Origin of the sequence: Actinoplanes aureus, assembly GCF_015704865.1 — a bacterium.
GTDB lineage: Bacteria > Actinomycetota > Actinomycetes > Mycobacteriales > Micromonosporaceae > Actinoplanes > Actinoplanes aureus.
This window is the reverse complement of the sequence record NZ_JADQTO010000015.1, coordinates 113575-221564: the sequence shown is the minus strand read 5'-3', so window position 1 is coordinate 221564 and position 107990 is coordinate 113575. Positions and strand designations below refer to the sequence as shown.

General features: G+C 72.3%; 109 protein-coding genes, 2 pseudogenes and 3 riboswitches (1 of these 114 running past the window's edge). Of the genes and pseudogenes, 52 read left to right on the top strand and 59 right to left on the bottom strand.

Annotated elements, in window-relative coordinates:
• Positions 1–544: 544 nt before the first annotated feature.
• From I4J89_RS29470 to I4J89_RS29460, 3 genes are all read right to left on the bottom strand, one after another.
• Positions 545–2089, bottom strand: a complete 1545-nt coding sequence (locus tag I4J89_RS29470) for a Dyp-type peroxidase (RefSeq protein WP_196417355.1) — start codon at positions 2087–2089, stop codon at positions 545–547.
• The gene (locus tag I4J89_RS29465) at positions 2086–3468 is read right to left on the bottom strand and encodes a DUF8225 domain-containing protein (RefSeq protein ID WP_196417354.1); all 1383 of its coding nucleotides are present in this window, start codon (positions 3466–3468) and stop codon (positions 2086–2088) included. Before I4J89_RS29465 ends, I4J89_RS29470 begins: the two co-directional genes overlap by 4 nt.
• An 86-nt stretch (positions 3469–3554) precedes the next feature.
• Complete coding sequence (locus tag I4J89_RS29460; RefSeq protein ID WP_196417353.1) at positions 3555–4517, bottom strand: helix-turn-helix transcriptional regulator; 963 nt, start codon at positions 4515–4517, stop codon at positions 3555–3557.
• Positions 4518–4603: 86 nt separating this feature from the next.
• Here I4J89_RS29460 and I4J89_RS29455 point away from each other — a divergent pair, with 86 nt between their 5' ends.
• Entirely contained in the window at positions 4604–5029 is a 426-nt protein-coding gene (locus tag I4J89_RS29455; protein WP_196417352.1) for a VOC family protein, read from the top strand.
• A gap of 9 nt (positions 5030–5038) precedes the next feature.
• On the opposite strand, the gene I4J89_RS29450 is transcribed toward I4J89_RS29455, so the two are convergent.
• Together I4J89_RS29450 and I4J89_RS29445 are read right to left on the bottom strand one after the other, a co-directional pair.
• Entirely contained in the window at positions 5039–5818 is a 780-nt protein-coding gene (locus tag I4J89_RS29450; protein WP_196417351.1) for a DUF899 family protein, read from the bottom strand.
• A gap of 224 nt (positions 5819–6042) precedes the next feature.
• Positions 6043–6501 carry a hypothetical protein gene (locus I4J89_RS29445; protein ID WP_196417350.1) on the bottom strand — a complete coding sequence of 153 codons (459 nt, stop codon included), beginning with the start codon at positions 6499–6501 and terminating at the stop codon, positions 6043–6045.
• Positions 6502–6641: 140 nt separating this feature from the next.
• Between I4J89_RS29445 and I4J89_RS29440 the strand changes: the two genes are divergently transcribed.
• Entirely contained in the window at positions 6642–7220 is a 579-nt protein-coding gene (locus I4J89_RS29440) for a hypothetical protein (RefSeq protein WP_196417349.1), read from the top strand.
• On the opposite strand, the gene helR is transcribed toward I4J89_RS29440, so the two are convergent.
• A complete protein-coding gene (gene helR / locus I4J89_RS29435) occupies positions 7207–9282 on the bottom strand; it encodes an RNA polymerase recycling motor ATPase HelR (protein WP_230859813.1) in 2076 nt (691 codons plus the stop codon). The genes I4J89_RS29440 and helR overlap by 14 nt on opposite strands.
• Before the next feature lie 237 nt (positions 9283–9519).
• Positions 9520–9635: riboswitch (SAM riboswitch) on the top strand.
• Positions 9636–9645: 10 nt separating this feature from the next.
• Here helR and I4J89_RS29430 point away from each other — a divergent pair.
• The 10 genes from I4J89_RS29430 (at position 9646) to I4J89_RS29385 (ending at position 19097) form a co-directional block, all read left to right on the top strand.
• A complete protein-coding gene (locus I4J89_RS29430; protein WP_196417347.1) occupies positions 9646–10263 on the top strand; it encodes a GNAT family N-acetyltransferase in 618 nt (205 codons plus the stop codon).
• 54 nt (positions 10264–10317) lie between these two features.
• Positions 10318–10932 carry a hypothetical protein gene (locus I4J89_RS29425; protein WP_196417346.1) on the top strand — a complete coding sequence of 205 codons (615 nt, stop codon included), beginning with the start codon at positions 10318–10320 and terminating at the stop codon, positions 10930–10932.
• Complete coding sequence (locus I4J89_RS29420) at positions 10929–12110, top strand: PrsW family intramembrane metalloprotease (protein WP_309238521.1); 1182 nt, start codon at positions 10929–10931, stop codon at positions 12108–12110. Before I4J89_RS29425 ends, I4J89_RS29420 begins: the two co-directional genes overlap by 4 nt.
• A 100-nt stretch (positions 12111–12210) precedes the next feature.
• Positions 12211–13392 (top strand): DUF418 domain-containing protein, encoded by a 1182-nt coding sequence (locus tag I4J89_RS29415; RefSeq protein WP_196417345.1) that lies wholly within the window; start codon positions 12211–12213, stop codon positions 13390–13392.
• Positions 13389–14543, top strand: coding sequence for a sensor histidine kinase (locus I4J89_RS51640; RefSeq protein ID WP_196417344.1), 1155 nt, complete (start codon positions 13389–13391; stop codon positions 14541–14543). Before I4J89_RS29415 ends, I4J89_RS51640 begins: the two co-directional genes overlap by 4 nt.
• Positions 14540–15172, top strand: a complete 633-nt coding sequence (locus I4J89_RS29405) for a response regulator (RefSeq protein ID WP_196417343.1) — start codon at positions 14540–14542, stop codon at positions 15170–15172. Before I4J89_RS51640 ends, I4J89_RS29405 begins: the two co-directional genes overlap by 4 nt.
• Positions 15169–15960 (top strand): (2Fe-2S)-binding protein, encoded by a 792-nt coding sequence (locus tag I4J89_RS29400; RefSeq protein WP_196417342.1) that lies wholly within the window; start codon positions 15169–15171, stop codon positions 15958–15960. The genes I4J89_RS29405 and I4J89_RS29400 overlap by 4 nt, the downstream gene beginning before the upstream one ends.
• Positions 15938–17476 (top strand): dolichyl-phosphate-mannose--protein mannosyltransferase, encoded by a 1539-nt coding sequence (locus I4J89_RS29395; protein WP_309238520.1) that lies wholly within the window; start codon positions 15938–15940, stop codon positions 17474–17476. Before I4J89_RS29400 ends, I4J89_RS29395 begins: the two co-directional genes overlap by 23 nt.
• Positions 17477–17727: 251 nt before the next feature.
• Positions 17728–18351 (top strand): P-loop nucleotide/nucleoside kinase family protein, encoded by a 624-nt coding sequence (locus I4J89_RS29390; protein ID WP_196417341.1) that lies wholly within the window; start codon positions 17728–17730, stop codon positions 18349–18351.
• A 50-nt stretch (positions 18352–18401) separates the two neighbouring features.
• Positions 18402–19097 carry a hypothetical protein gene (locus tag I4J89_RS29385; protein WP_196417340.1) on the top strand — a complete coding sequence of 232 codons (696 nt, stop codon included), beginning with the start codon at positions 18402–18404 and terminating at the stop codon, positions 19095–19097.
• Between the two features lie 469 nt (positions 19098–19566).
• Here the strand turns inward: I4J89_RS29385 and I4J89_RS29380 are convergent, their stop codons facing one another.
• A complete protein-coding gene (locus I4J89_RS29380) occupies positions 19567–19923 on the bottom strand; it encodes a trimeric intracellular cation channel family protein (RefSeq protein WP_196417339.1) in 357 nt (118 codons plus the stop codon).
• Between I4J89_RS29380 and I4J89_RS29375 the strand changes: the two genes are divergently transcribed.
• Together I4J89_RS29375 and I4J89_RS29370 are read left to right on the top strand one after the other, a co-directional pair.
• A complete protein-coding gene (locus I4J89_RS29375; protein ID WP_196417338.1) occupies positions 19922–21061 on the top strand; it encodes a zinc-dependent alcohol dehydrogenase in 1140 nt (379 codons plus the stop codon). The two genes, I4J89_RS29380 and I4J89_RS29375, sit on opposite strands and share 2 nt — an antisense overlap.
• Before the next feature lie 21 nt (positions 21062–21082).
• Positions 21083–21622: a hypothetical protein gene (locus I4J89_RS29370; RefSeq protein WP_196417337.1), complete on the top strand. Its 540-nt coding sequence runs from the start codon at positions 21083–21085 to the stop codon at positions 21620–21622.
• Here I4J89_RS29370 and I4J89_RS29365 read toward each other — a convergent pair.
• From I4J89_RS29365 to I4J89_RS29355, 3 genes are all read right to left on the bottom strand, one after another.
• Positions 21612–23354 (bottom strand): serine/threonine-protein kinase, encoded by a 1743-nt coding sequence (locus I4J89_RS29365; protein ID WP_196417336.1) that lies wholly within the window; start codon positions 23352–23354, stop codon positions 21612–21614. The genes I4J89_RS29370 and I4J89_RS29365 overlap by 11 nt on opposite strands.
• A gap of 171 nt (positions 23355–23525) precedes the next feature.
• Positions 23526–24713 (bottom strand): MFS transporter, encoded by a 1188-nt coding sequence (locus I4J89_RS29360; RefSeq protein WP_196417335.1) that lies wholly within the window; start codon positions 24711–24713, stop codon positions 23526–23528.
• A complete protein-coding gene (locus tag I4J89_RS29355; protein WP_196417334.1) occupies positions 24713–25615 on the bottom strand; it encodes a LysR family transcriptional regulator in 903 nt (300 codons plus the stop codon). The genes I4J89_RS29360 and I4J89_RS29355 overlap by 1 nt, the downstream gene beginning before the upstream one ends.
• Before the next feature lie 61 nt (positions 25616–25676).
• Between I4J89_RS29355 and I4J89_RS29350 the strand changes: the two genes are divergently transcribed.
• The 6 genes from I4J89_RS29350 to I4J89_RS29325 all read left to right on the top strand — a co-directional run bounded on the left by I4J89_RS29350 (position 25677) and on the right by I4J89_RS29325 (position 29831).
• Positions 25677–26519 (top strand): oxidoreductase, encoded by an 843-nt coding sequence (locus I4J89_RS29350; RefSeq protein ID WP_196417333.1) that lies wholly within the window; start codon positions 25677–25679, stop codon positions 26517–26519.
• Positions 26516–26944 carry a nuclear transport factor 2 family protein gene (locus I4J89_RS29345; protein WP_196417332.1) on the top strand — a complete coding sequence of 143 codons (429 nt, stop codon included), beginning with the start codon at positions 26516–26518 and terminating at the stop codon, positions 26942–26944. Before I4J89_RS29350 ends, I4J89_RS29345 begins: the two co-directional genes overlap by 4 nt.
• Positions 26945–27184: 240 nt before the next feature.
• The gene (locus I4J89_RS29340; protein ID WP_196417331.1) at positions 27185–27712 is read left to right on the top strand and encodes an aldo-keto reductase family protein; all 528 of its coding nucleotides are present in this window, start codon (positions 27185–27187) and stop codon (positions 27710–27712) included.
• Between the two features lie 43 nt (positions 27713–27755).
• Entirely contained in the window at positions 27756–28268 is a 513-nt protein-coding gene (locus I4J89_RS29335) for a hypothetical protein (RefSeq protein ID WP_196417330.1), read from the top strand.
• Positions 28269–28272: 4 nt separating this feature from the next.
• The gene (locus I4J89_RS29330) at positions 28273–29442 is read left to right on the top strand and encodes an MAB_1171c family putative transporter (RefSeq protein WP_196417329.1); all 1170 of its coding nucleotides are present in this window, start codon (positions 28273–28275) and stop codon (positions 29440–29442) included.
• Positions 29439–29831, top strand: a complete 393-nt coding sequence (locus tag I4J89_RS29325; RefSeq protein ID WP_196417328.1) for a nucleoside triphosphate pyrophosphohydrolase family protein — start codon at positions 29439–29441, stop codon at positions 29829–29831. The genes I4J89_RS29330 and I4J89_RS29325 overlap by 4 nt, the downstream gene beginning before the upstream one ends.
• A gap of 4 nt (positions 29832–29835) precedes the next feature.
• On the opposite strand, the gene I4J89_RS29320 is transcribed toward I4J89_RS29325, so the two are convergent.
• Positions 29836–30987, bottom strand: coding sequence for a cytochrome P450 family protein (locus I4J89_RS29320; RefSeq protein WP_196417327.1), 1152 nt, complete (start codon positions 30985–30987; stop codon positions 29836–29838).
• A 334-nt stretch (positions 30988–31321) separates the two neighbouring features.
• A complete protein-coding gene (locus I4J89_RS49975; protein ID WP_230859780.1) occupies positions 31322–31474 on the bottom strand; it encodes a hypothetical protein in 153 nt (50 codons plus the stop codon).
• Between the two features lie 27 nt (positions 31475–31501).
• Between I4J89_RS49975 and I4J89_RS29315 the strand changes: the two genes are divergently transcribed.
• From I4J89_RS29315 to I4J89_RS29305, 3 genes are read left to right on the top strand one after another with little or no spacing between them, the layout of a single operon-like run.
• Entirely contained in the window at positions 31502–33415 is a 1914-nt protein-coding gene (locus tag I4J89_RS29315) for a galactose oxidase-like domain-containing protein (RefSeq protein WP_230859779.1), read from the top strand.
• Between the two features lie 52 nt (positions 33416–33467).
• The gene (locus I4J89_RS29310; RefSeq protein WP_196417374.1) at positions 33468–35411 is read left to right on the top strand and encodes a TPM domain-containing protein; all 1944 of its coding nucleotides are present in this window, start codon (positions 33468–33470) and stop codon (positions 35409–35411) included.
• 30 nt (positions 35412–35441) lie between these two features.
• Positions 35442–35915: a hypothetical protein gene (locus tag I4J89_RS29305; RefSeq protein WP_196417325.1), complete on the top strand. Its 474-nt coding sequence runs from the start codon at positions 35442–35444 to the stop codon at positions 35913–35915.
• Positions 35916–35919: 4 nt separating this feature from the next.
• Here I4J89_RS29305 and I4J89_RS29300 read toward each other — a convergent pair whose 3' ends face one another.
• The gene (locus I4J89_RS29300) at positions 35920–36519 is read right to left on the bottom strand and encodes a TetR/AcrR family transcriptional regulator (protein WP_196417324.1); all 600 of its coding nucleotides are present in this window, start codon (positions 36517–36519) and stop codon (positions 35920–35922) included.
• A 39-nt stretch (positions 36520–36558) separates the two neighbouring features.
• Here I4J89_RS29300 and I4J89_RS29295 point away from each other — a divergent pair, with 39 nt between their 5' ends.
• Positions 36559–37191: a hypothetical protein gene (locus I4J89_RS29295; protein ID WP_230859778.1), complete on the top strand. Its 633-nt coding sequence runs from the start codon at positions 36559–36561 to the stop codon at positions 37189–37191.
• Here the strand turns inward: I4J89_RS29295 and nadE are convergent.
• Positions 37163–38002: an NAD(+) synthase gene (gene nadE, locus I4J89_RS29290; RefSeq protein WP_196417323.1), complete on the bottom strand. Its 840-nt coding sequence runs from the start codon at positions 38000–38002 to the stop codon at positions 37163–37165. The two genes, I4J89_RS29295 and nadE, sit on opposite strands and share 29 nt — an antisense overlap.
• Positions 38003–38128: 126 nt before the next feature.
• Here nadE and I4J89_RS29285 point away from each other — a divergent pair, with 126 nt between their 5' ends.
• Positions 38129–38893, top strand: a complete 765-nt coding sequence (locus tag I4J89_RS29285) for a CPBP family intramembrane glutamic endopeptidase (RefSeq protein ID WP_230859777.1) — start codon at positions 38129–38131, stop codon at positions 38891–38893.
• 11 nt (positions 38894–38904) lie between these two features.
• On the opposite strand, the gene I4J89_RS29280 is transcribed toward I4J89_RS29285, so the two are convergent.
• Together I4J89_RS29280 and I4J89_RS29275 are read right to left on the bottom strand one after the other, a co-directional pair.
• Positions 38905–39564 carry a response regulator transcription factor gene (locus tag I4J89_RS29280; protein WP_196417322.1) on the bottom strand — a complete coding sequence of 220 codons (660 nt, stop codon included), beginning with the start codon at positions 39562–39564 and terminating at the stop codon, positions 38905–38907.
• Entirely contained in the window at positions 39561–40670 is a 1110-nt protein-coding gene (locus I4J89_RS29275) for a sensor histidine kinase (protein WP_196417321.1), read from the bottom strand. The genes I4J89_RS29280 and I4J89_RS29275 overlap by 4 nt, the downstream gene beginning before the upstream one ends.
• A gap of 156 nt (positions 40671–40826) precedes the next feature.
• On the opposite strand from I4J89_RS29275, the gene I4J89_RS29270 reads away from it, so the two are divergent.
• The 3 genes from I4J89_RS29270 (at position 40827) to I4J89_RS51635 (ending at position 43689) form a co-directional block, all read left to right on the top strand.
• A complete protein-coding gene (locus tag I4J89_RS29270; protein WP_196417320.1) occupies positions 40827–41114 on the top strand; it encodes a DUF6223 family protein in 288 nt (95 codons plus the stop codon).
• Positions 41115–41592: 478 nt separating this feature from the next.
• Positions 41593–42522: an SDR family NAD(P)-dependent oxidoreductase gene (locus I4J89_RS29265; protein ID WP_196417319.1), complete on the top strand. Its 930-nt coding sequence runs from the start codon at positions 41593–41595 to the stop codon at positions 42520–42522.
• Between the two features lie 105 nt (positions 42523–42627).
• Positions 42628–43689 carry a M15 family metallopeptidase gene (locus I4J89_RS51635; RefSeq protein ID WP_196417318.1) on the top strand — a complete coding sequence of 354 codons (1062 nt, stop codon included), beginning with the start codon at positions 42628–42630 and terminating at the stop codon, positions 43687–43689.
• Between the two features lie 54 nt (positions 43690–43743).
• Here the strand turns inward: I4J89_RS51635 and katG are convergent, their stop codons facing one another.
• On the bottom strand, positions 43744–45978 hold the full coding sequence (gene katG, locus I4J89_RS29255; protein ID WP_196417317.1) for a catalase/peroxidase HPI: 2235 nt from the start codon (positions 45976–45978) through the stop codon (positions 43744–43746).
• Entirely contained in the window at positions 45975–46409 is a 435-nt protein-coding gene (locus I4J89_RS29250) for a Fur family transcriptional regulator (RefSeq protein WP_196417316.1), read from the bottom strand. Before I4J89_RS29250 ends, katG begins: the two co-directional genes overlap by 4 nt.
• Before the next feature lie 137 nt (positions 46410–46546).
• On the opposite strand from I4J89_RS29250, the gene I4J89_RS29245 reads away from it, so the two are divergent.
• Positions 46547–46981, top strand: coding sequence for a DUF6188 family protein (locus I4J89_RS29245; RefSeq protein WP_196417315.1), 435 nt, complete (start codon positions 46547–46549; stop codon positions 46979–46981).
• Here I4J89_RS29245 and I4J89_RS29240 read toward each other — a convergent pair.
• The 7 genes and pseudogenes from I4J89_RS29240 to I4J89_RS29215 form a co-directional block, all read right to left on the bottom strand.
• Complete coding sequence (locus I4J89_RS29240; protein ID WP_196417314.1) at positions 46964–47527, bottom strand: RNA polymerase sigma factor; 564 nt, start codon at positions 47525–47527, stop codon at positions 46964–46966. The two genes, I4J89_RS29245 and I4J89_RS29240, sit on opposite strands and share 18 nt — an antisense overlap.
• 151 nt (positions 47528–47678) lie before the next feature.
• Positions 47679–48152 (bottom strand): annotated as a pseudogene (locus I4J89_RS51300) (biotin/lipoyl-containing protein); the annotation flags it as partial.
• Positions 48153–48211: 59 nt separating this feature from the next.
• A pseudogene (locus tag I4J89_RS51295) lies at positions 48212–48457 on the bottom strand (alpha-ketoacid dehydrogenase subunit beta); the annotation flags it as partial.
• A gap of 46 nt (positions 48458–48503) precedes the next feature.
• Entirely contained in the window at positions 48504–48698 is a 195-nt protein-coding gene (locus I4J89_RS50965; protein WP_255521817.1) for a hypothetical protein, read from the bottom strand.
• Positions 48699–48705: 7 nt separating this feature from the next.
• Complete coding sequence (locus tag I4J89_RS52010) at positions 48706–48837, bottom strand: hypothetical protein (protein ID WP_255521816.1); 132 nt, start codon at positions 48835–48837, stop codon at positions 48706–48708.
• A 194-nt stretch (positions 48838–49031) separates the two neighbouring features.
• The gene (locus I4J89_RS29220) at positions 49032–49799 is read right to left on the bottom strand and encodes an enoyl-CoA hydratase/isomerase family protein (protein ID WP_196417313.1); all 768 of its coding nucleotides are present in this window, start codon (positions 49797–49799) and stop codon (positions 49032–49034) included.
• 9 nt (positions 49800–49808) lie between these two features.
• On the bottom strand, positions 49809–50627 hold the full coding sequence (locus I4J89_RS29215) for an NAD(P)H-binding protein (RefSeq protein WP_196417312.1): 819 nt from the start codon (positions 50625–50627) through the stop codon (positions 49809–49811).
• Between the two features lie 106 nt (positions 50628–50733).
• Between I4J89_RS29215 and I4J89_RS29210 the strand changes: the two genes are divergently transcribed.
• Positions 50734–51687 (top strand): AraC family transcriptional regulator, encoded by a 954-nt coding sequence (locus I4J89_RS29210; protein WP_196417311.1) that lies wholly within the window; start codon positions 50734–50736, stop codon positions 51685–51687.
• A 3-nt stretch (positions 51688–51690) separates the two neighbouring features.
• On the opposite strand, the gene I4J89_RS29205 is transcribed toward I4J89_RS29210, so the two are convergent.
• On the bottom strand, positions 51691–52104 hold the full coding sequence (locus tag I4J89_RS29205) for a hypothetical protein (protein ID WP_196417310.1): 414 nt from the start codon (positions 52102–52104) through the stop codon (positions 51691–51693).
• 76 nt (positions 52105–52180) lie between these two features.
• Between I4J89_RS29205 and I4J89_RS29200 the strand changes: the two genes are divergently transcribed.
• From I4J89_RS29200 to I4J89_RS29185, 4 genes are all read left to right on the top strand, one after another.
• Positions 52181–53311, top strand: a complete 1131-nt coding sequence (locus I4J89_RS29200) for a hypothetical protein (protein ID WP_196417309.1) — start codon at positions 52181–52183, stop codon at positions 53309–53311.
• 5 nt (positions 53312–53316) lie between these two features.
• Positions 53317–54030: a response regulator transcription factor gene (locus tag I4J89_RS29195; protein ID WP_309238519.1), complete on the top strand. Its 714-nt coding sequence runs from the start codon at positions 53317–53319 to the stop codon at positions 54028–54030.
• Positions 54027–55457: a sensor histidine kinase gene (locus tag I4J89_RS29190; protein ID WP_196417307.1), complete on the top strand. Its 1431-nt coding sequence runs from the start codon at positions 54027–54029 to the stop codon at positions 55455–55457. Before I4J89_RS29195 ends, I4J89_RS29190 begins: the two co-directional genes overlap by 4 nt.
• A 92-nt stretch (positions 55458–55549) precedes the next feature.
• Complete coding sequence (locus I4J89_RS29185; RefSeq protein ID WP_196417306.1) at positions 55550–55966, top strand: PLD nuclease N-terminal domain-containing protein; 417 nt, start codon at positions 55550–55552, stop codon at positions 55964–55966.
• Between the two features lie 23 nt (positions 55967–55989).
• Here the strand turns inward: I4J89_RS29185 and I4J89_RS29180 are convergent, their stop codons facing one another.
• From I4J89_RS29180 to I4J89_RS29155, 6 genes are all read right to left on the bottom strand, one after another.
• Positions 55990–56943, bottom strand: a complete 954-nt coding sequence (locus tag I4J89_RS29180) for an ABC transporter substrate-binding protein (protein ID WP_196417305.1) — start codon at positions 56941–56943, stop codon at positions 55990–55992.
• Positions 56943–57542: a GTP-binding protein gene (locus tag I4J89_RS29175; RefSeq protein WP_309238523.1), complete on the bottom strand. Its 600-nt coding sequence runs from the start codon at positions 57540–57542 to the stop codon at positions 56943–56945. Before I4J89_RS29175 ends, I4J89_RS29180 begins: the two co-directional genes overlap by 1 nt.
• Positions 57523–57861, bottom strand: a complete 339-nt coding sequence (locus tag I4J89_RS29170) for a DUF742 domain-containing protein (protein WP_196417304.1) — start codon at positions 57859–57861, stop codon at positions 57523–57525. Before I4J89_RS29170 ends, I4J89_RS29175 begins: the two co-directional genes overlap by 20 nt.
• The gene (locus tag I4J89_RS29165) at positions 57858–58283 is read right to left on the bottom strand and encodes a roadblock/LC7 domain-containing protein (RefSeq protein ID WP_196417303.1); all 426 of its coding nucleotides are present in this window, start codon (positions 58281–58283) and stop codon (positions 57858–57860) included. Before I4J89_RS29165 ends, I4J89_RS29170 begins: the two co-directional genes overlap by 4 nt.
• The gene (locus I4J89_RS29160; RefSeq protein WP_230859776.1) at positions 58283–60529 is read right to left on the bottom strand and encodes a sensor histidine kinase; all 2247 of its coding nucleotides are present in this window, start codon (positions 60527–60529) and stop codon (positions 58283–58285) included. Before I4J89_RS29160 ends, I4J89_RS29165 begins: the two co-directional genes overlap by 1 nt.
• A gap of 172 nt (positions 60530–60701) precedes the next feature.
• A complete protein-coding gene (locus tag I4J89_RS29155; RefSeq protein ID WP_196417302.1) occupies positions 60702–62615 on the bottom strand; it encodes an elongation factor G in 1914 nt (637 codons plus the stop codon).
• Between the two features lie 175 nt (positions 62616–62790).
• Here I4J89_RS29155 and I4J89_RS29150 point away from each other — a divergent pair, with 175 nt between their 5' ends.
• Positions 62791–63966 (top strand): FAD-binding oxidoreductase, encoded by a 1176-nt coding sequence (locus tag I4J89_RS29150; protein ID WP_196417301.1) that lies wholly within the window; start codon positions 62791–62793, stop codon positions 63964–63966.
• Between the two features lie 19 nt (positions 63967–63985).
• Positions 63986–64390: a PIN domain-containing protein gene (locus I4J89_RS29145; RefSeq protein ID WP_196417300.1), complete on the top strand. Its 405-nt coding sequence runs from the start codon at positions 63986–63988 to the stop codon at positions 64388–64390.
• A gap of 248 nt (positions 64391–64638) precedes the next feature.
• Here I4J89_RS29145 and I4J89_RS29140 read toward each other — a convergent pair whose 3' ends face one another.
• From I4J89_RS29140 to gcvH, 4 genes are all read right to left on the bottom strand, one after another.
• Positions 64639–65259, bottom strand: coding sequence for an SGNH/GDSL hydrolase family protein (locus I4J89_RS29140; protein WP_196417299.1), 621 nt, complete (start codon positions 65257–65259; stop codon positions 64639–64641).
• Positions 65260–65308: 49 nt separating this feature from the next.
• On the bottom strand, positions 65309–66520 hold the full coding sequence (locus I4J89_RS29135; protein WP_196417298.1) for an MFS transporter: 1212 nt from the start codon (positions 66518–66520) through the stop codon (positions 65309–65311).
• A gap of 128 nt (positions 66521–66648) precedes the next feature.
• Positions 66649–67389: a S1 family peptidase gene (locus I4J89_RS29130; protein ID WP_196417297.1), complete on the bottom strand. Its 741-nt coding sequence runs from the start codon at positions 67387–67389 to the stop codon at positions 66649–66651.
• 92 nt (positions 67390–67481) lie between these two features.
• Positions 67482–67859: a glycine cleavage system protein GcvH gene (gcvH, locus tag I4J89_RS29125; RefSeq protein ID WP_196417296.1), complete on the bottom strand. Its 378-nt coding sequence runs from the start codon at positions 67857–67859 to the stop codon at positions 67482–67484.
• Positions 67860–67892: 33 nt separating this feature from the next.
• Positions 67893–67975, bottom strand: a riboswitch (glycine riboswitch).
• A 4-nt stretch (positions 67976–67979) separates the two neighbouring features.
• Positions 67980–68075, bottom strand: a riboswitch (glycine riboswitch).
• 100 nt (positions 68076–68175) lie between these two features.
• Between gcvH and I4J89_RS29120 the strand changes: the two genes are divergently transcribed.
• Positions 68176–69075, top strand: coding sequence for a hypothetical protein (locus I4J89_RS29120; RefSeq protein ID WP_196417295.1), 900 nt, complete (start codon positions 68176–68178; stop codon positions 69073–69075).
• A 28-nt stretch (positions 69076–69103) separates the two neighbouring features.
• Here the strand turns inward: I4J89_RS29120 and I4J89_RS29115 are convergent, their stop codons facing one another.
• Together I4J89_RS29115 and I4J89_RS29110 are read right to left on the bottom strand one after the other, a co-directional pair.
• Complete coding sequence (locus tag I4J89_RS29115; protein ID WP_196417294.1) at positions 69104–69490, bottom strand: RidA family protein; 387 nt, start codon at positions 69488–69490, stop codon at positions 69104–69106.
• 24 nt (positions 69491–69514) lie between these two features.
• Positions 69515–70075 (bottom strand): alpha/beta hydrolase, encoded by a 561-nt coding sequence (locus I4J89_RS29110; RefSeq protein ID WP_196417293.1) that lies wholly within the window; start codon positions 70073–70075, stop codon positions 69515–69517.
• Between the two features lie 102 nt (positions 70076–70177).
• Between I4J89_RS29110 and I4J89_RS29105 the strand changes: the two genes are divergently transcribed.
• Positions 70178–72496, top strand: coding sequence for a HoxN/HupN/NixA family nickel/cobalt transporter (locus I4J89_RS29105; protein WP_196417292.1), 2319 nt, complete (start codon positions 70178–70180; stop codon positions 72494–72496).
• Here I4J89_RS29105 and I4J89_RS29100 read toward each other — a convergent pair.
• Positions 72479–73456 (bottom strand): helix-turn-helix transcriptional regulator, encoded by a 978-nt coding sequence (locus I4J89_RS29100; RefSeq protein ID WP_196417291.1) that lies wholly within the window; start codon positions 73454–73456, stop codon positions 72479–72481. The genes I4J89_RS29105 and I4J89_RS29100 overlap by 18 nt on opposite strands.
• An 89-nt stretch (positions 73457–73545) precedes the next feature.
• Here I4J89_RS29100 and I4J89_RS29095 point away from each other — a divergent pair, with 89 nt between their 5' ends.
• The gene (locus tag I4J89_RS29095; protein ID WP_196417290.1) at positions 73546–74643 is read left to right on the top strand and encodes an epoxide hydrolase family protein; all 1098 of its coding nucleotides are present in this window, start codon (positions 73546–73548) and stop codon (positions 74641–74643) included.
• Here the strand turns inward: I4J89_RS29095 and I4J89_RS29090 are convergent.
• From I4J89_RS29090 to I4J89_RS51625, 6 genes are all read right to left on the bottom strand, one after another.
• A complete protein-coding gene (locus tag I4J89_RS29090) occupies positions 74636–75100 on the bottom strand; it encodes a TIGR00725 family protein (protein ID WP_196417289.1) in 465 nt (154 codons plus the stop codon). The two genes, I4J89_RS29095 and I4J89_RS29090, sit on opposite strands and share 8 nt — an antisense overlap.
• A gap of 1 nt (position 75101) precedes the next feature.
• Complete coding sequence (locus I4J89_RS29085) at positions 75102–75257, bottom strand: hypothetical protein (protein ID WP_196417288.1); 156 nt, start codon at positions 75255–75257, stop codon at positions 75102–75104.
• Positions 75258–75406: 149 nt separating this feature from the next.
• On the bottom strand, positions 75407–77209 hold the full coding sequence (locus I4J89_RS29080) for a flavin-containing monooxygenase (protein WP_196417287.1): 1803 nt from the start codon (positions 77207–77209) through the stop codon (positions 75407–75409).
• An 80-nt stretch (positions 77210–77289) separates the two neighbouring features.
• Complete coding sequence (locus I4J89_RS29075; protein ID WP_196417286.1) at positions 77290–77913, bottom strand: TetR/AcrR family transcriptional regulator; 624 nt, start codon at positions 77911–77913, stop codon at positions 77290–77292.
• Positions 77910–78584, bottom strand: a complete 675-nt coding sequence (locus I4J89_RS29070) for a response regulator (RefSeq protein ID WP_196417285.1) — start codon at positions 78582–78584, stop codon at positions 77910–77912. The genes I4J89_RS29075 and I4J89_RS29070 overlap by 4 nt, the downstream gene beginning before the upstream one ends.
• Positions 78581–79771, bottom strand: coding sequence for a sensor histidine kinase (locus I4J89_RS51625; RefSeq protein ID WP_309238518.1), 1191 nt, complete (start codon positions 79769–79771; stop codon positions 78581–78583). Before I4J89_RS51625 ends, I4J89_RS29070 begins: the two co-directional genes overlap by 4 nt.
• Before the next feature lie 157 nt (positions 79772–79928).
• On the opposite strand from I4J89_RS51625, the gene I4J89_RS29060 reads away from it, so the two are divergent.
• From I4J89_RS29060 to I4J89_RS29040, 5 genes are all read left to right on the top strand, one after another.
• Complete coding sequence (locus tag I4J89_RS29060) at positions 79929–82061, top strand: MMPL family transporter (protein WP_196417284.1); 2133 nt, start codon at positions 79929–79931, stop codon at positions 82059–82061.
• 83 nt (positions 82062–82144) lie between these two features.
• On the top strand, positions 82145–82516 hold the full coding sequence (locus I4J89_RS29055; protein WP_196417283.1) for a YciI family protein: 372 nt from the start codon (positions 82145–82147) through the stop codon (positions 82514–82516).
• A complete protein-coding gene (locus tag I4J89_RS29050) occupies positions 82504–83715 on the top strand; it encodes an RNA polymerase sigma factor (RefSeq protein WP_196417282.1) in 1212 nt (403 codons plus the stop codon). The genes I4J89_RS29055 and I4J89_RS29050 overlap by 13 nt, the downstream gene beginning before the upstream one ends.
• 69 nt (positions 83716–83784) lie before the next feature.
• On the top strand, positions 83785–84936 hold the full coding sequence (locus I4J89_RS29045; protein ID WP_196417281.1) for a DUF418 domain-containing protein: 1152 nt from the start codon (positions 83785–83787) through the stop codon (positions 84934–84936).
• A gap of 126 nt (positions 84937–85062) precedes the next feature.
• Positions 85063–85452, top strand: a complete 390-nt coding sequence (locus I4J89_RS29040) for a response regulator transcription factor (RefSeq protein ID WP_196417280.1) — start codon at positions 85063–85065, stop codon at positions 85450–85452.
• 100 nt (positions 85453–85552) lie between these two features.
• Here the strand turns inward: I4J89_RS29040 and I4J89_RS49965 are convergent, their stop codons facing one another.
• Entirely contained in the window at positions 85553–86410 is an 858-nt protein-coding gene (locus tag I4J89_RS49965; RefSeq protein WP_230859775.1) for a pentapeptide repeat-containing protein, read from the bottom strand.
• Positions 86411–86415: 5 nt separating this feature from the next.
• Complete coding sequence (locus tag I4J89_RS29030) at positions 86416–86868, bottom strand: hypothetical protein (RefSeq protein WP_196417279.1); 453 nt, start codon at positions 86866–86868, stop codon at positions 86416–86418.
• Positions 86869–86943: 75 nt separating this feature from the next.
• On the opposite strand from I4J89_RS29030, the gene I4J89_RS29025 reads away from it, so the two are divergent.
• On the top strand, positions 86944–87663 hold the full coding sequence (locus I4J89_RS29025) for a hypothetical protein (RefSeq protein WP_196417278.1): 720 nt from the start codon (positions 86944–86946) through the stop codon (positions 87661–87663).
• The gene (locus I4J89_RS29020) at positions 87653–88198 is read left to right on the top strand and encodes a hypothetical protein (RefSeq protein ID WP_196417277.1); all 546 of its coding nucleotides are present in this window, start codon (positions 87653–87655) and stop codon (positions 88196–88198) included. The genes I4J89_RS29025 and I4J89_RS29020 overlap by 11 nt, the downstream gene beginning before the upstream one ends.
• Positions 88199–88261: 63 nt before the next feature.
• On the opposite strand, the gene I4J89_RS51620 is transcribed toward I4J89_RS29020, so the two are convergent.
• Positions 88262–88846, bottom strand: coding sequence for an STAS domain-containing protein (locus I4J89_RS51620; RefSeq protein ID WP_309238517.1), 585 nt, complete (start codon positions 88844–88846; stop codon positions 88262–88264).
• Complete coding sequence (locus I4J89_RS29010; RefSeq protein ID WP_196417276.1) at positions 88833–89585, bottom strand: hypothetical protein; 753 nt, start codon at positions 89583–89585, stop codon at positions 88833–88835. The genes I4J89_RS51620 and I4J89_RS29010 overlap by 14 nt, the downstream gene beginning before the upstream one ends.
• A gap of 174 nt (positions 89586–89759) precedes the next feature.
• Between I4J89_RS29010 and I4J89_RS29005 the strand changes: the two genes are divergently transcribed.
• Positions 89760–89939, top strand: a complete 180-nt coding sequence (locus tag I4J89_RS29005; RefSeq protein ID WP_196417275.1) for a hypothetical protein — start codon at positions 89760–89762, stop codon at positions 89937–89939.
• Between the two features lie 9 nt (positions 89940–89948).
• Here the strand turns inward: I4J89_RS29005 and I4J89_RS29000 are convergent, their stop codons facing one another.
• Positions 89949–93245: a serine protease gene (locus tag I4J89_RS29000; RefSeq protein WP_196417274.1), complete on the bottom strand. Its 3297-nt coding sequence runs from the start codon at positions 93243–93245 to the stop codon at positions 89949–89951.
• Between the two features lie 53 nt (positions 93246–93298).
• Between I4J89_RS29000 and I4J89_RS28995 the strand changes: the two genes are divergently transcribed.
• Positions 93299–96373: an ATP-binding protein gene (locus I4J89_RS28995; RefSeq protein ID WP_196417273.1), complete on the top strand. Its 3075-nt coding sequence runs from the start codon at positions 93299–93301 to the stop codon at positions 96371–96373.
• Here the strand turns inward: I4J89_RS28995 and I4J89_RS28990 are convergent.
• Both I4J89_RS28990 and I4J89_RS28985 read right to left on the bottom strand, forming a co-directional pair.
• Entirely contained in the window at positions 96349–97128 is a 780-nt protein-coding gene (locus I4J89_RS28990) for an ABC transporter permease (protein ID WP_196417272.1), read from the bottom strand. The two genes, I4J89_RS28995 and I4J89_RS28990, sit on opposite strands and share 25 nt — an antisense overlap.
• Positions 97125–98039 carry an ATP-binding cassette domain-containing protein gene (locus tag I4J89_RS28985; RefSeq protein ID WP_196417271.1) on the bottom strand — a complete coding sequence of 305 codons (915 nt, stop codon included), beginning with the start codon at positions 98037–98039 and terminating at the stop codon, positions 97125–97127. The genes I4J89_RS28990 and I4J89_RS28985 overlap by 4 nt, the downstream gene beginning before the upstream one ends.
• Before the next feature lie 185 nt (positions 98040–98224).
• Here I4J89_RS28985 and I4J89_RS28980 point away from each other — a divergent pair, with 185 nt between their 5' ends.
• Genes I4J89_RS28980 through I4J89_RS28970 form a run of 3 tightly spaced genes read left to right on the top strand, consistent with a single transcriptional unit; the run spans position 98225 to position 100171 of the window.
• Positions 98225–98980 carry a GTPase domain-containing protein gene (locus I4J89_RS28980; protein ID WP_196417270.1) on the top strand — a complete coding sequence of 252 codons (756 nt, stop codon included), beginning with the start codon at positions 98225–98227 and terminating at the stop codon, positions 98978–98980.
• Positions 98977–99438 (top strand): hypothetical protein, encoded by a 462-nt coding sequence (locus I4J89_RS28975; RefSeq protein WP_196417269.1) that lies wholly within the window; start codon positions 98977–98979, stop codon positions 99436–99438. The genes I4J89_RS28980 and I4J89_RS28975 overlap by 4 nt, the downstream gene beginning before the upstream one ends.
• Positions 99428–100171 (top strand): hypothetical protein, encoded by a 744-nt coding sequence (locus tag I4J89_RS28970; RefSeq protein WP_196417268.1) that lies wholly within the window; start codon positions 99428–99430, stop codon positions 100169–100171. Before I4J89_RS28975 ends, I4J89_RS28970 begins: the two co-directional genes overlap by 11 nt.
• A 16-nt stretch (positions 100172–100187) precedes the next feature.
• On the opposite strand, the gene I4J89_RS28965 is transcribed toward I4J89_RS28970, so the two are convergent.
• Genes I4J89_RS28965 through I4J89_RS28940 form a run of 6 tightly spaced genes read right to left on the bottom strand, consistent with a single transcriptional unit; the run spans position 100188 to position 105865 of the window.
• Positions 100188–101381, bottom strand: coding sequence for a sensor histidine kinase (locus I4J89_RS28965; RefSeq protein WP_196417267.1), 1194 nt, complete (start codon positions 101379–101381; stop codon positions 100188–100190).
• On the bottom strand, positions 101378–102061 hold the full coding sequence (locus I4J89_RS28960) for a response regulator transcription factor (protein WP_196417266.1): 684 nt from the start codon (positions 102059–102061) through the stop codon (positions 101378–101380). The genes I4J89_RS28965 and I4J89_RS28960 overlap by 4 nt, the downstream gene beginning before the upstream one ends.
• 7 nt (positions 102062–102068) lie before the next feature.
• Positions 102069–102932, bottom strand: a complete 864-nt coding sequence (locus tag I4J89_RS28955; RefSeq protein WP_196417265.1) for a S1C family serine protease — start codon at positions 102930–102932, stop codon at positions 102069–102071.
• Positions 102933–102945: 13 nt separating this feature from the next.
• Positions 102946–103887, bottom strand: coding sequence for a VWA domain-containing protein (locus tag I4J89_RS28950; protein ID WP_196417264.1), 942 nt, complete (start codon positions 103885–103887; stop codon positions 102946–102948).
• On the bottom strand, positions 103884–104849 hold the full coding sequence (locus I4J89_RS28945; RefSeq protein WP_196417263.1) for a DUF58 domain-containing protein: 966 nt from the start codon (positions 104847–104849) through the stop codon (positions 103884–103886). Before I4J89_RS28945 ends, I4J89_RS28950 begins: the two co-directional genes overlap by 4 nt.
• On the bottom strand, positions 104846–105865 hold the full coding sequence (locus I4J89_RS28940; protein ID WP_196417262.1) for an AAA family ATPase: 1020 nt from the start codon (positions 105863–105865) through the stop codon (positions 104846–104848). Before I4J89_RS28940 ends, I4J89_RS28945 begins: the two co-directional genes overlap by 4 nt.
• Before the next feature lie 168 nt (positions 105866–106033).
• Here I4J89_RS28940 and I4J89_RS28935 point away from each other — a divergent pair, with 168 nt between their 5' ends.
• Complete coding sequence (locus tag I4J89_RS28935) at positions 106034–107077, top strand: NAD(P)-dependent alcohol dehydrogenase (RefSeq protein ID WP_196417367.1); 1044 nt, start codon at positions 106034–106036, stop codon at positions 107075–107077.
• Between the two features lie 93 nt (positions 107078–107170).
• Here the strand turns inward: I4J89_RS28935 and I4J89_RS28930 are convergent, their stop codons facing one another.
• On the bottom strand, positions 107171–107990 hold the 3' portion of the coding sequence (locus I4J89_RS28930; protein ID WP_196417261.1) for an FAD-dependent oxidoreductase. It continues 305 nt past the right edge of the window; the window shows 820 of its 1125 coding nt (coding positions 306–1125); its start codon lies beyond the right edge, outside the window; its stop codon occupies positions 107171–107173.

The following is a 107990-nucleotide window of genomic DNA, read 5'->3' as shown; positions in this document are numbered from 1 at the left end:
CGAAAAAACCCGCCGCGCTGCCCTACCCGGCTTCCTGCACGACTACAACCACCACCGGCCCCACACCGCGATCGGCAAGCTGGCACCCATCACCCGGTTGAACAACCTGGCTGGACATCACATCTAGCGCAGAGCCGGTCCGCACCACCCCGCCTCGTCGACCACCGAGCTAGCAGCAGTGGCTCTTCCGCTGATCAACACCACACCCTCCATGCCCGGGCGCGGCTGCTCGCCACGCGGCCCGGCTACCTGCCCAGGGATTTGCGGGGCCGGGCGTGGTTCGTCGCGGTTGCTTGCCAGTGCCCCGGGCCCGGGATGCGGTTGGTAGGCCGCCCACGGGTAGGCGATCGGTGGGGACCGGTAGCCCGTCGTTGCGTGGTGGTTTGCGGAATGCGGTGGATCGGGTGCGCCCGCGCGCACCGGATCCACCACGATCCGCGAGAGTGGCCGCCACCACGACCACCCCCGGCTACCCGACGTCACCTCAGTCGTGCGCCCACCCGGTGCCGACCCGCAGACATACCGGGCGGGCCGCGGCGGGTTGTCAGGGGGCGTTCGCCTTGCTCAGGGTGCGGATGGCGGACAGTGACGGCGTGAACAGGTAGGCGCCGCCGCGTGGGTGGACGTAGTCGGTCATGGTGGATACCTCGCCGGCGAGTAGTGTGGCCCGGCGTTCGGTGCCGGGGGTCACCCGGCCGATGATCAGGTCGACGCCGTTGCTGAGGCCCTGCCGGGGACGTTCGGGGTTGTTGGCCCAGCGCTGGGCGAGCAGTTCGAACTGCTGGGTGAGGTCGGTCTGGTAGCACAGGAACAGCAACCCCCGCTCGTCGGCGGTGCCGGGGGAGTCGTGGTCGTACCGCTCGCCGTACGTTATGCCTCTTCGCAGGATGGCGAAGGAAAGCGTCGCCGCGCTCGGGCCCTTGTCGGTTTCCTGGTCGCGGGGGTTGACCTTGCGGATGTGCGCGGCCAGCGGGCAGCGCAGCCCGTCGGGGTCGGCGGTCGCGCCGCGCGGGCCGTCCGGGATGGGCGGTGCGTCGGTGTCGTAGCCGAAGTGGTTCAGTTCCGCCGATGTGGCGTCCGCTGGTCGCACCAGGGGCCGGCCGTCGGGCCGGCGGCCCACCAGCTGAGCGCGCACGTCTGCCGGGTCGGTGTTCAGGGCGGCGGCCATCCGCGCGGTGTCGGCGTAGAAGCCGGCTACGTCCTGCTCCAGCTTGCGATAGACCAGCAGCGAGCCGTTGCGGGCCAGCGCCGGCACCGAGCGCGCCGGAAGTGGACGCGTCGGATCGGTCGCGCTCTGCCGGGGCAGGCCGAACAGGAACTGCCCGGGCCAGAGCAGCACGTCGCCGGGGGCCGCGTAGGCGCGGTGGTCGGGCATCGGCGGCATCGGGGTACGCGCGACCAGCGGCGTGCCGGCGTCGTCGACGACCCCGCGCAGCACCGGCTGCGAGATGCCGTCGCGGAAGCCGAAGTGTTCGATGTCGCCGGGCAGCCGCCGGGCGTGCTGCTCGTGGACGAGTTCGCAGCCGGCTTCGGTGCCGGCGCCGGATACCGTGGCGGCGGCGTCCGCGAGCAGCGCGGGATCGTCGCCGGCCAGCACGACCAAGATGTCGATCTCCCGGCCCGGCCCGCCGGTCGTCCATTCGGTGCTCGGTGGGTCGCGCAGGTAGCTGCGCCGGGCCATCCCGACCGCGAAGGCCTCGTCGATGGCGGCCACGTCGGCGTGCCCGAGGACCCGCAACGTCCGCGCCGACACGGCTGCTGCCAGCGCGGGTGGCTCGGCCAGCACGGCGGGGTCGATGCGGCCGTGCCGGGCCGAGCTGTGCGGCTCGTTGCTTGACGGTGTGGTGGCGGCGGCTTCGGCGCGGCCGTGCCGGGCCGCGCGCCGGAGCTGCCGGATGTGCAGCCCGCGGCTTGCCGGTGTGATCCGGTCGGCGAGCGCGGCCAGCAGCCCGCGGGCCGGCGGCGCCGGATCGTCGTCGGGCAGGCGCCAGCCGAGCAGGCACTGGTGCTCGTGGCCGAAGCCGGGCAGCACGTGGGCCTGGATGTCGTCCAGGTCGAGGCGCGGCTCGGCCGATCCGCCGGGATTCACGCGAGGAGATCCGGCAACCGCACGCTTCCGGCGGCCTGCCTCGTGGAGTCGGCCAGGCGCCCGGCGGCGGCTTGGCGAAGGGGCGTCTCCTCGAAGGCGGCGTGCCAGCCTGGCGGGCACTGCGATCCGATGGTGACCAGGGTGAGTTCGTCCGGGTTGTCGTCCCTGGCGCAGCACCGATGGTCGCAGGGGATCGGCGCGGGAGCGGGCTGCCCCAGATCGGCGGCGGCGCCGAACAACGACATGGTCGTCACCTCGGCGAGCTGCCCGCCGTACTCCAGTGGGAGGCCATTGACCAGCACGTCTTCCAGTCCGAACGGGGCATCCGGCGGTGGCGCGAACTCGGCTCGCAGGGTCAGCCCGCCGGCGCCGCGCACCGGCCGCCACCACGAGGCCACGTTCTCGCCGCCGGGACCGGACACCGCTGCGTCGTCGAAAGCGGTGATGTAGAGCCCGATCGGGTCGCGCAGCGTCACCGACAAGCCCTGGCGGACTAGGTCGTTCACATCGGTGGAGATGGTCGGGTCGCTGGACCGGTTCGGGTCGCCCAGGGCGGCGCAGCACACCAGCCGCCCGGCGTCGGTCACCGGAGTGCCGTCGGCGCCGGCCCGCGGCACGCTGGCGGCGGCGGCCAGGGAGATCTCGCCGTACAGGCTGTTCTCCGGGTGGGTGAGGTGTGCCAGACCGCGCTCGGTGTTCCAGACGTTGTACGGGTTGTACGCCCCCCGCGACCGGTACGGCTCCAGCTGACCGTCGGGGGTACGGCGGAACGCGATGTCGGTGTCGAAGTAGAGGTCCTCCTCGCGTACCCGCGGGCTGACCAGCTCGCGATAGAGGCGCAGCAGCTGGGCGCGGTCGCCGTCGACCCGCTGGTCCGCCGGCACCGTCGCGCTCGGGAACGCGGCCGTGCCGCCGGCCAGGAACCGCCAGTACTCGTGGCCCTCGGAGGTGAACACGATCCGCAGCATCCGGCCGGTGTCCGGGTCGCGCTCGGCGTACCACTCGCAGTATTCGTCCTGCGGCCGGTACCGCAGGGTGATCTCCTCGGCCTGGCCGTCGCGTACCGCGTAGAAGGTCACCCCGTAGTAGTCGCCGAGGCTGCGGAACTCGTCGGCGGCCCGCCGGGCACCGGCGGGATCGCCGGGGTAGCGCACCGCGACCGGGCGCGGGAAGGCGTCCCAGCTGATCCGGCGTTCGGCGAGCGGACCCGGCGTCGCGGTGCGCAGCGGGTTGAAGAACCGGACGTGCTCAGCCCCGCCGACCTGGCCGGCGGTCCGAGCGACCATGGCGTCCATCCATGCGGAGACCAGCGCCGACCAGCCGGCCAGCCGCTGCGGATCCAGATCGCGTACGCCGCCCGGCGTGTCCAGCATCCCCATGAATCGATCATCCTACCGCTGGTCGACCAGTCGCCAGTGGACCGGCCGCCCGCAGCCCGGGTGACAGGAGCGTGTCACAAGCAGCCTCACCCGGTCGCGGCCGCGCCGAACCTGCGGGCCAGCCGCCCGAAGGCGTCCCGGAGCTCGTCGGGTCCGATGACCTCGATGTCCGCGTCGAACCGGCCGAACGCCGCGGCCAGGCTCGCCCATGACCACGACCCGAGGGTGAGCCGGCAACGGCCGGGACCGACCTCCTCGACGACGCCGTCCCGGGTGTAGCCGGCCACGGTGGCGGCCGGCCGGTCGAGGATCACCACACCCCGGCACGGCCAGCCGTCCTCGGAGCCCTGGAACCGGGCGGTGACGTACGCGGCGACGTCCCCGCCGGGCAACGCGCGCGGGGTGAAGCGGGGCCCGGTGGGGATGCGCGGCGCGACCCGGTCGGCGCGGAAGATCCGCCAGTCCGCGCGGTCCAGGTCCCACGCGACCAGGTACCAGCGTCCGTCCCGGGTGACGAGGTGGTGCGGCTCGGCGCGGCGTGGTGGCCGGTCCGCCGGGTCCGTGCCGTAGTCGAAACGCAGCACCTCGCGCGCGTGGACGGCGCCGCTGATCGCCAGCAGCACGTCCTTGCGTACCGGGGCGGGCGGCTGGGTCGTGGGCCGCTCGATCGCGGTGATTCGCAGGGAGTCGACCCGCTGCCGCAGCCGGGACGGCATGACCTGCCGGATGGTGTGCAGGGCGCGCGCGGCGGCCTCGTCCAGACCGCTGTCCCGCGAGCCGGCGGCGATCTGCAGCGCCACGGTGAGAGCGACGGCCTGGTCGTCGTCGAACAGCAGCGGTGGCAGGTCGGTGCCGGCGCCGAGCCGGTAGCCGCCGTCCGGGCCTTTGATCGCGGCGATCGGGTAGCCGAGCTCCCGGAGCCGGTCCACGTCCCGGCGTACCGTCCGCAGGCTGACCTCGAGCCGTTCGGCCAGCAGTGTTCCCGGCCAGTCCCGGCGAGCCTGCAGCAACGACAGCAGCGCGAGCAGGCGGGCGGAGGTCTTCGGCATGGAACGGATTCTGCCCGCAGAAGAGGACACAGCCTGGCACCTACTCCTGCGAGTGTTTCCCCGAACCGATCTCGACGGGAGACATCATGAGCATCACCACCACGACCCACCTGAACTTCCGCGGCCAGGCTCGCGCGGCCCTGGAGTTCTACCGGTCGGTGTTCGGCGGTCAGGCGGCCCTGGTCACCTACCGCGACACCGGCAACGTCCAGGACCCGGCCGAGGCCGAGCAGATCATGTGGGGCCAGGTCGCCGCCGGCAACGGTTTCCGGGTCATGGCGTACGACGTGCCCGGCCACCTCTCCTACGACGCCGGTGACCGGCCCGTCTTCGTCTCGGTCCGCGGCGACGACGGCGACGAGATCACCACCTACTGGACGGGACTGTCCGAGGGCGCCACGATCATCCAGGACCTGGCCCCGGCCGGCTGGTCACCGCTGTACGGCATGCTCAAGGACCGCTACGGCGTCACCTGGGTCCTCGACGTCGCCGTCGAACACCGGGCCGGCTGACCCGCACGGTCAGTGGTGGTGGCCGCTCCGGCCGAGGGTCTCCACGGGAGTCGCGCCGGGGCGGGTCCACTGCGGCACCGGCCGGCTGGTCGGCCCCCAGTCGGCGTTGCCGGCCGCGTCCGAACGCCAGGACCAGCTCGGGCTGCCACCCTCCGGCCAGCCCTCGGGCTTGTCCTCCCACGCCTCGCCGCGACCGTAGGGCGTCATGTCGAGCAGGCCGAGGGACCCGTTGACCCGCTCGTTGCCCCGGCCCGTCGTGGAATAGGTGAGGAACACACGGTCGCCGTCGCGCAGGAAGCAGGAGAGATAGCCCATGCTGCCGCCGACCGGCGGCGCCACGTCGCGCACCGAGTACCAGGGCTGGGTGTAACCCATGAACTCCACGTAGGAGGCGACCTCGTCCCACCGGCCGGTGGTCAGAACGGCGAACGAGACGCCGCGGGCGTTGAGATAGACGGCGTCCTTCAGGTGCCAGGCGGTGGTGGTGCAGCCCTCGCACTGACCCTGGTGCGGCGCGCCGTCGTACCACATGTGCTGGTAGACCACGAGCTCGTCGCGGCCCTCGAACAGGTTCAGGAACGGAACCGGGCCGTCCGATCCGACGACCTCGACCGTCCCGTCGAACTCCACCATCGGCAGCCGGCGGCGGGCCGCGGCGACGGCGTCACCCTCGCGGGTATAGGCCTTCTCCCGCACCAGCAGTTCGTCACGGGCGGCCTGCCAGGTGGCCAGATCGACGACGGGCGGGCGGCCGGGCAGTGCGGCGGCCGGGTCACTGTTGGTGGTCATGGCGTCCTCCGGGATGTCGTGCCGGGCAGCGTCATACGACGCTCAGCAGACCAGACCCGCGACCCGGCCGAAACTCATCGCGGTCAACCCTTTTTAGATGTACGCGTTCGCACCGGTCCCCGCCCTCCCGCGCGATCTGACCGTCACTTCAGGCCCCACCGCGACCGCCGGGCCGGGGCAGGTGGCTGCGCAAGCTGGGCCCGAACGCGGCCGCCGGCGAGGAATCAGGAGCAGCGGCGGTGGACCGGGGCCAGCCACTCGGTGAGGGTGGGGCCGATCGCCTTGTTGACGTCCTCCGTGGTCTTGATGCCGGCGAAGAACTTGGCGTCGGCGGACTTGGCCCGCAACTTGTCGGCCGCCTCCTTGCCCTCGATGCGCAGCTCCTCGTCCCCGCTCGCCTTGGTGGCGTCCTGCACCGCGGTGGCGAACCCGGCCAGCGCCTGCTGTGCCGGTGCGGTCGCCTTGCGGTCGGCGATGAGCCCGTGGAGCGCCTTGGCATACGGTGCCATGTTCTCGCCGTACGCCTCGGCGAGCGCCTCGCAGGTGGCGGCGACCGCCGGTGGTGCGGTCGCGACGGGGGCGCTCGGTGCGGTGGCGGTGGTGTTGCCGCTCTGCGCGGTACCGCAGGCCGCGGCAGCCAGCAGGCCGCCGCCGATGAGCAGGACGGGGATGACACGGCGCATGGGGGGCACCTCCAGGTCGGCGAGCGTGATCACTGGTGGGAGCGCTCCCACCGATCCGCCACCATACGGCCTACAGCGGTGACTGTCGATAGTTCGGGGGCCCGGCGGGCGACGCTGTCACGCGTACCCACAATGTGATCATGAAAGGATCCACCTGGCGCCGCGTTGCGGCGCTGCTCATCGCCACCGTCGCGCTCTGGCTCGTGGTGGGCGTGGCCGGATCGCTCGGCACCTGGCTGTGGTGGCTGGTCGCGGCCGCGCCGATGGCCGCGTTCGTCGCCGCACCGTTCGCGCTCTACTGGATCAGTGGTGGCCGCACCTGGCCGACCTGGGTGGCGTTCGTGCCGGCGCTGGTGCTGCTGATGACCGCGCTCGCGGTGCCCGGCGACTTCTACATGCGCGAGCTGGGCACGCCGGCGGCCGCGACCGTCGGCGAGGCCACCTGCACGGACAACGGCGAGGGTCGCTGCCTCTACAACTACACGCTGTACGACGGGGCCGGCCGCGTACTTCCGGGTGAGTTCCGGGACACCGTGGAGTACGCGGCCGGCAGCCGGCTCGACGTGGTCACCGACCCGCGCGGCTACTTCGGGCCCCGGCTGGCCGCCGACGTGCGCAGCCGGGTCTTCGAAGTGATCACGCTGATCGCGTTCGCCCTCTATCTCCTCGTCGTGGTTGCGGCCGGTCTGATCGGCCGCCGCCCGGTCACGAGCTCGTGAGGATGACCAGCCTCTGGGTGGCCCGGGTCATCGCCACGTAGCGGTCGACCGCCCCCTCGATGCCGTCGCCGAACGTCTCCGGGTCGACCACCACGACCAGGTCGAACTCGAGACCCTTGGACAGTTCCGGGGTCAGCGAGCGGACCCGGGCCGGCGGCTGGAAGGTGGGATCGCCGATGACGCAGGCGATGCCCTCGGCGTTGGCCGCCAGCCACTCGTCGAGGATCTTCCGCAGGTCGGAGACGGGGCCGTGCACGACCGGAACGCCGCTGCTGCGGATCGACACCGGCACGTTGGCGTCCGGCAGCGCGGCCCGGATGACCGGTGCGGCCTCCGCCATGACCTCCTCCGGCGTCCGGTAGTTGATGGTCAGCGAGGCCAGGCTGATCCGGTCGAACCCGACCCGCTCCAGGCGCTGCTGCCACGACTCGGTGAACCCGTGCCGGGCCTGGGCGCGGTCGCCGACGATGGTGAAGCTGCGCGACGGGCAGCGCAGCAGCAGCATCTGCCACTCCGCGTCGGTCAGTTCCTGGGCCTCGTCCACGACGATGTGCGCGAACGGCCCGGCGAGCAGGTCCGGGTCGGCCGCCGGCAGGCCGGTTCCCTCGGCCAGCACCTCGCGCAGGTCCTGCTGGCGCAGCATCGTCATCAGGCCCTCGCCGTCGTCGTACTCGTTGGAGGCGATCAGGTCGTCGACGACCCGGTCCATCCGCGCGCGTCCGGCGGCGACCGCGGCCTCCTGCCGGCGCCGGCGGCTGGACGCCTCCGGGTCGCCGAGGCGCTGCCGTACCGCGTCCAGCAGCGGCAGGTCGGACACCGTCCAGGCCCGCGGGTCCGGACGCTGCAGCTTGCGGATCTCGTCGACGCTCAGCCAGGGAGCGCACTTGCGCAGGTAGGCGGGCACCGACCAGAGATCGGCGACGAGGTCCGCCGGTTCGAGCACCGGCCAGGCCCGGTTGAACGCGGTACGCAACTCCCGGCTGCGAGCCAGTGCCGCCTCACCGACGTCGGACTTGGCGGCCAGGATCGCGAGCAGCTCGGTCCAGATCTGGTCGCGCGCCTCGTTGTGCGGGGTGCCGGGATCCGGCGCCTCGAACGCCTCGGCCCAGTCGGCGCCGGTCAGCCGGACGTCACCGTCCTCGGTGCCGACGGTCAAGCCCTTGGCGGGCGGCTCCTCGTAGAACCGGACCGCCGTCTCCATGGCCCGGACCAGGTCCGCCGACGACTTGAGGCGGGCCACCTCCGGGTCGCTCTCGGCGGCCGCGCCGGCCCCCTCGGCGACCAGGTCCCGCACGGTGCAGCTCTGCACGCCCTCCTCACCGAGGCTGGGCAGGACGTCGGAGACGTACGCCAGATACGGCTCGTGCGGTCCGACGAACAGCACCCCGCCCCGCCGGTGCCCGAGTCGCGGGTCGGAGTAGAGCAGGTACGCGGTCCGGTGCAGCGCCACCACCGTCTTGCCGGTACCCGGGCCGCCGTCCACGATCAGCGCGCCCCGGGACCCGGCCCGGATGATCGCGTCCTGGTCGGCCTGGATGGTGCCGAGCACGTCGCGCATCCGCGGCGACCGGCTGCCGCCCAGGCTCGCGATGAAGGCGGACTGGTCGTCGAGCGCGGCGTGCCCCTCCAGGCCGTCCGGAGTGAACACCTCGTCCCAGTAGTCGATGATCCGGCCGTCGAGCCAGCGGTACCGGCGGCGGCTGATCAGTCCCATCGGGTTGGCGTGGGTGGCCGCGAAGAACGGTTCGGCCGCCGGAGAGCGCCAGTCGACGAGCAGCCGGCCGCCCTCGCCGTCGGTGAGGCCGAGCCGTCCCACGTAGACCGGCTCGTCGGGCCGGTCCGCGCTGACCATGCGGCCCAGGCACAGGTCGAGGCTGAACCGCCGCAGAGCCCGCAGGCGTGAGGTCATCCGGCGGATCGCGTCGTCGCGATCCACCGCCTGCCGGCCCTTGCCGGCCGGTGCTCGGCGTTCGGTGTCGAGGCGGTCGGACAGCTCGGCGATCGACTGCCCGAGGCTGTCCGCGATCGCCGCGAAGTGTCCTTCGTCGGCGGTCACCAGCATCGGGTCGGCCTTGCCGGCGAGGCGCTCGGGAAGATCGAAAACGCTGGTGGTCGTTGGGTTCACGCGATGAGCTCCGATCGGTAACCTTGCCGGAAACCGGCTTAGAGCAGCGATTTTGCGCCACCACCCGGGTCTTGCGGCAAGCCCCCGGTCCTGCTATAGCTTAGAAATGAGGGGATCGCCGGATCCCCTTTTTTCGTTCGCGTCGACGGCCGTTCCGGCCTAATGTCGCTGCGAGGTCATGAGCGCCAGCGACAAGCCCCGGCTTGCTGGCCGGCAACCCTCCTGTCGTGGGCGGGGTGCCCCGGGTGATGACCGGGCCCGGCGCGCGGTGCGCCGGGCAAGCCGCGAACGGAGACCGCTGTGCCCTTTCCCGCCACGCTGACCACCCCGATCCTGGAGGGCCGGCTCGTCCGCCTGGAACCCCTCGACCACCGGCATGCCGCCGACCTCGCCGCCGCGGCCGAGGAGGATCGCGGGTCGTACCGGTTCACCTGGGTGCCGGTCGCCGCCGAGGTGGACGACTACATCGAGGCCCAGCTGAGCCGGGCGGCGGCCGGCACCCTCAAGCCGTACGCGCAGATCGCGAAGGACAGCGGCCGCGCGGTCGGTGCCACCGCCTACTGGGATCCGCGACTGTGGTCGGAGGGTGCCGGGCTCTGCGCGGTCGAGGTCGGTTTCACCTGGCTGGCCGCGTCGGCCCAGGGCACCGGCTTGAACACCGAGGCCAAGTTGCTGCTGTTCGCCAACGCGTTCGAGCAGTGGCGGGTGGCCCGTGTCGACCTGAAGACCGACGCCCGCAACAGCCGGTCCCGGTCGGCCCTCGAGAAGGTGGGCGCCCGGTTCGAGGGGGTGCTGCGATCCTGGTCGCGGTCGTGGGCACCGGGGGAGGCCGGGTTGCTGCGGGACTCCGCGATGTTCTCCGTGCTCGCCTCGGAGTGGCCGGCCTGCCGCGCCCGGCTGGAGGCTCGGCTGGCGTGAGTCCTGGGCGACAGATGCTTTCACCGCGTAATCCCGCCGTGCCAAGGTGTGGTCATGGACAACTGGGTTCCGGTGGAACGACGTTGGCTAGGTCTGGACCGGCGAACCCTGCTGCCCGGCCTCGTGGTCTTCGCGATCGCGATCCTGTTGCGCAGCGTCATCCCGCTGATCGACCAGGCGACGCCGGGAGACGCGGTCGTCCAGACCGGTGACCGGCTCAATCTGGGCGGTGGGCTGACGATCGCGCCGCCGGTGGGGTGGCGGCTGGTCGACGGCATCCTGATCGGTACGAAAACGGTGCAGCCCGGCACCGGATCGCCGACGGCGGCGGTGGTGCAGGGCGGGGTCAGCGCACAGATCGAGGTGGCACCGTTCGCCGGTGACGCCGACGCCCTGCTGAACCAGATCAACCGCAACGACAGCAGGACGAACACGCGGCCGGCGTTCACGGCCGGCAACCAGCGCTCGGCGGTCACCGCGGTGGGTGGTGTCACCGGGGTGACCGAGTCCTACACCAGCACGTCGGGGGACGGCGTGATCGCCGCCTACACCTTCTCGGACGGTCGTGGCCTGGCCGTCGAGGTCGCCGGGACCTCGGATCAGCTCTCCGCCCGTACCGCCCAGATCGACGCGATGCTGCGCAGCGTGACCCTGGAGGCCCAGCCGTGACCACCGTCGACCAGGTTTCCTCCGCCGCCCTGTCCCGGCGGGCCGCCGCACTGGAGGCGTCCGGGTGGGGCGCGCCGTTCCGGCTCGTGCAGGTGCGCAACCTGTGCTTCTGGGTTTTCGCCCTCGGCGTCGCCGGCGGCCTGTACGAGTTGTTGCGCTACTTCGGTTCCGGGCTGCCGGCCTACGGCGTCGGGCTCGGGCTCGGCGTACTCGCGTTCGCCCTGTACGCCGTTCCGTGGCTGATCCTGCTGGCCTATCACAACCGGTACACCCGGCTGCCGGGCAAGCTGCTGGTCGTCGCGGCCGCCTGGGGTGGGATCGCCGCCACCTTCTGGATCGCCCTGCCCGCCAACGGCGCCTTCCTGTCGCTGTACGGCAAGGCTTTCGGGACGGGCTGGGCGAGTGACTGGGGTGCCGGACTGACCGCGCCGATCAACGAGGAGATCGGCAAGGGTCTCGCCGTCATCCTGCTGATCGGCCTGGCACCCCGGCTGGTCCGCAGCCCGTTCGACGGACTGATCATCGGCGCGTACACGGGGCTCGGCTTCCAGATCGTCGAGGACGTGCTGTACGCGTACAACAGCACGGTCTCGCAGTTCGGCGCCGACCAGGTCGACGCGGCCTGGTCCATCGTGGTGACGCGCAGCACCAGCGGCCTGTTCGGGCACGTGCTGTTCAGCGCGGTCTTCTGCTCCGGCATCATGTGGCTGCTCGGGCGCGGCGAACGCCGCCACCGGATACGTGGCGTGCTGCTGATGCTCGCCGCGATGGCCGCACACGGATGCTGGGACGACATGGGCGCGCTCGGCTACTCGCTGGCCGGTGATCTCGGCACCCTCCTGCTGTGGTTCCTGGTCCTGCCGGTGCTCGACCTGCTCCTGCTCTGGCTGGCGTTCCGGCTGGCGGTGCCTCAGGAGCAGGCCTGGGTGCGCGACATCCTGGCGCCGGAGAGCGCGTCCGGACTGCTCACCGAGGCCGAGGTCGCCGCCGCCGCGGGCAGCTGGCGGACCCGGCGGCGCTTCCGGAAAGCCCAGCACGGCCATCGCGAACGCCGGCGCGCCAAGCACATCCTCGCCGCCGCGAACGACCTGGCCCAGGAGGTCGCCGAGGCCGGCGGGCACGACAGCGACCGCGTCGAGCACGCCCGCTCGGAGGTACGGCGCCTGCGCGCCGGATGACACATCGACCGATCGGTGGATGAACGCGCGGCGGCGGTGGATGGAGCCGGCCGGTAGGTCGGTCGATTTGACGCCGCCCGCGCGCCGACAGGCTGAACGCATGACACTCATCCAGGCAAACGTCCTGCCCGGACCGGTACGAACCCGGGACCGGGCCCTCGCCCCCGACCTCGCCCGCGGGCTCATGCTCGCCCTCATCGCCCTGGCCAACTCGATCGTCTACCTCCACGGCCGCGAGTACGGCGTACGCCAGCACATCGTCGAGCACGGCCTGCTGGACCGGATCGTCAGCGTCGTCACCGTGACCCTGGTCGACGGCCGCGCCTTCCCGTTGTTCGCCGCGCTGTTCGCCTACGGCGTCGTGCAGATCCACCAGCGGCAGACCGAGGCCGGCATGTCCGAACCCGACGTCAAACGGCTGCTGCGCCGCCGCAGCCGGTGGCTGATCGCGTTCGGCTTCCTGCACGCCCTGCTGCTGTTCCCCGGAGACATCCTCGGCCTGTACGGCCTGCTCGGCTTCGCCCTGGTGGCGCTGTTCCGGGTGCCGGACCGCAAGCTGCTCGTCGCCGCCGCCCTCTGGCTGGGAGTCGTCGCGGTCCTCCAGGGCGCCGCGTACATGGCACCGCCGACCGCCGAGCGCTCGTTCTTCTGGTCGTTCGAGACCGGCGACCCGATCCAGGCGATGATCCTGCGCCCGCTGGAATGGCTGATGACCCCGATCGGTGTCATCGGCGTGGTCAGCGCCGCCCTGGCCGGTATCTGGGCCGCCCGGCGAGGCGTCCTGACCGACCCGGCCGCGCACCGGCCGCTGCTGGTCCGTACCGCGGTCGCCGGCCTCGGCGCGGCCGTCGCCGGTGGACTGCCGGTCGCCCTCGCCGTCGGCCACTTCTGGGAGCCGGCGGGCATGCTCGCCCTGTGGGGCCTCTCGGCGCTCCACGCGGTCACCGGCATCGCCGGCGGCCTCGGCTACGCCGCCCTCATCGGCCTGCTGGCGACCCGGTCCGGGAACCGTCCGGGACCGGTGGTCCGGGCACTCGTCGCGACCGGGCAGCGGTCGCTCAGCTGCTACCTGTTCCAGTCGGTGGTGTTCGTCGCCCTGTTCGTGCCGTACACCCTCGGGCTCGGCGCGACCCTCGGCACCGCCGCCACCGCGGCGATCGCCCTGGCCACCTGGCTGGTGTCGGTGCTGCTCGCCGACCTGATGCGGCGCACCGGTCGGCGGGGACCGGCCGAAGTGCTGCTTCGCCGCCTCACCTACCGCACGGGCAAGATAGCGGGGTGACGTCGGTGGAGGAACAGCTGGGCCGGCAACGCGAACACCGGTGGAACCAGGCCTGGGCGCTCGCGCCGTACGGGCTGCTGCTCGTCGCCTGCGTGGTGTCCCTGTTCGCCGAGCCGGCCGGCTGGCGGCAGCACCTGATCACCCTCGTCGTGGCCGGTGCGCTCGCCGCCTGGCACTGGTGGTTCATCCTGGCGCACCCCGACTGGTGGGAACGCCGGACCTGGACGATGGCCGGCTACTTCGTGGGCGTGCTCGCCTTCACCACCGTCCTGCTCCAGCGCAGCGACGCCTTCCAGCTCTTCGTCCCGGCCTGTTACGTGCTCGCGTTCGTCGCGCTGCCCGGCTGGTACGCCTACGTCGGCGTGGTGGCGGCGAGCCTCCCGGCACTGCTGGTCACCGGGCCGGACACCGGGGACCTGCTGATCACCTTCGGGCTGGCGACACCCCTGGCGGCGCTGATCGGCACGATGATCCGGGTGATGGAGCGGGAGGCGATCCGACGCCGGGAACTGCTCACCGAGAACGCCCGGCTGGCCCGGCAAGCCGGCGTCGCCGAGGAACGGGCCCGCCTGGCCCGGGAGATCCACGACACCGTCGCCCAGGGACTCACCGGTATCGTCACCCAGCTCGAGGCGGTCGGTGACCTGCCGTCCGCCTCGGCGCGGGGCCGGGTGGAGACCGCCCAGCGCCTGGCCCGTACCAGCCTCGTAGAGGTGCGCCGGTCGATCGACGCGCTGCGGCCGGGACCGCTCCAGGACGCCCGGCTCAGCGAGGCCGTCCGGCAGGCCGTGACCACCTGGAGCGAGCAGTACGACGTCGCCGCGAACTTCACCGTGACCGGGACACCGCTGCCGGCGCACTCCGAGGTCGAGGTGACCCTGCTGCGGGCCGCCCAGGAGGCCCTGTCGAACGTCGGCCGGCACGCGCGGGCGTCCCGCGTCGACGTCACGCTGTCGTACATGGAGGATGTGATCGTGCTGGACGTACGCGACGACGGGACCGGATTCGACCGGCCGCAGGCCGGTGGCTTCGGCCTCACCGCCCTGCGCCAGCGGGTCGGCGCGCTCTCCGGCTCGGTGGACGTCGAGTCGTCGCCGGGCGCCGGCACCGCGGTCAGCGTCACCGTGCCGGTCATCGAGGGGGAGCGGTGACCACGCTGCGGCTGGTCGTCGTGGACGATCACCCGGTCGTCCGGGACGGGCTGCGCGGCATGCTCGGCACCCAGCCGGACTTCGAGGTGGTCGGGGAGGCGGCCGGCGGCGCCGAGGCGCTGACCGTGGTCGACAGTGTGCGACCGGACGTCGTGCTGACCGACCTGCGCCTGCCGGAGCCGAGCGGCGGCACGCTGATCCGGCTGTTGCTGGAACGCGTGCCGGGCGTACGCGTCCTGGTCCTCACCACCCACGACACCGACTCCGACGTGCTGCCCGCCATCGAGGCCGGCGCCATCGGCTACCTGCTCAAGGACGCGCCGCGCGAGGAACTGTTCCGCGCGGTCCGCGCCGCCGCCCGCGGCGAGACCGTGCTCTCCCCGTCCGTCGCCACGCTCCTGCTGGCGCGTGTGCGACCGCGGCACCCGCTCACCGAGACCCAGCTCAGCGCCCGGGAACGCGAAGTCCTCGCCCTGGTCGCGCAGGGCCGGACCAACCGGGAGACCGCGGCGGCCCTGTTCATCAGCGAGGCCACCGTCAAGACCCACCTGCTGCACATCTACGCCAAGCTGGAAGTGCCCGACCGCGCCTCGGCCGTCTCCGCCGCACACCGGCGCGGCCTGCTGTGACCGCGCTCGAGGCGGCCGCGCGGCTCGGGCCCTACTTCACCTGGGAGCCGTACGACGGCGCGCCCGGCTGGCGGCCCCTGCGTGAGCTGCGAGACGGCGAGGTGATCGCCGAACGCGTGGAGATCGGGCGCCGGACACTGGCCGCGATGTCCGGGGGTGGCGTCGACGAACGGGTGGTGGCCTCGATCGTCTTCCTCGGCCTGGCGTCGCGGCTGCTGTCGCCGCCCCTCGCCGCGGCCGCCGTCGGCAACGCCCTTCCGGTGCCGGACGCGGACCGCCTGTGGTGGCGCCCGGTCGACAGCGGTCCGATGCCGATCGCCTGCCGGGATCTGACCGCCGTCGCCTGCGCCGACCAGCCCGCGGCCGACATCGCCGGCACGCTCACCCGTACCGTCACCCAAGGTCTGGTCGAGCCGATTCTCGGCGCGTTCCGCCGCCGGTTCGTGCTGTCCCCGCAGGTGTTGTGGGGCAACGTGGCCTCGGCCCTGGGCGGCGCCGCCGGCATGATCGCCGGCAGCGTGCCCGGACGAGCCGCCCGTGCCGCCGCTGTCGTCGACGCGGCACTCGCCGTGGCCCCGCTGAGCGGCACCGCGACGCTGGTCCACCCCGACCCCGGGAAGAACCGCTGGTTCCTGGTGCGCAACAACTGCTGCCTGTACTACCGGATACCCGGCGGCGGCACGTGCGGTGACTGCGTGCTCACCCCGCAGCACATCCGCGAACAGCAGTGGCGGGCGCAATTGGAAAGGGTCCTAAGATCGCCGGGTGACTACGGCGGCGACGACTGAGACAGCGCTCAACGCGGAACCACCCGCGAGCCCGGGTGGCGTGCCCGGGATCGTCCGGCGTCGGCTGGCGACGCTGGACAGCCGGCTCGATCCGTACTCGTGGCTGGTCACCGCGGTCGTCGTGGCGCTCGCCGCGATCCTGCGCCTGAACGGGATCACCAGCCCCCGGAAGCTGATCTTCGACGAGGTCTACTACCCGACCGACGCCTGGGACATGCTGCGCCACGGCGTGGAGTGGGACGAGAAGACCGGCGGCCCGGCGTACGTGGTGCACGCGCCGCTCGGCAAGTGGCTCATCGCGCTCGGCGAGCTCGCGTTCGGCAACACCCCGCTGGGCTGGCGCTTCCCGGTCGCGATCGCCGGCACGCTGATGATCCTGATCCTCATCCGGGTCGCGCACCGGATGTTCCGCTCCATCGTGCTGGCCGGCATGGCCGGCCTGCTGATGACGCTGGACGGCTTCCACTTCGTGCTGTCCCGCACGTCGATGCTGGACATGTTCCTCGGCCTGTTCATCCTGGCCGCGTTCGCCGCCATCGTTCTCGACCGCGACCACTACCGCCGGCGGCTGCTGCACGCCCTGGAGAACGGCGCCACCGGCCGAGTTCCCACGATCGTGCCGTGGTGGCTGCTGACCGCCGGCGCGCTGCTCGGCCTCGCCTGCGGGGTGAAGTGGAACGCGCTGTTCTTCCTGCCGTTCTTCGCGGCGCTGGTCCTGGCCTGGCGCGTCCAGGCACGCCGGTCCGCCGGCCTGCGCGGCTCGCTCTTCGCCGACCTCGGCTGGGGACTGCTCAGCGTCGTCCTGACCGTGATCTTCTACCTGTCCACCTGGATCGGCTGGTTCGTCACCGACAGCGGATACTTCCGGCACTACCGGGCCGACAACGGCCTGAGCGAACCACCGGTGCTCGGCGCGCTGCTCAACCTGATCCACTACCACTCACAGGCGTACGGCTTCCACAGCGGCCTGACCAAGCCGCACCCCTACCAGTCCTGGCCGTGGCAGTGGCTGCTGATGGGCCGCCCGGTAGCTTTCGAGTGGGTCACCCCCGCCGGCTGCGGCGCACCCAGCTGCGCCAGCGAGGTACTTCTGCTCGGCACGCCCATCCTGTGGTGGTCGTTCCTGCCCGCTGTGGCGGCGCTGCTGTGGCTAGCCATCGCCCGCCGCGACTGGCGCGCCTACGCCATCCTCACCGGCGCGGCCGCCGGCCTGCTCCCGTGGTTCTACTTCGCCGCCGCGGACAGCCGCACGATGTTCTCCTTCTACACCCTGCCCGCCCTGCCGTTCCTGATCCTCGCCGTCGTCTACGTCCTCGGCGCGATCATGACCCCGCCGGAGGGCATGGCCACCGGCGCGCAGCGCACCGACCGCCAGCTGATCGGCGCCGTGGTCGCCGGCGTCTACGTGGTCGCGGTGGCAGTGTGTTTCGCCTACTTCCACCCCATCTTCGTGGGCGAGCTGATCCCCTACGAAAGCTGGTCCGATCGCATGTGGCTGGGCAACCGCTGGATCTGATTCCGCTTCTTCGGGGTACGCGTAACCGGCGCCCCGCCGAAGCCGACGCCGTGCCCGCTCTCCCGGCGCGAGCCAGGCTGTCCGTCACCGCCCCAGCGCGACCACCGGGAAACAGCACCACCTGACGGTCACGGCGACGAACGCCGGGTCGGTTTTGGCAAGACGCAGGCCCGTCGCTGGACGTCCTCGGGCGGTATCGACGCCGGGAAATGCCATCGCTCCCCGGGCGGGTGGCTTGGCAGACTGCGGGGATGTTGCTGACGATCGCCGGCTCGAGTTGTTCCGGTAAGACCACGGCGGCGCGAGCATGCGCGCAGCTGGAGGGCCTGGTCGTCCACGACTTCGACGAGATCGGTGTCCCGAGCGGCGCGGACACGGCATGGCGGCAGCGCAGCATGGACGTGTGGATCGAGCGGGCGCTGCGCTACCAAGCCAGCGGCATCGACGTCTTGCTGACCGGACAATCACCCCTCGGTGAAGTGCTGGCGAGTCCTTCGGCCACCGAGCTCGACGGGATTGCGGCGTGCCTGTTGGACGTCGACGATGAGGTGCGCCGGCATCGGCTTGAGGAGCGTGACCCCGGGAAGTGGAACCTTGACGCCAAGCGCTCGTTCATCGGCTGGGCACGGTGGCATCGCGGGCACGCCGGCGATCCCCGACATCGACCCGAGGTGATCAGGACTGGATGGGCGCAGATGAGGTGGGATCGCTGGAGCGGCTGGACCAGCGCCGATCCTCGGTGGACCGTGAGGATCATCGACACGACGGATCGCGCCGTCGAGCAGTCGGCCGCCGACGTCCGGCAATGGATCATGGACGCACGCTCCCAGCTTGCTTGCGGGCAACTGGGCCTGGCCGGCGGCTGGGCGACCTGATGTCCGTTCGTCGGCACGAGAGCGCGCAAGGCCCCACGCCGGAGAGGGGAATGAACGACATGGCGCGGACCGAGGTCCTGCGGGGTTTGCTGGACCACGGCCGAGACTTCGATACGCCACGGCTGGAACGGCACGCTGCCGAGCTCGGCTTACCTCTGGCCGACGTTTTCGTGGTCGCCGGCCATCCGGTGCCGGGGCACCTGCTACCACCGGACCGCGACAAGACGGTCATGCGGGCGTTCGTCTATCGCGTGACCTACTGCAACCACCCCCAGTTGGCGGCCTTACGCGAGTACCTCCTCGCTCTGCCGGATGAGGGCACGACACCCCGGCCTCGGCCGGCTCGAGATCCGGCCGACCCGAACCCCTTCCCAGCCGTCTTGCACGGTCTCATGGGTAACCGCGGTTTCGATGTGCGGGAGTTTCCGTTCGTCGGGCTGTCCAGGAGCACCGTCCGGGGCATGCTGGGCGGGGCATGGCACCAGCTCTCGCAACTGCAGGCGGTGGCCGGGCCGTTGGGCTGGACTCTGGAGGACCTGGCCGCCCTCGCCGGCGAGCCGCTGCGGCCGCTCGAACACGGTCCGATGTTCTGTCACCACCTCGGCGCCGTGTTCCTGGCCGCCGTACCCCGCACGACCGAGCAGCTGGTGCGCGCCGCCGGTGAGGCGGACCGATTGAGCGCGCGCGAGGACCACGGCGCCTGGCAACCGGTCTCCCAAGGCATCTACGACTGCCCCGACGTGTAGGCGTGCCGTCAGTTCTGGAGCGGTGATCGCGGACGAGGAAACCCCTCGCCGGTCAAGGTCTGCTTGCCGGTCACCCTCTTTCGGGGTACGCGTGACCGGCCGTCCCGCCGGAGCCGGCCCGTCCCCGCTCTCCCAGCGCGGCCGGGGCCGTCCGTGGCGGCCCCAGCGCGGCCGCCGGGAAACACCACAACCGGGCGCGGCTCGCGATGCGGGCTACCGGGGGGTGATCGTGGGGAGCGGGATGCGGGGCCGCTGGGGTGATCGTGGGGAGCGGGAGCCGGCCGTAACCGGCGCTGTGGGGCGCGAGCACCCGCGGCGCCGGTCAGCGTGACCGGCTGCATGGGCCCGGCGGGCGCGGTTCGGCCGGGACCAGGCTGCCGGGTCGCGGGGGAGAGCGGGGACGGCCAGTATCTGGGTGACGGCGCGAACGCGTACCCCGGATCGGTTTCTTTCAGCGTGGGCGGGCCCGTCAGGTGTTCGCGCCCGGCGCGGTCCAGTGGCGCAGCATCGCGATGACGCGGAAGACGAAGACTCCCGTCGCGGCGCAGGCGCCGATGATCGGCATGGGCAGGCCGGCGCCCTCCGCGAAGACCACGATCACCGCGCCTACCGCGGCCGGGATCGCGTAGAGGTCTGTTTCGACGCGCACCAGCGCGGGTGTCTCCCAGGCGGTGACGTCACGCAGCATCCCGCCGCCGACCGCGGTGACGACGCCCAGCAGTACCGCTGACGTGCCCACATGTCTTGCGCCGGGTTTGGCCCGCAACAGCGCGGGTAGCCACCGAGCCGGCGGGCACACGCCCGGCCCGTGCGGGAGGACGCTCATGCGAGCAATGGTTTATCGCGGTCCGTACCGGATCCGGATCGAGGAGAAGGACCGGCCGGTCGTCGAACATCCCAACGACGCGATCGTACGGGTGACCCGCGCCGCCATCTGCGGCTCCGACCTGCATCTCTACCACGGGATGATGCCGGACACCCGGGTCGGGATGACCTTCGGTCACGAGTTCGTCGGCGTGGTCGACGAGGTCGGTCCCTCGGTGCAGCGGCTCAAGCCGGGCGACCGGGTCATGGTCCCGTTCAACATCTTCTGCGGCACCTGCTTCTTCTGTGCCCGCGGCCTGTACTCGAACTGCCACAACGTCAACCCGAACGCCACGGCGGTCGGCGGCATCTACGGCTACTCGCACACCTCCGGCGGCTATGACGGCGGCCAGGCCGAGTTCGTGCGGGTGCCGTTCGCCGACGTCGGCCCGAGCCTGATCCCCGACTGGCTGGACGAGGACGACGCGGTGCTGCTCACCGACGCCCTCGCCACCGGCTACTTCGGGGCGCAACTGGGCGGCATCGTCGAGGGCGACGTGGTGGTGGTCTTCGGTGCCGGGCCGGTGGGCCTGTACGCCGCCAGGTCGGCCTGGCTGATGGGCGCCGGCCGGGTGATCGTCATCGACCACCTGGACTACCGGCTGGAGAAGGCCAGGTCGTTCGCCTATGCCGAGACGTACAACTTCACCGAGTACGACGACATCGTCGTGCACATGAAGAAGATCACCGACCACCTCGGCGCCGACGTGGCGATCGACGCGGTCGGCGCGGAGGCGGACGGCAACCTGCTGCAGCATGTGACCGCGGCCAAACTGAAGTTGCAGGGCGGGTCACCGGTGGCCCTGAACTGGGCGATCGACTCGGTACGCAAGGGCGGCACGGTTTCCGTGATGGGCGCCTACGGACCGATGTTCAGCGCGGTCAAGTTCGGCGACGCGGTGAACAAGGGGCTGACCCTGCGGATGAACCAGTGCCCGGTGAAGCGGCAGTGGCCGCGCCTGTTCGAGCACGTCCGCAACGGCTACCTGAAGCCCAGCGAGATCGTCACCCACCGGATCCCGCTCGAACACATCGCCGAGGGATACCACATCTTCTCGGCGAAACTCGACGGCTGCATCAAGCCGCTCATCGTCGTCTAGGCCGCTGGGGAGAACGCATTCATGGCTTACACACCGGACAAGCCCAAGTTGCCCGAGTCCAGCGACGAGCTGCGGGCCCGGATCCCGGGCTGGGGCGCCGACCTGGATCCGAAGGACCGGCCGTCGGTGCCGCAGGAGATCTTCGACCCCGGGTTCAGCGGCGCGCACTGGGAGTTCCCGGAGCGGCAGCCGGAACGGTGGCCGCGGGAGAGGTCGATCGAGCACAAGTTCCTCACCCCGGTCTTCGGCACGTCCTGCCCGCCGCGCGGCCTGTCCGGCGCGATCCGCAGGTTCTCGTACGCGAGGTTCAGCGAGGGACGGGCCGCGCACTGGCTGCTCCTGCTGGCGGCCGACCGGGTGGACTCGCTGGAGAGCAGGTTGCGCCCGCCCCTCACACCGACCGGCACGCGCAGCGAACTGTCCCACCACGGGTTGCGCTCCCGGCTGGGGCGCAACCGTGCGGACGCCGGGCATCACCTGCTCGACCCGGTCGTCGTGGCCGCGCCGTGGATCATCGGGGCGGGACTCGCGTACGCCGTCGTGCGCCGGATCACCAGGTGAACTCCGGACCCCTGATCGTTCCGCCGGGAAGCAGCGGCCGTCCGGTGTACTCCCAGGTCTCCACCACCACGTAGGTCCGCCCGCGCGGCGCCCGCAGCTCGGCCGGGCCGCAGCTGTGCTTGACGGCGAAATCGGTGAACATCAGGCCCCGGCACCGGTACGGGCCGGCGACGATCTCATCGGTCTCGGCGTCGTGCACGGCCAGGGATATGTCGGCCTGAACACCGGGTGCCGCCTCCATCTCGCCCATGACCCGGATCGACGGGCCGAGGGCGTGACACGGCTGGGCCAGCACCGGGTGGCCGACGTCCCAGGAGTACTTCTCGCCGCACTGCCACGGTCCGAACTCCACCGAGCCGCCGACCTGGCCCGGTCCGGCGGTGGCACCGATCCGGCCCGGTCCGGCGGTGATGCCGACCTGGGCCGCCGACCCGGGCTTGGCGCCGGGGCGGTCCGCGCCGGAGGGCGGCGCGGAGGTACCGGTGTTCCGGCCGACGCCGGCGGCGAGGACCGGCGCTGCCGGGAGGCTGGCGACCGCCGACGGCGACGGCTGGGGTACTGGGTCGGCGGCCGCTCCCGCGCCGCGCTGGCCGTGCGGTTGCTGGGCGGTCGCCGGAGCCGGCCCGGTCCGCGCCTCGCGCAACTGCCAGGCGTTGTAGCCACCCCATCCGGTGGCGGCGAGCGAGCCCGAGACCAGCGCCACCACGAGGCCGTGCCGGCCCCACAGCCAGCTGCGCGGACCGTTCCGGTGGGGCTTGCGAGCGGGACGGTGCGAGTCCCGCCTCGGTGGGCTCGCGGCCAGCCCTCGCGGCTCGGTCGGCACCGCGTCCTGCGGGACGGGAAGTGCCGGGACACCGGCGGTCCGGCGGGCGAGCCTGCGGAGAGTGCCGTGGAGCTCGGCGGCCGTGGGACGCCGGCTGGGGTCCTTGTCGAGGCACTCCTCGATCACCGCCCAGACCTCGTCCGGCATGCCGGACGGGCGCGGGGGCGGATCGTTGAGGTGGCCCTGCAACACCGCGAACGGCTCCCCGGTGTACGGGATGTGCCCGCAGACCAGCTCGTAGAGTGTGATGCCGAGCGCGTAGACGTCGGCCGACGGAGCGGCGTCGCCACCGCTGATCGTCTCGGGCGCCATGTAGTGCGGCGTGCCGATGATCGCGTGCGGGGTGGTGAGCCCGGCCGCGTCCAGCACTCGGGCTATGCCGAAGTCGGTGAGGCGTACCTCGGCGTCGTCACCCGTACCGCTCAACAGCACGTTGTCGGGCTTGACGTCGCGATGCACCACGCCCAGCGCGTGCGTCTCGGTGAGCGCCGCCGCGACCTGCGCCAGCAGGCGCGCGGCGTCCGCGGCCGGCAGCGTGCCGGCCGCGCGCAGCCGGTCCCGCAGGCTGCCGCCGGCCACGAAGTCCATGACCAGGCCGATCGACTCGCCGACGCTGAACAGATCACGGACGCCGACGATGTTCTGGTGCCGGACCATCATCAGGATGGTCCGTTCCTGCACGAAGCGGGTGACCAGCTTGGGCTGCCGCAACAGCCCCTCGTGCAGCAGCTTGACGGCGACCTGCTCGCCGGTGGAACGGTCGACGCCACGCCAGACCGTCCCGGTGGCGCCTTGGCCCACCGGGCAGACCAGGACGTAGGAGCTGCCGACGCAGCGGTTACTGAGATCAACGGTGCCGGGCTCTTCGGTGCCGGAGCCGGAACCCGGGAGGGAGAGGGACGACCGCACGTGTTCGCCGTGTCCTTTCTGAGCCGGGACGGAGCGGGACGATGGGGATCGAAGCGACGCCGATCGTCACGGTGCCCCGGCCGGTTGGCAATGCACGGACGCCCGAATAGCCAGGAATCGTCAGGCTCGTCCACCGCTCGTCACCCGGCGGAACGCGGCTCGTTAGAACCCTCAGGCACTCCCTTTACGGACCGTGATGACGGCGATGATCAGGAGCGTCGCGCACACGGTGAGTGCCGCCGGCATGCCGGTGACATCGGCGATCAGGGCGACGGCGAGCCCGCACATGATCGTTCCGGCGTAGTCGGCCTGGGCGAGCAGCGAGTGCACAGTGGCCCGGACGGCGCCGACAGTCTGGCCGTCCACCCAGATGGTGCCGAGGCTCCGGGTCAGTGGCAACGAACCGGCGGCCAGCAATACGCCGAGACTGGCGGTGCCCGCATCCGGCGCGAGGGCGACGCCGGCGATGCCGGCCGCGGCGACCAGGCACGCCGCCAGGTAGCCGCGCCGGACCGTGCCGGCCGTACCGATCCGAGGCTGCGCGACGCGCAGAGCGACCGCGCCGGCCAGACACATCAGCACGCTCAGGCCGGTCAACCAGAGGACCGGATCGGCGCCCGGCGCGAGGGCGACCAGACGCAGCGGGTACAACCGACCGAAGGCACCGGTCACGCCGTTGACCAGCAACGTCGCGGCGAACAGGGCGATCAGGACCGGGCTGTGCCGGACCAGGCGTGAGCCGCGAGCCAGGATCGACCAGCCGGCGGACCAGCGTTGCGTGGGTGCCGGGACGAAGCGCTGCTCGGGAAAGCCGGCGGCGACGTACAGGCCGAGACCCAGCATCGCGGCTCCGGCGAGCACGATCGCCGTGTCACGCCCGGCGAACCACGCCAGCCCGCCGATTGCCGCCAGCCCGGCAACGGTTCCGGTGAGCTGGGCCTGCTCGGCCCGGATCAGCACCGTCGGCACATGTTCCGGGTCATCCAGTTCGTCGCTGATCCAGGCCACGTCGGCGCCGCTGGCGAAGGTCCAGGCCAGGCCCCACAGCATCTGCGTGGCCAGCAGCGGCAGAAAGCCGCTCACCAGTCCGGTGGCGAGCATGGCGGCGCCCATCAGCAGGTGGGAGACGACCAGCGACCACTTACGGCTGAGGGTGTCGGCGACGACGCCCGCGGGCACCTCGAAGACGAGCCCCACGAACGCCTGGGCGACCCCGATCAACACCAGCTGCGACGCCCGCAGATGCGCGTCCACGACCAGGTAGACGCTGGTGACCAGCCACCAGCCGCGATGCAGCACCGCCCGGCACCAGACCCACCGTACGAAGACGGCGCCGAGGTCCGGGCCGGTCCCGGCCATCAGCCCGCGGTCAGCGCCTGCTCGACGGCGGTGCGCAGAGTCCGTACCAGCGGCCGCTCGTCGTCGTGGCGCCACAGCAGCGCCATCTCGCTGGGCGCGATGCCGGTGACCGGCCGGACCGTGATGCCGTCCCGGCATATCTGCGGCACGTTGCCGGCCGCCACGAGACAGACGCCGAGGCCCGCCAGCAACGCCTCAACGGTCTCCTCGCTCGTCGCCACCTCGGCGCCGATCACGGCCGGCCGCCCGTCCCGGGCGTCGGTGGCCAGCCAGTGGTCACGCAGGGCGGCGCTGCTCGCCGGCAGCGCGAGGAACGGCTCGTCCAGCAGATCTCCGAAAGCGATCCGGTCCTGGCCGGCGAGCCGGTGCCCGGGCGGCAGCGCCAGCACCCGGGGCTCGCTCGCCACGACTAGCCGGCCGTACCGCTCCGGCTGCGGGACGGGCAACCAGACGAACGCGGCGTCGGTGCGCCCCGGCCCGTCCGTGCCGACGCCGCCGGTCGGGTCCTCCCACGACACCTGCCGGACCTGCAGTCGCGCCGACGGTGCGGCCGCGGCGAACCGGGCGCGGACCGCGGGGAGGAGCCCGCGCCCCAGGCCGGTGCTCATGCCGACCACCAGCGTGGCCGCCTGGCGGGCGGCGACGGCGGCCAGGCCGGCCTCGGCGCCCCGCCACACGTCGAGCAGCTGCCGCGCCGCCGGCAGCAACGTCTCGCCGGCCGGGGTGAGGCGTACCTCGTGCCGGTCCCGCTCGAACAGCCGCACCCGCAGCTGCGCCTCCAGCGCGCGGATCTGCTTCGACAGTGCCGGCTGGCTGACGAACAACTCCTCCGCGGCGCGGGTGAAGTGCAGGTGCTCGGCCACTGTCACGAAGTACCGCAGCTCGCGCAGGTGCACGTCCATAACCACTGGTTATCACGACAGGTCTTGGACGCCAAGGTGCCGTCCTGGCGAGGCTTGCGGCATGACTGACAACGTTTGGCTGATCACTGGCGCGAGCAGCGGCTTCGGCCGGGCCCTCACCGAGGCCGCGGTCGCGGCCGGCGACGTGGTCGTCGCCGCGGCGCGGCGCACCGAGGCCCTCGCCGACCTCGTCGACGCCCACCCCGACCGGGTCGAGGCGGTACGCCTGGACGTGACCGCGGCGTCCGCGGCCGCCACCGTGGCCGATGTCGAGGCCCGGTACGGGCGCGTCGACGTGCTGGTCAACAATGCCGGCCGCGGCCAGGTCGGCGCCGCCGAGGAGACCACCGACGCCGAACTGCGCGAGCTGTTCGAGGTGCACGTGTTCGGCCCGGCGACACTGACCCGCGCCGTCCTCCCCGGCATGCGGGCCCGCCGGCGCGGCGCGATCGTGCAGATGTCGTCGTTCGGCGGCCAGGTCGCGTACCCCGGCTTCTCCGCCTACTGCGCGACCAAGTTCGCGCTGGAGGGCTATTCGGAGGCGCTCGCCGCCGAGGTCGGGCCGCTCGGCATCCGCGTACTGATCGTCGAACCCGGCGCGTTCCGCACCGGATTCTCCGGAGCGAGCCTGGGCGAGAGCGTGGAGCTGCCCGACTACGCCGGCACGGCGGGCCCGACCCGGCGCATGATCAAAGGCATTGACGGTACGCAGCCAGGCGACCCCGCCAAGGCCGCGGCCGCCATCCTGACCGCGCTGAACGCCGAGCAGACCCCGCTGCGGCTGCCCCTCGGCGACGACGCCGTCGACGGCATCCTCGCCCACCTGACCGAGGTGCACGACGAGGTACGCCGCTGGGAGCCGATCTCGCGGGCCACCGCTTTCCCGGTCGGAGTGCCGCGATGACCCGCCTGGTGGCCGCCCTCCTCGCCGTCGCGCTGGCGCTGGCCGCCTGTGACCCGGGCACGCCGGCACCGGCCACCACCGCATCGTCCACGACGGAAGCCGGCGGCACCGAAGTGGTGCGTTCCTTCATCGAAGCCCTCAATCGTGGCGACGGCGACGCGGCCCGGGCGTTGGTGGCCCCGGACGCCCGTTTCGACAGCGTGGGACGGCTCTATCCGGACCGGCAGGCGATCTTCGACCGCTTCCTCGACCCCGAGGTGATCGCCGTCGGCGGCCGGTACAGCGAGCGGGGGAGCCGGACCGAGGGCGACCGGCTCGTGGTCGAGTATGACTTCACCACCGGATCGGGCGGGCGGGAGCGTTTCACGTACGCGTACCGGATCGACGACGGCCTGATCGTCGACGTGGTCGGGCGCTACGTCTGACCGCACAGCGCCTGGCAACCGACAGGAGGGTCGTCCTGCCGGTTGCCCGCCCCCTGAGGGCGCTGCGTCCCTCACTCCCCGTGGGGTGGCACTGGCACAGAACACGCCTGTTGATTTAGATTCCATCATCGAACCACGTGTGTGCCTCGCCGCCGGTGACTATACGCTGCGGGGCGGTGTCGGTGTCAACGGATGTATGGTCCTCTGGCGACGCGCGAAACGGGCGTTTATCGGATGTCCATGCATGTAGGAGGAGTGGTGGCTTCGAACCAGACGGATCCCGTGGGACGTGACCTGCCGCTCCTGGAAACCCTGGCCGACAAGCTGGAGTTCCTCTTCGACCGGGTGCGACCGGGCGCCGAGGAGCTCGGGCCGAACGAGGCCGCCGGGCGCCGATACACCACCAAGGAGATCGCCACCAAGATCAATGAGGCGGCGACGCGGGACGGCACCGGCGTGACCATCAGCGCCGCGTACGTCGGTGAGATGCGCCGCGGCATCACCACCGACCCGCGCACCTCACACGTACAGGCCCTGGCCCGGGCGTTCGGCGTCGACCCGGCGTTCTTCCTGGACAGCCAGGTGACCCGCCGCGTCCAGGAGCAGATCGACCTGCTCAACGAGCTGCGGCAGATGAAGGTGCAGCAGGTGGCGCTGCGCCGGGTGCTGCGCCAGCAGGGCCTGTCCGACGACAGCGCCCGTCTCATCGAGCAACTCGTCGACCGTTGCCGGCAGCTCGAGGGCCTCGACGACGGTCCGTCCATCTAAAGTGGTCAGTCGCTGACATCATGGTGACGGGGAGGGAGGAGGCATGGCAGACCGCACGCTGCGCCAGAGATGCGAGACGATCCTCGCCGAGTTGGAGCTACCGGACGCCGCCGACGTCCGGGACCTGTGCGACCTCGTCGCGCAGCGCCAGGGCCGGCCGATCCATCTCCTCGCGGAGAACCTGCCGACGGGCAGCCCGTGCGGGCTCGCCGTGCGCACCGAGCGGTTCGACGCCATCCTCTACGAGGCCGGGACGAGCCGGCTGCACCAGGAGCACATCATCCGGCACGAGCTCGGCCACCTGATCTGCGGCCACCTGACCGCACCGGTCCTGGACGCCGAGGCGTCCCGCCTGCTGCTGCCCAACCTCGATCCGTCGCTGGTGCGTGCCGTGCTGGGCCGGACCAACTACAGCGAGATCGAGGAGAAGGAGGCGGAGCTCATCGCCTCGCTGCTGCTGCGCCGGTCGGTGCTCACCCGGACCGAGCCCGCGGCGCCGGAGGATCCCGTGCTCGGCCGTCTGCACCACACGCTTGTCGATCCCGGGCCGAGGTGAACCCGTGTCCAAGGTGGTCTACCCGGTCGTCGCCTTCCTGGCCCTGATCGCGCTGGCGTACAAGATCCCGCCGCTCGTGCGCGACCCGCGCAACCCCGCCCGGCGTGCGCTGGTGGCGATGCTCGCCTGCCTCGTCTGGGCGCCCGCCGTCAACACACCCTTCGTCTACGTGCGCTTCGACGAGCTCACCGGCGTGCCCAACCTGGCCCGGCTGATCGCCCACTACGGGATCATCGGATTCGCCGTGTCGGTGCAGCTGCTCCTGCTGCACTGGACGGTCGAGAACCCGCCCCGCCGCAGCACCGGGATCCGGCTGCTCGCGGTGGCCGCGGCCGTCGTGGCCATGGCCGTCTTCTTCTTCCTCGCCCCGCTCGACACCTCACTGACCAGCGAATTCACCATCCGGTACGGCGACGCGCCGTACATGGCCCAGTACATGCTGGTCTACCTCGGATACTTCGTCCTCGCCCTGTTCGACATCCTGCGGCTGTCCTGGCGTTTCGCCGGCCGCACCGGGCAGCGGTTCCTGCGCGTCGGTCTGCGGCTGGTCAGCTTCGGCGCGGTCTTCGGCCTGGCCTACTGCCTGGAGAAGGGCTTCTACATCGCCGCCCGCAACGCCGGCTACGAGCCGATCCCGGCGGACGTGCAGCAGCAGATGTCGCCGTTGCTGACCGGGCCGGGCTGCGTGCTCATGCTGATCGGCTTCACCATCCCGTCGTGGGGGCCGCGGGTCGCCGCCGGCGGCGTCTGGTTGCGGCGCCTGCGCACCTACCGCCGGCTGTATCCGCTGTGGAAGCTGCTCTACGACGCCACCCCGGAGATCGCCCTCGACCCCGGCCAGTCCCGCCTCGGCGCCATGCGCGACGTCGAGTACCGGCTCGTCCGCCGAGTCGTGGAGATCCGCGACGGCTGGCTCGCGCTGCGGCCGTACTTCGACGCCCGGGTGGCCCGTGCGGCCGGCGATCAGGAAGACCGGGTCCACGCGGCCGTGCTGGTCGCCGCGGCCGAGGCCAAGGCGCGTGGCGAGGAGCCGGCGGAACGGTACAGCGCCGACCCGCAGGGCGGCACGGACATCGCCGAGGAGACCGCTCAGCTGCTGCGCGTCGCCCGGCATCTGCGCGGCGCCGGCGGCGCACGGCCGGCCACCGGCGAGGAACTGGAGGTCAGCCGGTGAGCGAGGCGTTGCAGCACATCAAGGCACTGGCGGCGCTGCTGCCCGACGCGCAGCGCAGCGCACACGCGTACGCCCGAAGCGTCGATCTTTTCTCCGGTGCCGACGAGATCGAGGCCGCCCACGAGTCCGGGCGGGCCTACGTCGCGGCCACCCGGATGGCCCTGTTGCAGAGCGAGGTGAGTGAGGCCCTCCAGGAGATCCGCAGCCGTACGCTGGACCTCGCCCCGGACGCCCGGCGGCCGGACGACGCGCTGAGCCTGGAACTCGCCGACATCCTGATCCGCACCCTGGAGCTGTCCGAGTATCTCGGTGTCGACCTAGGCGCGGCGCTGGTCACCAAGACCGCCGAGACGCTGAGCGGATACCGGCACGGCGGCGTGCGCTTCTGACGCGTCAGCCCAGCACCACCGGCAGCGCGACCAGGCCGCGGACGCGGAACGACGGCCGCCAGCGCAGCTCGTCCGCCGGCACGGCCAGCCGCATTCCGGGGAAACGGCGCCGCACGGTGCCGATGGCGATCTCCAGCTCCAGGCGGGCCAGCGGGGCACCCACGCAGTAGTGGATGCCGTGGCCGAAACTCAGATGCCCGCTCGCCCGTCCCGGCGTCACCTCGCCGGGGCCGGCGAAGGCGTCCGGATCGCGGTTGGCCGCGCCGACCACCAGCAGCACGGTCTCACCGCGCGGCACGGTGACCCCGGCGATGTCGATGTCCTCGGTCGGGAAGCGCCGCAACAGCACGGGAGCCGGCGGCTCGTACCGCAGCAGTTCCTCCGGATCGGCCGGCACGCCGGGGTTGCGCAGCAGTGTCAGCAGGCCCGTCCCGATGGCGTGCACCGTGTTCTCGTACCCGGCGAGCAGCAGTAGGAACGCCAGCGACGTCAGCTCGTCCTCGCTGAGCCGGTCCCCGCCCTCCCGCGCGGCGATCAGTGCGCTGAGCAGGTCGCCGGCCGGGTCGGCGCGCTTGGCGGCGAGCAGCTTCTCCAGATAGGCGTGGATCGTGCCGACGGCACGCGCCGCGGCGGCCCGGTCACCCCGCGGCGGGATGAGCATCGTGTCGGTCCAGGACCGGAAGTCGTGCCGGTCCGCCTCCGGAACGCCCAGCAGCTCGGAGATGACCGCCACCGGCAGCGGGCCGGCGTAGTCACCGACCAGGTCCGCCTCCGCCCGCCCGGCGAGCGCGTCCAACAGGGCGTCGGCGATCTGCTGGACGCGCGGGCGCAGGCTCTCCACCCGGCGCGGGGTGAACGCCTGCGCGACCAGCTTGCGGATCCGGGTGTGGTCCGGGGCGTCCATGTTGAGCAGGTTCGCGTCCAGGGCCGGTGGCAGGGAGAAGCCGCGCCAGCTGCCGTCGCCGTTGCGCTTGTCCACCGACAGGCGCGTGTCGGCGAGCAGGGCGCGGACGTCCGCGTACCGGGTCACCAGCCAGACCGGCGATCCGTCCGGCAGGTCCACCCGGCAGGCCGGTGCTTCGGTCCGGAGCCGGTCGTAGACCGGGTACGGATCGCGGAAGAACGTCTCGGAGACCGGGAGCGGAACCGCCGCCATGCCGTCGTGCCCTCCTCCGACCAGTGTGGGCTCACAGAAAGGCCGGGCATCCACGGGGGAAGATGCCCGGCCTTCACGCAGATCGAATCACACGGATCGCCCATCGCGCTACCCGGCAGCCGCCCGGGATCGGTGGTTCGTGTGCATCGGCCGAGCACAGGCGACTCGATGTGATCTGTGCCATTGGATGGTCTGTGGCGCTTTTCAGGGGGTTCGGGCGGGTGGGCTCGGCCGTTCGGCCGGTACCGGCTGCCCGGACGGCGATCTGGATCGGCGTTCCCAGACATTGATGGGCGACTTAGTTGCGGGCTAGGGTGAGGAAGCATTTCGCGTTTTAAATGCGCGACGGGGGGACTTCTTCATGCGTGCTTTCCGGGGCCTTTTCGCGGCCTTTTTGCTCTCGGCCCCGTTTTTGTTCGGCGCCTCTCCGGCCGCGGTCGGACATGTTCATGCTCATGCGCACGAGCACGGTGACGATCACGAGCACCTGGCACAGGATCTCGTCGGCACGCCGATGCGGGTCATCGAACAGCGCACCACCGAGAACGCGGCTCGCATCCAGCGGGAGACCGGAAAGCGTCCCGGTACGGCGCGCCCGGCGGCCGCCGTCGCGCCGGACCCCGGGCAGTCCGGCTCGTGGAGCCCGGTCGTCGGCACGCCCGTCGTGCCGGTCTTCGAGGCGGTGCTGCCGAACGGGAAGGTGCTGGTCTGGGACTCGGTCGGCGACAACCCGGCGGAGTCGTACCCGGACCACAGCTTCACCCGCGCCATGGTGTGGAATCCCGCCGACGACACGTACAAGCGTGTCGACCTGCAGGGCACGAACCTCTTCTGCGCGGGCTTCGCGCACCTGGCGAACGGCAACATCCTGCTCGCCGGTGGAAACGCGAACGCCCAGCTCGCCGGCACGGTACGCACCTATGTCTTCGACTGGCGTGCGGAGACCTGGACCCGCGGCAACGACATGGCCGCCGCGCGCTGGTACCCGTCGGTCGCGGAAATGGCGAACGGCGAGGAGGTCATCATCGGCGGCGGTCCCGCGACGGCCGAGGTGTACCAGGCGAACGGCGCCATCCGCGCCCTTTCCGGATTCACGAAGTACAACGCGCGCCTTTATCCGTTCATGGGATCACGCCCGGATACCCAACTCGGATTCTTCGGTCCCTACGTCACGCAGTACACGGTCAACACATCGGGGAACGGGATAATCACCGGAACCGGCACCCGGGACAGCATTACCCGGGACTACGGCAGCTTTGTCACGTACGACATCGGCAAGTCGCTCGTCGCCGGCGGCGGCAAGCTCACCGAGGGCGGTGTCGCGAACGTCCCCAGCCGGACCGCCGTGGTCGTGAACAGCAACGCCGGACTGGTCGCGTCCGTCGCGGCTACCGGATCGATGTCGGCCGGCCGCCGCCAGCACAACGTAACCGTGCTGGCCGACGGCTCGGTGCTGGCGACCGGCGGGATGACCAGCGCGGCCACCTCCGGCCTGGTCGATCTGAAGAACGCCGCGACGACGGCCGAACGCTGGGACCCCGCGACCGGCCAGTGGACCGTACTCGCCGGCGCGAGCCGGGTCCGGCAGTATCACTCGACGGCCGCGCTGCTCCCGGACGGGCGGGTCATGACCGGCGGCGGCGGGATCTGCGACATCTGTCTGAAGACCGGCTATCTGGAGAAGAACGTCGAGTACTACAGCCCGCCGTACCTGTTCAAGAAGGACGGCAGCGGCGCGCCGGCGGACCGGCCGGTCATCTCCGCGGCGCCGGCCACCATCGGCATCAACACCGGCTTCACCGTCTCGTCGGCTCAGGCGGCGAGCATCCGGAAGGTCGGGCTGGTCGGGCTCGGCGACGTGACGCACGGCGTGGACCAGGGTCAGCGCTATGTGCCGCTGCGGTTCTCGGCCGCCGGCACGACGCTGACGGTCACCGGGCCGCCGAGCGGGGGCGTGGCGCCGCCCGGCTATTACATGCTCTTCGTCGTCGACGCGGCCGGCGTGCCGTCGGTGGCGACGATGGTTCAGGTCGGCAAGGGACCGAACCCGCTGATGAGCGCGGTCCGGAACAGCACCGGCCGGTGCATCGACGTGCCGTCGTCCGCGACGGCGATCCGTACGTACCTGCAGGCATACAACTGCAACGGCACCAAGGCGCAGGCGCTGACCCGGCTGCCCGGTGACAACTCGCTGCGGGTCCTCGGCAACTGCGTCGACGTGCCGTCGAGCAGTTTCACTCCGGGCCGGACCATCTGGGCCTACACGTGCAACAACACGGCCGCGCAGACCTGGCAGTTCGGATCGGACGGCACGATCCGGCCGATCGCGAACACCGCACTGTGTCTCGCCGCGGCCTCGTCGGCCAACAACGCGGCGATTCTCATCGCGACGTGTGACGGCAACGCACTCCAGAAATGGACTTGGTAGCCGTCGCCGCGCGGACCGCGCCGTAGCGCCTTAGGTTTGACCGGTGACTGTGATGCCCCGGCGGCCCGTCGTCGTGCCGCTGCTCGCCCTGCTCCTCGCGCTGGTCGCCCTGCCCGGCCCGGCTCGCGCCGACGCGCCGGGGCGCCTCGCCGTCCAGGTGACCGACGAGGCGGGAGTCCTCGGCGACCGGGCCGGGGTGGACGCCGCGCTGCGCGATCTGCGGCAGGAGACCGGCATCCAGCTGTTCGTGGTCTTCGTCGGCTCCTTCGACGGCACACCCGCCCAGCGGTGGACCGACGAGACGGCCCGGCTCAGCGACCTGGGCGACCGGGACGCGCTGCTGGCGGTCGCCACCACCGACCGGGCGTACGCCTACTCGTTCCCCGACGACTCCCGGATCAGCGACGACGAGCTGGCCGGTGTGGCGGCCGACGAGATCGAGCCCGCCCTGGCCCGCGGCGACTGGTCGGGTGCGGTGATCGCGGCGGCCCGCGGCTACCAGGACGCCGCCGGCGGCGGCAGTGGTGGCGTGGGGCTGGGCGCGCCGCTGCTGGTCCTCGGGGCGGTCCTGGCCGGAGCGCTGATCTGGCTCTGGCTGCGCCGGCGCCGCAAGACGGCGCCGGCGGCTCCGGCCGGCCCCAGCACGCAGGACCTGACGAACCAGGCGAACGCGCTGCTCATCGAACTCGACGACGACCTGCGGGCCAGCGAGCGGGAAGGTGAGCTGGCGACCGCACAGTACGGTGCCGCGGCGACCCAACGTTTCCAGGCCGCGCTCACCTCGGCGCGCGGTGACGTCGCCGAGGCGTTCCGCCTGCGGATGACCCTCGAGGAGGAACCCGCGCCGGACGAGGACACGCGTCGCCGTACGCTCACCCGGATCATCGAGCTCTGCCGCGGCGCCGACACCCGGCTGGACGCCGAGTCGGAAGCCTTCGACCAGCTACGCGACCTGGAGGGCCGGGCCGCCGAGGTCGCCGACGACCTGGACCGGCAACGTGCCGCGGCCGAGGCGGCACTGCCCGCGGCGGCGGCCCGCGTCGAGGAACTGACCGCCCACTACAGCGGGTCGACGGTCACCGCGGTCACCGGCAACGTGGACCAGGCCCGGGAGCGTCTCGCCTTCGCCGCGGCCGCTCTGGAGCAGGCCCGCTCCGCGCTGGCCGGGACACCGGCGGACGGCCCGCAGGCGGCACTCGCGGTCCGGGCCGCGGAACAGGCGATCGATCAGGCCGTTCAGCTGAGCACCGCGGTGGACAAGGCGGCCGCCGATCTGCCGGCCGCGCGCACCGCCGCGGACGCGCTGGTCGCCGAGGTGGAGGCGGAGGTGGCGGCCGGGCGCGCCGCACTGGCCGGCGATACCGCCGCCCCGGACGGGCTGCCCGCCGCGGTTTCCGGCGGCGAGCAGGCGGTGGCCGAGGCCCGGGCCGCACTCGGCGCGCCGCGGCCGGACCCGGTGGCGGTGGTCGCCCGGCTGCAAGCCGCCGACGCCGCCCTGGACAGCGCCCTCGCGGCGGCGCGGGACCGGGCGGAGCGCGACGCCCATGCCCGTACCCTGCTGGCACAGACTCTGCCGGTCGCCCGGGCGGAGGTCTCGGCCACGGATGACTTCGTGGCGACGCGGCGTGGTGCGGTCGGCTCCGAGGCCCGGGTGCGGCTGTCCGAGGCGCATCGCCATCTCGCGCTGGCCGAGCAGCTGGCGGTCCCGGATCCCGGGGCGGCCCTGCGCGAGGCGCAGCAGGCGCGGCACCTGGCCGCCGCGGCCGGGCAGGCCGCACAGGCCGACGTGCACTCCTGGAACCCGGCGGGCCCGTACGGCCACCGGGGCGGAATAGACGCGGGATCCTTCGCCGGCGCGGTCCTCGGCGGCATCCTCGCCGGTGGAGTGCGGTCCGGCGGCGGATGGGGCGGTGGTTTCGGCGGCAGCGGGTCGCGGGCACGGCGTACCGGTGGTGGGGGAGGAGGCGGCCGCCGGGGCGGTGGCGGGCGCTTCTGACCCGGCATCAGCGGTGGGACCATGACCGGCATGGCCATTCCGCTCGCCGATGGCAGCATCCTGAGCTTCACCCCCGACGGCCGGTTCAGCAGCGTCGAGTTCGGCTGCTACCGCGGCGACGAGATGGTCACCGCGGTCAGCCTGCCGTTTCTCGGCTGGGCGGTGGTCGCCTTTCAGCAGGCGGACGGTCCGGGCTACTACACCCAGCTGCTGGCGGTCGGACTGCGCGAGAACGGCCGGCCGGCCACCGAGGTGGACGTCCGGCGGATGCACGATGTCGACGGCGACCAGGGGATCCGGACCAGGCTGATCGCCGCGGCGCCCGAGGTCGGCGCCGGAAGCCTGTCGCGCATCCCGGTCGATGAGATCATCGGCATCTTCGACGATGAACCGGATCCCCTCTTCGAGGGCGAGACACCGCTGTACGAGCCGGAGATCTTCCCGCGACCGGACGGCGATGCCGCCGACGACGAGGATCCCGAGATCTTCCCGCCGCAGGCCTGACCGCCTACCCGAGCAACTCCCGGGTCAGGACCTGGATCCACCAGCGTTCGACCTGGTCGGGGCTCCAGCCCCGCTCGACCGTGAGGGTGCTGTAGACGTCGATGTTGCAGATCGCGGCGTAGACGTCGACGGCGGTGCCGAGCTCCAGCCCGTCCCGGAGCGGCCATGACGAGAACACCTGGATCCGGGTCTCGTCACCGCCGCGGCGACCGGCTCGGTAGGCGTCGGCCAGCGCCGGCTCGGTACGGCCGGCCTCCCGGATGAGCCGGATCAGATCACCGGCACGCTCGAAGAGGCGCCGGTCGTACCCGGTCATCGCCGCGAGCTGCCGCACCGGGTCGTCGGCCGCCGCTTCGATCTCGGCCAGGGACTGGGCCGGGTCCGCCGCGTTGTCCGCCGCCTCGGCCAGCGCCTGGATCAGCCCGGTCTTGTTGCCGTATGCCGCGTAGACGGTCGGCACGGAGACACCGGCCTCCCGTGCCACGTCGCGGACCGTGGTCGCGGCCCAGCCCCGGGCGACGAACAGGCGGCGAGCGGCCGCGGCGATCTCGCTCCGGGTCTGAGCCGCCTGGGTCGCCCGGCGCAGCGACTCGTACTTCCGCATGCCCTATCCCTTTCGCTTTCCGCCTATTATATTGAATACATGTCTCGGCAAGTTTCCGGCGCTGCCGCCATCGGCTTCGCCGTTCTGATCGTCTGCCTCAATGCCGTCCTGGTTCCGGCCGGCCTGCCCACCACCGGCGCGGACACCGCGCAGGCCCTGGCATTCTTCAGCAGTCATGAGGCCGTGGTCCGGGTCGCGTCGGCGCTGGCGCCGGTGGCCTGGGTGCTGGCCACCGTGTTCGGCGCGGGTGCGGTGGCGGTTCTGCGGACCGCCTGGGCGGTGGTCGGCTTCGCCGGGGTACTTTTGCAGAACCTCACGTTCACCGCCGTGATGGCCACCCGGCTGGCGCTGACCACGACGCCGGACCCCGGGCTCTGGGCGCTGCACGATGCGCTGTTCGTCTTCAACGGCACGTTCCTGGCGCTGGCCATGACCGGCCTGTCGCTCGCCGGCGCCGGCGCCGGCCTGATCCGCCCCTGGCACAGCCGGATCGGCCTGGTGGCCGCGGCGCTGCAGTTCGCCTCGGCCGTCCTGGGGCCGTTGGTGATCGAGGATCCGGGTCCGATCGGCCTGCTCGGGCTCGCCGGCTGGCTGATCTGGGTGGTGTGGCTGGTCGCCTACGGAGTCGCGCTGCGGTCGCCGGTCAGCGCCACCAGTCATCGAGCGGGGTGACCGGCATGACGCGCTTGTGCCGGGTCGCGAGATAGTGCGACTCCACCTTCGCCGCCACCTCCGGCGCGACGTCGGCGCCTTCCAGGTAGTCGTCGATCTGGCTGTACTGCACGCCGAGTGCCACCTCGTCGGGCAGCGCGGGCCGGTCGTCCTCGAGGTCGGCGGTCGGCACCTTCTGCCACACGCTGGGCGGCGCGCCCAGCTCCCGCAGCAGGGTGGCGCCCTGCCGCTTGGTCAACCCGCTCAGCGGGATGATGTCGACGCCGCCGTCGCCGTGCTTGGTGTAGAAACCGGTCACCGCCTCCGCCGCGTGGTCGGTGCCCACGACCAGCAGGCTCAGCTGGCCGGCGATCGCGTACTGGATCACCATGCGTTCCCGGGCCTTGATGTTGCCGCGGACGAAGTCGCGCAGCGCGTCGTCGCCGTCGAGCAGCTCGCGGCAGGCGATCGCCACCTGGGCGGCCACGGTGTCCGCGCTCGGCTTCACATTCGCCACGACGGACCGGTCCGGGCCGATGAAGTCCAGGGCGATCTGCGCGTCCCGCTCGTCGGCCTGCACCCCGTAGGGCAACCGCACCGCGACGAAGGTGGCGCTGTGCCCCTCGGCCCGCAGCTCCTCGACGGCGAGCTGGCACAACTTGCCGGCCAGCGTGCTGTCCTGGCCGCCGCTGATGCCCAGCACGTAACCCTTGGCCGGGGTGGATCGCAGATAGTCCTTGAGGAAGTCCACCCGTGCCCGGATCTCGTCCTCGGGCGTGATCACCGGCTTGACGCCGAGCTCAGCGAGGATCCGCTCACGTAGGTTCGCCATGCGCGTACCCTACCGGCGCGATCTGGACCGAATCGGTCAGGCCACGGGCGGGTGACGAGTTTAAGGTCACACAGCGTTACATTCGCCCGATGTGGACACCCCACTCCGGGTAGTCTTCGGCCCGCTATGCCCATTCTCGCCCTTGATCGCACTCCGATCCCCGCCCGTCCGGCCGCGCACCCGTCGCGGCGTCGTCTGGCTCTCGTCTTCGGCGCCATGATCGTTGTCCTGGCCGCGGTCAACGTCGCCGCCAAGTACGGTCCGCCGCACACCGGCCTGGTGGCCGGCCCGCTCGTCGCGCTGGGCCTGGTCCTGCTCGGCCGTCGCGCCGGCCTGAGCTGGCACGACATGGGCCTGTCGCGGCGCACGCTGGTGCCCGGTCTGAAGTACGCCGTCGGCGCCGTCCTCGCGGTCGCCGTGATCTACGCGATCGGCGTCGCCATCCCGGCGACCCGGCCGGCCTTCGACGACGTCCGCTACCACCTGCACCTGAGCGCCGCCCTGATGACCGCGTTCGTGGTCGTGCCGCTCGGCACCGTCCTGCTCGAGGAGGTCGCCTTCCGTGGCGTACTCCTCGGCATGGTCAACCGCCACCGCGGCGCGGTCTGGGCGAGCGTCACCTCATCGGTGCTGTTCGGTCTCTGGCACATCCTGCCGTCGCTGCGCCTCGCGCAGGCCAACGAGGCGGTCGGCGCGGTGCTCGGCACCGACGTCATCGGCCAGGTCCTCGCCGTGCTCGGTGCGGTCGGTTTCACCGCGCTGGCCGGCCTGCTGCTGTGCGAGCTGCGGCGCCGCAGCGGCAGCCTGCTCGCGGCGGCCGCGCTGCACTGGGCGACCAACGGCCTGGGCCTGCTGGTCACCGCGGCCCTGGCCGCGGTCCGCCTGGCCTGAGCGCCGGCTGGCTACGGCGTGACCAGCCCGGTCTGGTAGGCGATCACCACGAGTTGTGCCCGGTCGCGGGCGCCGAGCTTTCCCATCGCGCGGCTGACGTGGGTACGCGCGGTGTCCGGGCTGAGGAACAGGGCCGCGCCGATCTCGTCGTTGCGCAGGCCCTGACCCACCAGCGTCACCACCTCGCGTTCCCGCTCGGTCAGGACGGCGAGCCGCTGCCGCGCGGCCTGCCCGGCGGTACGCCGCGCGGTGAACTGGGCGATCAGCCGGCGGGTGATCCGCGGCGCGAGCAGGGCCTCGCCGGCGGCGACCACCCGGATGGCGTGCAGCAGCTCGGCCGGGCCGGCGTCCTTGAGCAGGAAGCCGCTGGCCCCGGCCTGCAAACCGTCGAAGACGTACTCGTCGGTGTCGTACGTGGTCAGAATGAGCACCCGGACCTGCTGGAGCCCGTTTGTCGAGGCGATCTGCCGGGTCGCCTCGATACCGTCCATCTTCGGCATCCGGATGTCCATGAGCACCACGTCCGGCCGGGTGGACCGGGCCAGCTCCACGGCCTCGGCGCCGGTGGCGGCCTCGCCCACCACGGTGATGTCGTCCTCGGTGTCGAGCAGCAGCCGGAACCCGGACCGCACCAGGCGCTCGTCGTCGGCGAGCAGCACCTTGAGAGTCATGCCGCGGCCAGCGGCAGGCGGGCGGTGACCGCGAAGCCCCCACCCGGCAGCGGCCCGGCGTCGAGCTCCCCGCCGAGGAGGTGGCAGCGCTCCCGCATGCCGAGGATCCCGCGGCCCGGCACACCGGCTCCGGTGGGCCCGTCACCGTCGTCCGCCACCCGGACCCGCACGGTGTCGGCGTTGTAGTCCAGCGCGACCGTGACCCGCGTCGCCCCGGCGTGGCGGATCACATTGGTGATCGACTCCTGCACGATCCGGTACACGGCACTGCCCACCGCGCCCGGCACCCCCGGCGGCGAACCGGCCGCCGCGACGTCCACCTCCAGCCCCGCCTTGCGCGCCTCGGCGGCCAGGTCGTCGATCGCCTCCAGCCCGGGCAGCGGCCGCCGGCCGTCGTCGAGGACGCCGAGGACGGTCCGCATCTCCTGAAGCGCACGCGCGCTGGTCTGCTCGATCACCTGTAGCGCGGCGCGCGCCTGCTCCGGTCGTTTGTCCAGCACGTGCGCGGTCACCCCGGACTGCACGTTGATGATCGCGATCGCGTGCGCGACGGTGTCGTGGACCTCGCGCGCGATCCGCAGCCGTTCCTCGTCGACCCGGGCGCGGGTCTCCTGCCGGGCGCGCTCCACCGCGTCGGCCGCGATGACCTTTCGCGATCGGACGCTCTCACCGAGCGCCGCGCTCATCACCGAGGCGCCGATCCGGAAGAACACCCAGCCGATCGCCTCCGGCGGCTCCACGCCGATGGCGGTGACCAGCCAGCACACCGTCAGGATCCCGATGCCCGCGGTGGCCGTCCGCACCGAACGGCGCCCGTCACCGAGGGCGGTGAGCGTGTAGAGCGCCACGAACAGACCCAGCCAGCCCGGCCCGTCCGGAAAGCCGAGCGAGTAGTACGCCACGCTCGCGAGCGCGCTGACCCCGAACACCGCGACCGGCCAGCGGCGGCGCACGGCCACGACCGCGCCACCGACGACCAGCAGCAGGTATGCCAGCGGCCCCAGGTTCTCCCCGTCGTTGCGCACGACGGTGCCCTGGACCTGCATCACCGTGATGAAGAGCGCCAGCAGCAGATCCTGAGCCCAGACCGGCGGGCGGAACGACATGCCGTGATCCTAGGCGGCCCGGCCGGCCGGCTCATACGCCGGAGAGCGCGCCGGCGTACGCCCCGGGGCGTACCACGTGCCGCCCGCCGGCAGACGCCCGCGGCGGCCGGCACAGCCGACGATCGACCCGACACCATTTCGAGAAGGGAGATCCCGATGGAATACGAACTCGGCTCCGGCCGCCTGATACCCACCGTTATCGCCGTGCTGGCGCTGGCCGGCGTCATCGTCGGCTGGCGCTCGCTGGCCCGCGCCGGCCGCACCGGTTCGCTGTTCGCCCTGGCCGCGGGCCTGGTCAGCGCCGTCGTCGGCGGGCTGCACGCCGCCAACTCCGCCGGCGGCCTGGGCACCGGCAACGGCCTGGCCGGCGCGGTCATCGCCGTAGCACTCGGCCTGCTGAGCATCGCCCTCGGTGGCCTGGCCCTCGCTCGCGCCCTCCGCTGATTCCATCCGAGAAAGACCTTTCACGGTACGGGTCGGCGCAGTCGCGGAAATCCTGGCCGTCCCCGCTCTCCCGCGCGATCGGAGCGCGGCACCTGGCCCCACCGCCCCGCCGGGCCCGGGCGGGTGGAACGCGCGGTTGCGGGCGGCGGCGTGGTTGCCGCGGGTCGCTGAAACGGGGGTACGCGCGGCGCCTGCCTGGGCCCGGCGGTCGCGGTGGGGCCGTGCGCACCGGCTTGCTCGCGCCGGCAAGCGGGGACGGGGTGGTTTCGGCGTGACGGCCGGCTCCCGTACCCCGAAAAGGCGCAAGCGGGAAGCGGACCTGGCGCCGAAGGGTTTCGGCGCTGTCAGGGTGCGGGGACGGCGTGCTCGGCGGCGCGGCTGGTCCGTTCCCAGGCGGCCCACGTCTCCATGTCACCATGGCCCTCAACGGCCTGCGCCGATAGCGCATCAGCGCGGCCCGCGCGGGTAAGCCGGTACCGTGCTCACCGAAACCGTCGTCATCACCGGAGCCTCCAGCGGCGTCGGGCGGGCCACCGCGCTCGCCTACGCCCGAGCCGGTGCCAACCTCGTCCTGGCTTCCCGGTCCGCGCCCGCGCTCGAGGAGGTCGCCACCGAGTGCCGTGCCGCCGGGGCGCGCGTGCAAGTCGCCGTCGCCGACGTGACCGAGCCGGAGACGGTGGAGGCGGTGGCAACGGCCGCCACGACCGCGTTCGGCCGTCTCGACGTGTGGGTGCACACCGCGGCGGTGATGGCGTACGGCCGGTTCGAAGACGTCCCCGCCGAGGTCTTCGACCGGGTGGTGACCACCGACCTGCTCGGCGCCGCGACGGTGGCCCGGGTCGCGCTGGCGCGGTTCCGGGCGCAGGGCAGCGGGGTTCTGATCTTCGGGGGTTCGCTGCTGGGTACCGTCGTCACGCCGTACACGAGCTCCTACGTGACGAGCAAGTGGGGACTGCGCGCCCTGGTCCGGGCCCTGCGGCTGGAGACCCGGGACGCCCCGGGCATCCATGTCTGCCTGGTGTCGCCCGGTGCCGTGGACACCCCGATCTACCGCAACGCCGCCAACTTCGCGGGCCGCTTCGGGCAGCCCCCGCCGCCGGTGGACTCGCCGGAGAAGGTGGCCGCGGCGATCGTTCGCTGCGCGCGCCGGCCGCGGGCCACCGTGACCGTCGGTGCCGCGAACCGGCTCATCAACTTCGGGTTCGTGGCGACGCCCGCGCTGTACGACGTGCTGGTCGGCCCGCTGATGCGGGTGGGCGGGCTGTCCCGGGAGCGGGTGGAACCGCACAACGGCAACGTCTTCGCACCGTTGCCGCCGGCGGCCGAGGCGGTGCGCGAGAAGAGACGGAAGTCCTGGGTGGGACTCGCTCTGGCCGGCGCGTTCGTCGCCTGGCGAGCCCTGCGGTAGGCCCCGTCCGCGCTGCAACCGGTTGACAACGCTGGATTCCTCACCTGGGTGTTGACGCCGCCGATTCGACTCTCCGGCGTCAGCGACCTGGGGAGGGGCAGCGCAGTGAACGGAAAAGACAAGGTGGGACGGCGGTTCGTCGTACCCGCACTCGCGTTTTTGATCGTCACCGGTGGAGCCGGCGTGCCGGCGCAGGCCGCCACCGCCAAGGCGTCCGCCGGCACGACCTGGGCGCAGGTGATGCGCCGCAAGCTCAACCTGGAGACGCAGGCGGTACGCCTGACCGCGCAGCTGCCCGGCCTGCGCGCCGCGGTGCCGGCCCGGACCAGCGCGATCGCCGAGGCACGGAAGGCGCAGACCACCACGGCGGCGACCGCGACCCGCGCGAGCACCGCGCACCGGACGGCCACCGCGAAGCTCGCCACGGCGAAGGCCACGGCGGCCGCGGCGAAGAAGGCCCTGCGGGCCGTGAAGAAGCAGCGGCCGTACCGGAGCAGCCGGGTCGCCAAGGCGCAGAAGGCGCTGACGGCGGCCGACCGGATGGTCCAGGCTCGCGCGGCCACGGCCGGCAAGACGGCGGCGGCGCTGAAGGCCGCGCGGTCGGCGTACACCGTGGCGAACCGTCAGGTGACCGCGGCCACGACCGCGCATCAGGCAGCGGTCCGGGCGGTCAGCAACGCCCAGGCAACGATCACCGCGTGGCCGAAGACCCGGGTGGCCCTGGCGGCGCAGGCCACGGCGATCAGCGACGAGGTGGTCACCCAGACCCGGTCCCGGTTCACCGCGGCGCAGACCACGAAGGTGTACGGCGTCACGGTCAACCGGATCGTCGCGTTCTCGTTCCAGCGGATGGTCGACGACGCGGCCAAGTCGGGCGTCCGGCTCTCCGGCGGTGGCTTCCGGACGAAGCAGCAGCAGATCGCGTTGCGCAAGTCCAACGGCTGCCCGGACGTCTGGACCGCGCCGTCCTCGTCGTGCCGGGTGCCGACCGCGATCCCCGGCCGGTCCCTGCACGAGCTCGGCCTGGCGATCGACATCTCGTCCGGCGGGAAGAGCATCACGAGCCGGAAGAGCAAGGCCTTCAAGTGGCTGGCCGCCAACGCCGGCCGGTACGGGTTCGTGAACCTGCCGTCCGAGCCGTGGCACTGGTCGATCAACGGCAACTGAGAAACGGGACGAGCCCCGGCCGATCGGCCGGGGCTCGTTCGTTTTACCGAAGGATCAGGACAGGTCGAAGCGGTCGAGCTCCATGACCTTGGTCCAGGCCGCGACGAAGTCGGTCACGAACTTCTCGCGGGCGTCCGAGCTGGCGTACACCTCGGCGATGGCACGCAGCTGCGAGTTGGAGCCGAAGATCAGGTCGACCGCGGTGGCGGTGAACTTCACCTCGTCGGTGGTGAAGTCCCGGATCTCGTACACGTTCTCCTCGGACTCCGACGCCTTCCACCGGGTGCCGGGGGAGAGCAGGTTGACGAAGAAGTCGTTGGTGAGCACGCCCGGCTTGTCGGTGAGCACACCGTGCCGGCTGCCGCCGAAGTTGTTGCCGAGCGAGCGCAGGCCGCCGACCAGGACGGTCATCTCCGGCGCGGTCAGGTTCAGCATGTACGCCCGGTCGACGAGCAGTACCTCCGGCTGGGTCTTCTCGCCCGGGCGCAGGTAGTTGCGGAAACCGTCGGCGCGCGGCTCGAGGACCTTGAACGACTCGACGTCGGTCTGCTCCTGGGAGGCGTCGGTGCGGCCCGGGTGGAACGGCACGGTCACCGGGACGCCGGCGTCCCGCGCCGCCTTCTCCACGGCGGCCGAGCCGGCCAGCACGATCAGGTCAGCCAGGGAGATCTTCGCGCCACCGGCGGCGTTGAACTCCTGCCGGATCTGCTCGAGGGCGTCCACCACCGGCGCGACCGGCTGGTTGACCTCCCAGCCGCGCTGCGGCTCGAGGCGGATCCGGGCGCCGTTGGCGCCACCGCGCTTGTCGGTGGACCGGTAGGAGGCGGCCGACGCCCAGGCGGTGGAGACCAGCTGGGCGGTGCTCAGGCCGGCCTCGAGGACCTTCGCCTTGAGAGCCGCGACGTCGGCGTCGGACACCAGTTCGTGGTCGACGGCCGGCACCGGGTCCTGCCACAGCTGGGCCTCCGGGACCCACGGGCCGAGGAAGCGCCGGACCGGGCCCATGTCGCGGTGCAGCAGCTTGTACCAGGCCTTGGCGAAGGCCAGCGCGAACTCGTCCGGGTTCTCCAGGAACCGGCGGGAGATCTTCTCGTACGCCGGGTCGACGCGCAGCGACAGGTCGGTCGTGAGCATCGTCGGCCGGTGCTTCTTGGCCGGGTCGTACGCGTCCGGGATGATCTCGTCGGTGGTCTTGGCGACCCACTGCTTCGCGCCGCCCGGGCTGGTGGTGAGCTCCCACTCGTAGCCGAAGAGGATCTCGAAGAAGCGGTTGCTCCACTGGGTCGGCCGGTCGGTCCAGGTGACCTCGAGGCCGCTGGTGATGGTGTCCGGGCCCTTGCCGGTGCCGTGGGTGCTCAGCCAGCCCAGGCCCTGCGTCTCGATCGGGGCGCCCTCGGGCTCCGGGCCCACGTGGTTGTCGGCGACGCCGGCGCCGTGGGTCTTGCCGAAGGTGTGGCCGCCGGCGATCAGCGCGACGGTCTCCTCGTCGTTCATCGCCATCCGGGCGAACGTCTCCCGGATGAAGTGCGCCGCGGCCAGCGGGTCCGCGCTACCACGCGGGCCCTCCGGGTTGACGTAGATGAGACCCATCTCGGTCGCGCCGACGCCCTCGGACATCGTCTTCTCGGAGGCGTAGCGCTCGTCGCCGAGCCAGGTGTCCTCCGGACCCCAGAAGATCTCCTCGGGCTCCCAGATGTCCACGCGGCCGAAGCCGAAGCCGAAGGTCTTGAAGCCCATCGACTCCAGGGCCACGTTGCCGGCGAGCACGAGCAGGTCGGCCCAGGAGACCTTCTGGCCGTACTTGGCCTTCACGGGCCACAGCAGACGCCGGGCCTTGTCCAGGTTGGCGTTGTCCGGCCAGCTGTTGAGCGGAGCGAAACGCTGCCCGCCGTCACCGGCGCCACCACGGCCGTCGTGGATGCGGTAGGTGCCCGCGGCGTGCCAGCTGAGCCGGATCATCAGACCGCCGTAGTGGCCGAAGTCGGCCGGCCACCAGTCCTGCGAGGTGGTGAGGACCGTGACGATGTCCTGCTTGAGGGCATCGACGTCGAGCTTCTCGAACTCCTTGGCGTAGCTGAAGCCGGGCAGCGGGTTGCCCTTGGGCGAGTGCGCGTGCAGCACCGACAGGTCGAGCTGGTTGGGCCACCAGTCCCGATTGGTACGCGGGCGCCCGCCGGTCTTCGGGGTCGGCGAGTCGATCGCCGGGTTCTCGCTCTCGCTGCCGCTCGCGGTGACGGAGTCGTGCGCGACCGGACAACCGGTCGACTTCGGGTCGTTGATGTCGCTCATCTGTTTCCTTCTTCCGAACGGGTCACGCAGTCGGGGCAGATGCCCCAATAGACGACTTCTGCCTCGTCGACCACGAACCCGTGGTCGTCCGAGGCAGTGAGACAGGGGGCGTGGCCGACCGCACAGTCGACGTCGGCGATGGCACCGCAGGAACGGCACACGACATGGTGGTGGTTGTCCGTCGCCCGCGACTCGTAGCGGGCGGTCGCACCGGCGGGCTGGATGCGGCGCACCAGACCGGTGTCGGTGAGCGCACGCAGCACATCGTAGACCGCCTGGTGGGAGACGGTGGGGTGATCAGCACGCACCAGGTCGATCACCGCGTCGGTGTCGACGTGCGGGTGGTCGCGCAGTGCGGCGAGGACCGCCAGGCGTGGCCGGGTCACGCGCAACGAGACGGCTCGTAGCTGCGCCTCGAAGTCGGACGTCATGCCGGAGACCTTAGTCCCCTTTTCTGGAATGAATCAAGTTTCGCGACCTTGAACACGGGGTTGCCGTTAAGGATTTCTTATGGAACGCCGGGCTACGGTCAGCCATCACGTAGCCCGACGAGCCGATCGAGGTGTTCATGGTGCCACTCATGGTCGCCGGCCGGGACGCCGCACCGCGTCCGGAACCAGGCCGGCCGCTCGACCTGCTGGTCGGGCAGCAGCTGGAGTACGTGTGGCTCGGCCACGCCGTCGTCCTGGGCTTCACCGGCGGCCGCCAGGTGCTGATCGAGGCGGTCGCGCATCTCGACGGCCCCACCGGCCGGTACGACGTAGAACCCGGCGACAACCCGTCGGACGCGATCGCCACGCTGCTCGGCGACGTCGTCGAGTCGGCCGGCGCCCGCGACACCGGGGAGCTGGAGATCGGCTTCCGCGGCGGAGCGGCACTGCTGGTGGACGTCGACGACGACGCCGAGTCGTGGGCGGTCACCGGTGCGGACGGCTTACTGATCGTCTGCCTGGCCCGTGGTGAGCTCGCGGTCTGGGGCGGCGGCTCAGGCGGCCGGGTCTAGCGGCCGGCCGGCGCCGTCCTCGGTGAGGAGTTCCCGCAGGCGGCTCAGCGCCCGCGCCCGGGTCGGGCCGACGCTGCCGACCGGCATCGACATCGCGGCCGCCACCTCCTGGTAGGAGGGTGCGGAGGCGTGCGACAACGCGCGCATCAGCCGGCGCTGCCGGGCGGGTAGCCGCTCGACCGCGTACCACAGTGCTTCGGTGCGCTCGTCGTGCAGCAGCCGGGCGACGACCTGTTCGGTGTCGTCCTCGACCGCCATCCACTCCTCCAGCCGCTGCTCGCGCCCGCGCTGCCGGACGATCCGGCAGCACTCGTGCCGCATCGTGATGGCCAGCCAGCCGGCTATCCGATCGGGTTCCCGGATGCGGTCTATGTGTGCGAGCAGACGCAGCCACGTGATCTGTGCCGCGTCCGCGCCCTCCTCCCGCGTGAGCCGGTAGCCCGCGGCGATCGACCGCATCATCGGGCCGAACTCGGCCACCAGCTCCGTCCACGCGCTTTCCTCCCGGTTGGCCGCCCGGGCCACCAGGATCGACAACCGTGTCATTACGCCACCTGCCTCTGCCTCGTCGGTAAGGACAAGGTGAGCGTGGGCGGCGCCGCTGGAGGCCGCGCTGGACTGCGCGCTGGAGTGCCGGTTCAGCCGTCGATGGCGGCGATCGCCGTGCCCTGCGAAATTCCGCCTCCTCGCCGGCCAGCAGGTGGACCACGCCGGCCACCGGCGCCGGCACCTCCATCGAGACCTTGTCGACCTGGACCTCGGCCGGCAGGTCGCCCGCCGCCACCCGGTCGCCGTCGCGGACGAACCAGGTGGTGAGGACGCCCAGCGCCGCCGGGTTCTGCTTCGACAGCGCCGGGAACAGCACCTCGGTCATGCCGTGGCCACGTCGCGGCAGCACCGCGTATTCCAGGGCGTGCGCGTACGGGACCGGCACGTCCGGAACGGCGACCCGCGCCACCGGCGCCCGCAGCAGGGACGGATCGACGTCGGTGATCGACGCGACCACCTCGCCGGACAGGCCGTACGACAGGTAGTCCTCGTCGACGACGACCAGCCGTCCGGTCTTGCGTACCGAGGAGGGCGATCCGGGCCTGTCCGATCGGAACCGTGTACGCCCGGTCGGGCGCTTCGGCGATCGCCCGCCGGTTCTTCGCCATCCAGCCAGCCCCATGATCCCTTGTGGAACATGTACACGACCGGATTGTCGTCGCGGATCGCCGAGATCATCAGGCCCTTGGCGTCGTACGGGGTGCTCGGCACGACGACCTTCATCCCGGGCAGGTGGGCGAACGTGCCCCACAGGCACTGACTGTGCTGCGCGCCGTCGCTGTAGCCGCCGCCGACCGCCGTGGTGAGCACCATCGGGACCGTGACGTTGCCGCCGGACTCGTACGAGATCTTCGCCATGTGGTTGTAGATCTGGTCCATGCAGACGCCGAAGAAGTCGACGAACATGAGCTCGACGACGGGTCGCATGCCCTCGACGGCCGCGCCGATGCCCAGACCGATGAACGCGGTCTCTTCAGATCGGCGTGTCGATCACCCGGGTCGCGCCGAACCGGTCGAGCAGCCCGGTCGACGACCCGAAGATGCCGCCGTACGCTCCGACGTCCTCACCGAGGTAGCAGACCGACTCGTCGCGTTCCATCTCGGCGGCGATGCCGTCCACCACGGCCCGGGCCGTGGTGAGCCGGTGGCTTTCCACGGTCGCGGTCATGACTCACCTAGCCCTCGGCGATGATGCCGGAGCAGGAGAAATGCGTCGCCGGGTCGAACAGGTGCATGTGCCCGCCGCGGCCGCGGCCCAGCCCGGTCTCGCGGCCGAAGATCTCCGCCGCCATCCGGCGCAGATCCACGCCGTGTGCGATCGCGAAGTGGTGCGGGCGGTGCGTGGCGGTGACCGTGTCGCCGGCGCCGAGGTGGGCACAGGGTCCAGGCGGGTCTCGGCGTCGATCGTCATCGACTCCTCCTTCCGTTCCCCGAAGCGTCGGCCCGCCGCGCACAGCGCGGCAACGGCCGGCGTTTCAGATACCGGAGGAGCGCGGGCCGCCTACTCGCCCCGGAACACCGGGGTACGCCGTTGCAGGCTCGCCTCGATGCCCTCGGCGCTGTCCCGGGTCTGCCAGAGCACCATCTGCTCGGCCAGCTCGTGGTCGAGGGCCTGCCGGACCCGGGCCGCCAGGTCCGCGCGCAGGGTGGCCCGCATGGACCGGACCGCCAGCGGTGCCGACGCGGCGATCTCCCGGGCCAGCTCCCAGGCCGCCTCCCGCACGCCGCCCGGCTCGGCGAGCCGGTCGGCCAGGCCGAGGCGTACCGCCTCCTCACCGCCGACCCGGCGGCCGGTCAGCAGCATGCCGGTCGCCGCCTGCCGTCCGATCAGGTCCGGCAGCGTCACGCTGAGGGCGAACCCCTGGTGGAAGCCGAGCTTCGCGAAGTTCGCCACGAACCGGCTGGCGGGCTCCGCGATGCGGAAGTCGGCCGCGCAGGCCAGGCCCAGCCCGCCACCCACGGCGGTGCCCTGCACGGCTGCGATCATCGGGGTACGCACGTCGAACAGTCGCGCCGCCCGCCGGTACAGCCGCTCGGCCGCGGCCGCCTGGTCCAGGGCGAACTCCCCGCCGCTGAAGTCCGCCCCGGCACAGAAGTGCCTGCCCTCCGACGCCAGGATGATCACCCGGCACGCCGGATCGTCGTCCAGGGCCAGGGCGGCGTCCACGATCCGCCCGATCAGCGCCTCGTCGAAGTGGTTGGCCGGCGGCCGGCGCATCTCCAGCACGGCGACGTGGTTCTTGACGCTGACCGACAGATCGGAGTTCACAGCGTGATCCTAGGCGGCGGGTTTGACCAGGCCGCGCAGGGTCTCGCCGAGCTCTGTGGTACAGCTCTGCCGGCGGTCGCCGCGGGGTTGCAGCAGGCCGTCCTCGTCGGCCGCGTAGAGCGCGGCGATCTCGGTGGCGAGCAGCGGCGGCAGGCCGGCGCCGGTGAGCGCGTCGGCCCAGCCGGCGCGGGGGATGGTCACGACTGGCAGACCCAGCGCCTCGGCCACCTGCCGCTCGGTGTAGCTCGGCGCCTCCAGGTCGACCACCTCGCTGGCGCTCGGCGGTGAGGTCAGCGCGTGGGCGACGGCCGCGCCGACGTCGCGGGTGGCGACCATCGGTACGGGTACGTCCGCCGACTCCGCGAAGACGGGATACACGTCGCCACCGAGGAAGGGCTCGAACTTCTCCTGGAAGTGCGGTGCCCGGATCGCGGTGACCGTCGCCCCGGTCTCCCGCAGCCGGTTCTCCAGGTGGTGCAGCCAGCGGATCGGCCCGCTTCCCTCGGCCAGGTCGGCCCCGATCGCCGACAGCATCACCACGTGCGGGACACCGCTGTCGGCGACCGCGGCGGCGATCGTGTCGGCCATGCCGCGGTGCGCCTCGTCGGTGAACGGCGGAACGGTCGGCAGCATCACGAAGGCGCCGCGGGTGCCGGCGAACGCGCCGGTCAGCGCCGCTCGGTCGGTGAAGTCGGCCACCGCGAAGTCGCTCCACCGCTTGCCCTTGTCCGGGTCGCGGACGACCGCGCGGACCTTCTCGTTCGCGGCGAGCAGCGCGTGTGCGGTGGCGCCGCCGACGTGGCCGGTGATTCCGGTGATGGCGTACATGTCAGCCTCCTGCGTGGGATCGATGACTTAAGTGAAGTCGCGGCAGGTGAGACGATCCATGTTCGTCAGGCTCGGTCGCATGTCTGAGCGTCTACGCTAACCGGTCATGGACCCGTTGGGAGATCTGCTGGACGGGGTACGGGCCCGGACCGCCGCCTTCTGTCAGTCGGTACTGCGCCCGCCGTGGGCACTGCGGATCGTCGACGAGGCGCCGCTCGCCCTGGCCACCCCGCTGCGCGGCCACGCCTGGTTCGTACCGGACGACGGCGAGCCCACCCTGATCCGGACCGGGGACGTGGCGATCGTGCAGGGCCCGCAGCCGTACACCGTCGCGGACGACCCGGCCACCCGCCCCGAGCTGTACGTGCACGCCGGCAACCGCCTGGTCACCTTCGCCGGCGAGGACATCACCGCCTCGGCGCGGATCGGGCCGCACACCAAGTCCCTGGACGTGCGGGCCGGCGGCGACGGCCCGGACGACGTGGCGGTCGTGGCCAGCGGCACCTACCAGGTGAACAGCTACGTCAGCGGCCGCCTGCTGGCGTCGCTCCCGACCGTGCTGCGGGTGCCGCGCGAGCACGTCCAGTCACCGATCATGGACCTGCTCGCCGCCGAGGTGGAGCGCGACGCACCTGGCCAGCAGGTCGTGCTCGACCGGCTGCTGGACCTGGCGCTGATCGCCGCCCTGCGCGCCTGGTTCGCCCGCCCGGCCGGTGACGCGCCCGGCTGGTACCGCGCGCACGGCGACCCGCTCGTCGGCCGGGCGCTGCGGGTCATCCACGAGGAGCCGGCCCGGCCGTGGACGGTGTCGAACCTGGCCGAGGTGAGCGGGGCGTCCCGGGCGGCGTTCGCCCGCCGCTTCACCGACCTGGTCGGGCAGCCGCCGATGACCTACGTGACGCACTGGCGTCTCGACCTGGCCGCGGAGGCCATGCGCAACTCCGACGCCACCCTCGAATCGATCGCCCGGCAGGTCGGCTACGCGAACGCGTTCGCGCTGACGGTCGCCTTCAAACGGGTCCGCGGCACGACGCCGCAGCGGTTCCGCACCGCCGTGTGACCCTCAGCCGGCCGCCGGCCAGAACTGGACGAGGTACTCCTCCTCGTCGGTCTGCCGGCAGGCCAGGCGCACGTGATAGCTGCCCGGCCCGGTGAGCGCGAAGCCGGTGTCCTCGTAACCGGCGGTGATCTGGTTGAGCCGGATCTTCCCGGTCGGCCACGCGACGGTCACATCGACGACGTCGTCCCACTGCTCGCCGTCGCGTTCCGGCTCGGCGTCCCACTCCTCCAGACGCAGCATCGCGTCGTAACTGTCATATGGACTCTCCACCAGAACCGCGGCCGGCCCGGCCGAGACCCAGTCGCCGGAGTCGTGCGGCATGGCCGGTTCGGCACCCGGCTGTTCCTCGTCCACCAGCATGAACATGCGGTGATCGATGATCGTTGACGTGGTGACGGCGGCGACCCGGCGACTCATCGCATGGAGTTTAGACATTGTGAGTTCTCCCAGGAACTCTGCCGGGATCTTCAGGGCCGGGCGCGACCGTCTGGCCATGGACAGTCTGCGAGAGGTTCTTCGAGGGGCGGCGGCGGTGCTCGCCGCGTACGCGGTCATGGGCGGGCTCGCGGTGGCCGCGCTGGCCGCGTGGGACATGCCGGTGACCTGGGCGTTTGTCGCGGCGGTCGTCGCCGCGGCGGTCGGCGGGGCGGCGGCGCTGGCCGGTCAGCTGGACGCGGGCGCGATGGGTGCCGTCCTGCACGGAACGGTCGACGTGGCGCCGCTCGGGCTCTCCGCCGCCGGAGCGCTGGTCTTCGGTGTCGTGCTGGTCGGCTCGTTGCGGACGCCGCCGCGGGTGATCGCCGTGCGCGGCGCCGGCGCCGCCGTGACGACGGTGATCGTCCTGGCGGTGGTGCTGGCCGCCCCGGACGCCGTCACCACGATCTCCGTCCCGGCCGGTGCCACGCAGGCCATGCGGGACGCGCAGCTCATGATCCGCCCGGAGACCGGTGACACGATGCTGGGCGGTCTGGTCGCCCTGGTCGCCCTCATCGGCGGCTGCGCTCTGCTGACCGTCCTGCCGCACCGGCGCGTCCTGGTCACGGCAGCGTCGGCCGGGCCGGCCGTCCTGGTCGGCGCCGGGCTGGTCCTGGCGGCGGTCGCGGCCACCCAGCGACCGCCCGCCGCCGGCCTGGCGATCCTCTACGGCCCGAACGTCGTCCTGGCAGCGCTCCTCGCCGTGTTCGGCGCCCCGTCACAGCTCGTCCTCGGCGGCCCGCTGGCGGCCCGGCTGAGCGAGCACACCGGCAGTCCACCGGGTACCGGGCCGGGCGCTCTGGTGCTGGTGCTGTTCGTGCTGGTCACCGCGGCTCTGCTGGCGACCGCGCCGCCGGGCGGGGACGGCAGCCGCCTTCGCCGGGCCGGTCTGCGGGCGCTCATCGCCGGTACCGTCCTGGCGGCCGTGTTGGCCGCGCTGAGCCAGGCCGCCGGGGGAGAGCTGAAACTCGGCGTACAGGTGCTGGTGTTCAACGTCGACGTCCTCGCCGTGACCCTGGCGCCGGCCATGGGCTGGGCGGCGCTCGCCGGAGCCGCCGGTGGTGGGCTGGCCGGCTTCGTCGGTAGCCTGTTGGCCGACATCCGGTGGCAGGGCAGGGTTGTGGCCCTGGCGGCGAACGGGCGGGGGTGACGCGGGTGCGGTCCACTCCGGCCTGGGACACCCCGCCCCGGCTGCTGGTCGTCGACGACGAGGACACCGTACGCGGTCTGCTAGCCGACGCCCTGCGCTTCGCCGGCTTCACGGTGACCGCCGTCGGCACCGGCGCGGACGCCGTCGAGGCGGCCCTGGGTGACCCGCCGGACCTGATCGTGCTGGACCTGATGCTGCCCGGCATGGACGGCTTCGAAGTGGTTCGCCGGCTGCGGTCCGCCCGGGCGCACCGCCCGGTCCCGGTGCTCTTCCTGAGCGCCCGGGACGCGCCCGAGGACAAGGTGAACGGGTTGAGCCTGGGCGGCGACGACTACGTCACCAAGCCCTTCCACCTGCCCGAACTCATCGCCCGCATCCAGGCGATCCTGCGTCGCTCCGGCGCGGTGCCGGTGGACGGCGTCCTGGCCGTCGCCGACCTGACCGTGGATCCGGTGGCCCGCGAGGTGACCCGGGCAGGCCGGCCGGTACGGCTCTCACCGACCGAGTTCAAGCTGCTGCACTTCCTGGTCGCGCACGCCGATCAGGTGGTGTCGAAGCCGCGGATCCTCGAGGACGTGTGGCGTTACGACTTCGCCGGGGACACCAGCATCGTCGACACCTACGTCAGCTACCTGCGCCGCAAGGTGGACAACGTCGAGCCGAAGCTGATCCACACCGTACGCGGTGCCGGTTACGTCCTGCGCGGGCCGCGGCGATGAGCCTGCGGGCCCGGCTGCTGCTGATCACCGCGGTGCTGCTGGTCGCCGGGATCGTGGTCAGCGACGCCGTCGTCACCGCCGCCCTGCGCCGCCACCTGGTCGACCGGGTGGACCGCCAGGTGCGGCAGTTCTCCCAGGTCATGTCCAGGATCGACCCGAACGTGCTGGACGTCGCGGTGAACGCCCGGACCCGGGACCTGACGAGCGGCCTGGACCTGATCAGCACGCTGGCGGTGGTCTATCTGGACTCCGGCGGCGCCGTGGAGCGCTCCGCGCAGAGCGGGGCGGACGAGACCGCACCCCGATTCGAGGAGTCGCTGGGGCGGGCGGAGTCCGGCGTCCCGCTGACGATCGACGGCTGGCGGGCCGTGGTGGTGCCTCGCTCCGGCGGCGTGGGATCAGTGGTCGTGGCGGCGTCGCTGAGCGCGATCGACGGCATCGTGGCGCGGGTACGCCTGGTCTGCGTGATCACCGGCCTGGTCGTGGTGACCGTGCTGACCGGTGCCGGCTGGCTGGCGATCCGGGCCGGGCTCCGGCCACTGCGGGCCATCGAGCAGACCGCCACCGCCATCGCCGCCGGCAATCTGGCCCATCGCATCCCGGACGCCGGCCCGCCGAACACCGAGGTGGCGCGGCTGACGCGCGTACTGAACGGCATGCTCGCGCAGATCGACGGCGCCTTCGCCGCGCGCGCCGAATCGGAGGCGCGGATGCGCCGGTTCGTCGCCGACGTCAGCCACGAGTTGCGCACCCCGCTGTTCGGCATCAAGGGTTCCGCCGAACTCCAGCTGATGCGCGGCACCGCCGGGGCGGGCGACGTCGAGCACACGATGCGGCGGATCGACACCGAGGCCGGGCGGCTCGCCGCCCTGGTCGAGGACCTGCTGCTGCTGGCCCGGCTGGACGAGCCGGCCGCCGGTACCGTGCTCGATCCGGCGCCGATGGACCTGCGCACCCTGGCCGCCGACGCCCGCCACGACCTGCTGGCGCTGGATCCCGGCCGCCCGGTCCGGCTCACCGGCCCGGACGACGGCTCCGCGCCCGCGCCCGCTCTGGTGCTCGGCGACGAGGCCCGGCTGCGCCAGGTCGTGGTCAACCTGGTCGGCAACGTGCACGCGCACACCCCGCCGGACGCGGCCGTACGCATCGGGGTCGGCCGCGCCGGCGGCGAGGCCGTGCTCGAGGTCGCCGACAGCGGCCCGGGGCTCAGCGGACCGGAGGCCGAGCGGGTGTTCGAGCGCTTCTACCGCGCCGACGACTCCCGGACGCGCGGACCGGCCTCCGGTGCCGGGCTGGGCCTGGCGATCGTCCGTTCGCTCGTCGCGGCGCACGGCGGACGGGTCGAGGTGCTGCCCACCCCGGGCGGCGGTGTCACGTTCCGCGTCCACCTGCCGTGGCTATCCGCAGAGCACTCCCAGGAACTCTGAAAACCCTCCCCGGCGGATGAGGACGGGACGGCGAGCGGGCGGTGCACTAGAGACAGACAAGAACATCGATCTCGAGCCGGAAGGCTACCGCCATGTTCGACGACAATGGGTCGTTCCTGCTGGCCATGCTGGAATTCTTCATCTTCCTGGGCTGGTTCATGGGCCTGTTCTTCATCTTCGGCGACCTGTTCCGCAGCCGGGACCTCGGCGGGTTCGCCAAGACCATGTGGGTGCTGTTCCTGATCTTCCTGCCGTTCCTCGGCATGCTGGTCTACCTGATCGCCCGCGGCTCCGGCATGACCGAGCGGGCCATGGCCGCGCACGCCGAGATGCAGAAGCACCAGGAGGCCTACATCCGCTCGGTGGCGGCTCCCGCGGCCGGCCCCGCCAACGCCACCGAAGAGATCGCGAAGGCGAAGGGGCTGCTGGACTCCGGCACCATCAACGCCATCGAGTTCGAGCAGCTGAAGACGCGTGCCCTCGAGCGTCAGGGCACCGCGGTCAGCTGAGGTGGCCGGCTCCTCGCCGGTGGTCACGGCAGCCACTTCCGCCATTGCCGCGGGTGTGCGGTGAGCCACCGGCGGGCTGCCTCGTCCGGGCTGAGCCCGTTCACGGTCAGGTCGCGGGCGACCGCGTTCTGGTCGGCGTTGGTCCACCGGAAGTTCTCGATCAGTTCGACGGCCGGGCTGCCGGAACGCAGGAAACCGGCCCGGCCGACCTTGTCCAGCAGGTACGCCGGGTAGTCGCAGGCGACCGCCTTCGGGTCGACGTCGCAGCCGGGCCGGTGACGCGGCAGCGGGATGTGCACCAGGTCGAGTTCGGCGAGCAGCCACTGCGGTTCGTAGAAGTAGCCCAGCAGCGGCGTACGGTCCGCCTCGGCCCGCTGGAAGGCGCGGATGAGCCGGTCCTCGCTGCCGGCGTGCACGACGGTGTAGTTCAGGCGGAGGTTCGTGATCAGAGCGGCGTCGTTGGTGACGAACGACGGGTCGCCGGCGAGGAACTGCCCGCGCTTGCCGGAGCGGCCGGTACGGAACAGCGGGGCGTACCGGTTGAGGGTCTGCCAGTCGGTGATGTCCGGATGCTCGGCCTTCATCCACGGCGGCACGTACCAGCCGATGACGCCCTGGTTGCCGGTCGCACCCAGCGACACGGCGACCTTCTGCTGGTCGATGTACCTGCGGCGCAGGTCGTCGTGGCCCCAGTTCTCCAGGATGACGTCGACCTCGCCCGAGGCGATGCCGGCCCACGAGTCGTCCTCGGTGAGCTCCTTCGTCCGCACGGTGCAGCCGAGTTCCGTACGCAACAGGTAGCCGACCACGGCGACGTTCGCGGCATACCCGGCCCACGGATTCACCGCGATGGTCACGGTCCCGCAGGGCACCCCGGCGGGCACACCGGGCGCGGCGACGATCGCCGTCGAGGCGCCGCCGCACCCGCCGGCCAGCAGCAACGCCAGTACGGCCACCGCCCGCCGGACGGCGTTCATCACGACACCCCGGCGCGGCGGGCGAGCCGCTTGGCGAGGACCTGTTCGGTGAGGGCGACCAGGACCGCCTTCACCGACTCCCGCCGGCGCGCGTCGCACTCCAGCAGCGGGTGCTGCCCAGGCAGGTCGAGCGCCTCGCGGATCTCGCCGAGCGCGAACCGGCGCGCCCCGTCGAAGGTGTTGACTCCGACGATGAACGGGATGTCGTGGTCCTCGAAGTAGTCGATGGCCGGGAAGCAGTCCTCGACCCGCCGGGTGTCGACCAGCACGATCGCTCCGAGCGCCCCGGTGACCAGGTCGTCCCAGAGGAACGCGAACCGGTCCTGGCCGGGCGTACCGAACAGGTACAGCAGCAGCGCGTCGTCGAGGGTGATGCGGCCGAAGTCCAGGGCGACCGTCGTGGTGGTCTTGCCGGTGACCGCGGACGTGTCGTCCACCCCGATCGATCGCTCGGTCATCTCCGCCTCGGTGACGAGCGGTTCGATCTCGGAGACCGCGCCGACGAACGTCGTCTTGCCGACCCCGAAGCCGCCGCTGATGACGACCTTCACGGCGACCGGCGGCGGCACGGCCGGCGTCTCAGAGCGCCCGAACACGATCCCGGATCCTTTCGATCAACGCGGTGCTGAGGGTGTCCGGCGCGTTCCGTACGCGTACCAGACCCTGGGTGATGAGGTCGGCGACGATGACCCGGACCACGCCGAGCGGTGCGGCCAGCGCCACCGCCAGGTCGGCGATCGACCTCGGGCTCTGGCACAGCTCGACGATGCGCCGCGACTCGAAGCGCAGCGGCGCCGACAGCGCGGCCGGTACGGCCATCAGCTGGGTCTCGATACGCAACCCGTCCTGCAGCGGCTGGGTCCGCCCGCCGGTGAGCATGAACGGGCGTACCACGGGATCCTCGTCGGCCGGGTTCATCGCGGCAGGTGCTGCCGCGACTCGGCGATCAGCGCCGGGGTGAGCAGCTCGCCGAACCGTTCGGCGAGCACCGAGATCTCGTAGCCGACCAGGCCGAGGTCGCAGTCCCCGGTGGCGACCACGCCCAGACAGCTGCCGCCCGGGATCACCGAGATCACCAGGAAACCCCGGTACATCTCGATCATGATCAGTTTGAGGCCGTCGAACTCGTACCGCCGGGAGGCACTGCGGGCCAGGCTGGCCAGGCTGGACACGATCGCGGCGAGCTGGTCGGCATCCGGCCGGTGCAGCCCCTCGGAGGCGGCGATCAGCAGGCCGTCCGACGACACCGCCACGGCGTCGCGTACTCCGTCGGTCTGATGGACGAAGTTGCCGAGCAGCCAGTTGAACTGGTGCCGGTCGGCCTGAGCTTCCACGCTCATCACAAGCTCCTCGCGGGCGGATTCTGGGCGGCGCCGCGCCGGATGCCGTCGCGCAGCGCCGTCAGCCGGGTGCGTATCGCCTCCGGCGAGTCGGTGACCGGTGCGGCCGGCTCCGGCGGTGGGGTGGGCGCCGCGGCCGCCGGGGCGCGCTGGGCACGGGGGACGCGCTTGCGCAAACCGTTCGCGGTACGCGCGACGCCAGGCGCCGTCTCCACCAGCGGCGCATCGAGGGGCCGCCGCGGCGCCGGCACCGCCGGTCGCTCGGCCACCACGACATAGTCGACTTCGACAGCTCCCGGCCGCGTGCCCCGCGGCAGCCGGGTCGAGGGCAGTTCCTCACCCGGCGGCCGCCCCGCGACCAGCGCCGCCGGCTCGGCGAGGATGCCGGCCGGCAGCATGATCGGGCGGTCACTCCGGTCACCGCGGACCGTCCCAGCTCGACCTCGACGCCCATCTCGGCCGCCAGCCGCCCGACCACGTAGTGACCGAGGAACCTGGCCGGCGCGGTGATGAAGTCGCCCTCGCCGCGCAGCCGTTGGTTGGCCGTGTCCAGGTCGGCCTGGCTCATGCCGACGCCCTGGTCGCAGACCGCGATCAGGTAGCCGCCGTCCACCAACCGGCCGTGTATCTCCACGTCCAGGGTCCGGTGGAGAGAACACCAGACCGTTCTCGATCAGCTCGGCGAGCAGGTGGGCGAGCCCGCTGACCACCGAGCCCGCCACCATCGCCTCGTCCAGGCGGCGCAGCGACACCCGCCGGTACTCCTCGACCTCGGAGACGGCGGCCCGGATCACGTCGGTCAGCGGCAGCGGGCCCGACCACTGCCGGGGACTGGCCGCGCCGACCAGGACCAGCAGGCTCTCCGCGTTGCGCCGCATCCGGGTGGCCAGGTGATCCAGCTCGAACAGGTTCGCCAGCCCGGCCGGACTGGACTCCTCGCGTTCCAGGCTGGTGATGAACCCGAGCTGGCGGCGCAGCAGGTTCTGGTTACGGCGGCCGAGGTTGGCCAGGGACTCGGCACTCGTACGCCGCAGTCGCGCCTGTTCGGTCGCGAGGGCGTACGCCGTCGCCTGCACCCGGTCCAGCGCGTCGGCGACCTGGCGCACCTCGATGCTCGCGCTCCCGGCGATCGGCACCGGGTCCGGTGGCCCGCCCTCGTCCTCGGCGACCGCCCGGCGCACCGCCTCCGGCAGCCGCTCGCCGGCCAGCCGGTTCGCCTCGGTCGCCAGGCCGGACAGCGGCCCGGCCAGCGACCGCGCCGCGCCGGTCGCCAGGTAGAGGGCCCCGCCGATGCAGAGCAGCACGATCGCGGCCAGACCGGCCAGCCGCAGGTCGGCCCGTTCCCGGAGCACCTCGGCGCGGGCCTTGAGGGTCGAGCCGATGTGCCGGGCCAGCTGTGACATGTCGTCCAGCACCGTGGTCAGCGAGGACCACCAGGCCTGCGGGTCGAGCTGGAGCGGCTGCCCGTCACCGGAGGCCAGCGCGAGCTGCTCGTACTGCAGCGCCTGCGTCGCGGGGCCGGTGCTGAGCAGATAGTTCTTCGCCGCGACGGCGGTCGGGGTGGCGTACTCCTCGAACTCCTCGAGGGCGATGTCGCGGTCCGAGCGCAGCTGGACGAACTGGAGGAACTCGCCGTCGCGGAACCCGCCGGCCGAGAAGACCCCGTTGAGGAAGGCGCGCTGCCGGGCGGTGACCTCCTTCGCGGCGTTGAGCATGGTGAGCGCCTCGGAACCGAGCCGCGTCTGCGCGTCGGCCGCGTTGTCCAGGGCGAAATAGACCTCACCGAGATCCTCGATCAGGTCGTTGTAGTCGGCGAAGACCTCGGCCCGGTCGGCGCCGCCGGCGTCGGCGTCCTCCCGGACGGCCGGCAGCGCCGCCATCCGGTCGAGCGCGCCGGTCACCTGCCCGTCCAGGTCGCCGTCCGCGACCAGATCCCGCAACGCCTGGTGCTCGCGGTCCACCCGCTGCCGGGCCGGTGCCACCTCGGCGCGGAAGGCCGCGTTGCCGGCGAGCAGGCCGGCGGTCACCCCGCGCTCGGTCTGCACCTCCTGCACGAGGGACTGCACGGCGAGGTCGAGGGTGATCGCCCGGTCGGTTCGCGCGGCGAGCCGGTAGCCGGCCAGTTCCTCGGCCACCACCACGGAGAGCAGGAGCAGCACGGCCGCGACAGGGAGCGCGAGGATGCGGACGATGCGGCCACGGATCGTGTGCCCGGCCCGGCCGTTCGCGCCGGTTGTGCGGCCCATCGGACCCCCTTCTGCTGACGCCACAGAATTGACGGACGCCAACATGTGGGTCAACGCCCCGATCGGGCGACACCGGTACGGTGAACCGGCCGATCCCGGGCCTGGGCTCGCCCGAGTCCCGGCACGAGCCCGCGGGGTCGCGCCGGACGGCGTACTACGAACGAGTGGTCCGCTATGTCTGCCGGGCGCCGGTGCGGCGGACCACCCGCAGCAGGTACTCCTTGCGGTCGAGCGGATCCGGGCCGGTCCGTTCCCGGGACGGGGCCGGACCCCGTACCGGTGCGTAGCGGGCGAAGGCGCTCTCCAGGACACCCTCGCCACGGGTCAGCGCGGGCAGCCGCCGGGTCAGCTCGTGCACCCGGGCCGCCGGGATCTCCCCGGCGATCTCGGCCGGGCCGGTCGACAGCGGCACCGCGCCCAACCGGGCCAGCACCGGCAGCACCGCGGGAACCGTGCCGGGCGGCACCTCGGCGCGGAAGGCGTGGATCGGCTCGTGCACGACCGTGCCGGCCCGGCGCAGCGCCGTCATCAGCACCAGCGGGGTGAGCAGGCGGAAGTCGGCGCCGGTACTGGACATGCTCTTGTCGAAAATGGCGTGTGAGTGTGACTGCCGCGGCGAATACCCCGAGTGGGTCATGGTGACCGCGCAGTCCGGCACCGACCAGCCGTGCAGGCCCTGCCGCAGCGTCTCGCGCACGGTCTGCTCCACCGCCGCGAAGAAGGCCGCCGGCATCGACCCCAGCTCCACGCCCAGGCCGAACGACACCCCCGAGCCGGGCGCCGCCGGTGCCACCCGCAGGCCCACCGTGGCCAGGAACGGGTTGGGGTCGACCTGGTTGAACTCGACCGCCTCGCCGACGCCGGCGAGCCGTTCCACGCAGATCGTGGTGGTCTCCCGGAACGTCACGGTCAGCCCGTACTGCTCGGCCAGGGTGGCCTCGACGACCTCCTTCTGCACCTCGCCGTAGAGCGAGACGTACACCTCCTGGCGCTCGTCGTCCTGTCGCAGATTGATCAGCGGATCCTGCTCGGCGAGCTCGGTGAGCGCGGCATGCAGGGCGCCGCGCTCCGCTCGGCGGGACGCGAGCACCGCGGTCTCCAGGCTGGGCGGCGCGAAATGCGGTTGAACAGCCTTTTCGCGTACGCCCAAAGCGTCCCCGATCCGGACCGAGCCGAGCCCGCGCAGCCGGCCGATCTCACCCGCGCGGATCGCGTCCCGGGTCTTGGTCGCGCCGTCGGCGAAGACCTCGATGCCGGTGATCCGATCCGGCCCGGCGGTGTCGCGCACCCGCAACGTGCCCTCGAACATCCGCAGGTAGGCCAGTTTCTCGCCGGCCGGCCCGCGGTCGACCTTGAACACCGTGCCGGCCGGCGTCCCCTCGGCGTCGCCGGTCGCCGCCGGCAGCAACCGGGTGATGCCGTCGACCAGGTCGTCGACGCCGGCGCCGGTGATCGCCGATCCGAAGTAGACCGGATGGACCCGGTCGTGCACCCGCACCGGCGGCAGCGGGCGTTCCTCCACGAACGCGGCCAGGACCTCGTCGTCGTGGTCGGCGAGCCGCAGCAGGTCGACGCCGGGCCGGACGCGCACGTCGCGGCCGCCGAGGCCGTCGACCCGGCTCATCGGTACGATCGCCGGGCTCAGCCGGGCGGCGATCTCGTCGAGCACGCCGTCGAAGCGGGCGCCCGTGCGGTCCACCTTGTTCACGAAGATGAGCGTGGGGATGCGCAGCCGGTGCAGGGTCCGGGCCAGCACCCGGGTCTGCGCCTGCACACCCTCCACCGCGGAGACCACCAGAACGGCGCCGTCGAGCACGCCGAGGACCCTTTCCACCTCGGCGATGAAGTCCGGGTGGCCGGGCGTGTCGATCAGGTTGACGGTGCGGTCACGAAGCCGGAACGACACCACCGCCGACTTGATGGTGATGCCGCGGCGGCGCTCCAGATCGAGGGTGTCGGTCTGCGTGCTGCCGTCGTCGACACTGCCGAGACGGTCGATGACTCCGGCGGTGTGCAGCAGGCGCTCGGTGAGGCTGGTCTTACCGGCGTCGACGTGGGCCAGGATGCCGAGATTGAGAATTGACAAGCGTCATGTCCTTAACGAGGGTGCGGACTCCTTCCGGGCGGGACATGTACGCAGCACGCATCTCACTGATCTCTCTGCTCGGCTTCGCGGACCGCCCAAGCTCATCAGTGCGGCGAGGCCGGGGCAATCGATTTAAAAACCCGGCGCCGCCGCGCCCGGCGTTTAGGGTCGGCGGATGGTTCTCCCTCGCTTCGCCGGCATCCGGCCCGCCACTGTGCTTCCATGCGCCTCGACCGCGGACGTGGTGGCAGCGGTGTCCGAGGCCCGCCGGGCCGGCCGCCCGGTCGCCGTGCGCGGCGGCGGGCACTGCTTCGCCGGCCGATCCAGCACCACCGGCACGGTGATCGACGTGAGCCCGCTGACCGGCGTACGCGCCGACGGCGACCGGGTCGTCGTCGGCGCGGGTACCCGGCTCGCCGAACTGTACGACCGCCTCGCCGCACACGGCCGCACCGTCCCGGCCGGCTGCGGCGCCACGGTCGGCATCGCCGGCTTGACCCTCGGCGGCGGCCTCGGCATCCTCGGCCGCCGACATGGCCTGACCTGCGACAGCCTCCTCGCCGCGACCGTCGTGCTGGCGGACGGCACGGTGACCGAGGCCGGCGACGACCTGCTGTGGGCGCTGCGCGGCGGCGGTGCGCCCGGCGTGGTCACCTCGCTCACCTTCCGGACCGTGCCGGCACCCGACTCCACCGCCTTCCGGCTGACCTTCCCGGCGCCGGCCGCCGCCGACGTGCTCGACGCCTGGCAGCACGCCCTGCCGGAGCTCGACGAGGCGTACGCGCCCAGCCTGGTGATCACCGCACCGCCGCTGTCGGTCACGGTCTTCGGTGCGGCGCCCGGCCCGGCCGCGGTGGACCACCTGATCCGGCTGATCGCGGTGCGGCCGTCCACGGACGAGCGGCAGCACGGCACCCACCACGCGACGAAGCAGTGGCTGGCCGGCGACGGCGACATCGGGCACGCGTACCTTCGCTCGGAGTTCTTCCGCCAGGCCGTGCCGGCCGCCGAGCTGATCGACCGGCTGAACACCGACCACCGGCCGGGAGAGCAGCGCGAACTCGACTTCAACCCGTGGGGCGGCGCGTACAACCGGGTGCCCGCGGACGCGACCGCCTTCCCGCACCGGGACGCCCGGTTCCTGCTCAAGCAGACCGCCACGGTCGGCGCGGGGGAGCGGCCCGGCCCGTGGCTCGAGTCCTCCTACGCGATCACCCACCCGTACGGCACCGGGGGCGCGTACCCCAACTTCCCCGAGCCGGACCTGCCGCCGGAGGCCTACTCCCTGGGCAACACGGACCGCCTGCGGCGAATCCACGCCAGCCACGACCCGGACCGGATGTTCACCTGATCGGACGTAGGCTGACGGGATGGCGCGATACGTCATCGATGCCCCCACGCTGCTGCATCTGATCGACAACGAGCTGCCCATCGACACCGGCCACCAACTGGTCGCTCCGAACAACATCCGCTCCGAGGCGCTGCAATTCCTGCTGGCCGACGTACGCCGCGGCGAGCGAACCGACAGGGCCGCACTGCGCGTCCACGAGCGGATCACCGAGCTGAGGATGCGCCTTCTCGGGGACCGGGTCTCCCGGACCACCGCCTGGCGTATCGCGCGAGACCAGAACTGGGACTCCCTGCGCGACGCGGAATACCTGGCGATCGCCCGCCTGCAGGCGGACGCCCTGGTCACCGTCGACCCCGCCCTGGCAGCCAAGGCCGAAAACGTCGTCCCGGTAGCCCCGCTGCACGCTCTGCTCCCCGCCGGCTAGAGAGCTTCCGTGGTCAGGGTCCCCAAGCGGTGATCTTGCTCGGCCCGCGCTCAATGCTGTCTCAACGGCCGCCAGACAGCACCCACGTTGGGCCAAGACCAGCGGCCGCGCTGGGTGTCTCTGCTTCCGGGTGGTCGCGCTGGGACGGAACTTTCCCGGCGGTCGCTTTGGGGCAGGTCGGGGTGGCTGGCTCGCGTGGCAGGGCGGGACGGGGTCGATGTGGCGGGGCGGCGGCTGCCCGTACCTCGTCAGGCGGCTGGTGAGCGGGGGATGAGGCGGCGGGACGCCGCCGTGCGGACGGTGGGGGTCAAGGCGGCCGCGATCACCGCGTAGCCCGCGCTTGACGGGTGGAACCGGTCGGCGCTGAACAGGTCCTGGTCCTGGGCGAAGCCGGCGGTGGAGGTCATGCCGATGTCGGCCGCGTGGGCGCCCGCGGCCAGGGCGGCCGCGGTCTGGGCGTCGTGCAGGAGCTGGCTGGCGGCGCGGACCGTGGCGCGCATCTGGGGTGGTACCCAGGGGACCACGCTCAGGTCGGGAGCGGGGGCGACGATCACCTCGGCGGATGCCGAGCGTAGTGCGCGGACCGCGCTTTCCAGCTGGGCTGCCGCCTGCTGGGGTGGGACGAAGCGGGTCAGGTCGTTCGCGCCGATGATGATCAACGCTAGGTCCGGGCGCCAGGGGAGGGTTCGCTGTACCTGGGCGGCGAGGTCCCGGCTGCGGGCGCCGGGAACGGCGAAGATCCGGGTGTCGTTCGGTATGCCGTCATGAGTGAGAACGGTGGAGAGGCGGGCCGCGACCGTGTCGGCGGGGCGGGCGGCGCCCTGGCCGTAGGCGATGGAGTCGCCGAGGACTGCGAGCTTCAGCGTCATGCCATTCGCAACGATTTGGCTGGTGGGCTGCTTCCCAGCGCGACCTGCGTCACTCGGATTGCGGCGGCCGTTGTGGCCTGCGGGGGAGCAGGGCCGCGCCGGCGGTCGCGGCGAGTAGCTGGCTCGCGCCTACGGCTAGCAGCAGTGCGGTGGGGCCGTGCGCGGTCATCAGGCCGCCGGCGGCCGCGCCGGCGGCGGCTGCGGTGACCTTGATGCCGGCGCCGAGGGTGAAGACCTGGGTGCGGTGGTCCGGTGGGGATTCCCGGTCCCGGATCGTGAAGAGCGCGACCGTGACCGGGCTGCTGAACAGGCCGGCCACGCCGAACAGGGCGAGCAGCAGCCAGCCGGCGGGCGCTGCGGCGGTCAGCAGGAACGGTACGGCCATGCCGATCGTGCAGAGCAGCAATGCCCGTTCTGGGTGCCGGTGTACGGCGCGGATCCGTAGGCACAGCAGCGACCCGAGCAAGCCGCCGGCGGCGGTCACGGACATGATCAGGCCGGTCAGGGCCGGGCGGTCGGTGTGGATGGCGACCGCTGCCGCGGCCAGCGGCAGGGCGCCGAAGCCGAGCTGGCTCAATGCGGAGGCTACGGTCATGGCGCCTAGGCGGCGGCGCCGGACCATGACGGTGAGTCCGCCGAGTGCGGGGGGTCTGCGGCGCCTGCCGGCGACGGGTGGCCGGGCCGCCAGGGGCAGGGTGAGGAAGAACAAGGCGCCGATGGTGACGCAGCCGCCGAGGGCGATCAGCGACCAGGCCGCGCCGGTGGCGCCGGCGACGACGGCGGCCAGCGCCGGGCCGAGGATTCCGGCCAGGCCGTAGGTGGTGGCGTCCAGGGAGAAGGCACGCGACAAGGTAGCCGGGGTCAGTTCGCTGAGCAGGCTGCTCAGGCCGCCCAGCAGCAGCGGTGACAGGCAGCCGGCGATGATCAGACTGGCCGCGGCGGCCGCGGTGGAGCGGCCGATCAGCGCGGCTGCGGCGGCAAGTGCTGCGGCGTACGCGGTGAAAGCGGTCGCATACAGCGGCTTGCGGCGGCGCACCGTGTCGGCGGCGGTGCCCGCCAGCGGTGCGGCTGCCACGTGCGGGATCATTAGCGCGGCGACGAGCAGGCCGCCGAGGTCGGCTCGTCCGGTTCGTTCGAGCGCGAGCAGCACGATCGCCACCCGGGCGCCCTCGTCGGCGAGCCGGGCGCCGACGGCGGCGGTGAGATAGCGTGCCAGGACACGGGATTCGGCGGTGGGCGCCGGGCGGGTCGCTGTGGTCATCGTGGGGCGTTTCCTGACGTACGGGTAAGGGCCGCTTTGGGTCCGCACCAATTACCCGCCTCGCCGGTTCCCAAGCGCGCGCGGGGCCGGCGCGATTGATCGCGCCGGCCCGCGGTGGTGCTGGTGTGTCAGGCGGGAAGGCCGCCGACCTGCTGGTTGACCCAGGTACGGATGGACGGCAGATCGCCGTAGATGGACGGCGCGGTCGCGCAGACCGAGCTGTTGTTGCCGGCCCGGCTGGTCACGCCGATCAGCGCCCAGCGACCGCTGACCTGCCGGACCTGCGGGCCGCCGGAGTCGCCGTAGCAGGCGCCGGCGTTGCCGCCGGTGTTGTTCGTGCAGATCTCGTACGCGGCGTTGATGCCGAGGCAGCGGCTGTCCGCGACGATCGAGGTGTCGAGCTCGTTCGCGATGCGCGGGGTGGAGCCGCAGCCGCGGGTGGGACAGGTCTGGCCCCAGCCGATGATGCGGGTGGCGGTGCCGACAGCGCCCGAGGCCGTGGGGATCGGCGCGGGGGCGTGCGACACCGACGACGCGAGTTCGAGCAGCTTGACGTCGATCCGCGGGTGGTTGACGGCCCGCCGGACGGCGACGACGGTGCCGCCGGCGGACCGGTCGACGCTGCCTACCCGTACCGAAGAGGGGGTCGGGCAGTGTTTGGCGGTGACCGCCCAGTTCGCCTTGATGAGCGAGCCGGTGCAGCCGGAGACGTAGACCATGAACGAGTAGTTCTCGCTGGCGGGCTCACCGCCGACGACCAGGGTGCCGGGAGTCGGCTCCGTGGGACTGGCCGCGACCGCGGTGGCCGGCGCGAACACGCCGGCGACGACGAAGGCGGCAGCGAGGAGAAGCCGGGCGGGTTTGCGCATCCGAAAAGTCCCTTCCTGCCTTGGGGAACGGGCGGTTGCCCGGGCTGACCGTAGCCGGAAATAGACGAGGGTCGATACATCCCAGGCGGGGCCTATCGCCGGGGTGATGGCCCTACCAGGTCGGCGTAGCCGATCGCGTTCAGCAGGTCCGGGGACCCGGTGACGCGGAGCCGGAAGAGCCAGCCCGCGCCGTACGGGTCGGAGTTGAGCAGGCCCGGTTCGTCGGGGAGCGCCGGGTTGACCTCGACGATCTCGCCGTCCGCCGGGGCGTACACCTCACTGACCGACTTGGTGGACTCGATCTCGCCGCACGGGTCGCCGGCCTTGACCACGGTGCCCGGCTCGGGCAGATCGATGAAGACGACGTCGCCGAGCGCCTCGGCGGCGAAAGCGGTGATGCCGACGGTGGCGATCTCGTCGTCGGTGAGCCACTCGTGGTCACGGCTGTAGCGCAGGTTCTGCGGGATCATGGGAGGCTCCTGGGGTCGGGTCGGCCTCCCTCGCTCTGTCACGTGGCCTGAGAGGTTCACCGCCGAAGCGGCTTGCACCGTGGGCGCGGACGCGGGTGGCGTCCGACTTTCCAGAGTCGCCTGACCGTTGCGGTACCGGGGCCTGAGAGATTCTGAGGGAGAAGTTGCTCCTTCGGCGCCTCGCTGAAGAGGCGAGGACTCTCCCGCGACGGTTGATGCGGCGAGGTATTCGGTTGTGGGCGGCGTAAGCCTACCGGGCCGGGTCAAGACGCTATTCCGGTGGCGCCGGGCCGCGGTGATGACCGATCGTGGCCGGATGAGCGGCGAGGAGCTGTCGGCGGCGGAACAGCGGGTGTGGGCACGGCTGCCGGACGGCAGCCGGGAGGCGTTGCTCGGCCTGTCACCCACCGATCAGCAGACGCTGCTGCTGTCGGTGGCGCGGGCGCGTTCCTCTCGGGTACGCCCGGCGGATCTGGTCCGCCGGTGGCGCGAGGACCGGTTCGTGCGGCCCGCCGCTGCCGGCCCGCGCGAGATCACCGCGGTCGTGGCCCGGTTGTGGGAGTTGCTGCCTGCCGCAGTCGAGGGCGTGGAGTTGTCGCCGCTCGCGCCGGTCGGCGCGTGCTCGGCGCTCGGCCCGGTGAGCCAGAACCGGGTGGTCACGACGATGCGCTCGTCCGAGTTGGTCAGTGACGCCACCAACGCCCTGGCGATCGAGGCCGCCGACCGGCGCCTGCGGCAGCCCGGTGGCGGCCTGGTTCATCTGGCGGCGAGCCACCGGCTGGTCCGGGCGCAACGGTTCGTGGCGGGCGCGCCTGCGCACTTCCGGCTGTTCTCGCTGGTTTCCAGCGGCCGCGACGCCGGTAACGGCACGACGCAGGCGCGGATGCTGGCGATGCACGTCGGCTTCTGGCAGCGTGCGCTGGCCGCCCTGGTGCCGGCCGCCTCGCCGCAGGTGCACTACACGTGCTTCGACGACACCGCCCCGCCCGCGCCCGATGCCGCCCATGGCGTGCCGGTGGTCGAGGAACCCGAGCGCGAACGGGGCCGGGGTTACTACACCTGTGCCGCCCTCCGGACCACTGCCGCCGGTGCGGAGATCGGGGACGGTGGATTCACCACGTGGACGGCACTGCTGATGGGCGACGCCAAGGAACGGTGCCTGATCTCCTGCGTCTCCGTCGACGAGCTCACCGCCCGGGGCCCGATCTCGCGCTGATCCAGCGGATGGCCACCCTCAGCGGACGTCAGGACCGGCGCCGGGCGTCGACCTCGATCTCGATCTTCATGCGTGGGTCGGCGAGCCCGCAGACGAGCATGGTGGCGGCCGGCCGGATGTCGCCGAACCGGCGGCGCAGCGTCGGCCAGCACGGCTCGAAGTCGGCGCGGTCGGGCAGCAGGTAGCGGACCCGTACCACGTCCGCCAGGGTGCAACCCGCCTCGGCCAGGGCCGCCTCGACGTTGCGCAGGCACTGTTCGGTCTGCTCGACCACGTCGTCGGAGATCGTCATCGTGGTGTAGTCGTAGCCGGTGGTGCCGGAGACGTACACGCGGTCGCCGTCGACCACGGCCCGGGCGTACCCGATCTGGTCCTCGAAGGTGGAACCGCTGAAGATCGCTCGTCGTTCGGTCATGCCGGGAAGGTATGCGACCAGCACTTATCCGTACAGGGTTCGGACGAACGCGTCCATCGCGACGGTGACCTGGCGCAGCGCCTCGGCCGAGCGCACCGGGTCGCCGGCGATCTCCATGCCGTGATCCGCGTTCTCCGCCTCGTGAACCGGCCGGCCGAGACTTCGGGCCAGCTCGGGGTCCCACGACGGGTCGGCCGTGCCGCCGGCCAGCAGGAACGGCGCTGAGCCGCGGCGCAGGTCGGCCGGCAGCTCGGTGTCACGCAGTACCGGGGTCAGCCAGATGCCGGGCAGACCCCGGTCGGCGGCCAGGGCGGCGGCGAACGCGCCCATCGACTTGCCGGCCAGGGCGATCCTCGGTGCGGTTTCGCGTTCAAGCACGCGGCCGACGTGCGCGAGCGTGAAGGAGCGCAGACGAGCGAACCAGACGGGCAGATCCTGACCGTCCCGCGGCGGCGGGGACTCCGGCCAGCTGACCTCCCGTGTGGTCCAGCCGTGGCTCCGGAACACCGCGCCGGCGAAGTGCAGCAGCGGCCGTTCGACGGAGTAGCCGTGGCCGGGAATCAGGAGCGCGACGTTTCCGGCCACCGTGCCATCCCTTCCCGGATTCCTCGGGCGCCGGCCATCCACGTGGCCGCCGGCCACGAATCCCATTCACCGTACGCCCGGCGAGGTGAAGGGAACGTCGACATGGCTGACTACAGGACCGGGTCGTCCCGCCTGCGCTACAACGTGGACGGTACGGACCAGCGGTCCCTGGCCGGGATGGCCGCGGTCGTCGTGCTGCTGCACCTGGCCGGGTTCGGGCTGCTGTTCGGGCTGCTGCTGCCGGACGGGTACCAGCTCGGCGACGACCGGCAGGGCGTGGTGGTCGCGGCCGGCATCGTGGCATACGTGCTGGGGCTGCGGCGGGCGTTCGACCCGCGCCATCTGACCGCGGTCGGGGACAGCGCGGCCGAGCTGGCGCGGCGCGGTCGCCGGTCGCCCGCGGTGGGATTCTGGTTCGCCCTCGGCTATGCCGCGTCGGTGACCGCCCTGACACTCCTGCTGACCATGGGTGTGCAGGGGTTCGCCTGGTGGCGCGGGCTCGACGGGTTCGTCCCGCGGCTGATCGTCGACGCGGCGGACGCCGGGGTGTTCCTCGGGATCCTCGGTGTCCTGAGCATGACCATCCTGTTCGGAGCGGTACGGCGGCGGCGCGGGCCGGCCGCCGGGGAGCCGCCCGGCAACCGGTGGCCGGTGGGCCGGTTCGTCGACCGGCTGATCGAGTGGGTACGCAGTCCGTGGCAGCTGTTCGTGGTGGGTCTGCTGTTCGGCGCCGGGTTGGGCATCGCGGCGGAGGCGGCGCTGCTCGTGCTCGCCACCGGGATGGCCCTGTTCGTGCTGCCGGCCTATCCGGTCGTGGTGGTGCCGGTGCTGTTCGCCGCGGGTATGTGCCTGGGTGGAGCCGTGCAGGGCGTGCTGGTGATCGATCCGTATGGAACGCCGGAGGACGAGCAAGCTCGCGGTGGGATCTACCAGATCGGGTTCGCGGCGTTCGCCGGGTTGATGGCACTCGCGGTCAGCGTGTCGCCGCTGGTGGGTGAGCTGCCGGAGATCACGCTGCCGGGTGGGCTGGCCGGGAATATCGATCTGACCAGCGGACTCACCGACGGACCGCTCGTGGAGATCGCGCAGGTGCTGGTCAGCTGGCCGGTCCTGATTGTGCTGCTCCTTGTGGCCGCGGTGGTGGCGGCCTTCGTGATCCGGCGCCGCCGCGGTGAGCGGGACGGGCGGGCCGGCGCCACGGGGTCGTCCGGCGATCGGGCACGGCCGGCGGCTGCTGCGGGTGATCGGGCTCGGCCGGTGGCTGCGGCCGGCGACCGCGGACGGCCGGCGGCGAAGGAGTCCCGGCAGGCGCGTGCCGCGGCGAAGCGGGAGGCCCGAGAGGCGAACGCCGCAGCAAGGCGGGAAGCTCGTGAGGCCAGAGCCGCCGAGAAGCGGGAGGTCCGCGAAGCGAACGCCGCGGTCAAGTGGGAAGCCCGCGAAGCGACCGCCGCGGCCCGGCGGGAGGCCCGCATGGCGGCTGCCGCATCGCCGAGCGCGCGCCGGCCCGAGCCCGCTCCGGATCCGCGCCGGTCCGGAGAGCCGTCGCACGGGGCGCCGGCTCGCGGCCGGGCGACCGTCCAGGCGGCTGCTGGCGGTGGAGGACCGGCCCCGCAGCCCGTGGCGCGGCAGCCGGTGGCCCCGCACCCGGTGGCCCCGCAATCGCCGGCACCGCAATCGGTCGCCGAACACCCGCGAGCGATCGCCCAGGTCCCGGTGAGCAACGGCGGACCGACCACACCCCAGCCGCACAACCCCGCCCAGCACACCCTGATCGATCAGCGGACCACCGACGACCCCGGCACGCAAGCCCTGATCGCACCCATCACGGCCCAGGCCGTCGCCGTGGTCACCGCCGCCGGTGCCGGGCTGGGCCGGGCCATCGCCTCCGGGCTGGCCAGCGCCGGGTACGGGATCGTCGCCGTGGACACCGACCCCGGCAGCGCCGAGGCGTGTGCGACGCAGGTCCGGGCGTTCGGCGTGCCGGCGCGGGCGTTGCGGGCCGACATCCGCGACCCGCGCTACCTGGACCGGATCGTTGACGCCGCCGACGAGCTGGGCGGTCCCGGCGTACTGGTGAACAGCGTCAGCGGCAGCGGCGAGGAGATGACCGCCGCGATGCTGGTGAGCCAGCACCTGCTCGAGCCGATGCGGGCCGGCGGCGGTGGGGAGATCGTCAACGTCGTCTCGGCGCCGGAGGCCGAGGACCGGCTGATCAGGTTCACCGCGAGCCTGGCCGGGCCGGCGCAGGGCTACGGCGTCCGGGCGATGTGCGTGACCGCCGACCCGCGCCGTACCCATCCGGCCGACCTGGTCACCGCCGTCCTGGATCTGATCCAGCTGGGCCGCGCCGGGGCGGTGGTTCAGATGCAGGCCGTCGGCTTCCGGCCGGGCGTGGTTCGGGGCTCAGCCCCGGTCGGGTGACGGCCACTCCGCGACCGCACGCCGGTAGCGGTCCGCCAGGTGGGTCAGCGCCGCGGCCAGCTCGGGCCCGTCGACCACGGTGAAGTCGGCGTCCAGCATGCCCAGGTAGAGGGCGAGCATCTCCGGGTGGTCCGAACCGGGGGTGAACTCGCACCTCTGCGGGCCGAGCTCGCGCACGTCGACCGGCACCGGGATGCGGTCGCGGACGTGCGCGGCCGGCGCGTGCACCACGACCCGGGCCCGATAGCGCCAGGTCGCGGTGCGCACGCTGTGCGCGACACGCGCGGTGATCTCGGGGTCCGGCGGGAGCGTTCGGGGTACGAAGCGCGGCCCGGCCGCCCCGGACGGGGTGATCCGGTCGGCCCGGAAGGTACGCCAGTCCGCACGGTCGGTGTCCCAGGCGAACAGGTACCAGCGGCGGCGGTCGTTGACCAGCCGGTACGGTTCGACGTCGCGTTCGGTCCTGGTGCCGTCGTGCGACTCGTACCGGAAGCGGAGGCGCGTACGGTCCCGGCACCCGTCGGCTATCGCGTGAAGAAGGTGCGGATCCATCGGTCCTTCTGGAGTGGGTACGCGGAGGGCGTACGTCCCGATGGTGTTGATTTTGCGGCTGAGCCGTGCGGGAAGCACCTGCTGAACCTTCGCCAGGGCCCGGAGTGAGGTCTCCTCGATGCCCGCCACCGAGCCGCCGGCGGCCGTGCGCAGGCCGACCGCCACCGCGATCGCCTCCTCGTCGTCGAGGAAGAGCGGCGGCAGGCTGGCGCCGTTGCCGAGCCGGTAGCCGCCGCCGACGCCGGGCCGGGCGTCCACCGGATAGCCGAGGCGGCGCAGCCGTTCCACGTCCTTGCGGATGGTCCGGGTGGTCACTTCGAGCCGGTCCGCGAGGCCGGTGGCGCTCCACGTGCGACGGCTCTGCAACAGCGAGAGCAGGCGCAGCAGGCGCAGGGATGTCTCCGCCATTCGCTCATCGTCGTCGCGATTGCGGAACGAGGCGATCCGCAATCGCTCCTAACGTCGGCGCTGACACCGATGAAGGCAGGAGAGAACCGATGAATCCGTTCCGCATCGCCGTCCCGCAGACCGACCTGGACCTGCTACACGATCGTCTGGCGGCGGCCCGCTGGCCGGCCGAGCTGCCGGGGGTGGGCTGGTCACGCGGCGTACCTTCCGACAAGCTGCACGAACTCGCCGAATACTGGCGGACCGGGTACGACTGGCGGGCCGCGGAGGCGCGGCTCAACGAGTACCCGCAGTTCACCACCGAGATCGACGGTCAGAACGTCTGGTTCCTGCACGTGCGCTCGTCCCGCCCGGACGCCACCGCGCTGCTGATCACCCACGGCTACCCGAGCTCGCCGGTCGAGTTCCTCGGCCTGATCGAGCCGCTCAGCGCCGACTACCACCTGGTCGTTCCGGCCTTGCCGGGGTACGCGTTCTCCACACCCCTGTCCGGCACCGGCTGGACCATGACGCGTACCGCCCGTGCCTGGGTCGAGCTGATGCGCCGGCTCGGCTACGACCGTTACGGCGTGCACGGCGGCGACGTCGGAGCCGGCGTCTCGGGGGCGGTGGCCGCTCTCGACGGTGACCACGTCATCGGGTGCCATGTGGTGACCGACCCGCCGACCGCCGCGGCCACCGCCACCTTCCTGCCCGGCATGGCCGACCGTTTGAACCCGGACGACCCGGTCGACAAGGTGATCCTGGAACGGATGGACGCGTTCCGCGACGACGGATCCGGCTATCTCGCGATCATGAACACCCGGCCCCAGACCATCGGGTACGGGCTGACCGACTCCCCGATCTTCCAGCTGGCGTGGATCGCCGAGAAGTTCGAGGAGTGGACCCGCCTGCCGATCGACCGCGATCAGCTGCTGACGAACGTGAGCCTGTACTGGTTCACCGGTTCCGGCGTCTCCGCCGCGCACACCCTGTACGAGCAGGCACATTCGACGGAGTGGGGCGATCCGCCGGCGGTGCCGCAGGGCTTCGCGGTGTTCGGCGCGGACGAGACGGTGCGCAAGCTGATCCCGGTGCCGCCCGGCACGCACTGGACCGAGTTCGGCCACGGCGGCCACTTCCCGGCCATGGAGGCCCCGGCGGACGTGGTCGCGGACCTGCGCGCCTTCTTCGGACCGCTCACCTGATCACGGCCCCGACCGCCGCCTCGGGGGTGTCCACGTGCTGAATGCCGGGCACCGGTGCGCCGTCCCCGGCGGCCACCCGCCAGCCGCGCAGCGAGACCACCGGGATGCCGCCGCGGCGCATGGCCAGGGCGATCTCGCTGAGCGTGCCCCACGAGCCGCCGACGCTGATCACGGCGTCGGCGCTCTGGACGATGATCGCGTTGCGGGCCTCGCCCATGTTGGTGACGATCGTCGCCGACAGGTCGGGGGAGGCGTCCCTGCTGTCGTCCGGCCGGATGCCGATGACCAGGCCGCCCCTGGCCCGGGCGCCGGCCGCGACGGCGGCCATCACGCCGGTCCCGCCGCCACAGATGACCACCGCGCCGTGCTCGGCGAGGAGTTCTCCCACGCGGCGGGCCGCCCGGGCCTCGGCCTCGGTGCAGTCGCCGGGGCCGCAGACGGCCACCTGGAGCGCCATGTCAGTGGGCCAGCAGTTCGAGGACGACAACGGCGGCGCCGAGAGCGAACTCCGCGAACAGCACGATGAGTTTCTGCCAGACCGGGAGGCGGACCCGGCGTACGGCCAGGTAGCCGATCACGATCAGCGACGCCACCAGGGCGAGATCATCGACCATCGCATCAGCCTAGGCCCGGCGGCCGTAACCGTGAGGCGATGCTGTTTCCCGGCGGTCGCGCTGGGGCGGTGAGGCCGAGCCGAGCCCGCGCCGGGAGAGCAGGGACGGGTCGGCTTCGGCGGGACCCCGGTTGCGCGTACCCCGAAGGTTTAGGCGGTGACCAGCACCTCGTCCATGCCACCTTCGGTGCGCCAGCCGCGCAGTAGCTCGTGGAAGGCGACCGGCCCCGGGCCGTAGGAGAAGCTGACCGGGCGCGGCTTGCCCTCGCCGTTGTAGTAGCCGGGCGTGCACTCGGACTGGAACTTGAAGTTGTCCGGCGCGGTCTCGCGGATCGTCGCCGCCCACGCCTCCTCGGCCTCCGGGGTGGGCTCGACGCGCAGGGCGCCACGCTTGTTCGCTTCGGCGACCACGGCGCCGATGTGGGTGGCCTGCTCCTGCAGGACGTGCACGAAGTTCACCGACGCGGCGTTCTGGATCGAGCCGAGATGGAACAGGTTGGGGAAACCGTGGCTGTAGAAGCCGTGCAGCGTGCGCGGGCCGTTGCGCCAGTGTCCGAGCAGCGGCAGGCCGCCGCGGCCGTGTACGGGCAGGGTGCCGGAGAGTACGCCGGAGATGCCCACCTCGAAGCCGGTGGCGAAGATGACGCAGTCGACCTCGTACTCGGTCTCGCCGACGACGACACCGGTCTCGGTCATCCGGGTGATGCCGCCGGTGTCGGCGGTGTCGACCAGGGTGACGTCCGGCCGGTTGAAGGCCTGCAGGTAGTGGTCGCTGAAGGTGGGCCGCTTGCACATGTAGCGGTACCAGGGCTTGAGCAGTTCGGCGACGGCCGGGTCCTCGACGATCTGGTCGACGCGGGCACGGATCTGGTCCATCTTGCGGAAGTCGGCGACCTCGTCGAGGTATTCGCGTTCCTCGTCGGACAGGTTGGTGTCCAGCGATCCGGTGAGCAGCTTGCGTTGCAGGCGGGCGGTGGCCGTCCAGCCGTCGTCGATGAGGTCCTCGTCGGCGTGACCGCCGGTGACGATGGTCAGGAAGTTCTCCATCCGCTCCTGCTGCCAGCCGGGTCGCAGCGAGGCGGCCCAGGCCGGGTCGGTGGGGCGGTTGTCGCGGACGTCGACCGAGGACGGGGTGCGCTGGAAGACGTACAGGTGTTCGGCGTCGCGGGCCAGGTGCGGGACGATCTGGATCGCGGTGGCGCCGGTGCCGACGACGCCGACCTTCTTGTCGGCGAGCTTGTGCAGGCCGCCCTCCTGGTCACCGCCGGTGTAGCCGTAGTCCCACCGGCTGGTGTGGAAGGTGTGGCCCCGGTAGTCCTCGATGCCGGGGATGCCGGGCAGTTTCGGCTGGGTCAGGGTGCCCGAGGAGATCACCACGTAGCGGGAGCGGAACTCGTCGCCGCGGTCGGTCCGCACGGTCCACTCGGCGGCGTCGTCGTCCCAGCGCAGTTCGGTGACCCGGGTGTGGAACAGGGCGTCGTCGTAGAGGCTGAAATGCTCGGCGATCGCGACGGCGTGCCGGCGGATCTCCTCGCCGGGGGCGTAGCGCCACTTCGGGACGTACCCGACCTCTTCCAGCAGTGGCATGTAGACCGTGGCCTCGACGTCGCAGTGCAGGCCGGGGTAGCGGTTCCAGTACCAGGTGCCGCCGAAGTCGCCGGCCTCGTCGATCATCCGCAGTTCCTGGACGCCGGCCTGCCGCAACCGGGCGCCGGTGACCAGCCCGCCGAAGCCGCCGCCGATCACGACCGCCTCGACCCGGTCGTGGACCGGAGCCCGCTCGGTGCGTTCGGTGTACGGGTCGGTGGCGTAGTAGCCGAACTCGCCGGCCGCACGCCGGTACTGGCCCGCCCCGTCCGGGCGGATGCGGCGCTCGCGTTCCGCCCGGTACCTCGCGCGCATGGCGTCGAGTTCCGCGGGCGAGAAGCGATGGGGCAGGTAGGGGATGGACATGCGGGACCTTTCGAGGGGATCGACCGGTGCGGCCCGCCCAATTTAAAGCAAGTGTCTGAACTTTTGGGGTTCCGACTGCCCTACTGTCCGAAAAGTTGGCTCTGCTGGGCCCGGTACAGGCCCTCGATCGCGTCGATCAGACCGGTCGTGGCGGCCGGCCAGTCCGGCTCCGCGGTCCGCTCCCGCTGCGCGCAGAAGTGCACGAGCAGCGTGTATGCCATGTCGTCGCGTTCCAGCCGCACCCGCGGCGAGAGGTCCGGCAGGCAGCGGTGCAACCCGTCGGTCACCGCCCGCAGCATGGGCGCGTCCCGGAGCTCGACCGCCGCGAGTTGGCGCAGATGCGGCTCGGTCATCACCTGGGCGGCGAATCGGGCGTACCAGCTGGGATCGCCGAGCGCCACCAGGTGGTCGGTGAACGGGCGGACCACGCAGGCGACCCAGTCGCGCAGCTCGGTGCTGCCGCCGTGCTCGGCGAGAAGCTCCCGCCGGATGCGTTCCATCGGCTCGCCGTGCCGCCGGACGATCGCCCGGACCAGGTCGGCCTTGGAACCGAAGTGATAGCCGACGGCGGCGTTGTTGCCCTGCCCGGCCGCCTCGCTGATCTGCCGGTTGGAGACCGCGGCGACACCGTGCTCGGCGAACAGCCGCTCGGCGGTCAGCAGGATGCTCTCCCGGGTGCCGGCCACCCGCGACGTGCGGTTCACCGCGCCAGCCCGGGGCGGATCAGGCCGGTCTCGTAGGCGACGATCACCGCCTGGGCCCGATCGCGCAGGTCCAGTTTGGCGAGAATCCGCTTCATGTGGGTCTTGACGGTCGACTCCTCGACGTACAACTCCACGGCGATCTCCGCGTTCGACAGGCCGCGCGCGACCAGCATCAGCACGTCACGCTCGCGGGCGGTCAGCCCCCGCAGCCGCTGGGCCGCCGCCGGGTCCGGCGGGGCGGCCGCCGCCATCTGATCGATCACGGTACGCGTGACCGACGGCGACAACAGCGAGTCCCCGGCCGCGATCGTATGGATCGCCTCGATCAGCTGCTCCGGCCGGGTCCGCTTCAGCAGGAACCCGGAAGCGCCGGCGCTCAACGCCCCGAACACGTAGTCGTCGTCCTCGAACGTGGTCAGGATCAGCACGCGCGCCGCGGGCACCGCCTCGCCCAGCTCCCGGGTCGCCGCGATGCCGTCCCGGCGCGGCATCCGCACGTCCATCAGCACGACGTCCGGCGCGGTGTCGCGGGCCAGCGTCACCGCCTCCAGGCCGTCCGCGGCCTCGCCGACGACCTCGATGGTGTCGTCGCTGGAGAGCACGGCCCGCAGCCCGGCGCGCATCAGGTCGTCGTCGTCGGCGATCAGCACCCGCAGCGGCCCGCCGGTCATGCGACGGCACCGGCCGTCGCCGGTGGGTCATACGGCAGACGGGCCCGCAGCCGGAACATCCCGGCGCCCTCGTCGTGCACCTCCAGGGTCCCGTCGAGCAGGGCGGCGCGCTCCCGCATCCCGACGATCCCCATGCCGCCGCCCGGCCGGTTCCGGTCGCCCACCGGGTTCCGGACCAGGATCTCGACCGCCGACTCCCCGTACGACATCCGCACGTCGGCCCGCCCCGAACCGTGCCGGGCCGCGTTGGTCAGCGCCTCCTGGAGGATCCGGTACGCCGCCCAGGCCACCCCGCTGGGCAGACCGCGGGGCGCCCCGTCGAACCGGGTCGAGACCTCGAGGCCGCCGGCGCGGTGCCGGTCGACGAGCTGCTCCAGGTCGGTGGTGCCGGCCGGTGCCGGAGCGGCGAGCCCGGTGTCCTCGCGCAGCGCCCGGACCAGACGGTCGATGTCGGCGATGGTGCTCTGCGCCACCTCCTCGATCGTCTCGATGGCGCGCAGCGACCGCTCGGGATCCCGGTCGTGCAGCAGCCGGGCGGCCCCCGCCTGCACAAGGATCACGTTTATCGCGTGCCCGGCCGAGTCGTGCAGCTCCCGGGCGATCCGGGTGCGTTCCTGAGCCGCGGCGAGCCGGCGCTGCCCGCGCAGCTCCTGGTCGCGCAGCCGGGCGTGCACCTCGAGCTCGGCGATCCGGTCGCGGCGCAGGCGGCTGCGGTCGCCGGCGGTCCACACCAGGGCGAACATGGTCGCCCACGCCACCATGCCGGACGACATGCTGCTCAGTGACGCGTCGCCGAGAAGCATCAGGGTCATCGTGAGCGGCACGAACGCGGCGACGCTCACCGCCGCCCACAGCCGCCGCCGGGGTGTGTCACCGCCGCCGACCGCCTCGGCCAGCATGTACGTCGCGATCAGCAGACCGGGCGGCACGTCCAGGGGGTAGGGGATGAGCGCCAGGGTGGCCGCCGCCGAGACGGCGAACGCCACGCCGGGAGCGCGGCGTGCCCACACCAGCGGCGCCACCGACGCGACGGCCAGCAGGAAGCCGGTCAGATCCAGCGAGCGGTAGCCGTCCGAGTCGCTGCCGAGACCGCCCTGATGCAACATCACCACCGTGAAGACGCCGGCGGCCAGCGCCGCCGCGGCGTCGACCGCGGCACGGCCGCGCTCTCCCAGATGCCACCTCACTCGCCAAGCGTACGGGCGGGGCGGTGCCCGGCGAGTCCCTCACCGGGAGCATCCGGCATCCCCCACAGGGGTACGCGCCGAGCCCTCTCCAGGGTGTTTCGGGGTAGTGACCGCGATTCATAGCGTCTGTCCCCGGCAGATCATCGAGGGAGGGTTCATGTCGGGAATCGCGGAGCAGGCCGAGGCACCACCCCGGGCCGGCCGGCGCAGCGTCTTCGAGCGGCTGGCCGGCTGGTCCTACCGGCGCCGCTGGACCGCGCTGCTGCTGTGGGTGCTCGTGCTCGCCGGTGTCACGGCCGGATCGGTCGTCGCCGGCGACGACTACCGCAACGACTTCACCCTGCCGGGCGCCGAGTCACAGCAGGCCCAGGACCTGCTCACCGACCGGATGCCGGCGCGGGCCGGTGCCACCCTGCAGATCGTCATGCGGGACGCGGGAGGCGTGGACCGGGCGGCTGTCGCCGGCATGCTGGACGAGGTGCGCGGGCTGCCGCACGTGGTGGAGGTGGTCAGCCCGGACAGCGCGGTGTCCGGGGACGGGACGATCGCGTACGCGACGGTGACCCTGGACGTCGGCGCCGAGGAGATGCCCGCCGAGGACACCCGCCGGATCATCGAGACGGCGCGGGCGGCCGGCGGTGACGGGCTGACCGTCGAGGTGGGCGGGGACCCGGCCCGGGCGGCCGAGGAGGCCGAGGGCGGCGCCGCCGAGGGCGCCGGGCTCCTCGCCGCGCTGGTGGTGCTGGTGCTGCTCTTCGGCTCGCTGCTGGCCGCGAGCCTGCCGATCGTCATCGCGGTGTTCGCCGTCGGTACGGCCATCGGCCTGGTCGTGCTCGCCTCGCACGTGGCGACGGTCGCCGACTTCACCACCCCGCTGCTCATCCTGGTCGGTCTCGGGGTGGGCATCGACTACGCGCTTCTCGTCTTCTCCCGGTTCCGCGGCGAGCTGGCCGCCGGGTCGGACCGGGCCACCGCGGTGCGTACCGCGCTGGACACGGCCGGCCGGACCGTCTTCTTCGCCGGCATGACCGTGATCATCGCCCTGCTCGGGCTGGTACTGCTCGGTCTCGGCGCGCTCCAGGGGGTGGCCGTGGCGCTGGCGGTCACCGTACTCGTGACCATGCTGGCCGCGCTGACGCTGCTGCCGGCGCTGCTCAGCCTGTTCGGCGCCCGCCTGGAACGCACGATGACCCGGCGGCGCGAGAAGGCCGCCCGGCGGGGTAAACCGCCGCGCGAGGAGGGCCGGCTCTGGCGCCGGTGGAGCGACGCGGTGGCCCGCCGTCCGTGGCCGGCCGTGCTGCTCCCGCTGGTGGCGCTGCTCGGGCTGGCCGCGCCGGTGCTCGACATGCGGCTCGGTTTCGCCGACGCCGGCAACGACGCCGGCAGCAAGACCAGCACCCGCGCGTACGAGCTGCTGGCCGAGGGCTTCGGTCCCGGCTTCAACGGCCCGCTGGTGATCGTCGTCGAGGGCGACGCGGCGGCGGCCCAGGCGGTCCAGCAGGCGGTCGCCGCCACGCCCGGCGTCGCCGCGGTCATCCCGCCCATCCCCGCCCCGGACGGCGGTGTGGCGACCGTGATCGCCTTCCCGGACTCGGCCCCGCAGGACGAGGCGACCGAGGAGCTGGTGGCCACCCTCCGCGAGGAACTGGCCCGCGACGACGCGACGGTGCTGGTCGGCGGGCCGACGGCCGCGGTCATCGGCGTCTCCACCGCGATCGCCGCCCGGCTCCCGCTGTTCGTCGCGGTCGTGGTGGGCCTGTCCGCGCTGCTGCTGCTCGTGCTCTTCCGCTCGCTGCTCATCCCGGTCAAGGCCGCGGTGCTGAACCTGCTCAGCGTGGGCGCGGCGATGGGCGTCATCACGCTGGTCTTCCAGCACGGCGCCTTCGGCGTGCCGCCCGGCCCGATCGAGGCGTACGTCCCGGTCATGATCTTCGCGATCGTGTTCGGCCTGTCGATGGACTACGAGGTGTTCCTGCTCGCCCGGATGCACGAGGAGTGGGAGCGGACCGCCGACGCGCGCGCCGCGGTACGCGAAGGCCTGGCCACGACCGGCCGGGTGGTCACCGCGGCGGCCGCGATCATGGTGGTGGTGTTCGGTGCGTTCGTGCTGTCACCGGACCGGATGCTCCAGCAGTTCGGCCTCGGCCTGGCGGTCGCCGTCCTGATCGACGCGGTGGTCATCCGATGCCTGCTGCTGCCCGCGGTGATGCACCTGTTCGGCGAGCGGGCCTGGTGGCTGCCGGCGGCAATGGCCCGCCGCCTGCCCCGATTGGCGCTGGAACATCAGTAGGTTTCTTCGCAGCACTGACGATCCGGGGCCGGCTGACTCGTCATCTGAGTAGCGGGGTCACGCTCGGATGAGAGGACAGGAAGATGCGTTACGCACTGTTGATGCACCACCAGGAGCCCGGTGACGGCGAGCTGAACCCGGAGGTGATCGCCGAGGCGCAGCGGGCGTTCGACGTCTACGCCAAGGCGCTCGAGCAGGCCGGGGTGCTGCTCTCGGCGGATGTCCTTCAGCCGACCCAGGGCACCACGACGGTCACCCGCAGGGAGGGCACGCTGCGGGTGCAGGACGGTCCGTTCGCCGAGACGAAGGAGGCCCTCGCCGGGGTGTTCCTGCTCGACGTACCCGATCTGGACGCGGCGATCGGCTGGGCGGAGAAGTGCCCGGGCGCCCAGTGGGGTGTGGTGGAGATCCGCCCGGTCGCGACCGCCTTCCTCGACGGCGGATGGACGAGCTGACCGGCGGGACAGCAGCGGCGGTGGCCGCCCGGGACAGTTACGGGCGGCTGCTGGCGCTGCTGTCGGCGGCGACCAGCGACCTCGCCGCGGCCGAGGACGCCCTGGCCGACGCGTTCGAGGCGGCCGTGCGGACCTGGCCCGGCCAGGGCGTACCGGCCAACCCGGACGGGTGGCTGCTGGCGGTGGCCCGCAACCGGCTGCGGGACTGGTGGAAGTCCGCGGCGGTCCAGCGCGGCGTGGCCCTCGACGCCGACCGGCACGCGCCGGTGCACGTCGACGACCTGGACGTCGACGCGATCCCGGACCGGCGGCTCGAACTGATGCTGGTGTGCGCGCACCCGGCGATCGACCGGGCGGTGCACACCCCGCTGATGCTCAACACCGTGCTCGGTTTCACCGCCGAACAGATCGGCCGGGCGTTCTCGATGCCGGCCTCGACGATGGCCACCCGCCTGGTACGCGCCAAGCGCCGCGTCAAGTCCGCCCGCATCCCCTTCCGGATCCCGGACCGCTCCGATCTGCCGGCCCGGATGGCCGCCGTGCTGGAGGCGGTCTACGGCGCCTACGTCATCGACTGGGCCACCACCGGGCCACAGGACCGGCGGCTGCCCGGGGAGGCGCTGCACCTGGCCGAGGTGCTGACCACCCTGGTCCCGGACGATCCGGAGGCGCACGGGCTGGCCGCGCTGGTGCAGCTGTCGGCGGCCCGCGCCGGGGCACGGACCGACGGCCAGGGCCGATTCGTGCCGCTCGCCGAGCAGGACCCGGCGCGGTGGGATCACCGGCTGATCGGCCGGGCGCACGAGCACCTGCGGGCCGCTCACGCGCGGGGACGGCTGGGCCGCTTCCAGATCGAGGCCGCCATCCAGGCGGTGCACTGCGCACGGGCACAGACCGGTGCGACCGACTGGCACTCCCTGCTGAACCTGCACCGGCTCCTTCAGGACGTGGCGCCGTCGCTCGGCGGCGGTGTCGCGCTCGCCGCGGTCACCGCCGAGGTGGACGGACCCGAAGCCGGGCTGGCCCTGCTCGAGCCGGCCCACCGCTTCCAGCCGGCCCGGGCGTTGCGCGCCCACCTGCTGGAACGGCTGGGCCGCCGCCCGGAGGCCGCCGCGGCGTACGAGGACGCCGTCGCCCTGACCCACGATCCCGCGGAACGGAGGTATCTGCGGGACCGTCTTCGGTCGGTACGGGAATAGCCGAAGGAGACGACCGGGACCGACTTCCGGTCACTGCTGAGGCCCGGCCCGCGGCCCTACGTTCGGATCATGAGCATCCGAACAGAGGTACGACTACCGGGCGCGACCGAACCGGCCGAACGGGCGCTCGGCCCGGACCTGGCGCGCGGGTTCATGCTGCTGTTCATCGCGCTCGCGAACACGCACTTCTTCCTGCGGTCCCCGGTGGTCTTCGGTGGCTATCCGCAGGACGGAACACCGGTCGACGCGGGGGTGATCTGGCTGCTGACGACGTTCGTGGACGGCCGGGCCTTCCCGATGTTCGGGCTGCTCTTCGGCTACGGCGTCGCGCAGATCGTGCGCCGGCAGCAGGAACGGGGCCGGTGGGGCGTACGCCGTCTGCTCTGGCGCCGCAGTGCCGTGCTGGTGGTAGTCGGCCTGGCCGACGCCATGCTGTTCTTCGTCGGAGACATCCTGGCGGCCTACGGTGTACTGCTGTTCGCCGGCGTCTGGCTGATCTTCTGGAAGGACCGCTGGCTGCTGGCGGTCGCCGTGGCGTTCCTGGCGCTGAACGCCGTGCCGAGCGATGACCTGTTCACGATCAGCCGGACCGGGCCGGACGCGGCGATGCTGCCGCCGGATCTGGCCGGCATGTTCACCGACCGGATTCCGGCGGCACTGTTCATCGCCGCACTCGGGCCGATCGGCTTCCTCTGCCCGTTCGCGGTGGGCCTGTGGGCCGGCCGCCGCCGCATCCTGGAACGGCCGGAGCAGCACCGGCGGCTGCTCGCGATCGTCGCCGCCGGTGGCCTGGGCGCCGCGGTGCTGGGCGCCCAGCCGATCGCGCTGCTGCTCGCCGGCGTGACCACCGCCCCGGACCAGCCGGCGCTGAACTGGTCGGCGGCGCTGCACAGCACGACCGGCACCCTCGGCGGATTCGGATACGCCGCCCTGATCGCGCTGCTCGCGGTGCGCCTCGGGCGACGGCGCGGCCCGGTCACCGAGGCGATCGTCGCCACCGGCCAGCGCTCGATGAGCTGCTACCTGATGCAGTCGGTGACCTGGGCGGTGGTGTTCACGCCGTTCCTGCTCGACCTGTCCGGCACGCTGACGGTCACCACCACGGCGCTGCTGGCGGCGGTGACCTGGGCGGTCACCGTCCTGATCGCCGACCGGATGCGCCGGGCCGGCCGGCGGGGCCCGTTCGAGACGCTCGTCCGCCGGGTCACCTACCGGCGGTGACCGCGAAACCCACACGCAACCGCCCCGCACCCGGATATGCCTGCATGCCCGCACCGCCACGCCGAAGAGCCGACCGGAAGCACGGCAACCGCAATGTCGTGACCGGCCGGACCGAGAGAGAATCCCATGAACGAGAACCTGGTTCTGATCGCCGAGGACGACCGCGACGTGCGCGAGTTGATCTCCTTCGCGCTGGAGAACGCCGGCTTCGAGACGCTCGGCGCCCGCGACGGCCGGACCGCCGCGAAGCTTCTCGCGGTCGCGGGCCCGGTCGCTCTGATCACCGACGTCCGGATGCCCGACATGAACGGCCTCGACCTGTGCCGGCTGGTCCGGGAGAACCCGGCAACCCGCGACACCGGCATCCTGATGCTCTCGGCCGGCGTCCACCAGTACGACGTCGCCGCCGGCATGACCGCCGGCGCCGACCGCTACCTGCCCAAGCCGGTCTCTCCGCGCCGGCTGGTGGAGGAGTTGCGCTCGGTGATCACCGAAAAGGCATTGAGGTACGCGTAACGAGCCGGCCCAACGTGGGTGCTGTCTGGCGGCCGTCGAGACAGCATTGAGCGTGGGCCAAGCAAGATCACCGCTTGGGGGCCCTGACTACGGAAGCGCTCTAGCCGGGGCTCAGGTGGCCCTGGCAAGTGTCGCCGTTCTCGTCGCTGGCCGTGCCGTCCGGGCAGGTCGTACGCGACCAGACAACCTTCACAAGGGACGCGCCCGTCAGATCGGCGCCGGTGAGGTCCGCGCCGGTCAGGTCGGCGCCGTCGAGCTTGGCGTTGCGCAGGTCGGCGTCGCGCAGGAACGCTCCGGTGAGCCGGGCGTTGCGCAGGTCGGCCGTGACGGTTTTCGGCGGTGGGTTGGCGGCCCACGCGTACGCGATGATCCCGATGGCCGCGACCAGCGCCGCCACCAGTAACCGCCGCAGGCAGCGTTCGAACGTCGCCTTGAGCGCCTCGTGGCTGGCCACGTCCTCGACCGCCTCGATGCGCCGGTCCATCGCCTCGATCCGTTCGCGCAGGCGCGGGTCGGCGCCCGGCTTGCCGAGCTGGGCGACCATCCCGGCCCGCCGGCTGATCAGCTCACCGGGGCTCTTGGTGCCTTGCAGGAACTTCGGCCGGCGTTTCAGGAACTCCACCACCGGCCGCAGCCGCGGCGACGGATCGTCCCAGTTGTCGGCGAGGTCGGAGACCAGCACCTGCATCGGCAGCAGCACCCGGACCGCGCCGGCGATCGCGAACACCACGGCTCCGAGCCCGAGCAAGGCGCCGGCACCGGCCACCCAGAGCCGGGCGGTGGCGGCGCTGGTCGGCCAGCCGACGTCGAGACGGCCGATGCCGGCCAGCTGGCTGCCGGCGATCAGCGCGGCACCGACGCCGGCCGCGCTGGCGATCAGCCACTTCGCGGTGTCGCGGATGCGCTGGTTGGCGAGGACGAGCGGGGACGGGGTCGGTTCCAGGTCCGGCGCGGTCATCGGCGTCACCCCGAGTGCGAGGGGCGGGTCACTACGATCGGCGGCAGATCGTCGTCGCCGATCTCCGGCATCCGGGGTACCGCCCGCACGTCGGCATGGTTGAAACCGACGTCGCCGACACCCTGCACCCGCTCGGTGAGCGGCCGGTCGACCGTCACCGCCCGGCCGTAGTAGGCGAGCACGGCGGCGATCTCACCGACCGACAGCCGCGCCTCGGCGTCGACGGCCGGGCCGGCGGTCACTCGTTCGGCGGAATAGCCCAGCACCAGAGCGTCCGGGGTGAGCTCGGCGCCGAACAGCGGTGCCACGAACGGGGTGTCCCGGTCGGCGGGGAACGAGACCAGCAGCGGCTGCACCGAACCGTCGGCGATGTAGACGGTGCCGACCCGGCCGAGTGGCCGGCCGTCGGCGGACCGGACCTCGATCGACAGTAGACGGCCGGCGTCGGAAACTTGCATGGTCACCTTCCGCGAGTGACTGGTTACGATGACTGCCCAGTTTGAGCGTCGCTGCCGTTTCGCCGAGGAGCATACTTGTCCGGGCCGTCAGGGGTGGGCTTCTCCAACCCGATCCTGTACATCGAGGAGCTTCGGCGTTTCCCGCTGAACCGGTCCCGGGTTCCGGCGCCCGGGACGGCACTGGTGTTCCGTACCCGGGCCGGCCAGTTGCGGGTGCCGCCGGGCGGCTGGACGGCCGGTGAGATGCTCCTCTTCGGACCGCGCACCGGCTACCGCATCGACACCGCACCGCACGGCTTCCGGGCGTCGTTCCCGATCGGAGCGTCGCTCACCGCCGACGTCGAGGGCCGCTGGACGGTCGTCGACCCGGTCGAGGTGGTCGCCAACCGGATCAGCGACCTGGAGTACGCCTGCGTCACCGAGCTGCGCGAGCACGTCACCGCCGCGCTCGATCCCAAGGCGGACACCGCCGACGAGGTACGCGAACGGCTGACCACCGCCTTCGCCGACGGTGTGACCGTGCCCGGCGGCGTACGGCTGGACGAACTGCGGGTCTCCGTGTCCGCCACCGACGTCCTCACCGGCGAACGCGTCATCCAGGCGCTGGTCGCCGACGACGAGGAACCCGACCCCGGCGATCCCGGCGGTGCCGACCCGGCCCAGCTGGTCCAGGAGCTGACCGAACTGGCCCGCCAGGCGCTCGCCGAGCACGGCACCGAAGGCGCGGCCGGGCGCGCGCTCGCCCGCTTCCACGACGTGGTGACCCGGATGGGTGACGTCCTCGATGACCGGTGACGCCCTCGGTCTCTACGACCTTCTCTCCGACTGGCTGCGACAACAGCTGACCTGGCTGCCCGGCGAACTCCGCGGCTACCTGGTGGTGCCGATCGTGGTCGCCGTGCTGTTGGTGACGCCCCGCTTCGTCGTGCACCGGGTGCTCCCGTGGATCGGCCGCTACCTGCTGATCCCGGCGGTCAGCGTGGTCACCGCCGTGCTTGTCACCGCCGCGCTGCTGGTCGACGTCGGTTTCGCGCGGCTGTTCCGGTTGTTCCGGCTGCCACTGACCGCCGCCCACTACGCGATCGGCGACTGGGCGATCACCGGCTCCCGCGGGGTGCGAGGGGTGACCCGCTACCGGGTCCTCCAGTTCGGATGGTGGCTGGCCCGGTTCAACTCGACGCTGCTGCTCCTGGCCGGGGTGGCTCTGGTCATCGCCTGGAGCCGCGGCTACTGCACGCGCCACCCGGCGGCCGGCTGCGCCGACCCGATCGGCGCCTGGTGGCAGCAGACCCGCACGGCCCTGCCCGACATCCGGGTGCCGTGGGCATGACGCCTTGATGCCTGTCCAGGGTCGAGGTTTGCTCGCCGGTCACGCGTACCGAGGAAGTGGGGTTCAGGCGTCGAGGGCGGCGGCCACGCTGGGGAAGGTCGGGAAGTACGTGCTCAGCCCTACCGTGTCCAGCAACGCGGCGAGGAAGGGGTTGGCTCCGGCCAGGCGGAGCCAGCCGCCTCGGGCGAGGATCACCTGGCGGGACGTGATCAGGGCGCTCAGGCCCACGCTGTCGCAGAACTTCAGCGCGGTCAGGTCGACCACGATGCGCGGCACCGGGCGTTCGAGCAGCTGGCTGAGCGTGGCCTGCAGCTGGGGGGCGGTGTCGGCGTCGAGTTCGCCCCGCAGGTGCAGGACGGCTACGTCCGAGCGGTCTTCGGTGACCGTCGCGATGGCGGTGGCTCCGATGCCGGCCGGCATGGGTTGCCCGGGCTGCCGGGGGCTGTCCGGTGCCGGCCGGGCGGCGGAAGGGCGGGCGCCGGGATGCGGACCTGCGGCATCCCCTGACCCGCGCTCGTGCTCCTCCGCAATGCGGCGGACGGCGTCGACCTGCCGGCGGGACGTACGCCGGCGCAGCCGGCGGGCACCCTCGGAGCCGAGCGAGGACTGCTCGATCAGGGCTTCGAACTCGTCGTCATTCGCCGGCATCGCCGTCACCTCCCGTCCCGGTCCGCTGCCTGGCTCTGGTACGCCACCGGTACAGGATGCCCTCGACGGTGCGCGGCGAGGGCATGGAGAGCAGTTCGGCGATCTCCTCCTGGTGGTAGCCGGCGAGGTTCAATGCGACCACCGCCGCGGTCCGCTCGTCCAGGCCGCGCAGTTCCTCCTGGACGCGCAGGCCACCGAGCGCGATCGCGGCCGGGTCGTTGAGCGGGCTGCCGTACGGCTGCAACAGCACCCCCTCCGCGTGCGCGGCTCTGGTGTATCGGTTCTGGTAGGCCCGGTACTCGCGGAACTGGTTCGGGAACACGTAGAGGGTGGCGCCCATGAAGTAGGTGGGCAGGCTCGCGCCGGAGTCGCTCCGCCAGCCACCGTCGACCAGCGCCTGCCGGCGGAATCGGGGGAGCGTGAGCGCGACCGTCATGTTGGCCAGTTCCTCGCGCAGGTCCGAGTTCCGGTGCAGCTCGGCCAGCTCCTGGCCGGTGGGCTTGAGCGGGAAGCCGCGAGCGGCGGTGAGCTGGAAGATGTAGCCCGAGTGCAGCCACCCGCGCAGCACCGCGAGCCCGTACGCGGCCAGTTCCTCCTCGAACCGGCGGTAGCGCCGCCCGGTGAAGTCCTCGGCCGCGAGGGCGTCCCGCAGCTTCCGGTCGCCGATCCGGCGTCGCAGCTGCTCCTGACGGTCGGCGGCGGGCCCGTTGCCCACCGCTTCGTCGTCGTGCCGGGCCACTGTCGCCGCTGCCTCTCCGGTTCTATCGGCTCGCCTGGAGCCGTGTCCTGGATGACCTTCCTAAGTGCGCCGGTGCCGAGTTCCCCACGGGCTCCGCCGGACTTTTTCCGGCCGTGGGTTGAGTCGCACTGTGGCACGTAATACGGGGCGTTTGTCGCACAAACCGGAGGTCTGATGATGCCGTTACTGACAGTGCGCACCACGGTCATCCTGCTGGTGGCGCTCGTGGTGGGTGTGCTGGCCGGAGTGCTGTCCTACCTGGCCGACCGCTCCCTTCCCGGTGCGGTGCTCTGGGGCGGGGGCGCGGCGGGTGCGGCGGTGGCGCTGTTCCACAGCCTCATCGGGCGTACCTGATGGACGTGCTCAACCGAGGGTTTCCAGCCAGATCAGCACTGGCAGGGCCCAGCGCCGCGTCACGCAGCCGGCCCGTTCCCACAGCGGCGCTCCGGTGGTCTGTGCCAGGGCGGTCAGCAGCGAATGGGCCGCCGACCGGTCCCGCTTCTGCACGCCGTACGCCACCGCCGCGGTGGCCCGCAACCGCACCGGCAGGCCGGTGTCATCGGCCAGCGTGCGCATGTCGTCGACGTCGACGCGGGTGAGCAGCGCCTCGAGCACGGCTCGCTGTTCGCGTCTCGGCGTCCGCGGCACGTGCAGCCGCTGCCGCAGCAGCGTGGTCACGTCGTCGTCCCGTTCGGGCACCTGCCGGGCGTAGTCGAGCAGCAGGTGGAGCCGGTCGTACCAGGGGGCGGCGTGGTCGGCGGCGAGCAGGGTCACGGCTTGCCAGGAGACCGGCTCCCACGGGGAGGCGACCGGCCCGCGCCTGGCCGCGGTGGGGCGGCCGAGCCTGGTGATCACGTCCGTCCGAGACTCCCAGCCGACGGGCCGGGTACGGATGAGCCGGCCCACCGTGGACGCCGCCTGCCGGACACCGGCCCCGGCGGCCAGCCGGCGGACCGCGAGCCGGGTGGCGTCGTCGAGCGGCGCCGTCCACGGTGTGACCGCCTGCCAGGTCTGTTCGGCCAGCTCGTCGCCGAGGTCGACCAGATCCGGCGGCGCCTGAGCCGGCCGGTACACGTCCATGCAGAGCACCAGCAGCGAGCCGGCCTCCTCGCGATCGGCGTCCGGACGGCTCGGGTCGAGCATGCGGCGCAGCAGCGCGGCGGCCGCGGCCGGCATCTCCCCGGCGCGGTGCAGCAGGTCCAGGGCCGTCATCCGCAGGCCGAGGTCGTGAGCGGTCTCCACGTACTGGGCGAGCCGCTGCACCGCGTGCCGCCGTTCGTGCCGGGGTGCCACCTCGACGACGACGTACAGCGCCCACAGCCGGTCGGCCTCACGCAGCTCGGTGCCGTACGCGAGTTTGAGCAGCTCGGCGAGGCCGATCTGGTGATCCGCGGGATTCTCGCTGGTGACCAGGACCCGGGCGGCCTCGGCGCGTTTGCGGATGGACAGCCCGCCGTCGCCGACCAGCCGGACCACCCGGGCCGCGTCCCGGGTGCGTTGCAGGATCGCCCGCAGTACGTCGACGACCGCCGGCGCGTCGGCGACCTGCCGCACGGCCGTCTCGGCGAGTTCGATGATCTCGCTGGTGTCGCCGGAGACCAGGACCCCACCGTCCTGGATCATCGCGGCGGCCTGGCGCAGGTGCGGGTACTGCCGTTTCTCGCCGGGCGCCATCAGCGCCTCGACGACCGGCCGGGTGTCGTGGCCGGCGTCGCCCCAGGCCGCCAGGGTGAACAGGCCGAGGCTGTCCGCGCCGCTGCGCCGTACCCGTTGCAGCCAGGCGTCCGGGTCGAACTCGTCGACCAGCTTCAGCGAGGCGAGATATTCGGCGAAGCTCTGGTGGATGAAGACCAGATCGTCGCCGTAGACCGCCACCAGGCCGGTGTCGACCAGCAGGTCGCGCAGGTGCTCGACGGTGACGCCGAGCGGCGGCCGGGGATACTGCTCGCGCAGCCAGTCCTGGAGGGCGTCGCCGAGCCGCCGGCGATGCCGCAGGTACTGCACGGCGAGGAAGCTCAGGCAGGCGAGCCGGTCGTCGAGCATCCGCTCGCCGAACGCCTCCGCCTGCTGCCCCAGCCGGGCGAGTTGCTCGCGCAGCGCCGACCGTACGCCGATCCGCTGCTCCCGCAGGGTCAGCAGCACCCGGACGAACGTCTCGTACAGGCCGGCCCGGTCGAGGGGGAGTGGCAGGTTCGGCTTCTCCTCGTAGACGATCGCGGCGATGGTGGCCAGCAGTGGCACCTCCACGAGCGGTGCCAGCCCGGCGGTGCCGATCGCCTCGAGGAAGTCGGCGGGCTCGACCGGGGACTGTTCGGCGTCCGCCGGGCGGAACCAGTTGGCGGCGAACTGGCGTACCGCCTCCCAGTCGAAGGGGCGCAGATCGTACTCGCCGAGCCGCTTGGTGCGGTCGCTGCCGGTCAGGCTGGCGTGCAGCCGGGCGAACTCGCGGTCGTCGAGCGGGCGGCTGGCCACCACGAACCGGGTGGTGGAGCCGTACCGGCCGACCCGGAAGCCGAGCACGTCGACCAGTTCCCGGCGCCGGCCCCGGTCGAGCACCTCGTCCAGGCCGTCCACCAGGATCAGCCAGTCGGCGCCCGGCACCGGCGGCTGCTCGAAGTGTTCCGGGGTGAGCAGGACGTCGAGGCGGCCACCGAGGTCGTTGTTGACGGCCCTGGCCAGCGAGGCGTACCAGGCGCCGCCCAGCAGGTCCTGGGCCGCGGCGCGGACCGCGACCACCCGGCCCAGCGGCGGCTCGGGCGCGCCGTCCGGCTCGTGCAGCCACCAGCCGGCGGACGTCGCCACCAGCTGCTGGATCAGCGTGCTCTTCCCGCCGCCCGCACCGCCGACGAGCAGCGCGTTGCGGTGCCGGTGCAGCAGCTCGACCGGGCTGATCACCTGTGCCCCGGCCGTGCTGGCCCGGGTGCGCTGCTCGACGTAGACACTGGACAGCGGCGGCGGTTCGCGCCGGGTCAGCGTCGCCACCCGGTACGGGTACCGCTTGGCGACCTCGCGCTGCGCGGTCAGCAGCATGTGCAGCGGTGTACCGGCCTGCGGCCGCACGAGCGGCGGAAGATCGCTCATGTGGGCCCGCAGCAGCCGCTTGTGCAGCCGGAACGACCGTTTGATCTCCCACGCCGGGATCATGTAGGCGCTGTTGCCCTGGGCGAGCCGCCCCGACTTGAGCATGCCGCGCACGCTCTCCGAGCCGTCCGCCTCGACCACCGGTGATCCGCTCATGCCGGGCACGATGTGGGCGTCGCTGAGCAGCTGGTAGCGGTCCGACTCGCCGAGCACCGGCACCCGGCGGCGTTCCAGTGCCACCGCACCGGTCGGGTTGTTGATGCTGAACCCCTCGACGAACAGCGACTCCAGCCTGCGGTCCAGGGCGCTGTCGTCCAGGAAGACGGCCGGGTTGTCGAAGGTGTCGACGCCGATGAACGCGATGTCCGGCCCGGGGTAGTAGCGGGCACCGTCGCGGCTCGCCGGGTCGCGTACCAGCACCCGCCCGCGCAGGTCCGGCCCCGACCAGCCGATCACGACGTCCTCGTCGTGCTCGATCACGTGCGCGCACGTCACGACGGTCCGCGCGGCCACGAAGAACCCGGTGCCGCGGAAGTCGCCACCCGTCGACCAGATCTTCACGAGCGCCGGACCGGCCATCGGACTCCCTCCCGCACGCTTCCGGGGTCCGAGCGTATCGATACCCTGGTGCCGTGACCCCCGACCTGGTCCTGCTGTCCCGGGTGTCCTTCCGGGACTCCGAGATCGCGGGTCCACGGTTGCGCGGACTTCTCGCGCTGCTCGCCGCGGATCTGCGCACCGGCTGCGGCACCGGGCGGCTGGTCGACGGGCTCTGGCCGGAGGAGCAGCCGGAGAACCCGGCCAAGGCGCTGCAGATCCTGGTCTCGCGGGCGCGGAGCCAGCTCGGTGCGGAGGTCATCGCGCGGACGGCGACCGGCTATCGCCTGACGCTGGCCGAGGATCAGGTGGACAGTTCGGCGGTGCTGATCCGGGCCGCGGCGGCCGCGCGCTGTGCGCGTACCGGTGATCATGATGCCGCGCTGGCGCATGCCGACGCCGGTCTCGCGTTGTGGGGTGCGGCCGGGCCCGGCCCGGCCGACGAGGCCGGCGGTCCGGTGGCCGCGCTGCGGGCCGAGCGGCGGGCGGCCCATCGTGCGCTGGTCCGGGCCCGGGCGCTCGCCCTCGCCCGGCTGGGCCGGCCGGCCGAGGCGGTGGACGGCCTGGCCGAGCTGGCCGCCGAGCATCCGCGCGACGAGGAGGTGCTGGCCGAGCTGCTGCGCTGCGAGGCGGCGACGCTCGGCCCGGCCTCCGCGCTGGCGCGCTACGAGAACTACCGGCGCGCGCTGCGCGACGAACTCGGCGCCGATCCCGGTGCGGCCTTGCAGGCCGAGCACCGGCGGTTGTTGCGGGGCGTCACACCCACCATCCGGTACGGCGTCACGCACGAACCCAATCCGCTGCTCGGCCGGGACGACGACGTGGCCGCGGTGGAGTCCCTGCTGCGCGTCTCCCGGGTCACCTCGATCGTCGGGCCGGGTGGACTCGGCAAGACCCGGCTCGCCAACGCCGTCGCCCGCCGGGCCGAGGCGCGGACCGTCGCGGTCGTGCCGCTGGCCGGGATCGCGGCGGACGACGACGTGGCCCGGGAGGTGGCGGCGGCACTCGGCGCGACCGAGGACGGCATCGCCGACGCGCTCGCCAACGGACCGTCGCTGCTGGTCCTGGACAATTGCGAGCACGTCGTAGCGGGTGTCGCCGACCTGGTCCGCGGATGCGTGGCGGACACCGCCGACCTGCGGATCCTCACCACCAGCCGGACACCGCTGGGCCTGTCGTCGGAGTCGGTCCACCAGCTGCCGGAGCTGAGCCTGCCGGTGAGCGTCGAACTGTTCGTGCAGCGCGCCCGGGCGGCCCGGCCCGGCGCCGATCTGCCGGAGGCGGACGTACGGGACCTGTGCCGTCACCTCGACGGCTTGCCGCTGGCGATCGAGCTGGCCGCCGCCCGGGTCCGGATCATGCCGGTGTCCGAGGTGGCCCGCCGCCTCGACGACCGGTTCGCCCTGCTGCGCGGCGGCGCCCGGGACGCGCCCCGGCGCCACCACACGCTGCACGCGGTCGTCGACTGGAGCTGGAACCTGCTCGATCCGGCGGGCCGGGCGGCGATGCGCGCGCTGTCGGTGTTTCCCGGCGGGTTCACCACCGACACCGCCTGCCAGGTGCTCGGCCCGGACGGGCTCATGGTGCTCGAGCACCTCGTGGACCACTCCTTGCTCAAGGTGTCCGACACCCGGCTGCGGATGCTGGAGACGGTCCGGGAGTTCAGCGCCGCGCGGCTTGCCGAGGCCGGCGAGACCGAGGACGCCACAGCCGGGTTCCTGGAGTGGGCGCGAGCCTTCGGCACGGCTCATCACGGGAATCTGCTCGGCGGTGATCCGTACGGCACCGCCGACGCGGTCCGGGCCGAACAGGAGAACCTGCTCCAGGCGCTGCGGCTGGCCCTCGCCCGGGACGACCGGGCCTGCGTAGCGGCGGTCGCCGCGGTGCTCGGCGGCATGTGGATCCTCGAGTCCAACCGTCCCCGGCTGGCCGCGCTGATCCGGCAGACGGCCTGGACGCTGTCGCACTACCGGCCGGAACCGGCCCTGGTCGAGGCGACCAGGACCGCCCTGACCACGGCCGTGCTCTACACGTTCGGCTACCAGGGGCCGCGGCCGGTACGGGCGATCGTCGCGCTGCGCCGGCTCGGCCCGGCACCACCGGACACGGTGGTCCGGGCGCTCGGGTGGGTGATCGGCGCCCTGCGCGATCCGGCCGAACTGCACCGGCTGTGCGACAGCACCGATCCGCTGCTCGCCGCCGCCGCCAACATGTTCGCCAGCTACCACTGGGAGAGCGCCGGCGACATGGACGCGGCGCTCAAGGCGGCCCGGCAGACGCTCGGCCTCTTCACCGACCGCGACCTGCCGTGGCCGCGTGCCCTCGGGCACTGCCGGGTCGCCGAGCTCTGCCTGCAACTGGAGCAGGGCGCCGAGGCGCGGGACAACCTGACCGCGGCGCTGCCGGTGCTCCAGCGACTCGGCGCCCGCGCCGACGCGGTCGGTGTCCGGGCCTGGCTCGTCCTGGCCAACCTCCAGATCGGCGACACCGCCGAGGCCGGGCGGTGGCTGGACGGGCTCGCCCAGATCAGCCTCGACGAGGAGACGGTCCAGGCGGTCGGCTACGACCTGGGCATCCAGGCCGAGGTACGGCTGGCCGGCGGCGAGGTGGAGGCCGGCCTGCGACTGTGGCGCCGGGTCGTCGACCAGATCCTCTGCACGCCGTCGACCGAGGTGGTCCCGTGGACGGTGGAGGCGCTGGCGGCGGCCGTCATCGCGCATGCCCGGCACGACCGGCTCGACCTCGTGGCCGATGTCGCGGACGGTCTGCCCGGGCGTCTGGAGCACCTGTTGACCCATCCGCCGGTGGATCCGCCGCCGTACCTGATCGAGGAGACCGTCTGCGGCACCCTGCTGCTGGCCGTCGCCACCACCGAGCTGGCGCGTGCCCGGACGCGGTCCGCGGCCCGGATGATCGCGCTGGCCGAGCGGTTCCGCTTCCTGCGCACCTTCCAGCCGACGATGTCCGGTGCGGCGGCCCGGGCCGACGCGGAACGGTCCGACCCGGCGGCGTACGCCGAAGCGGTCTCGTCCTACGCCGGCCTGGACCGGGCGGCACTCCGGGCGGCGGCCCTCGACCTGCTCGATCAGCGGGTGCGGTCCCGGTTGTAGAGCCACTTCGCCCACACGTACCCGGTCAGGGCGATCGCACCGCACCAGCCGAACGCGACCGCCGCGCTCGCGCCGATCGGCGTGCCGAGCAGCAGCCCGCGCAGCGTCTCCATGATCGGGGTGAACGGCTGGTACTCGGCGAACTGCCGCAGCCCGGCCGGCAGCGACTCGGGCGGCACGAACCCGCTGCCGAAGAGCGGGAGCAACAGCAGCGGCGTCGGCAGGTTGCTCGCCGCCTCGACGGTCTTGGTCGCCAACCCCATCGCCACGGCCAGCCACACCAGGGCGAACGTCGCCGCGAGCAGCAGCCCGGCGGTCGCCAGCCACTCCGCCGCGGTGGCATCGGGCCGGAAGCCGACCAGCACCGCCACCCCGAGAACCACGATGAGCTGCATCAGCGTCTGTAGAACGCTGCCCAGCACATGCCCGGTCAGCACCGACGCCCGCGCCACCGCCATGGTCCGGAACCGCGCGATGATGCCGCCGGTCATGTCCATCGCGACCGAGATGGTGGTGCCCTGGATCGCGCTGGCGATCGTGATGAGCAGGATGCCGGGCGTGACGTAGTTGACGTAGGCGCGGCGACCGCCGCCGCTGAGGCCGTCACCGAGGGTTCCGCCGAGCACGTAGACGAACATCAACAAGAAGATGATCGGTACGGCGAGCAGCATCAGGATCGTCGACAGGTTCCGGGACAGGTGCCGCAGCTGACGGCGCAGCATCGTGGTCGAGTCCCGTACGGCGTAGGTCGTCATGCCGTAACCGCCAGGAACACGTCGTCGAGGTCCGGGGTGTGCACGCTCAGCCCGTCCACCTCGACGGCTTCCGCGTCGAGCCGGTCCAGCAAAGCTTTCAGTGTGCGGACATGGCCGTCGCCCGGGACCTTCAGCACGAGTGATTCCTCGTCCGGTGCGACACCGAGCACCGCGGCAGCCGCCGCCAGGGCCTGCTCGTCGGCGAACCGCAGCTCGACGTGCCCGCCCGGCACCAGCCGCTTGAGCTCGGCCGGACTGCCCTCGGCGACGAGCCGGCCGTGATCGAGCAGCGCGATCCGGTCGGCGAGCTGGTCCGCCTCCTCCAGGTACTGCGTGGTCAGGAAGATCGTCACCCCGCGGCCGGCCAGGTCCCGGACGATCTGCCACATGTCCCGCCGGCTGCGCGGGTCGAGCCCGGTGGTCGGCTCGTCCAGGAAGATCACCCGGGGGTCGCCGATCAGGCTCATGGCCAGGTCGAGCCGGCGCCGCATGCCACCGGAGTACAGCACCGCGACCTTGCCCGCAGCCTCATCGAGACCGAATCGTTCGAGCAGCTCGGCGACCCGTCGCCGGCCCTCGACCCGAGGCAGGTGGTTCAGGTCGGCCATGAGCCGCAGGTTCTCCGCCCCGGTGAGCAGGTCGTCCACCGCGGAGAACTGTCCGGTGACACCGATCGCCGCCCGTACCCGATCGGGCTCCGCGGCCACGTCGTGACCGCCGACGCGTACCTCGCCCGCGTCCGCGCCGATCAGTGTGGACAGGATCTGGACCATGGTGGTCTTGCCGGCCCCGTTCGGGCCGAGCAACGAGAACACGGTGCCCTCCGGAACCTCCAGGTCGATGCCGTCGAGCACCAGTTGGTCGCCGTACGACCGGCGCAGGCCGGTCACCGATATCGCCATGTTCGTCATCCGCCGACCGTGCCCCCGACCCGGATCACGGCGGTTTCACCGCGGTTTCAGCACCGGCGCCGCGTTCGTTGATCGCAATGGTTCTGTCGGCAATCCGCATTCACCGTTGGTGTTCAACCCGTTGGTGCGGCGGTGCGTACCTGGTAACGCCGCCGGCCGCCGTGGCCGGGCCAAGGGGAGAGGTCATGGGGCCCATACTCAAGATGTTCCTGGACGTGGTCAGCAAACCGCAGGTGCAGCAGGCGATCGCCTACGGCGCTACCCAGGCGGCTCGTTCCCACCAGCAGAACAAGGCGTACCGGGCGGTGGCCGCGGAGGCGAGGATCGCCGCGCGCTCGTTCTCGCTGGCCGTGCTCGGTGAGTCCGAAGCCGGAAAGACCACCTTGATCAATTCCTGGCGTGGTGTCCCGCCGGGTGAGGTGCCGGGGCACACCCAAGCGCCGGTGAAGCACGGTGACGTGGTGAAGAAGACGGCGTCAGGCGACGTCCTGATCTTCAACGAGGTGGTCGACGTCGGTGGCCACATCAACAATCTGCCCCTCTGGGACGACCTGGTGGAGCAGGGCCGCTGGATCCTCTATCTGGTCAACGCGGACCGGCTTCGCACGCCGGCACCACGCCACATGCGTGATCCGTTCCGTTTGGAGGACGACGCCGACCGCATCTTGAAGATCATCCAGGAGCGGGAGAAAGGCACCGATCCTCCCCACGTCGGAATCGTCGTGGTGGTGACGCACACCGACCAGGATCCGCGCTGGAGCGGCGACCCGGCCGTGGTGAGCCGGTACGAGCAGAACGTTCGCGAGCAGCTCGACCGTGTCATTCTCCGGCTCGGCGGTGACCGCCGGGTCCGCCTGGTCAGCGGGAGCCTCGCCGACCAGGCCGGCGCTGATCGGCTCACCGACCGGATCACCGAGCACCTGCTGCGGTGGGCACCGTGAGCGGCGTCCGTACGGTGTATGTCGAGTTCGGCCGGGACCGGGCGCCGATGACCTGGCAGGACGGCCGGCTGCTGGCCGAGGACGAGACCAGCGCTCGCGAAGAGGTGCAGAGAGAGTTCGGGCGCATCGTCATGGCCGCTCGAACCGACCGGCGCTCCGGTGAGGTGCGTGCCGTCCGCGCCGGCGACCTCCTGCTGGTCGAGACCCGGGTGAGCGACCACCGTCCGCGCATCGACGCCACGGTAGTGATCGACCGGCCGGTCCGGGTGCGATGGGCCTCGGCGGCCGCCCAGGTGATCGGGGCGCTGCACGAGGGAGGCGTGACCGCTGACCGGCGCCGTGTGCGGACCAGCCTGGTGGACGCCTGGCACCGCACCGGATCCGTCCCGGAGCGCCTCGCCGCTCCGTTCGCCCGGCTCGCCGCCTGGTGGCGGGGAGGTGATCGTGATGGCGCATGAGCCCGCGCGGGTGATGCCGCTCGACCGGACCGACTACAACCGCTGCCGCAGTTACGCGCCGGAGTTGCTGACCGACCCCGACGTTCAGGTCGTCGCGGTGCCGCCGCGCCCCGGCGAGGATCTGGACCCGCTCCACCAGCGACTCGCCGGGCGCCTGCGGCCGGGTGTTCTGCTGGTCCGCAACATCTGGCGGGCCGGTGAGTATCTGGAGGCGACCACGGCGTACGAGGAGCTGTCGCTGCAGAAGTTCCTCCTGTTCGCGGGGGTGTGCCAGCGGCTGGGCGCGACCCGGCTGGAGGTGACCGAGATACAGGAGATCGCCGAGGACGGCCGGCAGAGCGCCCGGGCGAAGCTGTCCCTGCTGACCGGAAAAGGGTCCGCCTCGTTCCGCAACGAGACCACCGTCAAGGTGGCCCGCCGGCTCAAAGCCTGCTGGTCCTGGCCGGGTAGCCGGCCCGACGTCGACGCGGCGACCGCCTTGGCGACCGGGTCCGGGCTGGCCGCCGACGACATCGTCATGGGACTGATCGACCAGCGCGGGTACGACGCCAACCTGCTGACCCAGCACGACCTCGAACTGGACACGAGCTCTGAGGCGAGGCGCGAAGTGGCGGCCGCGGCGGAGGTTCAGTCGCTGGCCAAGAAGCTGGGTCCCGCGTTCGACGCGGATCTCACGGTGCTGCGCAGCCAGACGTCCAGCATCCGGCTGAGCCTGACGATGACCTTCGCCTGAGTTCCCGCCGCGGTCCTCAGTGCGGCCGCCGATCCGCGACCGGCAGCGGATTGGCCGCCGGCGGTGGGCTGCCGTCACTCCGGTCGCGGGCCGGCAGCCACAGCACGAATGTGCTGCCCACGCCCGGCCCGGAGAACGCCGCGGCCTGGCCGCCGTGTGATTCCACGATCTGCCGCACGATGGCCAGGCCCAGCCCGGTACGCCGTTCCCGCGACGACCCGTTCGCCGCCCCACGCCAGAACCGGTCGAACACGCGCGGCAGGTCCTCCGCCGTGATGCCCGGCCCCTCGTCCGCGACGGCCAGCCACAGCCACGAACCGGCCTGACCGGTCGCCACGGTCACGGTCGACCCGGTGGGCGCCAGCCGTACCGCGTTGGACAGCAGGTTGCCCACGGCCCGGCGCAGAGCGTCGGCGTCGCCGATCAGGTGCAGCCCACCGGTGGTCCGGTAGCGCAGGCTCAGCGGCCGATCGGGCAGGAACGACTCGTCACCGGCTTCCCGGGCCACCGCGGCCAGGTCGACGTCGGTGTCGGTCATCGCCTCCGCGTCCCGGCGTGCGGTGGCCAGCAGATCCTCGACCAGCCGGGACATCCGGGTGGTGGCCCGGTCGATGATCGCGGTGGCGCGCTGCCGCTCGTCCGCGGTGGCGGCCGGGTCGGTCAGCGACGCGTCCAGGTTGGTCCGGATGATGGCGAGCGGACTGCGCAGCTCGTGCGAGGCGTCGTCGATGAGCTGCCGCTGCGCCTGGAAGGCGTGGTCGAGCCGGTCCAGCATGGAGTCGATGGTGTCGGCCAGGTCGCGCAGTTCGTCGTGCGGGCCCCGCAACCGGATGCGCCGGGTCAGGTCGGTGGCCTGGATCTCCCGCGCGGTCCGGGTGATGGCGCCGACCGGGCGTAGGGCCCGGCCGGCGAGCACCCAGCCGATGCCGAGGCTGGCGACGAACAGCCCGCCCAGAGCGATCAGCGAGTAGTTCCGCAGGGTTTGCAAGGTGTTGTAGTTGACCGCCGCCTCGACCTGGCTGACGTCGGCGACCGTCATCGTGCCGATGTACTGCCTGTTGTCGTTGTAGACCTTCGCGGTGCGTTCGGTGATCGGCTGCGGTTCGGTGGTCTCGGCGACGGCGTAGTAGGTGACCGCCAGCGCGGTTCCGGCCAGGGCGAACAGCAGCAGGGAGTAGATGACGGTGAGCCGGAACCGGATGGATCTCACGCCGCCACCTCGTTCAGCCGGTAGCCGCGGCCGACCACGGTCTCGATCGAGCCCTCGCCGAGTTTGCGGCGCAGCGTGCCGACGGTGACCCGGACCGTCTGGGTGAACGGGTCGGTGTTGGCGTCCCAGACGTGTTCCAGCAGATCCTCGCTGGACACCACGTGCCCGGGCCGGGTCATCAGGTACTCCAGGACACCGAACTCCTTGCGGGTCAGCGACAGCGGCCGCCCGTGCAGGGTGGCGGTGTGCCGGGCGGTGTCCAGCACGATGCCGCCGACCGTCAACGTGGCGGTGGTGCCGTTGGTGTCCCGGCGCAGCAGTGCCCGGACCCGGGCCAGCAGCTCCGCCAGGTGGAACGGTTTGACCAGGTAGTCGTCGGCGCCGTCGTCCAGGCCGCGGACCCGGTCGTCGAGGTTGCCGCGGGCGGTCAGCATGAGCACCCGCAGGTCGGTGTCGCCGGGGGTGACGACCTCACCGTTGCGCAGCGCCCGGCACAGGGTGAAGCCGTCACCGTCGGGCAGGTTGATGTCGAGGAGCATCAGGTCGTACTCGTTGACCGTCAGCCGCTCGTACGCCTCGGTCGCGCCGGCCGCGATGTCCACGGCGTACCCGGTCCGGGTCAGCCCGGCCCGCAGGCCTTCGGCCAGGTCTTCTTCGTCTTCCACCACGAGCAGCCGCATCTGTCGACTATCCCCGTCCGATGAGGGCGGTCGCCACCTGGCGGGCCCGCTCGATCGGCACGGCGAAGCCGATGCCGATGTTGCCGCCGCCTTCCAGGGTGGCGATCGCCGTGTTGACGCCGACCACCTGCCCGCGGGCGTTGACCAGAGGGCCGCCCGAGTTGCCGGGATTGATCGAGGCGTCGGTCTGCACCGCCGGCTGCCGGCCCGCACCGCCGAGGCTCACCTGCCGGTCCAGGGCACTGACGATGCCGGCGGTGACCGTCCCGGACAGGCCGAGCGGGGAGCCGACGGCCAGGACCGGCTCACCGACCCGGACCGTGCGCGGGTCGGCGAGGGGGAGTGGCCGCAGCGCACGCCCCGGCGAGACGCGCAGCACGGCGATGTCGCTGCCCGGGTCGGTGCCGACCACCTCGGCGGTGAGCCGGCGGCCGTCGGCGCCGACGACGCTGACCGCGCCGCCGCCGGCGACGACGTGACTGTTGGTGACGATGTGCCCGCGATCGTCGAAGACGAAGCCGGAGCCGGAAGCCCGGCCGGACGAGGTGCGCACCTGCACCGAGACCACGCCGGGCAGGGCCTGCGCGGCCGCGCCGACGAGGTCCGACGGCAGGCCGGCCACGCCGGGTGCCGGCGCGGGCGTGACCGATCGGTCAGCGTCGTCGCGGCCGGCCAGGTAGCCGGACGCGCCGCCCACCCCGGCCGAGACCGCGAGCACCGCCACGCCGGCGGCCGCGTACCACGGCAGCCGCCGGGGCGCGGCCACCAGCGGCGGCGCGGAGCCGAACGCGGGTGTGGCAGGCGCGGGCGGTACGCCGGTCGCGACGAACTCGGGCCCTCGCGGAGTGCCGCCAAGTCCTGTTGTCGTCATGGGAGAGTCCCTTCTACGGAAGCCGGGCGAACCAGAACAACGAGGCCAGCGCTGCGAGAACCGCCAGCACCAGGCCGAAACCGATGAACCGGGCGGACACGTCCTGCACCTCGGTCTCGTAGCCGACCGAGCTGCCGATGTCGGCGTACGCCGCACGCAGCTCGTCCGCACTGCCGGCGGCGAAATAGTTCCCGCCGGTGGCCTCCGCGACCGCCTCCAGGGTCTGGCCGTCGACCGGGACCGCCTGCCCGCCCTGGATCATCCCGGACGGCGTACCGAACGAGATCGCGTCGACCGGCACACCCACCTCGGTGGCGAGCCGGGCCGCCTCCTCCGGGTCCCGCCCGGAGGTGTTCGCACCGTCGGAGAGCACCACGATCCGGGCCGGCGGCACCGCCTCCGCGTCGACGCTCCGGATCGCGTCCAGCGAGGTCGCGATGGCATCACCGATGGCCGTCCCGGCCTGGCCGGCCGTGCCCTCGGCGAGCCGGTCGATCCCGGCCGTGACCGCTTGCCGGTCGGTGACCGGCGGCACGAACACCGACGCCGCCCCGGCGAACCCGACCAGGCCCACGTTGAACTGCTCGGGCAGGTCCGCGACGAACTCCCGGGCGGCCACCTTCGCGGCGCTCAGCCGGTCCGGTGCGACGTCGTCGGCCAGCATCGACCGGGACACGTCCACCGCCACCAGCACGGTCGCCCGTTCCCGGGGCACCTGAACCTCGGCCTGCGGCCGGGCGAAACCGACCACGAGCAGCCCCAGCATGGCCAGGAACAGGCCGGCCGGCACGTGCCGCCGCCAGCCCGGCCGCTTCGGCGCGACCCGGTCGAGCAGCTTGAGGTTGGTGAATCGGACGGCGTAGCGGCTGCGGCGGCGCTGCGCGACGACGTAAGCGGCGACCAGCGCGGCGACCGCGGCGAGCAGCCAGAGCCGTTCCGGGGACAACCAGGTCATGTGGAGGCACCTCTTCTCGCGGCCCGGCCCAGGCGGCGCCGGGCGTGCACGTGACGGACGATGTCGGCGACCCAGTCGCGGTCGGTGCGCAACGGAAGGTGGGCGGCACCGGTGCGGCGGATCGCGGTGGTGATGCCGGTCTGCTGCCGGCGGGCCGCGGCCGCGTACCGTTCGCGCAGCCGGCGGCTGCCGGTGTGCACCTCCCGGCGGCGCCCGGTCTCCGGATCCACCAGGGCGAGCAGGCCGACATCCGGCAGGTCGTGCTCGCGCGGGTCGCCGACCTGCACGGCGAGCACTTGATGGTGAGCGGCGAGGCGGCGCAGCGGCTGCTCCCAGGCGGGGGCTTGCGAACCGAGGCCGTCGTCGTCGAGACCGTCCAGGAAGTCGGAGACGACCACGATCAGCCCGCGCCGCGGCGCTGCCCGCCGCAACGCTTCCAGCGCGCCGGCCAGCGGCGCCGGCTCGGCCGCCGGTGCGGCGCGGGGCACGGCGAGCAGCGCCCGCAGCACACCCAGCAGATGCGTACGCCCGCCGCGCGCCGGAAACCGCCGGACCCCGCCCGGGGTGACCAGATGCGCGCCGAGTCGGTTGCCGGTCCCGGCGGCGAGGAAGCCGACCGCGGCCACGGCGGCGATCGCCAGCTCCCGCTTTTCGTACTCGGCGGTGCCGAAGTCCATGCTCGCGGTCGCGTCGGCGAGCACCCAGGTGGTCAGTTCCCGGTCCGCGTCGACGGTTCGCACGTGCGGCACCGTGGTACGCGCGGTCACCGCCCAGTCCATCCGGCGTACCTCGTCCTCACCGGGCCGGTACTCCCGGCTGCCGGCCGGTTCGCTGCCGGGTCCGGGCAGCAGTCCGAGGTAGGAGCCGTGCAGCAGCCCGTCGAGCCGCCGGGTGATGGTCAGCTCGAGCCGGCGCAGCCGCCGCTCCGGCGACAGCTCGTTCAGCGAGGCGCCGGAGTTCATGCCGCCACCCCGAGGCCGGCCCCCGAGGCCTGCTGCGCCGGAGCGATCACCGGCGGGGCGACGACCTCCAGGATCCGGTGGACGATCGACTCCGGTGGCACCCCGTCGGCGACCGCGTCGAAGCCCAGCACCAGGCGGTGCGCGAGCACGTCCGGAGCGACGTCGAGCACGTCGGTCGGTAGCACGTACTCGCGGCCGCGCAGCAGAGCCAGCGCCCGGGCGGCGGCGACCAGCCCCAGCGTGGCCCGCGGGCTGGCACCGTACGCCAGCTGCCCCGCCACCTCGGGCACACCGAACCGGGCCGGGTCCCGGGTGGCCAGGACCAGCCGGACCACGTACTCGGCGAGCGCGTGATGGACGAACACGTCCCGGGCCCGGGCCTGCAGGGCCAGCAACCGTCCGGTGTCGAGCACCGGCGCGGCGGTCGGCCGGCGCCCGCCCATCCGGTAGAGGATCCCCAGCTCGTCCCGGTCGTCCGGGTAGCCGACGACGACCCGCATCAGGAACCGGTCGCGTTGCGCCTCGGGCAGCTGGTAGACACCCTCGCTCTCGATCGGGTTCTGGGTGGCCAGCACCAGGAACGGCTGCGGCACCGGGTAGGTACGGCCGCCGATCGACACGTGCCCCTCGGCCATCACCTCCAGCAGCGCCGACTGCACCTTCGCCGGCGCCCGGTTGATCTCGTCGGCCAGCACCAGGTTCGCCATCACCGGTCCGAGCTCCACGTCGAAGCTCTCCCGGCTCGGCCGGTAGACGCGGGTGCCGAGGATGTCCGACGGCACCAGGTCCGGGGTGAACTGGATCCGGTGGAAGGTGCCGCCGACCGCCACCGCGAGGGTCTCCGCGGCAAGCGTCTTGGCCACCCCGGGCACCCCTTCGAGCAGGCAGTGCCCACCGGCGAGCAGCGCGGTCAGCAACCGTTCGACAAGCCGGTCCTGGCCGACGATCACCTTCTTGACCTCGAACAGGGTCTGTTCCAGCACTCGCGCGTCGGCGTCGGCTGTGATGTCAGACATGGATCTCCCTCTCCGGCGACAGGCTGAGCGGGGCGGACGCCCGGGCGTCGGGGGAGTACCGCACCGAGCGCCCGCCCTGGAGACCCATGTCACCAGGCCAGACCGAAAACCCGGCGAAGGAGAAGGTCGTAGGCTTGCGGAGTACGTAACAAGATCCGGAGGATCATCATTTTCACCGTCAACGCCATCGCCGCGCCCTCCGCCACCGAGCCCCTCGTGCGAACCACGATCGAGCGACGTGACCTGGGCCCGCGCGACGTACTGATCGAGATCACCTACGCCGGCATCTGCCACTCGGACATCCACACGGTGAAGGGCGACTGGGGCCCGGTGCCCTACCCGCTCACCGTCGGTCACGAGATCGTGGGCCATGTCACCGAGGTCGGCGGCGAGGTCACCCGGCACGCCGTCGGTGACCGGGTGGGCGTGGGCTGCATGGTCAACTCGTGCCGGGAGTGCGAGAACTGCCGGGCCGGGCAGGAGCAGTACTGCTCGGGCGGCAACGTCGGGACGTACGCGGCCGTCGACCGCGACGGCACCGTCACGCAGGGCGGCTACTCGACGCACGTCGTCGTCGACCAGGACTTCGTGCTGCGCGTACCGTCGTCGATCCCGCACGAGGCCGCGGCCCCGCTGCTCTGCGCCGGCATCACGCTCTACTCGCCGCTGGCGCACTGGAACGCCGGACCCGGCAAGAAGGTCGCGATCGTCGGCATGGGCGGCCTCGGCCACATGGGCGTCAAGATCGCGGCCGCGATGGGCGCCGAGGTCACCGTCCTCTCACAGACGCTCAGCAAGAAGGACGACAGCCTGCGTTTCGGTGCCGAGCACCACTACGCGACGAGCGACCCGGCGACCTTCGAGGCGCTGAAGAACACCTTCGACCTGATCATCAACACGGTCAGCGCGGCGGTCGACATCAACGCCTACCTCGGCCTGCTGCGTGTCGACGGCACGCTCGTCAACGTGGGCGCGCCGCCGCAGCCGCTGCCCGTACATGTCTTCTCTCTGATCGGCAAGCGGCGCTCCTTCGCCGGCTCCAACATCGGCGGCATCGCCGAGACCCAGCAGATGCTGGACTTTTGCGCCGAGCGGGGCATCGCCCCGGAGGTCGAGCTGATCACCGCCGACGCGGTGAACGAGGCCTACGAGCGCGTCCTGAAGTCCGACGTCCGCTACCGCTTCGTCATCGACGTCGACAGCCTGCGCTGATCCCGGGCCCGGGCAGCAGCCTTGTTGCCCGGGACCCCTTTTTCGGTACGCGTGAGCACAGTCCCGCTCTCCCGCGCGACCTGGCTGGCCCCTTTAGGCCCGAAATATCTGGTCGGCCATCCGCAGCGAGTTCTCGATGGTGGCGAAGCCGCGGGGGAGCATGACGCGCTCGTAGGCGGCGACGGCCTCGTGCAGTGACTTCTCGCCGTGCGCGGCCGAGCGCAGCTCACCGGAGAGCGTCGCGGCGTCCTGCAGCGCGGTGTTGGCGCCGACACCGCCCGTCGGCGGCATGGTGTGGATGGCGTCGCCGAGCAAGGTGACCGGCCCGGTGCTCCACGCGCCGACGACCTCGCTGGCCCGGATCGTGATCGGGAAGAACGTACCGGCGTCGGCGTGCTCGAAGAGCCGCCGCACGGTCGGATGCCAGCCGGCCGTGGCGTCCACGGCGATTCGCCGCAGGTCCTGGTCGTCACGCGGGCTCAGAAACTCGGACTTCGCGACCAGGGTGGTCATCAGGTAGTCCCGCGCTTCCCCGGACGGGAAGCGGAATCGCACCGGGGCGAACCCGGCACCGTATCCGTTGTCGCCGGCGACCCAGCAGAATCCGCGGTTGAAGTCCTCCGGGATCAGGGGGTCGGTGGTCTCGTCGATCGGCATCCGGCCGTAGAGGCAGCGCAGGCCCAGGTCACGCACGGTGGCGTGCGGCAGCAGTTGCGCGCGCACCGCCGAACCGGATCCGTCCGCTCCGACCAGCAGATCGCCCTCGTCGCTGCCGCCCTCGGCGAACCGCACCCGGACCCGGCCGGAAGCGGTGATCCGGTAACCGGTCACCGTTCGCGCGAAGTGCACCGCGTCCGCCAAGCCGGTGAACAGACTCCGCCGGAAGGTGTCCCGGTCCACGTGGGTGATCTCA

Bases quoted from the DNA above. Each gene is read 5' to 3' on its own strand.
- I4J89_RS29465 (WP_196417354.1), bottom strand. From the start codon at position 3,468: ATGGGGATGCTGGACACGCCGGGCGGCGTACGCGATCTGGATCCGCAG.
- I4J89_RS29460 (WP_196417353.1), bottom strand. From the start codon at position 4,517: ATGCCGAAGACCTCCGCCCGCCTGCTCGCGCTGCTGTCGTTGCTGCAG.
- I4J89_RS29455 (WP_196417352.1), top strand. From the start codon at position 4,604: ATGAGCATCACCACCACGACCCACCTGAACTTCCGCGGCCAGGCTCGC.
- I4J89_RS29450 (WP_196417351.1), bottom strand. From the start codon at position 5,818: ATGACCACCAACAGTGACCCGGCCGCCGCACTGCCCGGCCGCCCGCCC.
- I4J89_RS29445 (WP_196417350.1), bottom strand. From the start codon at position 6,501: ATGCGCCGTGTCATCCCCGTCCTGCTCATCGGCGGCGGCCTGCTGGCT.
- I4J89_RS29440 (WP_196417349.1), top strand. From the start codon at position 6,642: ATGAAAGGATCCACCTGGCGCCGCGTTGCGGCGCTGCTCATCGCCACC.
- helR (WP_230859813.1), bottom strand. From the start codon at position 9,282: ATGCTGGTGACCGCCGACGAAGGACACTTCGCGGCGATCGCGGACAGC.
- I4J89_RS29425 (WP_196417346.1), top strand. From the start codon at position 10,318: ATGGACAACTGGGTTCCGGTGGAACGACGTTGGCTAGGTCTGGACCGG.
- I4J89_RS29415 (WP_196417345.1), top strand. From the start codon at position 12,211: ATGACACTCATCCAGGCAAACGTCCTGCCCGGACCGGTACGAACCCGG.
- I4J89_RS29390 (WP_196417341.1), top strand. From the start codon at position 17,728: ATGTTGCTGACGATCGCCGGCTCGAGTTGTTCCGGTAAGACCACGGCG.
- I4J89_RS29385 (WP_196417340.1), top strand. From the start codon at position 18,402: ATGAACGACATGGCGCGGACCGAGGTCCTGCGGGGTTTGCTGGACCAC.
- I4J89_RS29375 (WP_196417338.1), top strand. From the start codon at position 19,922: ATGCGAGCAATGGTTTATCGCGGTCCGTACCGGATCCGGATCGAGGAG.
- I4J89_RS29380 (WP_196417339.1), bottom strand. From the start codon at position 19,923: ATGAGCGTCCTCCCGCACGGGCCGGGCGTGTGCCCGCCGGCTCGGTGG.
- I4J89_RS29370 (WP_196417337.1), top strand. From the start codon at position 21,083: ATGGCTTACACACCGGACAAGCCCAAGTTGCCCGAGTCCAGCGACGAG.
- I4J89_RS29360 (WP_196417335.1), bottom strand. From the start codon at position 24,713: ATGGCCGGGACCGGCCCGGACCTCGGCGCCGTCTTCGTACGGTGGGTC.
- I4J89_RS29355 (WP_196417334.1), bottom strand. From the start codon at position 25,615: ATGGACGTGCACCTGCGCGAGCTGCGGTACTTCGTGACAGTGGCCGAG.
- I4J89_RS29350 (WP_196417333.1), top strand. From the start codon at position 25,677: ATGACTGACAACGTTTGGCTGATCACTGGCGCGAGCAGCGGCTTCGGC.
- I4J89_RS29345 (WP_196417332.1), top strand. From the start codon at position 26,516: ATGACCCGCCTGGTGGCCGCCCTCCTCGCCGTCGCGCTGGCGCTGGCC.
- I4J89_RS29340 (WP_196417331.1), top strand. From the start codon at position 27,185: ATGCATGTAGGAGGAGTGGTGGCTTCGAACCAGACGGATCCCGTGGGA.
- I4J89_RS29335 (WP_196417330.1), top strand. From the start codon at position 27,756: ATGGCAGACCGCACGCTGCGCCAGAGATGCGAGACGATCCTCGCCGAG.
- I4J89_RS29320 (WP_196417327.1), bottom strand. From the start codon at position 30,987: ATGGCGGCGGTTCCGCTCCCGGTCTCCGAGACGTTCTTCCGCGATCCG.
- I4J89_RS29315 (WP_230859779.1), top strand. From the start codon at position 31,502: ATGCGGGTCATCGAACAGCGCACCACCGAGAACGCGGCTCGCATCCAG.
- I4J89_RS29310 (WP_196417374.1), top strand. From the start codon at position 33,468: ATGCCCCGGCGGCCCGTCGTCGTGCCGCTGCTCGCCCTGCTCCTCGCG.
- I4J89_RS29305 (WP_196417325.1), top strand. From the start codon at position 35,442: ATGGCCATTCCGCTCGCCGATGGCAGCATCCTGAGCTTCACCCCCGAC.
- I4J89_RS29300 (WP_196417324.1), bottom strand. From the start codon at position 36,519: ATGCGGAAGTACGAGTCGCTGCGCCGGGCGACCCAGGCGGCTCAGACC.
- I4J89_RS29295 (WP_230859778.1), top strand. From the start codon at position 36,559: ATGTCTCGGCAAGTTTCCGGCGCTGCCGCCATCGGCTTCGCCGTTCTG.
- nadE (WP_196417323.1), bottom strand. From the start codon at position 38,002: ATGGCGAACCTACGTGAGCGGATCCTCGCTGAGCTCGGCGTCAAGCCG.
- I4J89_RS29285 (WP_230859777.1), top strand. From the start codon at position 38,129: ATGCCCATTCTCGCCCTTGATCGCACTCCGATCCCCGCCCGTCCGGCC.
- I4J89_RS29280 (WP_196417322.1), bottom strand. From the start codon at position 39,564: ATGACTCTCAAGGTGCTGCTCGCCGACGACGAGCGCCTGGTGCGGTCC.
- I4J89_RS29275 (WP_196417321.1), bottom strand. From the start codon at position 40,670: ATGTCGTTCCGCCCGCCGGTCTGGGCTCAGGATCTGCTGCTGGCGCTC.
- I4J89_RS29270 (WP_196417320.1), top strand. From the start codon at position 40,827: ATGGAATACGAACTCGGCTCCGGCCGCCTGATACCCACCGTTATCGCC.
- katG (WP_196417317.1), bottom strand. From the start codon at position 45,978: ATGAGCGACATCAACGACCCGAAGTCGACCGGTTGTCCGGTCGCGCAC.
- I4J89_RS29250 (WP_196417316.1), bottom strand. From the start codon at position 46,409: ATGACGTCCGACTTCGAGGCGCAGCTACGAGCCGTCTCGTTGCGCGTG.
- I4J89_RS29245 (WP_196417315.1), top strand. From the start codon at position 46,547: ATGGTGCCACTCATGGTCGCCGGCCGGGACGCCGCACCGCGTCCGGAA.
- I4J89_RS29240 (WP_196417314.1), bottom strand. From the start codon at position 47,527: ATGACACGGTTGTCGATCCTGGTGGCCCGGGCGGCCAACCGGGAGGAA.
- I4J89_RS50965 (WP_255521817.1), bottom strand. From the start codon at position 48,698: ATGACCGCGACCGTGGAAAGCCACCGGCTCACCACGGCCCGGGCCGTG.
- I4J89_RS29215 (WP_196417312.1), bottom strand. From the start codon at position 50,627: ATGTACGCCATCACCGGAATCACCGGCCACGTCGGCGGCGCCACCGCA.
- I4J89_RS29210 (WP_196417311.1), top strand. From the start codon at position 50,734: ATGGACCCGTTGGGAGATCTGCTGGACGGGGTACGGGCCCGGACCGCC.
- I4J89_RS29205 (WP_196417310.1), bottom strand. From the start codon at position 52,104: ATGAGTCGCCGGGTCGCCGCCGTCACCACGTCAACGATCATCGATCAC.
- I4J89_RS29200 (WP_196417309.1), top strand. From the start codon at position 52,181: ATGGACAGTCTGCGAGAGGTTCTTCGAGGGGCGGCGGCGGTGCTCGCC.
- I4J89_RS29190 (WP_196417307.1), top strand. From the start codon at position 54,027: ATGAGCCTGCGGGCCCGGCTGCTGCTGATCACCGCGGTGCTGCTGGTC.
- I4J89_RS29185 (WP_196417306.1), top strand. From the start codon at position 55,550: ATGTTCGACGACAATGGGTCGTTCCTGCTGGCCATGCTGGAATTCTTC.
- I4J89_RS29180 (WP_196417305.1), bottom strand. From the start codon at position 56,943: ATGAACGCCGTCCGGCGGGCGGTGGCCGTACTGGCGTTGCTGCTGGCC.
- I4J89_RS29170 (WP_196417304.1), bottom strand. From the start codon at position 57,861: ATGAACCCGGCCGACGAGGATCCCGTGGTACGCCCGTTCATGCTCACC.
- I4J89_RS29165 (WP_196417303.1), bottom strand. From the start codon at position 58,283: ATGAGCGTGGAAGCTCAGGCCGACCGGCACCAGTTCAACTGGCTGCTC.
- I4J89_RS29160 (WP_230859776.1), bottom strand. From the start codon at position 60,529: ATGGGCCGCACAACCGGCGCGAACGGCCGGGCCGGGCACACGATCCGT.
- I4J89_RS29150 (WP_196417301.1), top strand. From the start codon at position 62,791: ATGGTTCTCCCTCGCTTCGCCGGCATCCGGCCCGCCACTGTGCTTCCA.
- I4J89_RS29145 (WP_196417300.1), top strand. From the start codon at position 63,986: ATGGCGCGATACGTCATCGATGCCCCCACGCTGCTGCATCTGATCGAC.
- I4J89_RS29140 (WP_196417299.1), bottom strand. From the start codon at position 65,259: ATGACGCTGAAGCTCGCAGTCCTCGGCGACTCCATCGCCTACGGCCAG.
- I4J89_RS29135 (WP_196417298.1), bottom strand. From the start codon at position 66,520: ATGACCACAGCGACCCGCCCGGCGCCCACCGCCGAATCCCGTGTCCTG.
- I4J89_RS29130 (WP_196417297.1), bottom strand. From the start codon at position 67,389: ATGCGCAAACCCGCCCGGCTTCTCCTCGCTGCCGCCTTCGTCGTCGCC.
- gcvH (WP_196417296.1), bottom strand. From the start codon at position 67,859: ATGATCCCGCAGAACCTGCGCTACAGCCGTGACCACGAGTGGCTCACC.
- I4J89_RS29120 (WP_196417295.1), top strand. From the start codon at position 68,176: ATGAGCGGCGAGGAGCTGTCGGCGGCGGAACAGCGGGTGTGGGCACGG.
- I4J89_RS29115 (WP_196417294.1), bottom strand. From the start codon at position 69,490: ATGACCGAACGACGAGCGATCTTCAGCGGTTCCACCTTCGAGGACCAG.
- I4J89_RS29105 (WP_196417292.1), top strand. From the start codon at position 70,178: ATGGCTGACTACAGGACCGGGTCGTCCCGCCTGCGCTACAACGTGGAC.
- I4J89_RS29100 (WP_196417291.1), bottom strand. From the start codon at position 73,456: ATGGCGGAGACATCCCTGCGCCTGCTGCGCCTGCTCTCGCTGTTGCAG.
- I4J89_RS29095 (WP_196417290.1), top strand. From the start codon at position 73,546: ATGAATCCGTTCCGCATCGCCGTCCCGCAGACCGACCTGGACCTGCTA.
- I4J89_RS29090 (WP_196417289.1), bottom strand. From the start codon at position 75,100: ATGGCGCTCCAGGTGGCCGTCTGCGGCCCCGGCGACTGCACCGAGGCC.
- I4J89_RS29085 (WP_196417288.1), bottom strand. From the start codon at position 75,257: ATGGTCGATGATCTCGCCCTGGTGGCGTCGCTGATCGTGATCGGCTAC.
- I4J89_RS29080 (WP_196417287.1), bottom strand. From the start codon at position 77,209: ATGTCCATCCCCTACCTGCCCCATCGCTTCTCGCCCGCGGAACTCGAC.
- I4J89_RS29070 (WP_196417285.1), bottom strand. From the start codon at position 78,584: ATGACCGGCGGGCCGCTGCGGGTGCTGATCGCCGACGACGACGACCTG.
- I4J89_RS29060 (WP_196417284.1), top strand. From the start codon at position 79,929: ATGTCGGGAATCGCGGAGCAGGCCGAGGCACCACCCCGGGCCGGCCGG.
- I4J89_RS29055 (WP_196417283.1), top strand. From the start codon at position 82,145: ATGCGTTACGCACTGTTGATGCACCACCAGGAGCCCGGTGACGGCGAG.
- I4J89_RS29050 (WP_196417282.1), top strand. From the start codon at position 82,504: ATGGACGAGCTGACCGGCGGGACAGCAGCGGCGGTGGCCGCCCGGGAC.
- I4J89_RS29045 (WP_196417281.1), top strand. From the start codon at position 83,785: ATGAGCATCCGAACAGAGGTACGACTACCGGGCGCGACCGAACCGGCC.
- I4J89_RS29040 (WP_196417280.1), top strand. From the start codon at position 85,063: ATGAACGAGAACCTGGTTCTGATCGCCGAGGACGACCGCGACGTGCGC.
- I4J89_RS49965 (WP_230859775.1), bottom strand. From the start codon at position 86,410: ATGACCGCGCCGGACCTGGAACCGACCCCGTCCCCGCTCGTCCTCGCC.
- I4J89_RS29030 (WP_196417279.1), bottom strand. From the start codon at position 86,868: ATGCAAGTTTCCGACGCCGGCCGTCTACTGTCGATCGAGGTCCGGTCC.
- I4J89_RS29020 (WP_196417277.1), top strand. From the start codon at position 87,653: ATGACCGGTGACGCCCTCGGTCTCTACGACCTTCTCTCCGACTGGCTG.
- I4J89_RS51620 (WP_309238517.1), bottom strand. From the start codon at position 88,846: ATGCCGGCGAATGACGACGAGTTCGAAGCCCTGATCGAGCAGTCCTCG.
- I4J89_RS29005 (WP_196417275.1), top strand. From the start codon at position 89,760: ATGATGCCGTTACTGACAGTGCGCACCACGGTCATCCTGCTGGTGGCG.
- I4J89_RS29000 (WP_196417274.1), bottom strand. From the start codon at position 93,245: ATGGCCGGTCCGGCGCTCGTGAAGATCTGGTCGACGGGTGGCGACTTC.
- I4J89_RS28990 (WP_196417272.1), bottom strand. From the start codon at position 97,128: ATGACGACCTACGCCGTACGGGACTCGACCACGATGCTGCGCCGTCAG.
- I4J89_RS28985 (WP_196417271.1), bottom strand. From the start codon at position 98,039: ATGACGAACATGGCGATATCGGTGACCGGCCTGCGCCGGTCGTACGGC.
- I4J89_RS28980 (WP_196417270.1), top strand. From the start codon at position 98,225: ATGGGGCCCATACTCAAGATGTTCCTGGACGTGGTCAGCAAACCGCAG.
- I4J89_RS28970 (WP_196417268.1), top strand. From the start codon at position 99,428: ATGGCGCATGAGCCCGCGCGGGTGATGCCGCTCGACCGGACCGACTAC.
- I4J89_RS28960 (WP_196417266.1), bottom strand. From the start codon at position 102,061: ATGCGGCTGCTCGTGGTGGAAGACGAAGAAGACCTGGCCGAAGGCCTG.
- I4J89_RS28955 (WP_196417265.1), bottom strand. From the start codon at position 102,932: ATGACGACAACAGGACTTGGCGGCACTCCGCGAGGGCCCGAGTTCGTC.
- I4J89_RS28950 (WP_196417264.1), bottom strand. From the start codon at position 103,887: ATGACCTGGTTGTCCCCGGAACGGCTCTGGCTGCTCGCCGCGGTCGCC.
- I4J89_RS28945 (WP_196417263.1), bottom strand. From the start codon at position 104,849: ATGAACTCCGGCGCCTCGCTGAACGAGCTGTCGCCGGAGCGGCGGCTG.
- I4J89_RS28940 (WP_196417262.1), bottom strand. From the start codon at position 105,865: ATGTCTGACATCACAGCCGACGCCGACGCGCGAGTGCTGGAACAGACC.